Raw genomic sequence first — 113,809 nt, 5'->3', positions numbered from 1 at the left:
TGGCCTACGCCGGCCAGATGCGCTGGAAGACCCGGATGGGCGACGAGATGTCGGCCTCCCTCGGCGAACAGGTCACGAAGGACATCACCGCACAGGCGTGGCGCACCGCGCTGTCTCCCGAGGGCGAGTGGATGCCGGCCGTGCTGTCCGCGGCGGACAAGCGCCTCACCGAGGTGCGCCGTGGTGTGCCCGACGCCGGCGGTCTGGTGATCGCGACGGACACCACCACGGCCCGCGCGTACGCCCGGATCCTGCAGCAGATCACCGGGGAGCGGCCGACCGTCGTCCTGTCCGACGAAGCCGCCGGGTCCAGCCGGATCAGTGCGTTCGCCGACGACACCTCGCGGTGGATGGTCGCCGTCCGCATGGTGTCCGAGGGGGTCGACGTCCCGCGGCTCTGCGTCGGGGTCTACGCCACGAGTGCCAGCACCCCGCTGTTCTTCGCCCAGGTGATCGGCCGCTTCGTGCGTGCTCGCCGCCGTGGGGAGACCGCGTCGGTGTTCCTGCCCAGCGTGCCCGGCCTGATGGCGCTGGCCGCGACCCTCGAGCTCGAACGCGACCACGCCCTCGACCGTCCCAAGGACGCCGACGACGGCATGTACAACCCCGAAGACGCGATGGTCGCCGAGGCCAACAAGGAGGACCGGGCGTCCGAGAGCCTGCTCGAGGTCCAGCCGTTCGAGGCGCTCGACTCGCAGGCGTCGTTCGACCGCGTCCTCTACGACGGCGGCGAGTTCGGCACCGGCGGCGAGGTCGGGTCGCTCGAGGAACTCGACTTCATCGGCATCCCCGGGCTGCTCGAACCCGACCAGGTGCGCGACCTGCTCCGGGCGCGCCAGGCGACCCAGGCGAAGCGCTCCAAGGGCCGCACCGTCAAGGACGGCCTGCCGAAGGCCGCCGAGCCCGAGAACCGCCCGATGTACATGACGATCAAGGAGCAGCGCACCGAGCTCGCCCGGCTCGTGTCCATCTGGTCGCGGCACTCGAACGAGCCGCACGGCGCCATCCACGCCGAACTCCGGCGGATCAGCGGTGGCCCGGCGGTGGCGCAGGCGAGCATCGAGCAGATCCAGAAGCGCATCGACGTCCTGCGCTCCCGCATCGGCGGGCGCCGGTGACGGGTGCGGTCCGGGCGGTCCGCCCGTGATCGAGTCCGTCGACGACCGCACCTGGTACGTCAAACGCGACGCGGAGTCCTCTCCCGAGGCGATCATCGACCGGTTCGGGGGCGGCTACCGGCTGCGACGGTTCTCGCTCACCGAGTCCCGACGGACCCCGCACGGCGTCTACACGGGTGTCGACCTGGCGGAGACGGCCTGGTGGCGGCTGCGCGACAGGCCGCGCAGCTCATGACGCGCCAAGCCAAAGTCCGGTAGACCGGAGGAATGGCAGACTCGATCCCTCACGTCCTCGTCCTCGGCGGCGGCTCCGCTGGCTACAGCACCGTCAAGCAGCTGCAGAAGCACGCAGCGACCGTGCCCATGCGCATCACGCTCGTGGACCAGAACACCTACTACACGTACCTGCCGTTCCTGCCCGAGGTCGCCGGCGGCCACATCGCCCCGAAGGACGTCACCGTCGAACTGCGCCGTGCGCTGCGCAAGACCCGCGTCATCCAGGGCAAGGTCACCGGGATCTCGTCGGCGGACAAGACCGTCTCGATCGCGACCGCCGGTGGCGACGACCGCACGCTCGGCTACGACCAGCTCGTCGTCGCGCTCGGCTCGGTCACCCGCACCTTCCCGACCCCCGGGCTCGAGGAGTACGGCGTCGGCTTCAAGAGCGTGGAAGAGGCCGCCTACGTGCGCGCCAAGCTCCTCGACAACATCGCCAAGGCAGCTGCCACGCGTGACGAGGACGAACGTCGTCGTCTGCTCACCAGCGTCTTCGTCGGCGGTGGCTACACCGGTGTCGAGGCGATCGGCGAGCTCTTCGACGTCTCGCAGGCCGCCATCAAGACCTACCCGTCGCTCGCGGGGGAGCAGCCCCGCTGGATCCTCATCGACGCACTCGACCGTGTCGCGCCCGAGGTCGGCCCCGAGCTGTCCAAGTGGACGCTCGAGTCGCTCCGCGCCCGTGGCATCGACGTGCGTCTGAAGACCACCATGCCGAGCGCCGAGGACGGCATCGTCAAGCTCTCCGACGGCGACGAGATCCCGACCGGGCTGCTCGTGTGGACCGCCGGCGTCAAGCCGAACCCGCTGCTCGACGCCTCCGACCTGCCCCGCGGACCGAAGGGGCACCTCGCCGCCAACGCGAAGCTCCAGGTCGAGGCAGAGGACACGCACGAGGTCGTCCCCGGTGTCTGGGGCCTCGGTGACGTCGCGCAGGTGCCCGACCTGACCGCCGACAAGCAGCCGGCGTTCTACCCGCCGAACGCGCAGAACGCCGTGCGCCAGGCCGTCGTGGCGGCGGACAACGTCGTCGCGACGATCACCGGCAAGCCCCTCGAGGAGTACCGCCACCCCTCGATCGGCACGGTCGCGTCGTACGGTGTCGCCAAGGGTGCCGCGAACATCAAGGGCATCAAGATGACGAACCTGCTGGCCTGGCTCGCCCACCGCGCGTACCACGTGTACGCGATGCCGACGCTGAACCGCAAGGCGCGCATCGTCATCGGCTGGGTCACCGGCGCCGTCTCGGGCCGCGACGCGACCTCGCTCATCAAGGAGACGGACCCGCGTCGCAACTTCGTCGAGGCGTCGAAGAGCTAGGAGACGGAACGCGGCATCAGGCCGCAATTTCGTCGAGGCGTCGAAGAGCTCGACGCAACCACCTGATGGACGGGAGGCGCGGTGCCAGCTGGCGCCGCGCCTCCCGTCCGTCTGTGCGCGCGCTGCAACCCGTGCCCCCGGCCGGACCCGCAACGACACCATCGATGTCGTACGACGTCGACGTTGTCGCCGGCGCGCGCCGGCAACTGTTGTGCCCGACCCGCAACGACACCATCGATGTCGTACGACGTCGATCTTGTCGCCCGGCCGTGAGCGCAGCGAGCTGGCCGTCCCCGAGGCGGTGACGCCCTGAGCGCAGCGATGGCGGCACTCGCCGGGAGGCACAACAGAAAATGCCCCCGGACCGAAAGGTCAGGGGGCATTGCATGTTCTGTGTCCGAAGGGGGACTTGAACCCCCACGCCCTAATACGGGCACTAGCACCTCAAGCTAGCGCGTCTACCAATTCCGCCATCCGGACTGGATGTGTGGCGATTTCACCGGGTTTCCCCGGCGTCCCTGCCGAGAGAAAACACTAGCACGGGTCTGAACGCCCGATGAACACGGCCGCGCATCCCGGGCGCGTCCAGCCGTGGCGCCCCGCGGTGTCGCGCGGCGTCTCCGGGCCGAGCAGCGTCGGTGCGCACCGATACCGTGGTGGCATGACGAACCCGGAGCCGACCGCGACCGAGCTCGAGGCCACCGCGGCGATCGCGCGTGACCTCATCCGCATCGACACGACGAACTGGGGCGAGGGGAAGTCGCGCGGTGAGACCGAGGCGGCGCACTACGTCGAGGACAAGCTGCGCGGGCTGGGCCTCGAGCCGCAGCTGTTCGAGTCCGAGCCGGACCGCGTGAGCGTCGTGGCACGCGTCCCTGGTCGGAACCGGGACAAGCCGGCGCTGGTGGTGCACGGACACCTCGACGTCGTGCCGGCCGACCCGGCGAACTGGTCGGTCGACCCGTTCGGCGGCGTGGTCAAAGACGGGTCGCTGTGGGGGCGGGGTGCCGTCGACATGAAGAACATGGACGCGATGATGCTCACGTCGCTGGCGGACGTCATCGAGCAGCACGGGGCTCCCGAGCGCGATCTCGTGATCGCCTACTTCGCCGACGAGGAAGCCGGGGGAGTCCTCGGTTCGCACCACGTCGTCGAGCACCACCCCGAGGTCTTCGCCGGGGCCAGCGCCGCCATCAGTGAGGTGGGCGGGTACTCGATCACCCTCGGCGACCGCCGCGCCTACCTGCTGCAGACGGGTGAGAAGGCGCTGATGTGGATCAAGCTCGTCGCGCGCGGCACGGCGGCACACGGTTCCCACGTCATCCGCGACAACGCGGTGACGAAGCTCGCCGCGGCCGTCGCCCGGATCGGCAGCGAGGAGTGGCCGGTGCGCCTGTCGGCCACGACGGACGCGATGGTCGCCGAGGTCGCTCGGTTCCTCGGTGTCGACCCGACGGTGACCGGCCCGGACGAGGTCGCGCTGGCGACGGGTTCGGCCTCGCGGTTCATCCACGCCGCCCTGCACACCACGACGAACCCGACGGTCCTGACCGCGGGCTACAAGCACAACGTGATCCCGGACACGGCCGAGGCGCTCGTCGACATCCGCTGCCTGCCCGGTGACGAGGAGTCGGTCCTCGCTCGCGTGCGGGAGCTCGCCGGCGACGAGGTCGAGGTCGTGATGTCGTTCCGCGACATCGGTCTCGAGCAGGACTTCGGCGGACCGCTCGTCGACGCCGTGCGCGACGTCCTCGGTCGCCACGACCCGGGCGCTCCGGTCCTGCCGTACCTGCTGTCCGGCGGCACGGACAACAAGGCGCTGTCGACGCTCGGGATCGCGGGGTACGGCTTCGTGCCGCTCCAGCTGCCCGCAGGGGTGGACTTCCCGGCGATGTTCCACGGCGTCGACGAGCGGGTGCCGCTCGACTCGCTGGCCTTCGGTCGGCGCGTCCTCGGGGACCTCCTGGCCACGTACTGATATTGTTCATGGTCGCCTCCGTGGCGGTGTCCTGACCGCCCTCCCCCGAAAGGCCCGTGCGTGCACATCCTCGAGGCGATCTTCCTCGGCTTCGTCCAGGGACTCACCGAGTTCCTGCCGGTGTCCTCCAGCGCGCACCTGCGCATCGTCGGGCTGTTCCTGCCCGACGCGAAGGACCCGGGCGCGGCCTTCACCGCGGTGACGCAGCTCGGCACCGAGACCGCGGTGCTCATCTACTTCTGGAAGGACATCACCCGGATCATCGGACGGTGGTTCCGTTCGGTGTTCCGTCGTGACGTCCCGAAGGGCGACCCCGACGTGCGGCTCGGGTGGCTCGTGATCCTCGGGACGATCCCGATCGGCATCGCGGGGCTCCTGTTGAAGGACTCCATCGAGACCACGTTCCGCTCGCTGTGGATCGTCGCGATCGTGCTCATCGTCTTCGGCATCGTGCTCGGCGTGCTCGACGTCGTCGGCCGCAAGGAGCGCCGGATCGAGCACATGACCTTCGGCGGCGGCATCCTGATCGGGCTCGCCCAGGTGCTGGCGCTCGTCCCCGGGGTGTCCCGCTCCGGCGCGACCGTGTCGATGGGGCTCGCGCTCGGGTACACGCGACCAGCTGCCGCGCGGTTCGCGTTCCTGCTGGCGGTGCCGGCCGTGTTCCTCTCCGGTCTGTACGAGGCCGCGACGAGCCTCGGGGACCACGGGGCGCCGTTCGGACTCGCCGACACGCTCATCGCGACGGTTGTGGCGTTCATCGTCGGGTTCGTGGTGATCGCGGCGTTCATGAACTACATCAGCAAGCGCAGTTTCATGCCGTTCGTCGTGTACCGCATCGCACTCGGTATCGTTCTCATCGTGTTGTTGTCGCTCGGAGTGATCCAGCCGTGAGGGCCTGGCAGGCCCCGTCCGTCCCCGACGTCCCCGGCGCAGCGCCGCGGCCCGTCGTGCACGACACCGCCACCGGGAAGCCGGTCGACCCGACGCACGGCGACGAGCGCGCCGCGCTGTACGTGTGCGGGATCACCCCGTACGACGCCACGCACCTCGGCCACGCGGCGACGTACCTGGCGTTCGACACGCTGGGCCGCGCCTGGCGCGACGCCGGCCTCGACGTCGAGTACGCCCAGAACGTCACCGACGTCGACGACCCCCTGCTCGAGCGCGCCACCCGCGACGGCGTCGACTGGCGCGAGCTCGCCGCCTCGCAGATCGACCTGTTCCGCCGCGACATGGAGTCGCTCCGGATCCTGCCGCCCGACGACTTCGTGGCCGTCACGGACGAGGTCGACCGCGTTGCCGAGGCCGTTGCGTTCCTGCAGGAGACCGGTTCCGCCTACGAGGTCCCCACCCCGGACGCCGAGGGCGACGATCTCTACTTCGACGTGAACCACCCCACCGACGCGTGGTCGCTCGGCGACGAGAGCGGCCTGGACCGCGAGACCATGCTCACGCTCGCCGCCGAGCGTGGCGGCGACCCGGAGCGCCCCGGCAAGCGCGACCCCCTCGACCCGCTGCTCTGGCGCGCGGCCCGCGACGGTGAGCCGAGCTGGGACTCCGAGATCGGCCCCGGCCGGCCCGGCTGGCACATCGAGTGCAGCGTCATCGCCGGCGACCGCCTCGGCCTGCCGATCAGCGTGCAGGGCGGTGGCAGTGACCTCGTCTTCCCGCACCACGAGATGAGCGCGGGGCACGCAGCCGCGCTGGCGCACCAGCCCTTGGCACACGCGTTCGTGCACACCGGGATGATCGCCTACCAGGGCACGAAGATCTCGAAGTCGCTCGGCAACCTCGTCACGGTGCGTGGGCTGCTCGACGACGGCGCGGACCCCCGTGCGATCCGGCTCGCACTGCTGTCGCACAAGTACTCCGACGACTGGGAGTGGTTCGACGCCGAGCTCACGAGTGCCACGACGCGGCTCGCGACCTGGGACGCATGGGCGTCGGGTGCATCTGCAGGGCACGCCGACGACGCGGCCGACGTCGCGTCGCGGATCCGGGCGCGGGTGTCCGACGACCTCGACACGCCGGGCGCGGTCGCCGCGGTCGACACGGCGATCGCTGGCGGCACGGCGTGCACGCCGGAGCTCGCCGACCTGATCGACGCTCTGCTCGGCATCCGCCTGGGCTGACGCGGGCCCCGGGGCGGGGGCTGTCCCCACGCTCGGCCGCGTGCGCCTCGTCGAGGTTCCACGACATGCCGCGCGCGTGCCGCCGAGGTTCCACGAACGGCCGTGTGCGGCCGCGAGATGCCGAGATCTCGGAACCTCGGCGGTCGCGGACGGGCGCGTTGGGCGCGTTGGACGCGACCGTCGGGGGACGGGAGGCCCGTGGCGGGCTGGCACCGTGCCTCCCGTCCGCCGATCGGTCGTGACGGGCCTTGTGCTTGCGGCCGGCAGATGGCGACCGCTCGACGGGCGCGAGCCGCGCGACACGCCATGGGCGTCGCGCGCAGGTTCCACGGACGGCAGTGTGCGGCGGCGACATGCCGAGATTTTGGAACCTCGGCGAACGGGGCCGGGCGCGCCCGCCCCGCCCGCGCCCTACTGCTGGGGCGGCTGCGGGGGACGCCAGGGCCCCTCGCCACCGGCGGTGCCGCCGTCCTTGCCGTCCTTGTGCTCGCGGCGCCGCAGGTACTGCTCGAACTCCTGCGCGATCGCGTCGCCCGAGGCCTCGGGGGAGTCGACGGTGTCACGGGCCTGCTCGAGCTGCCCGATGTAGGACGCCATGTCCTCGTCGTCGGCGGCGAGGGCGTCGATGCCGTCCTCCCACTCGGTGGCGTCGTCGAGCAGCGTGCCGCGGGGCACGGTGACGTCGGTGAGCTCCTCGATCTTGTCGAGCAGCGAGAGCGTGGCCTTGGGCGACGGCGAGTTGTGCACGTAGTGCGGGACCGAAGCCCAGAGCGACAGCGTGGTCAGCCCGGCCTTGTCCATCGCGTCGGCCAGGACGCCGAGGATGCCCGTCGGACCCTCGTACGACGACTTGTCGACGTCGAACGCGGTGCGGACGCCGGCGTTCTCGCTCGACACGAAGACCGAGATCGGTCGGGTGTGCGGGACGTCGGCGAGCATCGCGCCCACGAAGACGACGGCGTCGATCGAGTACACGTCGGCGAGGTCGATGATCTCCGCGCAGAAGCCGCGCCAGGTGCGCGAGGGCTCCGGCCCGACGAGCACGAACACGTCGCGGTCGGTCGGGGAGCCGGTGGCGCCGATGACGGGCCGGCCCTCGGCGCCGGGGCCGTGCAGCACGATGCGGGGCCACTGCACCCCGCGGGCGCCGGTCTCGTCGGACCCCATGGTCGGACGGTTGAACTGGTAGTCGACGTACCGCTCCCCGTCGAGCTCACGCAGCTCGTCGAGCCCGAGCGACTCGACGATGCGTCGGGCGAGTCCGCTCGCGGCTTCGCCGGCGTCGTTCCAGCCCTCGAAGGCGACGACGAGCAACCGGCCGTCGCTGAAGGGGGAGTGCTGTGGCACGGAGCGGACCTCCTGGTGGTGGAGCGGAGCGGGGCGGGTGCGACGAGGCACCCGGCCGGACACGATTCAGGCATCCACTGTAGGCCCCGGCAGCGCTCCCGCACGTGCGCGTCCGCGCCCAGCGGAACGGCCCCGGTAGACTCGTCGCCCGTGACCGCGCATCCTCCTGCCCTCGTCCCGCCCGCAGCCGTGCTGTGGGACATGGACGGCACGATCATCGACACCGAGCCGATCTGGCAGCGCTCCCAGGTCGACCTGACGAACCGCTACGGCGCCGAGTGGACCCACGAGGACGGCCTGTCCCTGGTCGGTTCCGGTCTCGAGCGCTCCGGCGAACTCCTGCGCGCCAAGGGCGTCGACATGGAGGTCGAGGAGATCATCCAGTGGATGACCGACTACGTGATGGAGCACCTGCGCGCCGGCGAGCTGCCGTGGCGTCCGGGCGCCCGCGAACTCGTCGAGGAGCTCCACGCCCGCGGGATCCCCACCGCCCTGGTCACCATGTCCCGCCGGAAGATGGCGCTCGTCGCCGCCGAGGCACTGGGCGAGCGCGGGTTCCGCGTCGTCGTGGCCGGTGACGACGTCGACCGTCCGAAGCCGTTCCCGGACGCCTACCTGTCCGCCGCGGCCCAGCTCGGCGTCGAGCCCACCGCGTGCGTCGCGATCGAGGACTCCGCCACCGGCGTCGCGTCGGCCGTCGCCTCGGGCGCCGTCACGATCGCCGTCGAGCACATCGTCCCGCTGTCCGAGATCGCCGGCGGCGACGTGCACCTGACCACCCTGTCGGGTGTCGACGTCGACCGCCTGGTCGAGTTGACGACGCCGGCACTGGCTGCGCGCGTTCTCGGCACGGGAGGCGCGGTGCCGGACCCGGCACACGCGGCGGACACCGAGGGGGTCACCCGATGAACCACACCGACGACCCGACCGCAGCGCTCCCGCACACCGCCGGTGGCGCACCGCACACGCCGCCGCGCGGCCCGTTCCGGGCCGGCGACCGCGTGCAGCTGACGGGTCCGAAGGGCAAGCTCACGACGCTGTCCCTCGAGACCGCCGGCGAGTACCACACGCACCGCGGGGTGCTCCGGCACGACGACGTCATCGGTCAGCCGGACGGCTCGGTGATCCGTGCCAGCACGGGTGACGAGTACCTCGCGCTCCGTCCGCTGCTCAACGACTACGTGATGTCGATGCCGCGCGGCGCCGCGATCGTCTACCCGAAGGACGCCGCCCAGATCGTGGCGTTCGCGGACGTCTTCCCGGGCGCCCGGGTGGTCGAGGCCGGTGTCGGTTCCGGCGCCCTCTCGCTGTTCCTGCTGCGGGCGATCGGACCGACCGGGCAGCTGCAGTCCTTCGAACGTCGCGAGGAGTTCGCCGCGATCGCGCAGGGCAACGTCGGCACGTTCCTCGGCGCCGTCCCGGACAACTGGTCCGTGACCGTCGGCGACCTGGTCGAGGAGCTGCCCGGCGCCGTCCAGGAGCAGAGCGTCGATCGCGTCGTCCTCGACATGCTCGCGCCCTGGGAGTGCGTCGACGCCGCAGCGGACGCCCTCGTGCCCGGCGGGCTCATCGTCTGCTACGTCGCCACCGTCACCCAGCTGTCCCGCACGGCCGAGGCCCTGCGCGACACCGGGCGCTTCACCGACCCGATGCCGAGCGAGACGCTGGTGCGCACCTGGCACGTCGAGGGCCTCGCCGTCCGCCCGGACCACCGCATGGTCGGGCACACCGGGTTCCTCATCACGGCCCGTCGACTGGCCGACGGCACGGTCCTGCCGAACCTGAAGCGCCGAGCGGGCAAGGTCGAGTTCTCCGACGAGGACATCGAGGCCTGGACCCCGGGCGCCGTCGGCGAACGGGCGACGAGCGACAAGAAGCTCCGCAAGGTCGCACGGCAGTCGGCGGCGCAGGCCCGCAAGGTCGCCGCAGCCGAGGCCGGGTCCGCAGCCGCCGTCGCCGAGGGGTCCGGGGCACCGTCCGAGCCCGTCGGCGACGCGTCCGAGCCGGCCGACGGCGACCGGTAGGCTGACGGTCGTGCCCGTCCTGCATCGAACGGAAAGAGGGTCCGTGCGCACCATCCCCGCACTCCTGGTCACCATCGGTCTCGTGGCGTCGCTCACGGCGTGCGCCTCGAACGGCGCCGGCACCACCCCCTCGAGCTGTGCCGCACCCGGCAAGGCGTCCGAGGCGGTGACCGCGACCGGCGCGTTCGGCAAGGAGCCGAAGGTGTCGATCCCGAGCGGGCTCACCACGAAGGGCACGCAGGTCTCCGTCCTGAAGCAGGGCGACGGCCGCACCATCGAGGACGGCACCCCCGTCCTGATCGAGTACACGCTCGTCGACGGCGCCACCGGCGAGGTCGCGCAGACGAGCGGCTACTCCGGGCAGACGGCCCCGATCACCGCCGGCGCGAGCAACTACGGTGCGCTCGGCGAATCGCTCGAGTGCGCGCAGGTCGGCGACCGCCTGGCCGTCGCGCTGCCGAAGAGCGCGCTCAGCAGCTCGGACGCGAGCGCCACCACCGACAGCGGCTCGTCGACGAAGACCGAGGACGCCGTCATCGCCGTCGTCGACGTCAAGCGCGCCTTCGACGCCCGTGCGACCGGTACGCCGCAGCTCGCCGGCGACAAGATGCCCGCCGTCGTGCTCGCACCGTCAGGCGCCCCCGGCATCACGATCCCGTCGTGGAACGCGCCGAAGTCGAACCAGACGCACCTGCTCCGCAAGGGGTCCGGTCGCGTGCTCACCGCGAAGGACACCGCGGTCATCAAGTACACCGCCGTGACGTGGGGCGCGGACCCGTCCGTGGCCGGTTCCAGCTGGACCGACGGCTCGGGTGCGCAGACCGTGCCGCTCGTCAAGGGCCAGGTCGACGAGGGCGTTCGCACCGCCATCGTCGGGCACCGTGTCGGCGACCAGGTCCTGGCCGTCGTGAACCAGCAGGGCACCGCCTACGCGTACGTCATCGACGTGCTCGGAGCGATGTCGAGCTGACGCGCACACACCGTCCACCGACCGCGGCGCGGGTGCACTCCGGTGCACCCGCGCTGCCGTAGGATCGGCTCGTGCCAGCGACCCGTGTGCCCCGTGTGCCCGCAGAGGAGCGGCTGTTCAGCCTCGTGCTCGCGCTGCTCTCGACGGAGTCCGGGCTGACCAAGGCGGAGATCCTGACCAACGTGCAGGGCTACCGTCAGCGGTTCACGCCGGGCGGGGACAACGCCTCGCTCGAGCGGCAGTTCGAACGTGACAAGGACGACGTCCGCGAGCTCGGCATCCCGCTCGAGACCATCGAGACACCGGGTGCCGCCGGCAACAACCAGACGCTGCGCTACCGGATCCCGAAGGGCGAGTACGACCTGCCCGTCGACGTCCGCTTCACCCCGGACGAATCGGCCCTGCTGTCGCTGGCCGCCATGGCCTGGCGCGAAGGAGCCCTGTCGGCCGACTCACGCCGAGGGCTGCTCAAGGTCCGGTCCGCGGGCTCGGAGGACGACGACGGCGCACTCCAGCTCGGCGTCGACGCGTACGCCCCGCGGCTCCGGGCACGTGACGCGGCGTTCGAGCCGCTCCGCTCCGCCCTCGACCGCGGTGCCGCCGTCCGGTTCGACTACATCACCCCCGGGCAGCACGAGGCCCGCCGTCGCGAGGTCGCCCCGCTCGCCCTCGTCCAGCACGGCGGCCGCTGGATGCTCGCGGCCCACGAGTTCGCCACGGACTCGGACAAGAACTACCTGCTGTCCCGCATCGTCGGGACGGTCACGCAGTACGAGGTCGGGCAGCACACCGCACCGGTGGGCGCGGGGGAACGCACGCTCGCCGAGCTCGAGCGGATCTGGTCCGCCCGCACGGCGCGCATCGCGGTGACCCCGGGCTCCGACGCCGAACGACGGCTCACCCGGCGCCGAGACACCGAGACCGACGCCGACGGCGCACTCGTGCTGCACCACGTCGACCCGCAGATCCTGGCCGAGGAACTCGCCGCGTTCGGACCCGAGGTCCGGGTGCTCGAGCCGGAGGACCTGCGGCTGCGGGTCGTCGAGCGGCTCCGGGCGCTCGTGCGGGACCACAGCGACGAAGAGGAGCCCGCCCGTGGCTGACGCCCAGCCCCTGCAGGCGCAGGACAAGCTCGCGTTCCTGCTCGCCCTGGTGCCGTACCTGATCGACCGCGAGCGCGTCTCGGTGGCCGAGGCCGCACGCCACTTCGGCGTCCCCGAGGCCCGTATCCGCCGCGCCGTGGAACTCATCGCGGTGTCGGGTGTCCCCGGCGAGACGATGCAGTACCAGCACGGCGACCTGTTCGACATCGCCTGGGACGACTTCGACCAGAACGAGATGATCGTCCTGACGAACCTCGTCGCCATCGACGACTCGCCCCGGTTGTCCGCGCGTGAGGCCTCGGCGCTCATCGCGGGGTTGCAGTACCTCTCCGCGCTGCCCGAGGCCGCCGACCGCGACGCCATCCGCGCGCTCATGGCGAAGCTGTCGCGCGGTGCCGGCGGTGCCGCCTCGACGGTCGCCGTCGGACAGGACCTGCACGACGTCGCCCTCGCCACGATCCGTCGCGCGATGGCCGACGGCCGCGGACTCTCCTTCGAGTACGCCGGCCCGCGCACCCAGGGTGGCACCCGCCGGGTCGACCCGCTGCGCGTCGAGTCGATCGACACGGACTGGTACCTCCGCGCCTGGGACCTCGACCGGCAGGCGCTCCGGACCTTCCGGCTCGACCGGATGTCCGGCGCACGCGTCGACGACCGTGCGGTGGAGAAGTCGGCCGACCAGGTGGTGATCCCGGACACGCTGTTCCAGCAGTCCGCAGAGGACGTCATCGTCACCGTGGAGCTCGACTCGTCGTCGCTGCCGCTCGTGGCCGACTTCCTCGCCGACACCGCCGACGCCCCCGACGCCGAGGCGCGCGTGCGCATCCGGCTCGCGGCGTCGAACGGTTTCGACGGCGTGGTCCGACTCGTCGCGGGGCTGCCCGGCCGTGCTGTGGTGCTCGACCCGCCGGCGGCGCGGGACGCGGTGCGCGACTTCGCAGCCGCCGCCCTCGCCGCGGGCTGACGAGTTCTGCATGTGCGTTCGCACGGAGCGCGCCGAACTGTCGGTCCCCACCCCGTAGGATCGACCCATGGCTTCGACGACCGCGCGCGGGCGAGCGAGGCGGCAAGGGCGCCAGGACAACGACGCCGAAGGCCGCATGTCGCTCGGGCAGCACCTCATCGAGCTGCGCAACCGCCTGTTCCGCGCAGTGCTCGCCGTGGTCATCGCCGCGGTCGGTGGATGGTTCCTCACCCCGTTCGTGCTCGACTCGCTCCGGCAACCGGTGGCCGAGCTCGCCAAGGTCGGCGGGCACACGGCCGAGCTGAACTTCCCGATGATCACGGGGGCGTTCGACCTCAAGCTGCAGATCGCGATCACCATCGGCATCGTCATCTCGAGCCCGGTCTGGCTCTACCAGATCTGGGCGTTCATCGTGCCCGCCCTGGTGCGGCGCGAGAAGCAGTACGTGTGGGGCTTCCTCGGCACCGCGATCCCGCTGTTCTTCGCCGGCTGCTACTTCGGGTGGTACATCCTGCCCCACGTGGTCGGCATCCTCGGCAGCTTCGTGTCGAGCCAGGACACCTCGATCGTCGACGCGAAGGCCTACTACGACTTCGTCATCAAGCTCATCGTCGCGGTCGGCATCGCCTTCGTGCTGCCGGTGTTCATCGTCCTGCTGAACTTCGTGGGGGTCCTGTCGGCGTCGGCGATCATCAAGTCGTGGCGCATCGCGATCCTGTGCATCCTGGTCTTCTGCGCGATCGTCACCCCGAGCGCCGACGTCATCTCGATGTTCCTGCTGGCGGTCCCGATGGTCGTGCTCTACATCGCAGCGTGCTTCGTCGCGTGGCTGCACGACCGCAGGGTGGCGAAGAAGCAGGCCAAGCTCGACGAAGAGTACGGCCTGTGACCGCGGACCTCAGCGCGGCCGAGCGCTTCGCCGCCGCCAAGGTCCGGAACCGCTCCCGCAACCTGGAGCTGTTCCGTTCCGACCTGCGCTTCGACCTCGACCCGTTCCAGTTCGCCGCCTGCGACGCGCTCGACCAGGGCCGCAGCGTCCTCGTCGCCGCGCCGACCGGTGCCGGCAAGACGATCGTCGCCGAGTTCGCGATCTGGCTGGCGATGCGGCAGCCGACGGCGAAGGTGTTCTACACGACGCCGATGAAGGCGCTGAGCAACCAGAAGTACGCCGAGCTGGTCGAGGTCTACGGCGAGTCCGAGGTGGGCCTGCTCACCGGTGACACGAACGTGAACCCGCGGGCGCGGGTCGTCGTGATGACGACCGAGGTCCTGCGGAACATGATCTACGCGGACTCCGACCTGCTCGACGACCTGGCCTGGGTGGTCCTCGACGAGGTCCACTACCTGGCCGACCGCTTCCGCGGGGCCGTGTGGGAAGAGGTGATCCTGCACCTCCCGACCGAGGTCCGGCTCGTCTCGCTGAGCGCCACGGTCTCCAACGCCGAGGAGTTCGGCGACTGGCTGCAGACCGTCCGCGGCGACACGGACGTCATCGTGTCCGAGGACCGCCCGGTCCCGCTCGAGCAGCACGTGCTGGTCGGGTCGAAGATGGTCGACCTGTTCGACTCCAGCGGTGCGGCGGCGACGAACCGCGTCAACCCGGAGCTGCTCCGCATGGTCGGCGGTGCGTCGCGTAGCGAACGGCACGGCGGCGGACACCGCGGTGGACGTGGACGCGGCGGGTACCACGACCGCCGTGGGCCGCGCACCGAGAAGCTGCACCGCGAGCGCATCGCGCACATGCTCGACGAGCGGATGCTGCTGCCCGCGATCTTCTTCGTGTTCAGCCGTGCCGGGTGCGACCAGGGCGTCCGGAACGTCCTGCGGTCCGGGCTGTCGCTCACGACGGTGCCGGAGCGCAACGAGATCCGTGAGACCGCGGAGTACCACTGCCGCACCCTGCCGGACGAGGACCTCGCCGTCCTCGGCTACTGGGAGTTCCTCGAGGGGCTCGAGCGCGGGGTCGCCGCGCACCACGCGGGCATGCTGCCCGCGTTCAAGGAAGTGGTGGAGAACCTCTTCCAGCGCAAGCTGCTCAAGGTCGTGTTCGCCACCGAGACCCTGGCGCTCGGCGTGAACATGCCGGCCCGCACGGTGGTGCTCGAGAAGCTCGAGAAGTTCAACGGCGAGGCCCGTGTCCCGATCACCCCGGGGGAGTACACCCAGCTCACCGGTCGAGCCGGGCGCCGTGGCATCGACGTCGAGGGACACTCGGTCATCCAGTGGACCGACGGGCTCGACCCGCAGGCCGTCGCCTCACTCGCCAGCCGTCGCACGTACCCGCTGAACTCGTCGTTCAAGCCGACGTACAACATGGCCGTCAACCTGATCGACCAGTTCGGCCGGCAGCGCACGCGCGAGGTCCTCGAGACGTCGTTCGCGCAGTTCCAGGCCGACCGGTCCGTGGTCGACCTGGCCCGCAAGGTCCGCTCGCAGCAGGAATCGCTCGAGGGGTACCGCGAGGCGATGCAGTGCCACCTCGGCGACTTCACCGAGTACGCGGCGCTCCGCCGGGAGCTCTCCGACCTGGAGCGCACGAACGTGCCCGGCGGACGCGAGGCCTCGCACGGCGCACGGCAGGAACGGCAGGCCGCGATCACGGCGGTCCGTCGCCAGATGCAGCGTCACCCCTGCCACGCGTGCCCCGACCGCGAGGCGCACGCCCGCTGGGCGGAGCGCTGGTGGAAGCTCAAGCGCGTCAACGACAAGCTGGTCCAGCAGATCCGGTCCCGCACCGGTGCCGTGGCGACCACGTTCGACCGGGTCACCGACGTGCTCCTGCAGCTCGGGTACCTGGTCGATGCCGGCAACGGCGAGGCCACCGTGGCCGCCGGGGGCCGTCGCCTGCAGCGCATCTACGGCGACCGCGATCTGCTCGTCGCCGAGTGTCTCGAGGCGGGGGTCTGGAAGGACCTCACCCCGGCGCAGCTCGCCGCGATGGCCGCCACGATCATCTACCAGCCCCGTCGCGACGACGCCCCCGGCACCGAGCACGCACTGCCCCGCGGTGCGTTCCGCCCGGCCCTCGACGAGACCCTGACGATCTGGTCGCGCCTCGACGACATCGAGCGCGACGCCCGCCTGGCCGGTTCGCTGCCGCCCACCCCGGCGATGGCGGTCGGCATGTTCCGCTGGGCGTCCGGCTCGGCGCTGGACGACGTCCTGCGCACCCTCGACCTGCCCGCCGGTGACTTCGTCCGCTGGTCGAAGCAGGTCATCGACCTGCTCGACCAGATCCGGAACGCCGGCGACGACGACCTCGCCCAGACCGCCCGACGTGCGACGGACGCGGTCCGCCGCGGCATCGTCGCCTACGCAGCGGTCTGACGGGAGGCACGGTGCGGGTTCCGGAGACCGGTGTGCGTGGGGTGCCCGCGCGCGTGGGCCGCGGTGCGGTCGCGGACGGCCCGTTCGCGGCGCTCCCGCTGGGCACCGCGCTGCCGCTTGCCGTCATCGGCGGGGTGCTGTTCGCGCTCGCGTTCCCGTCGCCCGGGTGGTGGTTCCTGGCCTTCCCGGCGCTGGCGTGCATGCTCCTCGCGGTGATGGGGCAGCGCGCCCGCAGGGCCGCGTGGGTGGGCTACGTGGCCGGTGCCGCGTTCTGGATCCCCGCCATCTCGTGGGCCGGGCGCTACCTGGGCCCCGTCCCGTGGTTCGCACTGGCGTTGTTGGAGGCGGCGTTCTTCGCCCTCGGCAGCGTCGCGATCGCCCTCGCGTACCGGTGGGTGGCGCGGGTGGTGCCCTCGACTGCCGGACGCGTGTGGGGCCTCCCGGCCGTCGTCGCCGCACTGTGGACCGGACGCGAGTGGTTCTCGGGGAGCTGGCCGTACGGCGGCTTCGCCTGGGGGCGCGTCGGCCTGTCGCAGTCGCAGGGGCCGTTCACGCACCTCGCCGCCTACGTGGGCGTGCTCGGCGTGACGTTCGTGGTCGTCTACTGCGTGGCGGTGGTCGTGTCGCTCGCCCTCGTGTCCCCGCGGGCACCGGGCGCGACCCTGCGGCTGCCGGTCCGGGTCGCGACCGCCGGTCTGCTCGTCGCCGCGGTGCTCGCGGTGCCGGCCTGGCCGACCGCGACCTCCGGAACCATCCGGGTCGAGTCCGTGCAGGGCAACGGGCCGGCCGGGTACTTCGACCGTGCTGCGCCGGGCGAGGTCCTGGCGGCGCAGGTCGCGGCGACCGACGTCGAGGCGAAGGACGTCGACCTCGTCGTCTGGCCCGAGGCCTCGGCGGAGTTCGACCCGCGCCGGCAGCCCGTGATCGCTTCGTCCCTCGACGCCGTCGTCGACTCGGTCGGTGCGCCGCTGGTCGCCGGAGCCATCACGCAGACCCCTTCCGGGGTGCTGCACAACACCTCGTTCGTGTGGACGGCCGATGGCTGGCAGTCGTCCTACGACAAGAAGCGACCGGTGCCCTTCGGCGAGTACGTGCCGGACCGCTGGTTCTTCTCGAAGCTCGCGCCGTCGCTGATCGGCTTGCTGCAGCGCGACTACACGCCGGGGACGAAGCCGAACGTCCTGCCGGTGGCGGGGATCCGGGCGGGCATCGCGATCTGCTTCGACATCGTCGACGACGGGCTGACCCGCGACATGGTGCGTGGGGGAGCGCAGGTGATCCTCGCGCAGACGAACAACGCGGACTTCTCCGGCACCGACGAGAACCTGCAGCAGCTCGAGATCGCACGGATGCGGGCGATCGAGACCGGCCGGTCCCTCGTCAACATCTCGACCGTCGGCGCTTCCCAGGTCATCGACCCGTCCGGCCGCACGATCGACCGGGTCCCGGAGTACACCGCGACCTCGATGGTGACCGACGTGCCGCTCGGCACCTCGACCACGCCGGCGTCGCTGGCGTCGGGATCGATCGTCCTCGTGCTCACGCTCGGTGGGCTCCTCGTGCTGCTGGCCTGCGCGCCGTGGGGACGCCGGAACCGCTCCTGAACCGCCGCCGCGTCCCGGTGCTCCCGACGCCGTGATCCGGTGCAGCAGGGGCACGCACTGGGAACGGACTGTGAATGCGCCCAGTCGGGAACGACGGCGCGTGGGACAGTGTTGTGGAGGGCAGACGAGCGAGAGGAGCACACACATGGCTGATCGGAGTCTCCGCGGCATGCGGCTCGGGAGTCAGAGCCTCCAGAGCGAAGAGGGCGTCGAGCTCTCGGACCGCAAGCGCGCGGTCTACCAGACCGATTCGGGGGAGACCTTCGACATCGTCTTCTCCGCTGACGCAGACGTGCCCCAGACCTGGTCGGAGCCACGCTCCGGCCGCGAAGGACGGCTGCTCGGTGACGACGGCATCCCCGTCGAGGTCGCAGCAGAGGACGTCAAGGCGCCCCGAACCCACTGGGACATGCTGCTCGAGCGTCGCTCGCGCGAGGAACTCGAGGAGCTCCTCGAGGAGCGCCTGCAGGTCCTCCGTGCACGACGCGGTGCCTGACACCACCACCTGACGAACGACGATGCCCGCCCCGGTTCCCCGGGGCGGGCATCGTCGTTCGTCGTGACGCCGGTCAGCGCCGTCCGGAGCCGTCGCTCGTGCGGTGCCCCGACGCTTCGTCGTTCGGGTGCTGCGCGGCGTCGGACTGCGGAGCCGGTGCGTCGTCGACCTTCTTGGCGGTCGCGTCGTCGGCGGCCGCGAGGTGCGCGTCGACGCTCCGGTTCGACTCGGCCAGTCGGGCGTCGAGGTCGGACTCGGGGACGATGTCCGCCGCGGTGGCGTCGGCGCGCGGCATCGATGCGCCGGCCGAGTCGGCGGCCGCGGTGTTCGCCAGGCTCTCGTTCGCGAGCTTGGAGATGCGGGAGAGGAAGTCCCCACCCGTGCCGGCGCCGGCGACCGGACCGCTGCCGTTCCGTCCGCCCGAGAAGCCCTTCGCGATGCCGGACAGTGCCTCGGTGAACTCGCTCGGGATCATCCAGAGCTTGTTCGCGGTGCCCTCGGCGATCTTGGGCAGCATCTGCAGGTACTGGTACGACAGCAGCTTGTCGTCCGGGTCGCCGGTGTGGATGGCCTCGAACACCGTGGCGATCGCGGACGCCTCACCCTCGGCGCGGAGCACCTGGGCCTTCGCGTCACCCTCTGCGGCGAGGATGGCGGCCTGCCGCTGCCCCTCGGCCTCGAGGATCTGGGACTGCTTGGTGCCCTCGGCCTGGAGGATCGCGGCACGACGGCTCCGCTCGGCACGCAGCTGCTGCTCCATGGCGTCCTGGATGGACACGGGCGGCTCGATCGCCTTGAGCTCGACACGGCCGACGCGGATGCCCCACTTGCCGGTCGCCTCGTCGAGGACGACACGGAGCTGACCGTTGATGTTGTCGCGGCTGGTCAGGGCCTCTTCGAGGTTGAGGCCACCGACGACGTTGCGGAGCGTGGTGGTGGTGAGCTGTTCGACCGCGCCCAGGTAGTTGGCGATCTCGTAGGTCGCCGCACGGGCGTCGGTGACCTGGAAGTAGACCACGGTGTCGATGGAGACCACGAGGTTGTCCTCGGTGATCACCGGCTGCGGCGGGAAGGACACGACCTGCTCGCGCATGTCGAGCAGCGGACGCAGACGGTCGATGAACGGCACGAGCAGGTTCAGGCCCGGCGAGAGCGTCTTGTGGTACTTGCCGAGGCGTTCGACGATGCCGGCGGTGGCCTGCGGGACGATGCGGATCGCCTTCGCCAGGACGACGATCACGAAGATGACGACGACGAGGATCAGGACGAGCAGTGCGATCGTCCCGGGTGTGATGGTCACGAGGTGGCCCTTTCTGCGAGGCGCACGACCGCGGTCGACCCCTCGATCGACTCGACGACCACAGGGGTGCCGAGTGGCGGTGTGCGGTCGATGGCGCCCACGGCGAACCGTGCGCTCCAGGTCTCGCCGTTGGCCAGGCGGACCTGGCCGGGAGCAGAGGATGTGAACGCGACGGCGACGGTGCCGGGGAGCCCGATGAGCCCCTCGATGTTGGTGCGGTGCGGGTCGGCGCCGCGGCCGAGCATCAGCAGCAGACGCGGTCGGACGAGCGAGAGCAGCACGAGCGCGAGCACGGCCGAGATGATGGCCGACAGCCACCACGGTGCGCCGAGCAGTGCGGCGATCAACCCGCCGGCGGCTCCGGCCGCGAGCATGATGAAGATGAAGTCGAGGGTGAAGATCTCGACCACTCCCAGCAGCAACACCAGTCCGATCCAGACGATGGTCTGGATCCAATCGATTCCGTTCACGCGATCTCCCTCCCTCGGTCGCGCGCCGTGGCTCGCAGCGTCGCGACGGCCGGTACAACTCCGTTCAACATATCAGGAGGGTCCGACGGTCGTGCAGGCGATTGGTAGGCTCGGTGCGGCCGACCGGCCGGAACCCGACCTGGAGAACACACGACTGTGAGCAACCCCCTCGCCCCCGGATCCCTCACCGATACGCGCGCCGTCGTGACCGGCTCGTCGCGCGGCATCGGCGCCGACACCGTCGGGTACCTGGCCGAGGCCGGCGCCAAGGTCGTCGTGAACTACCGCAACAAGGCCAAGCGCGCCGAGCAGATCGCCGAGAAGGTCGTCGCGGCCGGCGGCTCCGCCCTGGCCGTCGGCGCGGACCTGACCGACCACGAGTCCGTGCAGGCACTCGTCGACACCGTCGTGCAGGAGTGGGGCGGCATCGACCTGCTGGTCCTGAACGCCTCGGGCGGCATGGAGTCCGGCCTCGGCGAGGACTACGCGCTCCGCCTGAACCGCGACGCCCAGGTCGACATGCTCCAGACCGCCGTGCCGCACATGCCCGCCGGCTCCCGCGTCGTGTTCGTCACGAGCCACCAGGCCCACTTCGTCGAGACCGCCGAGACGATGGACGAGTACGTCCCCGTCGCGAAGAGCAAGCGCGCCGGCGAACTCGCCCTCCGTGAGCTCATCCCGCAGCTCGAGGCCGCCGGCATCGAGTTCGTCGTCGTCTCGGGCGACATGATCGAGGGCACGATCACCGCGACCCTGCTGAACCGCCTGAACCCGGGCGCGATCGAGGGCCGCCGGCAGGAGGTCGGCAAGCTCTACAGCGTGTCGGAGTTCGCCGCCGAGATCGCCCTCGCCGCGATCGAGCCGATCCCCGCAGACCACACCAAGCTCGTCGGCGACGTCAGCGGCTTCGTCGGCTAGCGTCGGGCGGGTGACCGCCAAGCCCGGCCTGCGCCGAACCTCCCGCATCATCCTGCTCGACCCCGAGGGTCGCGTGTTCCTGATGGACACGAACTCGCCGTCCTCCGACGGCGCGCACCGGTGGATCACGCCGGGTGGCGGGGTCGACCCCGGCGAGGACCACCGCGACGCCGCGATCCGCGAGCTGCGCGAGGAGACCGGCATCGTCATCGACGACCCGGGTGAGCCGGTGTGGTCGTGGGACTTCACCGTCGAGTGGGACCTCGCCGACCACGACCGTGGCCACAGCGAGTTCTACGTCGTGCGCACGCCGGGTTTCGAGCTGTCGGACGCCGAGTGGACGGACGACGAACGGGTCGACATCCTGGCGTCACGGTGGTGGACGGCTGACGAGCTCGACGCCACCGACGAGGACTTCGAACCGGCCGAGCTGCCGGACCTGGTCCGCCGCTTCACCTCCGCCTGACCCGTTCCCCACCGGCGCCGTGTCCGGTCGCGTGCGCTGCACGGTGCCGTGTCCGTTGGTCGGTGCAGGGTTGGTGGCGTGGTGCGCGCTAATGGCGCTGCACGGTGCGCGTAACCGCGCACGGGGTGAGAAAGTGCGCACGGTGCTGACGGGAGGCGCGGTGCGGGCCCGACCCGTGCCTCCCGTGCGGTGGTGGGTTGTTTCCAATGCACGGTGCCGTGTCCGTTGGTCGGTGCAGGGTTGGTGGCGTGGTGCGCGCTTGTGGCGCTGCACGGTGCGCGTAACCGCGCACGGGGTGAGACAGCGCGCACGGTGCTGGGTCTGCTGGTGGGTGCCGGGGCGCCTTGTCGGTGTCGGTACCCGTCGGTACCCTGATCGACATGCACATCAGTTCCGGTGACGTCACCGCCCCGAGCCTGATCGTGCACGCCGCCGACGGCCACGACCGCATCCGCGTGCGCGGCGCCCGCGCGAACAACCTGCGGGGCATCGACGTCGACCTGCCCAAGCGTCGGCTGACGGTCTTCACCGGGGTGTCCGGCTCCGGCAAGAGCTCGCTCGTGTTCGGCACCGTCGCCGCCGAGTCGCAGCGGATGATCAACGAGACGTACAGCGCCTTCGTGCAGGGCTTCATGCCGTCGCTCGCACGCCCGGACGTCGACCTGCTCGACGGCCTGACCACCGCGATCGTCGTCGACCAGGAGCGCATCGGCGCCGATCCGCGGTCGACCGTCGGCACCGCCACCGACGCGAACGCGATGCTGCGGGTCCTGTTCAGCCGTCTGGGCGACCCGCACGTCGGCGGTCCGAACGCGTTCTCGTTCAACCTGGCGACGGTCACCGCCGGGGGAGCGATCACGGTGCAGAAGGGCAAGGACGCCAAGGCCGAGAAGGTCTCGTTCACCCGACTCGGCGGCATGTGCGCCGACTGCGAGGGCCGCGGGCTCGTGAACGACATCGACCTGACGCAACTGTTCGACGACGCGAAGGCGCTCGGCGACGGAGCGATCACGATCCCCGGCTACGGCACCGACGGGTGGAACGTCCGCATGTACGCCGAGTCCGGGTACTTCGACAAGGACACCCCGATCCGCGACTTCACCGAGCAGGAGCGCGCCGACTTCCTGTACCGCGAGCCCACCAAGCAGAAGATCGCCGGCATCAACATGACGTACGAGGGGCTCGTGCCCCGGGTGCGGCGCTCGTTCCTGCAGAAGGACCGCGAGGCGATGCAGCCGCACATCCGCGCCTTCGTGGACCGCGCGGTGACCTTCACGACGTGCCCGGCGTGCGGCGGCACCCGGCTGAACGACGTCGCTCGCTCCTCGAAGATCGGTGGCAAGAGCATCGCCGACGTCTGCTCGATGCAGATCACCGACGTCGTCCCGTGGCTGCGGGCGATCGACGACCCGGGTGTCGCGCCGCTGCTCGACGGCCTCCGCGACCTGCTCGAGTCGTTCGTCGAGATCGGCCTCGGCTACCTCTCGCTCGACCGTCCCACCGGCACGCTGTCCGGGGGAGAGGGGCAGCGGGTCAAGATGGTGAAGCACCTCGGCTCGTCGCTCAGCGACGTGACCTACGTCTTCGACGAACCGAGCACCGGCCTGCACCCGCACGACATCGAGCGGATGAACGGCCTGCTGCTGCGGCTGCGCGACAAGGGCAACACCGTGCTGGTCGTCGAGCACAAGCCCGAGGTGATCGCGATCGCCGACCACGTCGTCGACCTCGGCCCGGGCGCTGGCTCCGGCGGGGGGACACTCTGCTACCAGGGACCCGTCGACGGGTTGCGGGGGAGCGGGACCATCACCGGTCAGCACCTCGACGACCGCGTCTCGGTGAAGGCCGACGTCCGCAGGTCCGACGGGGCGATCGCGATCCGCGGTGCCTCGGCCCACAACCTGCACGACGTCGACGTGGACGTCCCCACCAGGGTGCTCACCGTCGTGACGGGCGTCGCCGGGTCCGGCAAGAGCACGCTCATCCACGGGTCGCTCGCGCAGCGCGACGGTGTCGTCGCCATCGACCAGAGTGGCATCCGCGGATCCCGGCGCAGCAACCCGGCCACGTACACCGGGCTGCTCGAGCCCATCCGCAAGGCGTTCGCGAAGGCCAACGGCGTCAAGCCCGCGCTGTTCAGTGCGAACTCCGAGGGCGCGTGCCCCGCGTGCAACGGCGCCGGCGTCGTCTACACCGACCTGGGGATGATGGCGGGCATCGCCACCCCGTGCGTGGAGTGCGACGGGAAGCGATTCGACCAGTCGGTGCTCGGCTACCACCTCGGCGGCAAGGACATCAGCCAGGTGCTGGGCATGTCCGTCACCGATGCCGTGGCGTTCTTCTCAGACGGCCCCGCGAAGCTCCCAGCGGCGCACACGATCCTGTCGCGTCTGGCCGACGTCGGTCTCGGGTACCTGACGATCGGGCAGCCGCTCACGACGCTGTCCGGCGGGGAGCGTCAGCGGCTGAAGCTCGCGACGCACCTCGGTGAGCCGGGTGGCGTCGTGGTCCTCGACGAACCGACGACCGGACTGCACCTGGCGGACGTCGCCCAGCTGCTCGGCCTGCTGGACCGCCTGGTCGACTCGGGCAAGACCGTCGTGGTGATCGAGCACCACCAGGCGGTGATGGCCCACGCGGACTGGATCATCGACCTCGGGCCCGGCGCGGGGCACGACGGCGGTCGGATCGTGTTCGAGGGGACACCCGCCGAGCTCGTCGCAGCCCGCTCGACCCTGACCGGACAGCACCTCGCCACCTACGTCGGTGCCTGAGGCAGGGGACAGGTTCGCGGACGAAACCTGAACGTTGCCGGTGCAGTTCGGATAGCGTCTGATCGACGCTCACGATCGGCTGCCCGGCCTGGATCGGCGTCCTGATCAGAAGGAGCCCCATCATGTCCAACCCCGGGAACGCACCCGCGCAGTCGAACACCTTCGCCATCGTCTCCCTGGTGCTCGGCATCGTCGGGACCGTCGGCGGCATCTTCATCGCCATCATCGGTGTGGTCGCAGGCATCGTCGGGCTGGTGCTCGGCATCCTCGCGCGCAAGCGCGGTGGCAGCCGGGGGATGATCCTCGCCGGCATCATCCTCTCCGTGGTCGCGATCGTCGTCGGGATCATCGGGTACATCGCCACCGCGGTTTTCTTGACCCAGTCGTGAGGCCCGGCCTGCCAGGCGGGCCCAGATCGTGAGCAGCAATGGTCGAGTCCATCCGATGGACTCGACCATTGCTGCTCACCAGGCGTCTCCGGCGAACCGCTGGCGCGTGTTCAGGATCTCGGGCGTACCGTCCGGCGCATGAGCTACAGCCAGCCCGACCCAGCCGAAGAGACCACCCAGAGCGAGACGCCGGAGCAGCCGGACACCGACCAGGCCGACCTGCACGAGCAGGGCGAAGAATCGGCCGCGCTCGAGATCGACAAGGACGACGTCCCGCACGAGTCGGCGGACTGAGGTCGTCTGCGGACGATGTCGTTCCGTGAGCAGAAGGGATCGGGTCCCGAACGGGGACCTGATCTCTTCTGTCACCGTGCAGCTTGGCTTCGCGCCGATAATGCATATTATGTCAACTCATGTGTCATGAGGTGACACCCGGACGCTCCCCGCACGTGAACCGGCGACGGTCGAGCGCTGCGTCGATCGAGCGCCGCGACCGCCGGGTGTGACGTCGCTCAGAAGACCGCCACCGTCATCCCGGCCGACGTGGCTGGACGGTCCATCGCCACGATGGCGTCCGGCAGATCGTCGAAGCCGATGGTCCGGCCGATCGATTCGTCCGGACGCAGCGTGCCCGTGACGACGTCGGCGAGCATGGCGGCGTACTCCCCGACTGAGATCCCGTGGCTGCCGAGCAGTTCGAGCTCGTCAGCGATCACACGCCCCATCGGGATGGCCGGTTCGGCTTCGTCGTCGAGCAGCAGGCCGACCTGCAGGTGACGGCCCCGGGGGCGCAGGGACGCCACCGCTGCGACGGACGTCGCGCGGCTGCCGTACGCGTCCACCGAGACCTGTGCTCCGCCGTCGGTCCGGGCGCGGATCGCTGCGACGGCCTCCGTGTCCATCGGCACCGGGACGGCGCCGAGTGCCGCAGCACGTTCGAGCGCCGCCGGTGAGACGTCCACCGCGATCACCCGGGCACCCGCAGCGACCGCGACGATGATCGTCGACAGGCCGACGCCTCCGCAGCCGAACACGACCACCCACTCCCCTGACATGACCCGACCTCGGGCGTGCAGGGCGTGATACGCCGTGCCGAACCGGCAACCGAGTGCCGCGGCCTCCGCGAACCCCACGGCGTCGGGCAGTGCGACCACGTTGACGTCCGCGTGCGGGATGACGACCGACTCGGCGTAGGACCCGGGCAGGGTGAACCCCGGTTGCTGCTGACGCGTGCACACCTGGGTGGCGCCGTCGACGCACTCGGGGCACGTCCCGCAGGCGAACACGAAGGGCGCGGTCACGCGGTCACCGAGCGACACCCGGGTCACCGACGACCCGACGGCCGTCACGACACCGGCGAACTCGTGCCCGGGGACGTGCGGCAGCGAAACGGAGTCGTCGTGCCCCTTCCAGGCGTGCCAGTCACTGCGGCACACCCCGGTGGCGGCGACCCGGACGACGACCCCGTGGTCCGGCGCCACGGGATCGGGCAGGTCGACGATCGACGGGGCGGATCCGAAGTGGTCGTACTGGACTGCGCGCATCCCGCCATCGTCCCAGACGGTGCCGTCGTGTTGTCCACAGACGACGGATTGGCCGTTGCCCGCGGCGGGCGACCGCCGGTTCACTGGTGCGATGGACGAACCGACCGCACTGCACTTCTCCGCCGACCCCGCCGACCTCGACGTCGATCGCGTGCACCGCTGGCTCAGCGAGGAGTCCTACTGGGCACGGGGTCGCAGTCGAGCCACCCAGGACGCGATCATCGCCGGGTCCCGCAACTTCGGCGTGTACGACACCGCCACGGGTGCGCAGCTCGGGTACGCCCGGGTGATCACCGACGGGGTGACGTTCGGGTGGCTGGCCGACGTGTTCGTCGATCCCGACGCTCGTGGCCGCGGCGTCGGCGTCGCCCTCGTGCAGGGCGTGACCGAGGCGATCGAGTCGCTCGGCCTCAAGCGGTTCGCGCTCTTCACCGCCGACGCCCACGGCCTGTACGAACGGTTCGGGTTCCGTCCGCTCCCCGACCCGGAGGGCTGGATGATGCGCCCCGGGCCGGGGTTCGGTGCCGATGTGCACGACTGAAGCGGATGCCGCGACCGTCCGTGCCCAGCGCGCGTCAGTACTCGATACGGCCGTCCCGGTTGTGGAACTCCCCCGTGGGCCCGTCCGGCCCGACCACGGCGAGCGCGACGGTCGCGTCGGTGCCCTCGGTGATCGTCTGGTGCCCGCCGAAGCCGTTGAACTCGGTAGCGGTGTAGCCGGGGTCGCTGACGTTGATCCGGAACCCCGGCAGGTTCTTCGCGTACTGCACGGTCAACGCGATCACCGCGGCCTTCGACGCGGCGTAGGGCACAGCGGGCACCGGGTACTCGTCGTGGCCCGGGGTCGTCAACCAGCGGGCGAAGCCGACGCCCGAGGCGACGTTCACGATCACCGGGTTGTCGGACCGCCGCAGGAGCGGGAGCGCCGCCTGCGTGACCCGGACGATGCCGGTGACGTTGGTGTCGAGCACGGCGGACATGGCCGCGGCGTCGAGGTCGTCGACCCCGAACGACGTCCCGAGGATGCCGGCGTTGTTCACGAGCACGTCGAGGGCGGGGATGGTGGCGATCGCGGCGTCGATGCTGTGCTGGTCGGTCACGTCGAGCTGGACGACGTGGGCGCCGAGCTCCCGCGCGTCGTCGCCCGAGGCGGGGTCGCGCATGCCGGCGTACACGGTGTGGCCCGCGTCCACCAGGCGGCGAACGGTCTCGAGTCCGAGGCTGCGGTTGGCTCCGGTGATGAGTGTCGTTGTCATGCCCCCACTCTCCGCCCCTGCGGCTGACTCCCCCAGGCACCGTGCGACGGTGGGACCACCAGTACCAGGAAGGACAGGAGGCGCGGGGCGAGGATGGTGGACATGAGCGAGTTCGCGAGTGTGTTGCGTTCCTGGCGCGACCGGGTCCGTCCCGAAGAGGTCGGCCTGCCGGCCGGGCCCGGCCGGCGGACCCCGGGTCTCCGACGCGAGGAGCTCGCGGCGCTCGCGGGGGTGAGCGTCGACTACGTCGTCCGGCTCGAGCAGGGCCGCGCGCTGAACCCCTCACCCCAGTTGCTCGGCGCCCTCGCCACGGCGCTCCGGCTCACGGCGGCGGAGCGGGACCACCTGTGCCGGGTCGCCGGCGTCGCTCCCCCGTCGCTCCAGGTCGTTCCCCGGCACATCACACCCGGGGTGCAGCGCCTCGTCGACCGACTCGGCGACGTCCCGATCGCGGTCTTCACGGCGACGCACGACATCGTCCTGTGGAACGACCTGTGGGCGGCGTTGAACGGCGACCCCTCGCGGGCGGTCGGGATCGAGCGGAACCTGGTGTGGCGGCACTTCATGCACGCACACGACGGCGTCGAGTGGGACGACGAACACCAGGAGGAGTTCTCGAGCGACCTCGCAGCGGACCTCCGGCAGGCATCCGGCCGCTACCCCGCCGACCGCGACCTGGCCGAACTCGTCGCGCGGCTCCGCCGGGAGTCACCCGAGTTCGAACGTCGCTGGGACACCGGTCGCATCGCCGAGCACCGGGCGAGCCGCAAGCAGGTGCACACACCCGTCGGACCCATCGAGATCGACTGCGACGTGCTGACCGTGCCGGGCGGCGACCTGCGGATCGTCGTCTACACCGCGGTCCCCGGCACCGAGGACGCCGCCAAGCTCGACCTGCTGCGCGTCACCGGCCTCCAGCAGTTCACACCGGCACCGTGAGCACGGAACGGACTCCGGTCCCCTCGTCGCCCCAGGTGCCGATCGGTACGGTTCTCGGATGGTCCCGCTGAACCTCCCGGTCATCTCGTGCAGCCTCGATCCGACCAGTGCGAGCCGCCGCCTCGCCGAGCAGTCAGCGCAGCTCCTCACCGACGGCGGGCACGCATCGACGGTCATCGACCTCGCCCACGTGGCACTGCCGCCGTTCGACAACGACCAGGTGTTCAGCAGCGGAGCGTTCGAGGTGCTGCACCGCGAGATCCAGGAGTCGGACGGCGTGGTGCTGGCGTTCCCGGTCTACAACTGGGCTCCGTCGTCCGCCGTCAAGTCGCTCATCGAAGCCACCGGTGCGACCGGTGAGGGCCGCCGCGCAGCGTGGTTCGACAAGGTCGTCACCTTCGTGTGCGCTGCGGGCCTCCCCCACAGCTACATGGCGACGGGCGCCCTTGCGCAGTCGCTCATGCTCGACTTCAAGTGCCTCGTCAACCCGTACACGGCCTACGTCTCCGAGCGGGACTGGGAGGGCACGGCGCTCAACGCCGATCGCGCCGCCCGACTGGGCAAGACCATCGACGTCCACGCGGAGCTGGCCGGCCTGCTCCGGGGCCGGACCTTCACATCAGACTGGGAGGTGTGAGGTCCGACCTGCTGCGCCGTCCGGTGACGGACCCTGGTCCGGACAGTCCCTACGGTGGTGGGATGCGTTCGCTCGTGAAACTCGATGACTGGTCCCCGTCCGACGTCCGTGCGGTCTTCGACCTGGCTGACGCGTTCGTCGCGGGTCGAGGGCCCACCACGGAGGGTGCCGCGGCGATGTTCTTCCCGCCGACGAGTCTGCGCACCAGGGTGACCTTCGAGCGGGGCGCTTCGTCGATGGGGCTCGAACCGATCGTGTTCGCGGACACGACGCTCGACAAGCCGGAAGCGCTGGCAGACGTCGCCCGGTACCTCGACAACTGGGTCGACATCGTCGTGGTGCGCCATCGGGACCTCGCCATGGTCGCGGCGCTGGCGGCGGCTCGTGCGGTACCCGTCGTGAACGCGATGACGGACGACAACCACCCGTGCGAGGTGCTGTCCGACCTCTACGCCCTGCAGCAGCAGCGGGGGGACATCGCGTCGCTCCGCTTCCTCTTCGTGGGTGCTGACGGCAACATCGCCAGGGCATGGCAGGAAGCCGCTCGCGTCCTGCAGCTCGATCTGGTCCAGTGCTGCCCGCCCGAGCTCGCGACCCCGGGAGCCGGGTGGACCGACGACCTCGAGGCTGCTGTGCGGTCGGCGGACGTGATCCTCACGGACGGACCCGGTCCGCACGCCCGGGCCCTCGAGCCGTACCGGATCACGGCCGCGCTGCTCGACCTCGCCCCCGCGGGAGTTCGCTTCGCCCCGTGTCCGCCGTTCGTGCGCGGCCGTGAGGTGAGCGTCGACGCGGTGGAACACCCCGCGTTCGTCGGACACGACTTCAAGGCCGCGCTCCTCCCGGTGCAGCAGGCCGTCATGTCGTTCTGCCTCGGCCTCGGATGACAGGGCGTGCCGATCGGCCAGGGGCCCAGTGAGCGACCCCGTGCTGTGGGTGGCGGCACCGCAGACGGCGGACTAGCTCCCGCTCAGCGCTTCCTCGTCCGCGGCGACGTCCTTCTGCACGGCGAACTGGGTCCGGTGCAGCTCCTCGTACCGCCCGCCCACGGCCAACAGCTCCTCGTGCGTCCCGCGCTCCACGATCGAGCCGTCCTCGACCACGAGGATGAGGTCTGCGCTCCGGATGGTGGAGAGCCGGTGCGCGATCACCATCGCCGTCCGCCCCTCGAGCGCCTCGCTGAGCGCTGCCTGCACGGCGGCCTCGGACGTCGAGTCCAGCGCCGCGGTGGCCTCGTCGAGGATGACGACGCGCGGCTGTGCGAGCAGCAGTCTCGCGATGGTCATCCGCTGGCGCTCACCGCCGGACAGTCGGTAGCCACGCTCCCCGACCATGGTGTCCAGCTGGTCCGGCAGGGACCGGATCAGCGGTTCGAGCCGCGCGCGGCGGACGGCGTCCCACACCTCGTCCTCGGTCGCCTCGGGCCGCGCGAGCCGCAGGTTGGACCGGATGGTCTCGTGGAACAGGTGGCCGTCCTGGGTGACCATGCCCATGGTGTGCCGCATCGAGGCGAACGTGACGTCGCGGACGTCCGCCCCGGCCAGGCGGACGGCTCCGCTGTCGACGTCGTACAGGCGGGAGAGGAGCTGCGCGATCGTGGACTTGCCGGCACCGGAGGTCCCGACGAGCGCGACGGTCTGCCCCGGCTCGATCCGGAAGGAGACACCGTGCAGCACCTCGTCACCGCCGCGGGTGTCCAGCGTGGAGACCTCCTCGAGCGAGGCCAGCGACACCTTGTCGGCGGACGGGTAGGCGAAGCGGACGTCGTCGAACTCGACCGCCACCGGGCCGTCGGGGACGGTGGCGGCGTCGGGCTTCTCCCGGATGAGCGGCTCGAGGTCGAGGACCTCGAAGACGCGCTCGAAGCTGACCACGGCGCTCATGATCTCCACCCGGGCGTTCGCGAGGCTGGTCAGCGGCGCGTACAGGCGGGTGAGCAGGAGGGCCAGCGTCACCACGTCGCCGGTGTTCAGCTGGCCACCGAGTGCGAGGGCACCGCCGACCCCGTAGACGAGCGCGAGGGCGAGGGCGGAGACCAGGGTGAGGGCGGTGACGAAGACGAACTGCAGCAGGGCACTCCGCACCCCGATGTCGCGGACGCGGGCGGCGCGCACCCGGAACTCCTCGGCCTCCTCCTCGGGGCGGCCGAACAGCTTCACGAGGGTGGCGCCGGGCGCGGAGAAGCGCTCGGTCATCTGCGTGCTCATGGCGGCGTTGTGGTCGGCGGCTTCGCGACGCAGCGCGGCGAGGCGGCTGCCCATGCGGCGCGCGGGGACGAGGAAGATCGGGAGCATCACGATCGCCAGGACCGTCACGAGCCAGGACGTGCTGAGCATGACGGTCAGGGTGAGGATCAGCGCCACGAGGTTCGTGACCACGCCGGACAGCGTGCCGCTGAAGGCCTGCTGCGCGCCGATCACGTCGTTGTTGAGGCGGCTGACGAGCGCGCCGGTCCGTGTGCGCGTGAAGAAGGCGATCGGCATCTTCTGCACGTGGTTGAAGACGGCGGTGCGGAGGTCGAGGATGACGCCCTCGCCGATCCGTGCCGAGAACCAGCGCGTCGCGAGTGACACGGCCGCGTCGCCCACGGCGACCAGGGCGATGACGACCGCGAGCCAGACGATCGTGCTGAGTGCGCCCCGAGCGACGATCACGTCGACCACCCGGCCGGCGAGGACCGGTGTCGCGACCGCGAGGACCGCGCCCACGACGGAGAGCGCGATGAAGACCACCAGCTTGGCCCGGTAGGGCACGGCGAACGTCATGATCCGCCGCACGGACTCGCGTGAGATGCCGTGCTTGCCGTCCTTGGCGGTGGAGATCTTGTACAGCGAGCTCCAGGCCACGCCTTCCATGCTCATGGCAGTCAGGATACGTCGGTCCCCGTGCCCCTCAGACCGCGGTGAACACCAACGACGCGTTCTGTCCACCGAACCCGAACGAGTTGTTCAGCGCGGCACGCACGGTCGCCGTCCGGGCTGCCCCCGCCACCACGTCCAGGTCGATCGCCGGGTCCTGGTGTTCCAGGTTCAGCGTCGGCGGCACGATCCCGGTCTCGAGCGTCCGGACCGTCAGGATCGCCTCGACCGCTCCCGCCGCGCCGAACATGTGCCCGATCGCGCTCTTCGGCGCCGTCACGATCGCGCCGCTGCCCACTGCACGAGCGATGGCGGCAGCCTCACCGACGTCGCCGACCGGGGTCCCGGTGGCGTGCGCGTTGACGTGGTCGATGTCCGTCCCGGTGAGCCCGGCCATCCGGATCGCGGCCGTCATCGCGCGCTCCTGCTCGCTGCCGTCCCCGAGCGGGGCGGTGATGTGGAAGGCGTCCGACGTGATCCCCCACCCGGCGAGCGTGCCGTGCGACCGCTGTGCGCGGGCGGCGGCGTGCGAGGCCCGCTCGAGGACGACGAACCCGGCGCCCTCGCCGAGCACGAACCCGCGGCGGTCGGCGTCGAACGGTCGCGACAGCGTGGCGGGGTCGCCGCCGTCGGGCTTCGCGAGGGCCTGGGACTGCGCGAACGAGGCCATGGTCACCGGGGTGACCGCAGCCTCGGTGCCGCCGGCGATGACGACGTCGGCCTCCCCCGTGACGACGAGGCGCGCTGCGATCGCGATCGCCTCGGCGCCGGACGCGCACGCCGAGACGGTCGTGTAGGCGCCGGCACGGGCACCGTACTCGATGCTGATCTGCGCCGCGGCCCCGTTGGCCATGAGCATCGGGACGGTCCGGGGCGACACCCGGCGGGCGCCCGAGGCCCCGAGCACGTCGTGCGCGTCGAGCAGTGTCTCCACTCCCCCGATACCGGTCCCGACGACGACGGCCAGGCGGTCGCCCGCGACGGCGGGAGCGCCGGCGTCTGCCCAGGCCTCGGCGGCGGCGACGAGGGCGAGCTGCTGACTGCGGTCGAGTCGGTTCGCCCGGACGCGACCGAGTACGGACTCGGCGTCGAGTGCCGCGTCGGCACCGACCATGATCGGGACCTGTTCCCAGAGCGGCGCGTCCCGGTGCAGCTCCTGCACACCGGAGCGCCCGGCGACCAGGGCGTCCCACAGCGGCGCGACGCCGTGGCCGAACGGCGAGACGGCGCCGTAGCCGGTGATGGAGATGTCCACGAGTGCTCCTTCTTGTACGTTGAACAAGTGGAGTTGTACCACGTACAATTCAGAGATGGCAACCACCGACGGCGCCGGGACGACCCGCGGCGCAGCGACCCGGGCGAGGATCCTCGCGGCGACCGCCGGACTCCTCAGCGCAGGGGCAGCCGGTGACGCGGGCGGAGCGAGCACCGCGCGCCACGCCGTCACCGTCAGCGAGATCGCCCGTGCGGCCGGGGTCTACCCGAACCAGATCACGCACCACTACGGCTCGAAGGACCGCCTCGTCCTCGACGCCGCCTTCGCGCTCTTCCTCCGTGACACCACGCGCCTGCAGGCCGCCGGTCGGCGCGCCGGGTCCGCCGACGCGTTCCGTCAGGTGCTCGCGCGCACGGCGCTCGCGATGCCGTCGACGCCGCTCGTCGTGCGCGCGCTGGCCGCCGCCGGTGACGACGACGCCCAGCGCGAGCGCGTGCGACTCCTGCTCGCGGTCCTGTTCCGGCAGTCGGAGCGCTACCTCGAGCGCATCGTTGCCGAGCACGGCTGGACCAGTCCGAGCGGTGTCGGCCGTGATGCCCGGACGTTCTGGAGCGCGGTCTTCGGCGCCACGCTCCTCGCCGACGCGGGCGTCACCGGCGGGCCGTCGGACCTCGACCTCGCAGGAACGGTGTCCATCCGCTGAACACGGGACGGCGAGTGGCGACGCCTACTCGCCGAAGCCGCTCCGCACCAGTTCCGCGAGCGCGTCCACCGCGGCCTGCGCGTCCGCACCGGTCGCCTCGATCGACACGGTCGCCCCCTTCGGCAGCGCGAGCGCCATGATCGCCAGCAGGCTCTTCGCGTCCACGCCGTTCACGCGCACCGCTGCGTCGTACCTGGCCGCCGTCTTGACGAACTCCGCCGCGGGGCGGGCGTGCAGGCCGGTCTCGTTCACCAGTTCGACGCTCTCGGACGCGGCCACGTCGTCGACGCTGGCGGCCCCTTCACCCGGCCCCGTGCCTCCCGGCTGGTCACCGGACGGACGGGAGGCGCTGCTCGCGTCGTCCGCGGACCCTGCGGCGGACGCCGCAGCAGCGAGCACTGCCCCGGCGTCACCACCCGTCTGGGCCGCGACGGCCGCGGCGACCGCGCCCTCGACGAGGGGAGCCTGCGAGACGTGCACGCGTGCGCGGACGTCGTCGTCGAGGAAGTCGAGCGCCGTGTCGGTGGTCAGGTAAGCCGATCCGAGGTCGCACAGGACCACGACGGCGTCGGCGTCCGAGAGCTCCTCGATGCCGGCGGTGATCGCCTCGAACGACGTGCCGATGCCGCCGTCGTCGGTCCCGCCGGCAGCGACGAGCGGTACGTCCGCCGCCATCTGGCGGGCGAGCTCCACGGTGCCGGAGGCGATCGCGGCGCTGTGCGACACGATCAGGATGCCGACGGTCACGCGGCGGCGCCCGTCGTCGCCTCCACCGCGGCACGCAGGATGTACGCGGTCGACTGCGCACCCGGGTCGCGGTGCCCGACCGCGCGTTCGCCGAGGTAGCTCGCACGACCCTTGTGGGCGACGAGCGGTTCGGTTGCCTCGGCGCCCGAGGCGGCGGCGTCGGCCGCGGCGGCGAGCACGGCTGCCGGGTCGGCACCGGCTGCCGCTGCGGCGGTGGCGGCGTCGACCGCCGGGCCCCAAGCGTCCACCATCGTCTTGTCGCCGACCGCGGCCTTGCCGCGCGAGACCACGCCGTCACGGGCTGCGGCGAGCACGGCGACGAGCGTGTCGGCGTCGAGCTCGGACGCGTCGCCGGCGGCCTGGGCTGCCTTCAGGTACGCGGTGCCGAACAGCGGACCGGCGGCACCGCCGACGGTCGAGATGAGCTTGGTCGCGACCGTCTTCAGCACGGCGCCGGGCGTGTCGAACGAGCCGCCGTCGACGGCCTCGAGCACGGCGCGGAAGCCGCGGTCGAGGTTCTCGCCGTGGTCGCCGTCGCCGATCTCCCGGTCGAGCGTGACGAGCTCGGCCCGGTGTTCGTCGATCGTCGCGGCGGTGCGACGGACCCAGTCGATGGCCCATGCGGTGTCGAGCGCCAATGCGGTTCCCTTCGTGTGTCCGGCCCGGTGGGCTCGGTGTCGTGGTCGGTGGTCGAGCGGTCGGTCCGGCCGCTCAGCGTCCCCAGCGCAGTGCCGGGGTCTCCACCGGTGCGTCCCAGAGTGCCGTGAGTTCGTCGTCCAGCACCGTGACGGTGAGCGAGAACCCCTGCATCTCGAGGGATGTGACGTAGTCGCCCACCAAACTACGCGTGACGTCGTACCCGCGGTCCGTCAGCACCTCGGCGGCGCGTCGGTAGGCGATGTACAGCTCGGACAGCGGGGTGCCGCCCATGCCGTTCACGAGCAGGAGCAGATTCGAGCCGGCCGGAGGGTCGAGGTCGGTGAGGATCGGTTCGAGCACGCGGTCGACGAGCTGGTCGGCCGGCGCCATCGGGATGCGCTCGCGTCCGGGCTCGCCGTGGATGCCGATGCCGAGCTCGACCTCGTCGTCGGCGAGCGTGAAGGACGGCTCCCCCGCGTGCGGCACGGTGCCGGACGCCAGGGCCAGGCCCATCGACCGCGTGACGTCGTTGACGTGGCGGGCGACCGCGGCGACTGCGTCCAGGTCGTCACCGCGCTCGGCCGCGGCACCGGCGCACTTCTCGACGACGACGGTGCCGGCGACGCCGCGGCGGCCGGCGGTGTAGAGCGAGTCCTGCACGGCGACGTCGTCGTCGACCACGACGGCCTCGACGCGGATGTCGTCCATCTCGGCGAGCTCGGCGGCGGTCTCGAAGTTCAGGACGTCGCCGGTGTAGTTCTTCACGATGTGCAGGACGCCGGCGCCGCCGTCGACGGCCTTGGTGGCCGCGACGATCGGGTCGGGGGTCGGACTCGTGAACACCGGCCCGGGCACGGCGGCGTCGAGCATGCCGTACCCGACGAAGCCCGCGTGCAGCGGCTCGTGTCCGCTGCCGCCGCCGCTGACGATGCCGACCTTGCCGGCGACGGGAGCGTCGGCGCGGTGCAGGTGGATCGGGTCCTCGACCAGGACCACGTGACCGGCGTGTGCCCGGGCGAAGCCCCGGACGGTCTCGTCGACCACGGCCTGCGGGTCGTTGATGAGCTTCTTCATGCGCGTGCCTCCACGGGTACGGGGCCGAACCGAGGCGAACTGCACACCGCCGTCGTCGACCGGAGTGCGCCCAATCTACATCCGACGCCCGGGCGCTCGTTCGTCCGGTCTGCACGTTCGTGCAGCACCACGGGGACGTGTCACCGGCTCGTGATCCCCCGCAGCGCACGGCGCTTGCACGTTCGTGCACGATCGCGGACTTCCCTCAGGAATTCATCGCCCCGTCGTTCTCCGCGTCACTATGCTCGGCCTCAATCACTCAACGGGGAGTGCGGCGCAGCACCACCGGACCCCCACCTCACGCACTGGAGGTCACCGATGGACGACATCGGCGTCAAGTTCCTGTCCGAGCTCGTCGGCACGGCGATGCTCATCATCCTGGGTGGCGGTGTCGTCGCCGCCGTCTCCCTCACGAAGTCGAAGGGCTTCGGGGCCGGCTTCCTCATGGTCACGATCGGTTGGGGCTTCGCGGTCTTCGCCGGCGTCACCGTGTCCTACAAGTCGGGCGGCCAGCTCAACCCGGCCGTCAGCCTCGCCCAGGCCATCCTCGGCAACATCACCGTCGGCGCGATGCTGCTGTTCTGGCTCGCCCAGCTCATCGGCGCGGTCATCGGTGCCGTGATCGTCTGGCTCGCCTACAAGCAGCACTTCGACGAGGAGCCCGACGCGGCCGCCAAGCTCGGCGTCTTCTCCACCGGCCCCGCGATCCGTTCGTACGGCTGGAACCTCGTGACCGAGATCATCGGCACCTTCGTGCTGGTGTTCGTCGTCATCGCCTTCACCAACGGCCAGACCCCGTCGGAGCTCGGCGCGATCCCCGTCGCCTTCCTCGTGATCGCGATCGGTGTCAGCCTCGGTGGCCCGACCGGCTACGCCATCAACCCCGCCCGTGACCTCGGCCCGCGCATCGCGCACGCTTTCCTTCCCATCAAGGGCAAGGGCTCGAGCGACTGGGCCTACGCCTGGGTGCCCGTCGTCGGACCGCTGCTCGGTGGCGCCATCGCCGCCGGCCTGTCCTACGCGCTGCTGCCCGTCGTCAGCTGAACCAACCCAACCCCGGGGTGAGCGGCCCGTCCGCACGGGCCGCTCACCGCACCGAACACCCGTAAGGAGCACCAATGGCCGACTACATCGTCGCCATCGACCAGGGCACGACCTCCACCCGAGCGATCGTCTTCGATCACTCCGGCTCGATCATCTCGACCGGGCAGAAGGAACACGAGCAGATCTTCCCGCGCGCCGGATGGGTCGAGCACGACCCCGCCGAGATCTGGGACAACACCCGCGAGGTGATCGGTCAGGCACTGTCGCGTGCCGACATCACGCGTCACGACGTCGCCGCCGTGGGCATCACGAACCAGCGCGAGACCGCCGTCGTCTGGGACAAGACCACCGGCAAGCCGATCTACAACGCGATCGTCTGGCAGGACACCCGCACGCAGTCGATCGTCGACAAGCTCGCCGACGGGGACACCGACCGCTACAAGGCCATCGTCGGCCTCCCGCTCGCGACGTACTTCGCCGGCACCAAGATCGTGTGGATCCTCGAGAACGTCGAGGGTGCGCGTGAGAAGGCCGAGGCCGGGGACCTGCTCTTCGGCACCACCGACACCTGGGTCCTCTGGAACCTGACCGGTGGCGTCGACGGCGGCGTCCACAAGACCGACGTCACGAACGCGTCCCGCACGCTGTTCATGGACCTCGAGACGCTCCAGTGGCGCGACGACATCCTCGCCGACTTCGGTGTGCCGAAGTCGATGCTCCCCGAGATCGTCAGCTCCTCCGAGGTCTACGGCCACGTCGAGTCGTCCAACCTGCTCCGCGAGGTCCCGATCGCAGGCATCCTCGGCGACCAGCAGGCCGCGACCTTCGGCCAGGCTGCGTTCGACCAGGGCGAGTCGAAGAACACCTACGGCACCGGCAACTTCCTCATCTTCAACACCGGTACCGAGATCGTCCGCTCCGAGAACGGCCTGCTCACCACCGTCGGCTACAAGCTCGGCGACCAGGAGACGCACTACGCACTCGAGGGCTCGATCGCCGTCACGGGTTCGCTCATCCAGTGGCTCCGTGACAACCTCGGTCTCATCGGCAGTGCCCCGGAGGTCGAGGCACTCGCCAAGACCGTCGAGGACAACGGCGGCGTGTACTTCGTGCCGGCGTTCTCCGGGCTGTTCGCGCCGTACTGGCGTCCGGATGCCCGCGGTGCCATCGTCGGCCTGACCCGCTACGTCAACAAGGGGCACATCGCACGTGCGGCCCTCGAGGCGACGGCGCTGCAGACCCGCGAGGTCCTCGACGCCGTCAACGCCGACTCGGGCGTGGACCTGACGGAGCTCAAGGTGGACGGCGGCATGACCGCCAACAACGAGCTCATGCAGTTCCAGGCCGACATCCTCAACGTGCCGGTGGTGCGTCCGGTCGTCGCCGAGACGACGGCGCTCGGCGCGGCCTACGCGGCCGGTCTCGCGGTCGGCTTCTGGGCCAACCTCGACGAGCTCCGTGCCAACTGGCAGGAGGACAAGCGCTGGGAGCCGCAGCTCGACGCCGCGGAGCGCGAGCGCACGCTCCGCCTCTGGAAGAAGGCCGTCACGAAGACCTTCGACTGGGTCGACGAGGACGTCCAGTAACGACGCGGGCGCACGCTGACCGCGTGCATTGAACGCACCGACGGGAGGCCCGGTGCCGGTTCCTGGAACCGGCACCGGGCCTCCCGTCGGTTGCGTCTCCCCCGCGTCGGTCGCGGGGTCCGGTCGGCGGGTGGCGGGGTGCTGGGTGGTGGGGTTGTTGCGGGCACGGCACGGTGCGGGTCCGTTCGCCGGGTGCAGCGGTGACCGCCTGGTGCGCGCTCGTGGCGGCGCACCGAGCCGCCAGGCTCGCACCGGGTGACGCACCCCGCACGGTGCGGCTCGCGCGGAAGCGGCGCGGGACTGCGGACCGCGCACGGTGCGGACTGGAGGCGCGGGGCGGCCCCGCAACGGGCCTCCCGTCCGGCACGGGGTTGCCAGCACGGCACGGTGCGGATTTGTTCGCCGGGTGCAGCGGTGACCGCCGGGTGCGCGCTCGTGGCGCCGCACCGAGCCGCCAGGCTCGCACCGGGTGACGCACCCCGCACGGTGCGCGGGGCGGCGTGGACTACGCGGCGGGAGCTTCGCCGACCCAATCAGCCAGCTTGCGGGCGCCGGCGCCGGAGTCGATCGCCTCGGCGGCCACCGCGAGCTGCTCCCGGAACCGCTGCAGGATCGGGCGGTCGGACTGTGCCGGGTCCTGCGCGAGACGGAAGGACACCAGGCCGGCGGCGGCGTTCAGGAGCACGATGTCGCGGACCGGGCCGGTCTCCCCCGCCAGGACGCGGTGCACGACGCCGGCGTTGTGCTCCGGGTCGCCACCGAGCAGGTCTTCCGTGCGGGCGCGGGCGATGCCGAGGTCACGCGGGTCGAGGTCGTGCTCGGTGATGCGCCCGCCGGTGACCTCCCAGATGTGGCTGTGCCCGGTGGTCGTGAGCTCGTCGAGACCGTCGTCACCGCGGAACACCAGGGCGGTCGCGCCGCGGGTCTGGAACACGCCCGTGATGATCGGCACGAGCTCGAGCTGGGCCACTCCGACGGCGTTGGCCTCGCACCGTGCGGGGTTGACGAGCGGCCCGAGGAAGTTGAAGACCGTCGGCACGCCGATCTCGCGCCGGACCGGCCCGGCGTGGGCGAAGCCGGGGTGGAACGCGTTGGCGAACGCGAAGGTCAGTCCGACACGCCGGAAGGTGTCCGCGACACGCGCGGCGTCCATCGTGAGATCGAGGCCGAGTGCAGCGAGCACGTCGCTCGACCCGGACTTCGAGGAGCTGGCCTTGTTGCCGTGCTTGACGACCGGCACCCCGGCGGCGGCGATGACGATCGCGGCCATCGTCGACACGTTCACGGTGCCGACGACGTCACCGCCGGTGCCGACGATGTCGAGGGCCATCGGGTCGACGTCCAGCGGAACCGCGGCGTCGAGGATCGCGTCGCGGAACCCGACGACCTCGTCGACGGTCTCGCCCTTCGCTCGGAGGGTCACGGCGAACGCGGCGATCTGCGCCTGGGTGGCGCGCCCGTGCACGATCTCCTCCATGGCCCATGTGGATTGCCTGATCGTCAGGTCCTCGCGCGCCATGAGCGCGCTGATCACTGCAGGCCAAGAGAGTGCGTCAGGCATGGCTCGATCGTAGTGAATTCGAGAGACCCGCCAGTCTCCTGCGAAAACACTGTCGGGGGTTTCGGCCATAATGGAGGACGTGACTAGCACCTCTCTCTCCCGATCCGCCAGCGGTCCGGCCCTGAACAGGCCGAACGCCGTTGCCGTGGGGACGATCGTGTGGCTGGGCAGCGAGGTCATGTTCTTCGCCGGCCTGTTCGCGATCTACTTCACGCTGCGCAGCACGTCCCCCGAGCTCTGGGCGGCCGAAACCTCCAAGCTCGAGGTGCCGTTCGCCTCGGTGAACACGATCATCCTGGTGCTGTCCAGCTTCGCGTGCCAGTTCGCGGTGTTCGCAGCGGAGCGCTTCCAGGTGCACCGCACGAGCTGGAACCCGCGCCACTGGGGCATGACGGAGTGGTTCTTCGTCACCTACGCGATGGGCGCGATCTTCGTCTGCGGCCAGATCTTCGAGTACGCCAACCTCTGGCACGAGGGCGTCACGCTCTCCTCGAGCGCCTACGGCTCGGCCTTCTACATGACGACCGGGTTCCACGGCCTCCACGTCACGGGTGGCCTCATCGCCTTCCTGCTGACGCTCGGCCGCGGCTTCGCCGCGAAGAACTTCGGTCACAAGGAAGCGACCACCGCCATCGTCGTGTCGTACTACTGGCACTTCGTCGACGTCGTGTGGATCTTCCTCTTCGCCGTCATCTACCTTCTCAAGTAGGAACTGGACACCCCCCAGCACATGTTCAACAGAACCAAGTCCAAGAAGGGCCGCCGCTCTCCGATGGCGACCGTCTCGCTCATCGTCGTGGGTCTCATGACCACCGGCGGTGCGTACGCGCTGTTCAGCTCCACGGCGAACGCGGACGACAGCACGACCACCGTCGCAGCGACCAGCCAGTCGAAGGTGAACGAGGGCCAGAAGCTCTTCGCCTCGAACTGCGCGACCTGCCACGGCCTCTCCGCCCAGGGCACGAGCGAGGGTCCGTCCCTCATCGGCGTCGGCGCCGCCTCGGTCGACTTCCAGGTCGGCACCGGCCGCATGCCGATGGCCGCCCAGGGCCCGCAGGCCGAAGAGAAGCCCGCGCAGTTCACGGACGAGCAGGTCGACGCCCTCGCCGAGTACGTCGCCTCGCTGGGCCCCGGCCCGGCCGTCCCCTCGACCGAGCTCACCAACGGTGAGGACGGCGACGCGGCCGAAGGCGCAGAGCTCTTCCGCATCAACTGCGCCATGTGCCACAACGTGGCCGGCGCTGGCGGCGCTCTGACCGAGGGCAAGTACGCCCCGAACCTGTCGACGGTCTCCGGCAAGCACATCTACGAGGCCATGCAGACCGGCCCGCAGAACATGCCGGTCTTCAACGACCTCAACCTCACGCCGGAGCAGAAGGCCGACATCATCACGTACCTCAAGTACGTGCAGGACAACAAGTCGCCCGGCGGGTTCGCACTCGGCTCCCTGGGCCCGGTGGCCGAGGGTCTGTTCATCTGGATCTTCGGACTCGGCGCGGTCGTTGCGATGACCGTCTGGCTGACCGCGAAGTCCAACTGATCGTCCGTGTCGAACGACACTGAAGGGAACACCATGGCAGAGCACGACGACGAGACGCTGAACTCGTCCTCGGCTGTCGAGAAGCACGGCACGACCACCTCCCCCGGGATCGCGGTGCTGCCCACCGACCCGTTCGAGAACCCGGGTGAGCCGCCGCACCGCGCGCGCCGCACCGACGTCGACCCGAAGAAGCAGCGTCTGGCCGAGCGCCAGGTCGCGACCTTCTTCTACCTCTCGATCGTCGGCAGCGTCCTCTCGATCGCGGCCTACGTCGCCTTCCCGATCGACTCGAACGACTTTGGGACGGTCCGCACCGCGAACCTCTTCCTCGGCCTGTCGATCGCCCTCGCACTCATCGCGCTGGGCCTCGGTGCGGTCTACTGGTCGAAGTCGCTCGTCGTCGACCGCGAGATCACCGAGCTCCGCCACGGCACCCGCGGCACCGACGCGACCCGCGCCAAGGCCGTCGAGGCCTTCCAGCTGGCCGACAAGGAGTCCGGCTTCAGCCGACGCAAGCTGATCCGCAACTCGATGATCGGCGCGCTGGCTGCGTTCCCGCTGCCGGGCATCGTCCTGGTCCGCGACCTCGCTCCGGCCGAGGACCCGAACGAGCTCCTGCGCCACACCTTCTGGAAGCAGGGCCTGCGCCTGACGAAGGACCCGACGGGTCTGCCGATCAAGGCCTCCGACGTGACCATCGGTTCGGTGTTCCACGTCATCCCGGACGGCATGCTCGACTCCGAGCACATGCTGGAAGAGAAGGCCAAGGCCTCCGTCCTCCTCATGCGTCTCGACCCGAAGGACCTCAACCCCGCCAAGGGCCACGAGAACTGGGGCTACGACGGCATCGTCGCGTACTCCAAGATCTGCACCCACGTCGGATGCCCGGTCGCGCTCTACGAGCAGCAGACGCACCACCTGCTGTGCCCGTGCCACCAGTCCACCTTCGATGTCTCGAACAACTGCGAGGTCATCTTCGGTCCGGCCGCACGCCCCCTCCCCCAACTTCCGATCGCGATCGACGACGACGGCTACCTGGTTGCCCAGAGCGACTTCCACGAGCCGGTCGGACCGTCCTTCTGGGAGCGTGAACGCTGATGACCAGCACCCCCACCACCACGGCACCGAGCAGCACGGCGAACAAGCCGGCTCCGGAGCGCGGATCCCGCATCATCGGCGGGGTCGCCAACTACATCGACGAGCGCACCAGCATCTCGGGGCTCGTCAAGGAAGTCGGCCGGAAGATCTTCCCGGACCACTGGAGCTTCATGCTCGGCGAGGTGGCGCTGTACAGCTTCGTCGTCGTCCTGCTCTCCGGTACGTTCCTGACGTTCTTCTTCCAGGCCTCCATGGCCGAGGTCGTCTACAACGGCTCGTACGTCCCGCTCAAGGGCGTCGAGATGTCGACGGCCCTGCAGTCCACGCTGGACATCTCGTTCGACATCCGCGGCGGGCTGTTCGTCCGCCAGGTCCACCACTGGGCAGCCCTGCTGTTCGTGGCGTCGATCATGCTGCACATGGCCCGCGTGTTCTTCACCGGTGCCTTCCGCAAGCCGCGTGAGCTCAACTGGGTCTTCGGCTTCCTGCTGTGGGTCCTCGCCATGGGTGAGGGCTTCACCGGCTACTCGCTCCCCGACGACCTGCTCTCCGGCAACGGGCTGCGGATCATCGTCGGCATGATCGAGGGTGTCCCGGTGATCGGCGTCTGGATCGCCTACCTCCTCTTCGGTGGCGAGTTCCCGGGGACCGACATCGTCGGCCGCCTCTACACGCTGCACATCCTGCTGCTGCCGGCGATCCTCGTCGCGGTGCTCGGTGTCCACCTCGTGCTCGTCGTCATCAACAAGCACACCCAGTTCGCCGGACCGGGCAAGACCAACGACAACGTCGTCGGTGTCCCGATCCTCCCGGCGTTCGCCGCCAAGGCCGGTGGGTTCTTCTTCATCGTCGCGGGCATCATCGCCCTCATCGCCTCGATGTTCACGATCAACCCGATCTGGAACTACGGCCCGTACGACCCCTCGCCGGTCTCCGCCGGTACCCAGCCCGACTGGTACATCGGCTTCGCCGACGGCGCACTGCGTCTGGTGCCGCCGCACTGGGAGGTCGTGTGGTTCGGCTACACGGTGTCGTTCAACATCCTGGCGCCGATCGCGGTCCTGGTACTGCTCATCCTCGCGATCCTGCTGTACCCGTTCCTCGAGTCGTGGATCACCGGCGACAAGCGCGAGCACCACATCCTGGATCGCCCGCGCAACGCCCCGACCCGCACGGCGATCGGTGCCGCCGGCATCACGCTCTACGCCAGCCTCTGGGCTGCGGCGTCGTCGGACATCATCGCGACCCACTTCCTGGTGTCGATCGAACACGTGATCCACGTGATCCAGGCCACGACGGTCCTCGGCCCGTTCGTCGCCTTCTGGATCACGAAGCGCGTGTGCCTCGCACTCCAGAAGAAGGACCGCGAGATCGTCCTGCACGGCTACGAGTCCGGTCGCATCGTCCGACTCCCCCACGGTGAGTACATCGAGGTGCACGAGCAGCTCGACGAGTACGAGCGGTGGAAGCTCCTGCAGTTCAACGAGTACAAGCCGCTCATGATCCGCCCGAACGCCAAGGGGCAGATCACCGTGGTCCAGAAGGCCCGTGCGAGCATCTCCCGCTTCTTCTTCGAGGACCGCATCGAACCGGTGTCGAAGGCCGAGCTCGAGGCAGCGCACGCCGCCCACCACGGCCCGGACCTCGCGGGAGGCCACCAGGCTCCGCAGGTCGGCCCCGGGGATCACTGATCCGAGGCACACGAGAAAACCCCCGTCACGATGTGGCGGGGGTTTCCTCGTGTGTGGGGCAACACGCCGCCCCCAGTTCACGGCTGGTTCACCGACACGTGCTGGACTCGTCCAGGACGGTGTGGCAACGTGTTGCACCACGCATCCGCCAACGGAATGAGACCCCGATGGACAGCCGGACGGCCGAACACCCCAGGCCGAACCACTTCCTCCTCCACCTCAGCGACACCCACCTCGTCTCCGGCGACGGTGATCTGTACGGCGGAGTCGACTCCGCCGCACGGCTCACCGAGATCGTCGCGGACATCGAAGCATCCGGAACCCGGCCCGAGGCGATCGTCGTCACGGGCGACGTGGCCGACAAGGGCGAACCGGGCGCCTACGCCCGCGTCCGCGAGATCGTCGAGCCGGCCGCCCGCCGGATCGGCGCGCAGGTCATCTGGGCGATGGGCAACCACGACGAGCGCGGCGCCTTCCGCCAGGAACTCTTCGGCCTCCAGCCCACCGACCGCCCGGTCGACTTCGTCTACGACGTCAACGGTCTGCGGGTCATCACCCTCGACACGAGCGTCCCAGGCCGCCACCACGGTGAGGTCTCCCCCGAGCAGCTCGACTGGCTCGCCGAGGTCCTCTCCGAGGCGGCGCCGCACGGCACCATCCTGGCGATGCACCACCCGCCCGTCCCGAGCGTGCAGGACCTGACCGTCCTCGTCGAGCTCCGCGACCAGCAGGCCCTGGCCGAGGTCGTCGAGGGCAGTGACGTCCTGGCCATCATCGCCGGGCACCTGCACTACTCGACGAGCGCGGTCTTCGCGGGCATCCCCGTGTCGGTGGCCAGCGCCACCTGCTACACGCAGGACCTCACCGAGTTCCAGGGCGGCACCCGCGGGCGCGACGGCGCACAGTCGTTCAACCTGGTGCACGTCTACGGTCGCAACGTCGTGCACTCGGTCGTCCCGATCGGGCACTACTCCACGGTCGGTGAACCGGTGTCGGCGGTCGAGACCGAGGCCCGCCTCGCAGCGCACGGCGTCACGATCCCGCCCGCGGTCGAACCGGCTCCGGTCACCTCGAGCATCCCCGTCTTCACGCTCGACTCGGTGCCGGTCTCCCCCATCCACCGGTAGGCCGCCGCACTTCGTGAACAGGAATGGTCGGGTCCCGTCTGGGGACCCGACCATTCCTGTTCACCATGTGCGAGGGGCGTGCGCCCGAGGCGGACGGGAGGCGCGTGGCGGGGCCGCTCCGGGCCTCCCGTCCGGCTGTGGTCGCGACCACGGCGCGTGGCGAGGGTCGGCGGCGTGCTCGCCCGGAGCGCGAGGCCGGGTCTCGGCGCCGGGCTCGCAGGCTCGCCCGGAGCGCCCCGGCAGGACGCTGGCGCGTCCTAAGCGCCGGGACGCTCCCACGGCGCGGGGAAGGGGAAGTAGCGCTCGAGGAAGTCCGTGACGCGCTGCGTGCGCTCCTCGTCGCTGACCTCGGGGAAGCTGCCGTCGTTCAGGCAGAAGAAGTCCGCGTTCCGCTTCTTCAGCAGCTCGTCGAGGGACCGCAGCCCGGACTGCATCGTGGTGTCGATGTAGCGGACGTCCGCGTTCTCCTGCACGATCGCCCGGCCGGTGAGCAACGAGTAGTAGTGGTACAGCGAGTTCGTCACCGAGATGTTCTCGGCGGCGCGGAAGCGCGACGCCGCCGTGGCGCGGAACTCGTCGGCGAACTCGTGCTCCATCTCCGTCATGATCGACGCTCGGAGCGGCGTGGGCGCGTGCTCGAGGTGCCGCGTGGTGACCGCACCGAACCGCTGCTGCAACAGCCGGCGGTTCACGCGCGCCGAGTTCTCGAACCCGCTGCGCGCGGCGTTGTTCACGCCGAGCCCGATGCGGGTGGTGGCGAGGATGAACTTCGTCACCGACCCCGGGCTGAAGAACACCGACGGGTCGACGGTGCGGCCGAAGAACATGTCGTCGTTCGAGTAGATGAAGTGCTCGCTGATGCCCGGGATGTGGTGCAGCTGCGACTCGACGGCCTGGGAGTTGTGCGTCGGCAGCACGGACGGGTCGGCGAAGAACTCCTCGCTGCGCACGATGCGGACCTTGGGGTGGTCGGCGAGCCAGTGCGGCGCGGGCGAGTCGGTGGCGATGTAGATCTGACGGATCCACGGTGCGAACGTGTGCACGGAACGCAGCGCGTACTTCAGCTCGTCGATCTGCCGGAAGCGGGCGGGGGCGTCATCGCCCTCGCCCAGGACGGCCGTGGCCTGCGCTGCCTGGCGGGCGCGCTGGTACTCGATGGCGTTGCCGTCGACCCACGAGAAGACGATGTCGATCGGGAACCGGATGTCGGAGACGTGGTCGTCGAACATGTGCTCGACGGTGCGCCAGGTGCGGCCGTAGCGCTCGATGTCGACGAGCACGAACTCCTCGACCGGCAGGCTGCGGCGCATCAGGGCGTTCTCGACGGGTGCGAGCACCTCGGTGTCGGTGAGTCGCCAGAACTCGAGCTGGACGCTCGTCTCGGCGCCGTAGCGCAGACGGCCGAGCGGCTCGAGGCGCGGACGGAACACACGCAGCACCGGTTCGTCGACTGGCCCGAGCCCGTCGTCCTGCACGAGCACGGCAGGCTGACCCGGCGGCTTCGCGTAGAAGGGCTCGTTGACGGCGGCGGCCATCACGGCACTCTCCGCACGTTGCCGGTCGCGCTCGTCGATCGCGATGACCGGACGCTCGTCGTTGCCGCGGATGAGCAGGTGGTCGACGTCGGCCTCGGTGAGCGCGTCGTCGAGGAACAGCAGGTCCTCGATCATCGACTGCTGCGGCGTCAGGTGGCCGTTGAGCAGCGTCAGGCGCCCCTTGCGGACGACGACGTCGGGCCGGTCGAGACCGCCGGAGGACGGTCGAGGGTTCAGCAGAGGACTCTCGGTCACCGGCTCGGTCTCGTCGTTCATCCATGCCCTTCGGGTCGCGCTGCCGGGTCCTGTACCCGACCCTGCGATCCTACCGTCCGCCCGCCCGCTCGGTTCCGCAGGCGGCCACCCGAGCCGTTCAGGAGGCCCGGGGAGCGTCCGCCTCGCGCGGCACCTTGACGGCGATGCCCACGACGATGAACAGCGCGGCGACCAGGATCTGCAGGGCCGCCCACACCTGGCCGGGGATCGGCACCGTGACCAGGGGGTTCCAGCAGACGGCGACGGCGGCCATGAGCAGCGCAGCCCACCACGTCTTCCCGCGGACGGCGAAGACCAGCACGATGAGGGCGAGGACCGTGACGCCCCACCGGGCGAAGACGAATCCGGACGAGTCGATGATCGCCACGCAGGCGAGCAGGACGATCGCGGCGATGAGCGACGGCGCGAGCGCCGGCCGGGTGAACCCGGGGGTCGCACGGGTGCTCGTCGCGCCCGCGGACGGTCGGACCGGGGCGGCGGGCACGCCGTGCTGCGACGACCCCACCGGGGGTCGCCCCTTGCGGGCAGCCATCAGGCGGGGGCCTCGTCGAGGTCGATGGCCGTGAAGGACCGGGACATGGGTGGGAGACCCCGCACACGTTCGAGCGCGGGGACCAGCTCGCCGAGGTACGCCCGGTAGCCCTCGTCGGTGAGGTGCAGTCCGTCGTCGGTGAAGCGGTCGTCGAGGTGGTCGCCGTCGGCCAGCGCGGGCCAGGCGTCGAGGTACTGCGCGTGGCAGGTCGCGACGAACTGGCGCAGGTGCCGGTTCGCCTCCTCGATCTTCGTCGTGTACTCGGCCTGGCGCGGCAGGACGGAGACGAGCAGCAGGCGCACGCCCGGCAGCTCGCGCCGGAGCGTGACGAGGATGGTCTCGACGTTGCGGACGACGTGTTCGGCGCTCGCCCGGTGGTTGCCGAAGTCGTTCGTGCCGATCAGCAGCACGATCACCTCGGGCTGTTCGGCGACGACGGCCTCGAGGCGCGCGAGCACGCCGTCGGTCGTGTCGCCGCTGACGCCCTGGTTCAGCGTGTGCTCGTCGGGGAGCCAGGTGTCCCACGACCCCTGGGCCGTGATGCTGTCGCCCAGGAACAGGACGGGACTGCGTTCCTCGGTCATGCTGCCTCCTCGTTCGCCGGTTCCGGACTCCCATTGTGCTGGGTCCGGTTGCGCTGCGTCGACTCGGTGTTGTCCGACTCGCGCTCGGCGGCCGCGGTGATGCGTTCGACCATGCCGGGGAAGATGATCCCGTGGAAGGGCAGGATCCCGTACCAGTACAGGCGTCCGGGGAGGCCCTGCGGGAAGTAGATCGCCCGCTGGTGGTAGTCGCTGCCGCCCTCGGGGTTCGGGGTGACGGTCATCTCGAGCCAGGCGCGTCCCGGGGACTTGAACTCTGCCCGGAGCCGCAGGTACCGGCCGCGCTCGAGTCGTTCGACGCGCCACCAGTCGAGCGCATCGCCCTGCTCGAGCCGGTCCTGGTCACGGCGCCCACGGCTGAGCCCGACACCGCCGGCGACCTTGTCCATCCAGCCACGCGCGACCCAGGCCAGCGGGAACGAGTACCAGCCGTTCTCGCCGCCGATCGACTCGACGACGCGCCAGACGTCCTCGGCCGAGGCACTCGAGTGCCGCTTCCGGTCGTCGACGTAGACGGTGTGGCCGGCCCAGTCCGGGTCGTTCGGCATCGGGTCCGCCGAGGCACTCGACAGCGTGGCGCTCCGCCAGCTCGTCTCGACCTGGCCCGAGCGCATCTTGTTCAGGGCGAGGCGGACGGCTCGGCGGTACGAGGTGAGCCCACCCTCGGGCTGCGGCACGACGTCGTCGATGTCGTGCTCGCGCTGGACGCACTCGAACTGCAGCGACTCGATGATCGGGGTCGCGAGCTTGCGCGGGATCGGAGTGACGGCGTTGAACCAGTGCGCCGCGAGTCGCGGGGTGAGCACCGGCAGGACCGTGATGGGGCGCTGCCGGAGCTTCGCCTCGACCGCGTAGCCGTTGAGCATCTGGCCGTAGCGGAGCACGTCCGGACCGCCGATGTCGAAGGTGCGGTTGACGTCTGCTGGCACGTCGAGCGCCGCGACCAGGTAGTAGAGGACGTCGCGTACGGCGATCGGCTGGATGCGGTTGCGCACCCACCGCGGTGCCGGCATCCAGGGCAGGACGTCGGTCAGGTGCCGGATCATCTCGAACGAGGTGCTGCCGGACCCGATGACGACACCCGCCTGGTAGGCGACGGTCGGCACGCCCGATCCGAGCAGGATCTCCCCCACCTCCTTGCGGCTGCGCAGGTGCTTCGACAGGTCGCCGTCGGGGTGCAGCCCGCCCAGGTAGACGAACCGGCTGACACCGGCGCGCTTCGCCTCGTGTGCCATCGTCTCGGCGGCCTGGCGTTCGGCGGACTCGAAGTCGCCGTCGGCGCCCATCGCGTGGGCGAGGTAGTACACGGCCTCGACGCCGTCGGCCGCGGCACGGACCGCGTCGGCGTCCTGCAGGTCCCCTTCGGCGATGTCGACGTCGCTGCTCCACGGGACGTCCTGGAGCTTGCGGGGGTTGCGCACGAACACGCGCACGGAGTGTCCGGCTTCGAGGAGACGGGGGACGAGACGACCGCCGATGTACCCGGTGGCGCCGGTGACGAGGACCTGCATGCCCCGAACGCTACGCGGCACGCCTGACGGGTAGGCTTGCCGGGTGGACAACGCAGCCTTCCCCGTCACCGCCGATGCCGTCCGCGGCCTCATCGACCACGCGATCCTGAAGCCCGAGCTCACCCGCTCGGACGTCGACGCCCAGCTCGACGAAGCCGCCGCGTACCGGGTCTTCAGCGTGTGCGTCCGGCCGAGCGACGTGGCGTACGCCGTCGAGCGCCTGCAGGGCACCGGCGTCGGCGTCGGCACGGTCATCGGCTTCCCGCACGGCACCACGTCCACGGCGGCCAAGGTCGCCGAGTCGCTGCAGGCGCTGGCCGACGGTGCCTTCGAGCTCGACATGGTGCAGAACATCGGTGCCGCGAAGTCCGGCGACTGGGAGCGGGTCGAGCAGGACGTCCGCGCGGTGGTCGACGCCGCCGGGTCCACCGTCGTCAAGGTGATCCTCGAGACCGCGTTCCTGACCGACGACGAGATCGTCGCGGCGTCGCGTGCCGCGCAGTCGGCGGGTGCCGCGTTCGTGAAGACCTCCACCGGGTTCGCCGGCGGCGGAGCGACGACCGAGCACATCGCCCTGATGCGCCGCACCGTCGGTGCCGACACCGGGGTGAAGGCCTCGGGCGGCGTCCGCGGGCTCGACACCCTGCTCGAGATGGTGGACGCGGGAGCGAACCGCATCGGCACGAGCGCCTCAGCGCGCATCCTCGACGAGGTCGCGCACCGCGTCGAGACCGGGGTCGCGTCGTCGCAGGGCGACGACACCACCTCCTACTGATCCACCGCGACACGACCTGATCCACCGCACGACGACCTGACCCGACCGACCCACCACCTGCCAGGCCGGGGCCCACCGAACGCGACGACGCGTCCGGGAGCCGCGCCGGGCCTCCAGACCGCCGCATCGGAGCGCGCATGTCCAGCACCGCACCCCAGTCCCCCGCCCTCGCTCTCGCCGTCGACCTCGGCGGCACCAAGGTCGAAGCCGCTCTCGTCACCGACCAGGGCGTCGTCCTGCCGGGCACGCGTTTCCGCAGCCCCACGGGGCCGCAGCGCACGTCCGACGAGCTGCAGGCGGCCGTCGACGAGGTCGTGACGAGCGCGCTCGGCACGGTCCCCGCGGACGCGACCCTGGTCGGCGTCGGCGTCGGCTCGGCCGGCCCCGTCGACGAGGAGCACGGCCTGGTCTCCCCCCTCAACATGCCGGTGTGGCGCGGCCACCCGCTGCGGGACCGCATCGCGGCACTCGTGCCCGAGGGCGTGCCGGTCACGTTGCGCATGGACGGCCTGGCGATCACGCTGGCCGAGCACTGGGTCGGGGCGGCCCAGGGGTACGACCACGTCATGGGCATGATCGTCTCGACGGGCGTCGGCGGCGGCCTCATCCTGCACGGCCGCACCGTCAGCGGCCCGACCGGCAACGCCGGGCACATCGGCCACGTGGAGTGCGGCGGCTACGACGACCCGTGCGCCTGCGGCGGCACCGGCTGCCTCGAAGCGATCGCCAGCGGCCCGAAGACCGTCGCCTGGGCGCAGCGGCAGGGGTTCGCCGGGTCCACGGGCGAAGAGCTGTCGGCGGCGTACGCGGCCGGCGACGAGATCGCGGTCGCGGCGGTCAAGCGCAGCGGCCGGGCCCTCGGCCAGGCGATCGCCGCGGCGACGAGCCTCGTGGACCTCGAGGTCGTGGCGATCGGCGGCGGGTTCTCGCACGTCACGCCGGACCTGTTCGAGTACGCACGCGAAGCGGTGGCCGAGCGCGTCGAGTTCGGGTTCGTGACGAAGGTGCGCATCGTGCCGACGGCGCTGTCGCAGGACGGCCCGCTCATCGGGGCCGCCGCGCTGGTGCACCGCGCCGACGTCCTGCGCTGACGCTGACGCTGACGCCGGGGCGTCCGGGGCGTCCGGGGCGTCCGGGTGTGCGGGCTGTCCGGGCTGTCCACAGGGGGTGTCGGCGGGGCGCCGGTGTCCGGCAGGATGACGAGGTGCCCGGTTCCCGTCTCCTGACCACGGACGACTGGCCCGAGGCGGAACTGCGCGCAGCGGTGCTGGCCGGCGAGCTGGTCCCCGTCGGGCCGTGCTGGGCCTCACCCGCGACCCCGCAGGACCCGGCGCTCCGAGCGACCGCAGCCGCCTGGGTCCTCGGTGATGCCCGGCTGGTCGCCGCCGGCCGCACCGCCGCGTGGATCTGGGGCGCGACGTCCCGTCCGCCGGACCCGTTCGAGGCGAGCGTCCCGCCGCAGCTACGCATCGCCGCCGGGCCGGCCCTGCACCTGCGCGAGGTGGCGCTCGAGCCCGTCGACGTGGTCCGGCTGGGATCGGCGCAGACCACGGTGACGACACCGGCGCGCACCGCGGTCGACCTGCTGCGCACGCCCGGACCGACGAACCCGTCGCGCATCGACGCGGTCGCCGGGTTGCTCGCGATCGGTGCGGTGACAGGCGACGAGTTGCGGGAGCGCCTGAGCGCCCTCGGGACCATCCCGATGGTGCGCCAGGCCGAACGTCGTCTGCGCGCGCTGCTCAGCGAGCGGCGACCGGATGGACTGTCGGCTCAGCCGTCGGTGACGGGTCTGCCCGTCCGGTCAGCCGGCGCTGACGGGTCTGCCCGTCCGCTCAGCCGGCGCTGACGCGGTAGACGTCGTAGACCGCGTCGATCCGCCGGACGGCATTCAGCACCCGGTCGAGGTGGATGGTGTCGCCCATCTCGAACACGAAGCGACTGAGCGCGAGCCGGTCGGACGAGGTCGAGACCGTCGCGGACAGGATGTTGACGTGGTGGTCGGTCAGCACCCGGGTGACGTCGCTCAGCAGCCCCGACCGATCGAGGGCCTCGATCTGGATCTGGACGAGGAACACCGACTTCGACGACGGCGCCCACTCGACCTCGATCATCCGGTCCGGCTCGTTCATCAGGGACTTGACGTTCGTGCACGACGACTGGTGCACCGAGACGCCCTGGCCGCGGGTGATGAACCCGACGATCTGGTCGCCCGGCACCGGGGTGCAGCACTTCGCGAGCTTCACCAGGATGTCCGGCGCACCGCGCACCAGCACGCCGCTGTCACTCGTGCGGAGCTGGCGGCTCGTGACCTGGCGGGGGAACGTGAGCTCCGGCTCGTCGGTCTCGGTGTCGCTCTGGACGCTGCCCAGGACCTTCTCGATGACGGACTGGGTCGACACGTGCCCTTCGCCGACCGCGGCGTAGAGGGCCGAGACGTCGTCGTACCGCATCGACGAGGCGACCTCGGCGATGGTGTCCTGGCTCATGATCCGCTGGAGCGGCAGGTTCTGCTTGCGCACGGCGCGGGCGATGGCGTCGCGCCCCTGCTCGACTGCCTCTTCGCGACGCTCCTTGGTGAACCACTGCTTGATCTTGTTGCGGGCCCGCGGGCTCTTGACGAACTTGAGCCAGTCCTGCGAAGGGCCGGAGTCGGGGTTCTTCGACGTGAAGATCTCGACGACGTCACCGCTCGACAGCGAACTCTCGAGCGGCACCAGTCGACCGTTGACCTTGGCGCCCATGGTGCGGTGCCCGACCTCGGTGTGGACCGCGTACGCGAAGTCGACCGGGGTGGCGCCGGCGGGGAGTCCGATGACCTTGCCCTGCGGCGTGAAGACGTAGGTCTCCTTCGCGCCGATCTCGTAGCGGAGGGAGTCGAGGAACTCCCCCGGGTCGCTCGTCTCCGCCTGCCAGTCGGTGATGTGGGCGAGCCACGCCATGTCCTGGTCGTCGGTGGTCGACGAGGTGCCGACGTCGCGGCCGGCAGCGCGCTGCTTGTACTTCCAGTGCGCGGCGACACCGAACTCGGCACGCTGGTGCATCTCGTGCGTGCGGATCTGGATCTCGACGGGGCGCCCCTGCGGCCCGAGCACGCTGGTGTGCAGCGACTGGTACAGGTTGAACTTCGGCGTCGCGATGTAGTCCTTGAACCGGCCGGGCAGCGGCGTCCACCGGGCGTGCACCGAGCCGAGCATCGCGTAGCAGTCGCGCACCGTCGGCACGAGCACCCGGATGCCGACGAGGTCGTAGATCTCGTCGAACTCGCGACCCCGCACGATCATCTTCTGGTAGATCGAGTAGTACTGCTTCGGCCGCCCCATGACCTCGCCGCGGACCTTCGCGGCCTTCAGGTCCTTCTTGAGGGTGCCGATGACGTTCTGGACGAACTGCTCGCGCTTCGGCTGGCGTTCCTTGACCAGGCTGTCGATCTCGACGTAGAGCTTTGGGTGCAGGACCGCGAATGACAGGTCCTCGAGCTCGAGCTTGATCATCTGGATGCCGAGCCGGTGCGCGAGGGGCGCGTAGATCTCGAGCGTCTCCTTCGCCTTGCGGGTGGCGGAGGTGGACTCGACGAAGCCCCAGGTGCGGGCGTTGTGCAGTCGGTCGGCGAGCTTGATGACGAGCACGCGGATGTCCTTCGACATCGCGATGACCATCTTGCGGACGGTCTCGGCCTGGGCGCTGTCGCCGTACTTGACCTTGTCGAGCTTCGTGACGCCGTCGACGAGCATGGCGATCTCGTCGCCGAAGTCGACCTGCAGCTGGTCGAGCTGGTACTCGGTGTCCTCGACGGTGTCGTGCAGCAGCGCCGCAGCGATCGTGATCGGCCCGATGCCGAGGTCGGCGAGGATCTGGGCGACGGCGACCGGGTGCGTGATGTACGGCTCGCCGGACTTGCGCTTCTGCCCGTCGTGCGCGCGCTCGGCGACCGAGTAGGCGCGCTCGATGAGGGTGACGTCGGCCTTCGGGTGGTGCGACCGCACCGTGCGGATCAGGGTGTCCACGGCACCTGCCGGCTGGGCGCGCGAGAACAGGCGCGGGAGCAGCGAGCGGAGGGAACCGAGGTTGCCCGTGGTGTTCGGGCCGAGTGGGCTGGTCGGGCGCTGTGCGGAGCCGGGGCGACTCGGCGCAGACGGCTCTTCGCGGGTGTCCGTCATGATGCGCCTCCCAGGACTCGGTCCGAGAGCTCGATCCGAGCTCGATCCGACAACACTACGCGTGTCCGGTCAGTGCTCGTGACCCGGTTCGCCCTGGGCGTCGCGGACCACCGGGGCGCCGGACTGCTCCCAGGCGACCATGCCGCCGGTCAGGTTGACCGCGGAGACGCCGGACTGCTCGAGGGCTGCGACCACGCGTGACGAACGGGCGCCCGAGTGGCAGACGATGATCGCCGGCTCGTCGCCGCCGTCGATCTCCTGCCACCGGTTCACCAGCTCGGACATCGGCACGAGCGTGGCCTCCGGCGCGTGGACCTCGTCCCACTCCCCCTGCTCGCGGACGTCGAACAGTCGTGCGCCGGACTCCAGTCGACGTCGCGCCTCGGCGACGTCGACCTCGGTGATCTCGATCGGCATCAGACGTCCGCCGTGGCCGCGGCGTCGACCTCGCGCTGGCGCTTGGCCGCCGCTTCGGTCTTCTTCGCGTCCGCCTGCTTGATCTTCGGCTCGTTCTCGCGCAGGTGCGCGTACATCGGCGACGCGATGAAGATCGTCGAGTAGGTCCCGACGATGATGCCGATGAACAGTGCGAGCGAGATGTCGCGGAGGGTCCCCGCGCCGAGCACGTACGACCCGATGAACAGGATCGCCGCGACGGGCAGCAGTGCCACGACCGAGGTGTTGATCGAGCGGACGAGCGTCTGGTTCACCGCGAGGTTCACCGACTGCTTGAAGGTCCGGATCGACTCCTGCGCGGTGTTCTCGCGCACCTTGTCGAACACCACCACGGTGTCGTAGAGCGAGTAGCCGAGGATCGTCAGGAATCCGATCACGGCTGCGGGCGTGACCTCGAGCCCGACGATGCCGTACACGCCCGCCGTGATCAGCAGGTCGTGCAGCAGGGCCGCCATCGCGGACAGCGACATCTTCCAGGTACGGAAGTACAGCGTCATGAACACGGCGGCCAGGGCGAGGAAGATCACCAGACCGCGGATGGCCTGGGCCAGCACGTCGGCACCCCACGTGGCACCGATGAAGGTCGCGGCGACCTGGCTCTCCGGCACGTCGTACGCCTCGGCCAGGGCGTCCTGCACCTCGGTCGTCTGGCGGTCGGTGAGCTGGCCGGTCTGCACGCGGATGCCGTGCGTCCCGAGCTGGGAGACGCGCGGGATCTCGTCCGAGACGACCCGCTCGACGGTGTCGGTCGCGATGCTCTGGTCGGTGTTCTTGACGTCCGACAGGGTGAACTCGGAGCCGCCGGTGAACTCGATGCCGAGCTGGTACCCGCCGCGCAGCCACGGGGTGGCGAGCGAGATCACGATCATGATGAGCGCGATGAGGTACCAGGTCTTGCGTCGTCCGATGATGTCGTACGACCGCTTGCCCGTGTAGAGGTCGCTGCCGAACTGGCTGAAGCTGGCCATCAGTCGTCCTTCCCGTCCGGCGTCGAGCCGTTGTCGCCGGAGGCCTGCTGGGCCTTCCGCTCCGCGATCGTCTGTCGGCGCTGCGCCTCACCGGCGCTGCGCTGGCGCTTGCCGTCCACCACGGGAGCGCGGAACTGCGCGCGCCCCTTGTAGACCGCACCGAGCGCCGCCGGGTCGAGCCCGCTGAACCTGTGCCCCTCGCCGAAGAACCGGCTGCGGGAGATGAGCTGCATCATCGGGTGGGTGAAGAGCGCGACCACCACGATGTCGATCAGCGTCGTGAGGAGCAGCGTGAACGCGAAGCCCTTCACGTCGGCGACGGCGAGCACGTACAGGGTGACGGCTGCGAGGAAGTTCACCGCGTCGGACGCCAGGATCGTGCGGAGTGCACGCTTCCAGCCGGACTCGACCGCGCTCTCGAGGGCACGGCCGTCGCGGAGTTCGTCACGGATGCGTTCGAAGTACACGATGAACGAGTCGGCCGTGATGCCGATCGCGACGATCAGACCCGCCACACCCGCCAACGACAGGCGGTAGTCGACGCGCCAGGACATGATCGCGATGACCAGGTAGGTCAGCACCGCGGCGACCCCGAGTGACAGCACCGTGACGAACGCGAGCGCCCGGTACTGGATGACGGAGTAGATGATCACCAGGACGAGCCCGATCAGGCCCGCGACGAGACCACCGATGAGCTGGGCGGTGCCGAGCGTCGCCGAGATGTTCTCGTTCGACTGCACCTGGAAGTTGATCGGCAGCGCACCGTACTTGAGCTGGTCGGCGAGCGTCTTCGACGACTCGGCCGTGAACGAGCCGGTGATCTGCGCCTTGCCGTTGGTGATGGCGGAGTTCGTGGACGGGGCCGTGATGACCGAGCCGTCGAGCACGATCGCGAACTGGTTCTGCGGCGCCTGCAGCGAGACGAGACGGTTCGTGACGGTGCGGAAGTCCTTCGTGCCCTGACCGTCGAAGGTCAGGTTGACGGCCCACTGGCCCGTCGAGGTGCCCTGCGAGTCGGTGGCCAGACCCGAGGTGGCGTTGCTGATGTTCGCACCGGAGACCTCGACCGGGCCGAGGATGTACTTCGCGGCACCGTCGGCGTCACAGGTGACGAGGGGCTCGTCGTCCGGAGCGGAGGTGACGTCGTCCGGGGCGGCGCAGTTGTAGTTCGTGTAGAGGTCCTGGAGCGCCGGGGTCACCCAGTTGACGTCGCTGCCGTTCGTCGGCTTCGCGCTCGGCGTCGCCGCGAGCGAGGCGGGCGGCGAGTACGGCGTCGGCGAGGCGGTGGACTTCCCGTCGTCACCGACGGCGGAGTTCGTCGCGGCCTCGGTGAAGAGCACTGGGCGGAACGTCAGCTTCGCGGCCGCCTCGATGCGGTCGATCGTGGCCTTGTCGGGCCGACCGGGGATCGACACGACGATGTTGTTCGCACCCTGCGTGTTGATCTCGGTCTCGGAGACGCCGGTGGCGTTGATGCGCTGGCGGATGATCTCCACCGCCTGCTGCAGCTGCTGCGAGGTGACCGAGTCGCCCTCGGTGTTCTGCGCCGCCAGGGTCAGCTGCGTGCCGCCCTGCAGGTCCAGTGCGAGCTCGGGGACCCAGCTCGCGCCCTGGTACCACTTGTCCGTGTCGTCCTTCGAGCTGCCGGCGAGGATCGACGCGGCGGTGTTCAGGCCGGCGAGGATCGCCATCAGGATCACCAACCAGGTGAGCGAGCGCAGCGCCTTCTTGACGGGTGTCGATCGTGCCACCGGTCGTCTCGTCTTTCTGTCAGGACCATCGGCACTCAGGCACGACGGCAGAGGGAAGCCGCCGGGTCAGACGACCCGGCGGCCGAGGGCGTCAGTCGTCGGACTTGCGCTTCGTGGCGTCGGTCTCGTCGAGGCGGTCGTTGTCGACCCGCTCGCCGTAGACCGGCTCCCCGTTGAGTTCGGCGACGGGCTTGGCCTCGTCCTCCGGCGTCGCGGTGGTCTCGATGTCCGAGGCGCTGTCGTCGACGACGCGCGACAGGGTCTGACGGTGCACCGTGACGACCGTGCCCGGTGCGATCTCGACGTCGGCGGTGACCTTCTCGTCGTCGACCGAGAGGAGCGTGCCGTACAGGCCGAAGGACAGCATCACGCGAGCACCCGGCACCATCTTGGTGGCGAGCTCGCCCTGCTGCTTCTTGCGCTTGCGGCTGTTGTAGAACATGAAGGCCGCGAACGCCACGACGATGACGATGAGGATGACTTCTTGACCCATGATGCAGTTGCCTTCTCTGGTTGCTCGGTTTCGGGCCGTAGCAGTCTAGGGCACGCCACTGTGCGTGGCATGTCACCCGACCGATCGGCCGCTAGTCGGTGGTGTCTGCGTCGTCGAACAGGCCCGGGAGCGGTCCGACGCCCTGCCCCGGGGTGAGGCCGAGGTGCCGCCACGCGACCGGTGTCGCGATGCGGCCGCGCGGGGTGCGCGTGACCAGACCGACCCGGACGAGGAAGGGTTCGACGACCGACTCGATGGTCTCGGACTCTTCACCGACCGACACCGCGAGGGTGTTCAGGCCCACCGGTCCGCCGTCGAAGCGGGTCAGCATGATCTCGACCACGGCGCGGTCGAGGCGGTCGAGGCCGAGCTCGTCGACGTCGTAGAGGTCGAGCGCGCCCTGGACGGCAGCCATGCCGTCGGTGGTGCGGTGCACGAGGGCGTAGTCACGGACCCGGCGGAGCAGCCGGTTCGCGATGCGCGGGGTGCCGCGGGAGCGCCCGGCGATCTCGCGCAGCGCGGACCGGTCGATGTCGAGTTCGAGCAGGTGGGCGGCGCGGATCAGGACCTGCTCGAGTTCGTCCTTCTCGTAGAACTCGAGGTGCGCCGTGAAGCCGAAGCGGTCACGGAGCGGGTTCGGCAGCAGGCCGGCGCGGGTGGTGGCGCCGACCAGGGTGAACGGTGCGAGGTCGAGCGGGATGCTCGTCGCGCCGGCGCCCTTGCCGACCATGACGTCGATCCGGAAGTCCTCCATCGCCAGGTAGAGCATCTCCTCTGCCGAGCGCGCCATCCGGTGGATCTCGTCGATGAACAGGACCTCGCCCGGCACGAGCGAGGACAGCACGGCCGCGAGGTCGCCGGCGTGCTGGATCGCGGGCCCGCTCGACATCCGCAGGGGACGACCGGTCTCGTGCGCGACGATCATCGCGAGTGTGGTCTTACCGAGGCCGGGAGGACCCGCCATCAGGATGTGGTCCGGGGTGCGGTCCTGCATGCCGGCGGCCTTGAGCAACAGGTCGAGCTGCCCGCGCACCTTGCGCTGCCCGACGAACTCGTCGAGCGACCGCGGACGGAGGGCACCCTCGAAGGCGAGTTCCTCCTGCGACTCGGCTCCGGCTGACGTGATGCCGCTCATCGACCGGCACCGGCGGGCCGGAGCGCACCGAGCGCGGCACGGAGCAGCGCCTGCGTCCCCATGGCCGCGGCCCCGGGCTCGTTCGCGACGGTCTCGTCGACGGCGGTCTGTGCGGCGTCCTCGCGCCAGCCGAGACCGACCAGTGCGGAGACGACGTCGGTGGCTGCCGGGTGCGCGGCGGTGCCTCGACCGGCGGTGACGACGGCGGCCTGCTCGAACGCGGCGAGCTTGCCGGTGAGCGCGAGGATGATGAGCTTCGCGGTCTTCGGGCCGATGCCGGAGACCTTGCGGAAGGCGCCGTCGTCGTCCTTCGCGACGGCGTTGGCGACCTGCGACGGGTCCATGTGGGCGAGGACGCCCATCGCGGACTTCGGCCCGACGCCCGTGACGCTGCGCAGCAGGTCGAAGACCTGGAGGGCGTCGGTCGACTCGAAGCCGAAGAGCAGGTGCTCGTCCTCGCGCACGATCATCGCCGTGCGGACGAACACCTCGGCCCCGTGGCGCATCGTCAGCGCGTGGGCCGGGGTCACGGTGACGGCGTACCCGACTCCCCCGGCCTCGATCACCACGGCGGAACCGGCGATGTCGATGCAGGTACCCCGGAGACTCGCGATCATGCCCCGAGCCTACGGCTGCCCACCGACGCGGCCGACGAGCCACGCGGTCGCGCCGCGGCAGCGGCCGCACGGGCGAGCGGGGAGTCGACGGTGCCGCCCTGTGCATCGCGCCAGGCGCGCTGTGCCGGGGTGAGGTTCGTGGCACGCTCGCCGGCGACGTCAGGTGATCCGAGCCTCCAGGCATGGCACACGGCCAGCGCGAGCGCGTCGGCGGCGTCGGCCGGCTTCGGGGCCTCGTCCAGACCGAGCACGCGCGCGATCATGGTCTGCACCTGGCGCTTGTCGGCGTTGCCGTAGCCGGTGACGGCCGCCTTGACCTCGGACGGGGTGTGCAGGCCGACCGGCAGCCCGCGCGCCGCGGCGGCGTGCAGGGCCAGACCGGCCGCCTGGGCGGTCCCCATCACGGTGCGGACGTTCGCCTGGGCGAACACGCGCTCCACGGCGACCGCGTCCGGGTGGTGCTCGTCGATCTCGGCGGCGATGCCGTCGGCGATTCGGAGCAGCCGCTGTTCGAGCGGCATGTCCGCCGGGGTGCGCACGACCGTCACGTGGACGAGCCGTGCGCGCCGGTTCGGTGCGACCTCGACGACGCCGACGCCGCACCGGGTGAGCCCGGGGTCCACCCCGAGCACACGGAGCACGGTTACTCGCCCTCGTCCTCGTCGAGCTCGGCCTGGACGTCCGCCGGCACCTCGAAGTTCGCGTAGACGTTCTGCACGTCGTCGCTGTCCTCGAGCGCGTCGATCAGGCGGAAGACCTTGCGGGCGGTCTCGGCGTCGACCGGCACCTTGAGGCCGGGCACGAACTCGGCGTCGGCCGAGTCGTAGTCGATGCCGGCGTCCTGCAGCGCGGTGCGGGCCGCGACGAGGTCGCTCGCCTCGGTGATGATCTCGAAACCGCCGCCCTGGTCGATGACGTCCTCGACACCGGCGTCGAGCACGGCGGTCATGACGGTGTCCTCGTCGAGGCCGTCGACCTTCGTGACCGAGATGACGCCCTTGCGCGAGAAGTTGTAGGCGACGCTGCCCGGGTCGGCCATGGTGCCACCGTTGCGGGACATCGCCGTCCGGACCTCGGCCGCTGCGCGGTTCTTGTTGTCGGTGAGGCACTCGATCAGCATCGCGACACCGTTCGGGGCGTAGCCCTCGTACATGATCGTCGTGTACTCGATCGACTCACCGGTCAGGCCGGCACCGCGCTTGACGGCACGGTCGATGTTGTCGTTCGGGACCGAGGTCTTCTTGGCCTTCTGGATCGCGTCGACCAGCGTCGGGTTGCCCGACAGGTCGGCGCCACCCATCTTCGCGGCGACCTCGATGTTCTTGATGAGCTTGGCGAACGACTTGGCACGGCGGCCGTCGATGACGGCCTTCTTGTGCTTGGTCGTCGCCCACTTGGAATGCCCGGACACGGTTCTCCTTGCGTCTTGCGGAAAGTCGGGGTCAGTTTACCCAGCCGGGAGGCCCGGCGCCGCCCCGCCCCGCCGGTGCGGGCGCGCAGGCGGCCGGGCCCAGGGCGCGCGGCTCACGTCAGGCGCTGCGCACCATGGCGAGGAAGCGGCGGTGGAAGCGGTCCTCGCCGGCGACCTCGGGGTGGAACGCACTCGCGAGCACGTTGCCCTGCTGCACCGCGACGACCTGACCGTCCGCCAACGCGCCGAGGACCTGGACACCGGGTCCGTGCTGCTCGACGACGGGGGCACGGATGAAGACCGCGTGCACCGGGGCGTCGCCGAGTTCGGGCATCGGGACGTCGACCTCGAACGAGTCGTTCTGGCTGCCGAACGCGTTCCGTCGCACCGTGGTGTCGAGCACGTCGAGGGTCTGCTGCCCGCTGATGCCGTCGGTGATCCGTGACGACAGCATGATCATGCCGGCACAGGTCCCGTACGTCGGCAGGCCCCCACGGATCGCCTCGGCGAGGGGCTCGGCGACGCCGAACGCCCGGGACAGCTTGTCCATCACGCTCGATTCGCCGCCGGGGATCACGACGCCGTCGAGGGCCGCGATCTCCTCGGGTCGACGGAGCGGCACGACGTCGGCGCCGAGTTCCGTCAACGAGGCGATGTGTTCGCGGAAGTCACCCTGCAGTGCCAGGACCCCGATGCGGGGCCGAGCGCCGCCCGTCGTGCTACCAGCCACGCTCGGCGAGGCGGTGCGGTGCGGGGACGTCGGCGACGTTGATGCCGACCATCGCCTCGCCCAGGCCACGCGAGACCTCGGCGATGACCTTGGGGTCGTCGTGGAACGTCACGGCCTTGACGATCGCCGCGGCACGCTTCGCCGGGTCGCCGGACTTGAAGATGCCGGAGCCGACGAACACGCCGTCCGCGCCGAGCTGCATCATCATCGCGGCGTCGGCCGGGGTGGCGACGCCGCCGGCGGTGAAGAGCACGACGGGGAGCTTGCCGGTGCGGGCGACCTCGCGCACGATCTCGAACGGCGCCTGCAGTTCCTTGGCGGCGACGTAGAGCTCGTCCTCCTTGAGGTGGCGCAGCGCCGCGATCTCCTTGTTGATCGTGCGGATGTGCTTCGTGGCCTCGGACACGTCACCCGTGCCGGCCTCGCCCTTGGAACGGATCATCGCGGCGCCCTCGGTGATGCGACGGAGCGCCTCGCCCAGCTCGGTGGCACCGCAGACGAACGGCGTGGTGAAGTTCCACTTGTCGATGTGGTTGACGTAGTCGGCGGGAGAGAGCACCTCGGACTCGTCGATGTAGTCGACGCCGAGCTCCTGCAGCACCTGCGCCTCGACGAAGTGGCCGATGCGGGCCTTCGCCATGACGGGGATCGACACGGCGGCGATGATCTCCTCGATCATCGACGGGTCGGACATGCGGGCGACGCCGCCCTGTGCGCGGATGTCGGCGGGGACGCGCTCGAGGGCCATGACCGCGGTCGCGCCGGCTTCTTCCGCGATGCGGGCCTGCTCGGCGTCGACGACGTCCATGATGACGCCGCCCTTGAGCATCTCGGCGAGGCCGCGCTTGACGCGGTCGGAGCCGGTGATCGAGGTGCCAGGGGTGCCGGAGGTGCTGGTGCTGTCGCTCATGATGCCGATCAGTCTAGTCCGCTGCCGGCCAGCCCTCGGCGACCAGTCGGCGGGTGTCCCCGAGCATCTGGGACATCGACTTCGTCCGCGCGATGATCGGGAAGAAGTTCGCGTCGGACTGCCACCGCGGCACGATGTGCTGGTGCAGGTGCGCGGCGATGCCGGCCCCCGCGACCTCGCCCTGGTTCATGCCGATGTTGAAGCCGTCGCAGTGCGACACGGCACGCAGGACCCGCATCGCGGTCTGGGTGAGTTCGCCCATCTCGCGGAGCTCGTCCGGTGTGGCCTCGTCGTAGAGCGGCACGTGGCGGTACGGGCAGACGAGCAGGTGTCCGTTGTTGTAGGGGAACAGGTTGAGCAGCACGTAGGCGTGCTCGCCCCGCGCGACGATGAGGGCGTCCTCGTCGGACTTCCGCGGTGCCTCGCAGAACGGGCAGTCGTCGGCGTGCCCGCGACCCGTGCCCTCGCGCCCGGCGTCGATGTACGCCATCCGGTGCGGGTTCCACAGGCGCTGGAAGGCATCCGGGACGGCCGCTCCGGTGGCGGCGTCCCGGATGACCAGCGGGTCCTGCTCGTCCGTCATCAGACCTGCGCGCGCTCGCGGATCGCCGTCAGGATGCGGTCGACCGCCTCGTCCACGGGCACGGCGTTGTCCTGCCGTCCGTCGCGGAAGCGGAACGACACCGCCCCGGCGTCGCGGTCGTCGCCGCCCGCGATGAGCTGGAACGGCACCTTCGCCTTGGTGTGCGTGCGGATCTTCTTCTGCATGCGGTCGTCCGAGTGGTCGACCTCGGCGCGGACGCCGTGCGAGCGGAGCTTCGCGACGACCTCGTCGAGGTAGTCGCCGTACTCGGCCGCGACGGGGATGCCGACGACCTGCACCGGGGAGAGCCAGGCCGGGAAGGCGCCCGCGTAGTGCTCGGTCAGCACGCCGAAGAACCGCTCGATCGAGCCGAACAGCGCGCGGTGGATCATCACCGGGCGCTGACGGGAGCCGTCGGCCGCGGTGTAGTCGATGCCGAAGCGCTCGGGCAGGTTGAAGTCCAGCTGCACGGTCGACATCTGCCACGTGCGGCCGATGGCGTCACGCGCCTGCACCGAGATCTTCGGGCCGTAGAACGCGGCGCCGGCGGGGTCGGGCACGAGTTCCAGGCCGGATTCCTCGGCGACCTCGCGCAGGGTGTTCGTGGCGACGTCCCAGACCTCGTCGTCGCCGACGTACTTCTCCGGGTCCTTCGTCGAGAGCTCGAGGTAGAAGTCGTCGAGACCGTAGTCGCGCAGCAGCGAGAGCACGAACTCGAGGGTCGTGGTCAGCTCCTCCTTCATCTTCTCCTGCGTGGTGAAGATGTGGGCGTCGTCCTGGGTCATGCCGCGCACGCGGGTGAGGCCGTGGATGACGCCGGACTTCTCGTTGCGGTAGACCGTCCCGAACTCGAACATGCGCAGCGGCAGGTCGCGGTAGGAGCGCGGCTGCGACCGGTACGCCAGGATGTGCATCGGGCAGTTCATCGGCTTGAGGTAGTAGTCGGCACCCTGCCGCGTGACGTTGCCGTCCTCGTCCTTGGCCTCGTCCATGTGCATGGCCGGGAACATGCCGTCCTTGTACCAGCCGAGGTGCCCGGAGGTCTCGAACAGGTCGCCTTTGGTGATGTGCGGCGTGTAGACGAACGAGTAGCCGTTCTCCTCGTGCCGGCGACGCGAGTAGTCCTCCATCTCGCGGCGGATGATGCCGCCCTTGGGGTGGAAGATCGCCAGGCCGGAACCGATCTCGTCGGGGAACGAGAACAGGTCGAGCTCGGCACCGAGCTTGCGGTGGTCGCGCTTCGCGGCTTCCTCGAGGCGGACGAGGTACGCCTTGAGCTGGTCCTTGTCGGGCCACGCGGTGCCGTAGATGCGCTGCAGCTGCGGGTTCTTCTCCGAGCCGCGCCAGTAGGCGGCTGCGACGCGCATGAGCTTCGCGGCGTTGCCGATCCACCGGGTGTGCGGCACGTGCGGGCCGCGGCAGAGGTCCTGCCAGACGACCTCGCCCGACTTCGGGTCGACGTTCTCGTACACGGTGAGCTCGCCGGCGCCGACCTCGACGCTCTCGCCGGAGTCGCCGTCCGTCGCCGCGCCCTTGAGCCCGATGAGCTCCTGCTTGTACGGCTCCCCCGCCATCAGTTCGCGCGCCTGCTCGTCGGTGACGACCACGCGGCGGAAGCGCTGGGCCTGCTTGACGATGCGGTCCATGCCCTTCTCGATGGCCTTGAGGTCCTCGGGCGTGAAGGGCTCGGCGACGTCGAAGTCGTAGTAGAAGCCGTCGGTGACGGGCGGCCCGATGCCGAGCTTGGCGTCGGGGTTGATCTGCTGGACGGCCTGCGCCAGCACGTGCGCGGCCGAGTGACGGAGGATGTCGAGTCCGTCCTGCTCCTGCAGGGTGACGGCCTCGGCGGTCTCGCCGGCCTGGACGTCGGCAGCGAGGTCCTTCAGGACACCGTCGACACGGATCGCGACGACGCCGCGCTCACCGTCGAAGAGCTCGGTGCCCGTCGTGGTGGTCGTCGCGGTCCGGGGCTCGGGTGCCTGGGGAAGCTCTGCGGGCGCGGGTGCGACTGACTCGGTCACGATGATGGGACTCCTCGATCGAAATGGTGCGTCAAGACTAGTGCGCGCGCGGCGGTCAGGCGGGCACGGCGCCGAGCGTGGTGACGGGCAGTCGGGGCTCGAGCCGCTCGCGTCCGTTCAGCCCGTCGAGCTCGAGCAGCGCGGCGAACCCGACGGCCTGGTACCCGGCGCGTTCGAGCAGCGTGATGGTGGCTGCTCCGGTGCCGCCGGTGGCCAGGACGTCGTCGACGACGAGGACCCGGGTGCCCGCGGGCAGCTGGCCCGGGCGCAGCTCGAGCTCGGCCTCGCCGTACTCGAGCGCGTACTGCTCGCTGAGGACCTCGCCCGGCAGCTTGCCGGCCTTGCGCACGGTGAGCACGCCCACCTGGTGCTGTGCGGCGATGCCACCGGCCAGGGCGAAGCCACGGGCCTCGATGCCGGCGACGGCGTCGAACCCGGCGCCGACCGCGAACGGCGCGGCGAGTGCCTCGCACACGCGGCCGAACGCCACGGCGTCCGAGAACACCGGCGTCACGTCACGGAACAGCACCCCCGGCTTCGGGAAGTCCGGGACGACGGCGGTCAGGCGTTCGACGAGTGCAGCTGCGGTTTCGGTCACCCATCAACGGTACGGGAGGCCCGGGGTGCGTCCGGACGCCCCGCACGGTGCGAGGGATGTCCGGGGTGGTGCGAGCTTCCGTACTCGGTGTCTCCCGGAGGGGCGGTCACCGAGTACGGAACCTCGCACGGTTCGTGCAGCGGGCGGCCGGCTCAGCGCCAGGCACGCATGAGTGCGGCCTGCAGGAGCAGGTCGGCCTCGCGCTGCTGGCGTTCGCGCTCCGTGCGGGCCAGCGTGGCGAGGTCGACCTCGGGCCGCTCCTTGCGGGTGCGTCGGCTCCAGATGATGAGCGACATCCCGACCCGGAGTGCGATGCGGTCGGCGAGTGAGACCCGGCGGCGCACCGCGCGGGTATCGGGTGGACGGGTGGTGGTCTTCGTGGACACGGTGATCCCCTTCAGGGCATGGCAGAGCTGCCCGGGTGTCGGGCATGACGAAACCGCCCGGATCGCGGGCAGCGAGAATTGAATGCGTGGGAATGCACTCCGGGATGGTCCGGAAATGTTCGGACAACGATCGCGGAATGCACGTCGACCCCGAGAGCGTCGCACTGCCCACCGACATTCTTCCGGCGTCGTCCGTACAGATCGGACGGGACGCACCAACGTGCCGTCGAGCCGTTCGTCGGACGAACGAACCGGTGCTGCACAAGCCTGATCGGCTCAGCGCACGGCGCCCGGAGGCACAGATGTCAGGAGAGTGGGACGCTCCGGGTCAGCGGACGCGGAACGGGGTACCGACGCGTCCACGGATTCCACGGAACGGAGTGGTCGTTGTGATCATCATGGTCGGCCCCCTTTCGGTCTCGAGCTGGCGGAGTCGTCCGGGTCGAATGTTCGACCGTTCGCGACGAGTGAACACTATCGGCACCGCAATTCAGAGCGCAACCCCTTTTCCGGAAAAGATCCGGAATTGCATTCCGAACAGGCTGATCACGGTGCGAGGTTGGTGTACTCGTGTCGACGAGCAGGCTGCGTGCCGAGTTCCCGTCGTGCACCGGAGCAGGGCCTCCCGGCTGCACCGTGCGTCGTCCGCGGGACGGTGGCAGCCTGCGCGCTCGGTGCGGGATCGCAGGCGCGCACGGTGCGGGCAACCTCGCACCGTGTGACGGAGCACGCACGGTGCGCGGCGGTGGCGCGCATGGCGGCGGTCCGCGCACGCCGAAGGCCCGGTACCTGATCGGTACCGGGCCCTCGTGGTCGGACGGCTGCTACAGCGTCGCGGGTTCCACCACGGCCGCCGTCAGCACGTCGCCCTCGACGTCGATCCGCACGGTGTCCCCTGTGGTCGCGCCACCGTCGACCACGAGCGTCGCGATGCGGTCGTCGACCTCGCGCTGGATGAGCCGGCGGAGCGGACGGGCGCCGTACTCGGGTTCGTACCCGTGCTCGGCGAGCCAGTCGACCGCGGCGTCCGACACGGAGAGCACCATGTCCTGCGCGACGAGCCGGAGCGCCGTGTCCTGCAGCAGCAGCGACACGATCGACGCGATCTGCGACCGGTCGAGCTTGCGGAAGAGCACGATCTCGTCGATGCGGTTGATGAACTCCGGCCGCATGGCCTCGCGCAGCTTGCCCATCACACGGGCACGGAGGTCGTCCTCGGCGTAGCCGCCGGTCGTGCCCACCGGCGCGAACCCGAGGGCGCCCGACCGCGAGGCCAGGAACTCCGAGCCGATGTTCGACGTCATGATGACGACGGTGTTCCGGAAGTCCACCGTGCGCCCCTGGCCGTCGGTCAGCCGACCGTCGTCCAGCACCTGCAGCAGCAGGTTGAACACGTCGGGGTGGGCCTTCTCGACCTCGTCGAGCAGGATCACCGAGTACGGGTTGCGGCGCACACGCTCGGTGAGCTGCCCGGCCTCGTCGTACCCGACGTACCCGGGAGGCGCACCGACCAGGCGCGAGACGGTGTGGCGTTCGCCGAACTCGCTCATGTCGAAGCGGAGCATGGCGGACTCGTCACCGAACAGCGACGACGCGAGGGCCTTCGCCAGCTCGGTCTTGCCGACGCCGGTCGGGCCGAGGAACAGGAAGCTGCCGACCGGTCGGCGCTGGTCGCCCATGCCGGTGCGGCTGCGCCGGACGGCCTTCGCGATCGCCGCGACGGCGTCGTCCTGGCCGACGACGTGCTCGTGCAGCTCCTGCTCGAGCACGGCGAGCCGTGAACGGTCGCCCTGGGTCAGGCGCGTCGCCGGGATGCCGGTGGCACGCGACACCACGCCCGCGATGTCGCGTTCCGTGATCGAGGTGCCCACTGATTCCGGACGGGAGGCGCGCCCAGCGTCCGCCGACGTGGCGGCGGCGATCCGGGCCTCCAGTCCGACCGTCTCGTCGCGCAGGCGCGACGCCTCTTCGTACCGTTCCTCGGCGACCGCGCGGTCCTTCTCGGCGAGCAGCTCGGCGACCTGGTCGCGCAGGGCCTCGACGTCGACGTCACCCGAGCGGGCGAGCCGGCGACGGGCGCCGGCCTGGTCGATGAGGTCGATGGCCTTGTCCGGCAGGTGCCGGTCCGTGACGTAGCGGTGTGAGAGCTCGACGGCGGCGCGGAGCGACTCCGGCGAGTAGACGACGCCGTGGTGCTCCTCGTACCGGGGTGCGAGTCCGGTCAGGATCGCGACGGCGTCCTCGACACTCGGCTCCCCGACCGTGACCGGCTGGAAGCGACGCTCGAGTGCGGCGTCCTTCTCGATCCGGCGGTACTCGTTCAGGGTGGTCGCGCCGACCAGGTGCAGGTCGCCGCGAGCGAGCCGGGGCTTGAGGATGTTGCCGGCGTCCATCGAGCCGCCTTCACCGCCACCACCCGCGCCGACGACGGTGTGCAGCTCGTCGACGAAGACGATGAGCTCGTCGGCGTGCGCCGCGATCTCGTCCATGGCCTTCGTCAGGCGCTCCTCGAAGTCGCCGCGGTACCGGGTGCCGGCGAGCATGCCGGGCAGGTCGAGTGCGACGACCCGCTTGCCCTGCAGCAGGGACGGGACGTCGCCGTCGACGATGCGCTGCGCGAGTCCCTCGACGATGGCGGTCTTGCCGACCCCGGGCTCGCCGATCAGGACGGGGTTGTTCTTGGTGCGGCGGAGCAGGATCTCGACCGCCTGTTCGATCTCGTCGGCACGACCGATCACCGGGTCGATGCGGCCGTCACGGGCCCGCGCGGTGAGGTCGGTGCCGAACTGGTCGAGGGTCGGGGTGTCGCTGTCGGTCTCGGTCGTGCCGGGTGCTGTGTCGGTTCCGGGCATGGGGCGCCCCTCTCGTGCTGCTGCCGCGGCCTGCTGGGCGTAGTCCTGCATGGCCTGCGGGGTGACACCGGCGCTGGCGAGCAGCTGCCCGGTGACGGTCTCCTGGTCGGTCACGAGCGCGAAGAAGACGTGCTCGGGGTCGGTGTAGGTGCTGCCGAAGCCCCGCGCGGCCTGGGTGGCCTCGACGAGGATGCGCTGCGCCGTGGCGGTGAGGGCCGGGCGACCGGTCTGCTCGGCCTGCGGCTCGCGCGCCATCGGCAGGCGCTGCTCGATCTCGGCGGCGAGGCGCTCGGGGTCGACCCCGGCGGAACGGACGACGGCGTCGAACGGTTCGGTGCGGACGAGCACGTGCAGCAGGTGCAGTGCGTCGACCTCGCGCTGTCCCTGCGACACCGCGTACTCGGCGGTGTGCTGGAGCAGCTCGTGGGTACGGCGGCTGAGGAGCCGCGTGATGTCCACCGGTCGGCCGAACGCACGGACGCGCTGCGGGTCGCCGGTGTTCTGCGCCGCGAGGAGTCGGGCGAGGAACTCGTCGAACGAGTCACTGCCGCTGGTCGGGCCGAACGTCTCTGGCAAAGGGACCTCCTGGGAACTTGAGTGCCTTCGACTCAATGCAACGCAGGAGAACCAGGGTCATTCCCGGTCCGGAGAGAAACTTGCGGCGACCCGACTCAGGTCCGCGCGATCGCAGCGGAGACCGCGTCGGTGACCCGCGCGAGGTCGGCCGGCGCGACCTCGATGTCGAACCCGCGGCGACCACCGGAGACGAAGATGCTGTCGTACGCCAGCGCCGACTCGTCGAGGACGGTCCGGATCCGGGACTTCTGGCCGACCGGGCTGATCCCGCCGACGACGTACCCGGTGCGCTTCTCGGCGAGGGCCGGATCGGCCAGCGTCGCCTTCTTCCCGCCGACGGCCGCGGCGATGGCCTTGAGGTCGAGCCGGTTCGCCACCGGCACGATCGCCACCGCCAGTGCGCCGTCGACCGACACCACCAGGGTCTTGAAGACCTGCTCCTCGCGGAGTCCCAGGGCGGCGGCGGCCTCCTCGCCGAAGTTCGTGGCGCTCTCGTGGTGGTCGTACACGTGCGGCGTGTACGACACCCCGGCTCGGTCGAGCGCGACGGTCGCTGGGGTGCTCGGCGAACCTGCGGTCATGCGCCGATCCTCTCCCGTGCTCCCGTCCTGTCCGTGGCGGCACGCGGGCGTTACGCTGAACCGACCATGACCGTCGCCCTGCTGATCCTCCGCGCCGCCGCCGCGCTCGTGCTCGGTGCGCCAGCAGTCGGCGACCCCGCGAGCGGTGTCCTGCCGCTCCTGGCGGTCGCCGCGCTCGGTCTGACGGCCGTCGCCGTGGCGGTGCTCGTCGCGCAGGTGCTCGCCACGGTGCTCGCCGCGGTGCTCGGACTCGGCACGACGGTCGTCGAGCGCGACGCGGTCCCCGACCTGGTGACGCGCATCGCATGGAGTCACCCCGATGCCGACGGGCACGTCCGATCGCGTGCTCCGGGAGTCGTCGCCCCGGCCTGACCACCCATCGGTGGCCGGGCCCGTCGCGACCCCTGCTCTGCACCACCACCGATCGGAACCGTCATGGACCTGTCCACCCTGCCCCTCGTCGGCCCGCTGCTGCAGGGCGGCGCGGACCTCGTCGCCGCCCTGACCGCGGCGCTCTCCCCCGTCGCCGGCTCGTTCGCCGCGGCGATCGCCGTCGTGCTGCTCACCCTCGCCGTCCGAGCCGTGCTCGTCCCGCTGTCCGTGCTGCAGGTCCGGGCGGAGCGCGACCGGCGTCGGCTCGCGCCGCAGCTCGCCGCACTGCGGAAGCGTCACGGGAAGAACGCCGAGCAGCTGCAGCGCGCCGTCCAGCAGCTCTACACGAACGAGAAGGTCTCGCCCCTCGCCGGCTGCCTGCCCGTCCTCGCGCAGGCTCCGGTGCTGTCCCTCGTCTACGCCCTGTTCACGCACGCGTCGATCGGCGGCGCGGCGAACGCCCTGCTCGAGGCCACCCTGGTCGGCGTCCCGCTCGGACACTCGCTGATCGTCACGCTGACGTCGCCGCTCTGGGTGCACGCCTGGGTCGTGGTGCTGTTGCTCGCCGTGCTCGCCGTCGTGGTGGAGCTCAGCCGTCGGGCGAACCTGCGCTGGAACCCGCTGCCCCCGCCGGAGCCGGGCGCGCAGGTTCCCGGTGCCGCCGCCATCGCGGCGATCGGGCGGTTCGCACCGTTCATCACGGTCGTGTTCGCCGCGATCGCGCCGCTCGCCGCCGCGCTGTACGTCGTGACCAGCGCCGCGTGGACGGCAGGCGAGCGCGCGGTGTTGCGCCGGGTCATCCGGTAGCGCGGTCCGGATCCGGTCAGCCGCCCTGGCCCTCCTGCTGCGGTCCCTGGTCGACCGGGTCGTACTCGGTGCCGCGGCCCTGCTCCTCGTCGGCGGTCGGCACGTGGCGCTCCGTGCCGGTCCCGCCGGGGCTCGTCGCGACGTAGTCCGCCTCGCCCGACTGGGTGTCGTGGCTCAGCGGCTCGAGGGTCTCCGGGTCGGCGTCGTGCCGCGGTTCGGGTTCGGTGCTCATGGGTCACGCCTACTCCCCTCGTTCTGGGTGCGCGCCGCCGTCCGCGCAGTGCCACGATGAAGGGAGTCCACGCGACCGGCAGATCGGGAGTGCGCATGGCCCACGACGACGTGGCAGCGGAACGGGCACGGCTCGAGGCCGTCGCCTGGGGAGCGGGATCGAGCCCCGCCGACGCGGCGCGCGCCCGGATCGCGCTGCAGGACCTGGCGAGCGGGCGGCGGTCCGGTGGTCGGCGGGCGGGCGCGGGTGTCGCGTCCGCCTCGGGGTCGGGCGAGCGGTCGGGAGGCACGGCCCCCGCCAGCGCGCAGGTCGCGTCCCCCGAACGGTCGGCTCCACCGCCCGTGCCCTCGCCGGAGCGCTCGCCGGAGCGGTCGGCTCCGGAGCGCCCGACGGCTGCTGCCGAGCCGGAGTCGTCCCTGCGGACGCCGGCCGGACCGTGGGCGGCGACCGACGCCCGGGAACCCGAGCGTGTCGACGACGCGGGTGGTGACGGCGGGGGCGAGTCGGGCCTCCCGGTCGAACCGGCGCGACGGTCCGGGTGGCGCACGCTGCTCTGGACGGAACGGCCGCGCTTCTGGGTCGCGCTCGGCGCGGCGGCAGCGGTCGGGGTCGCGTTCGCTGCCGGCACCGTCGTCGGGCCCGTGCGTGGCGACGTCGCGGCGGCACCGAGCGTCACGCCCACGGCGGGCACGGTGACGCTCGAGCAGCTGCTCGACGTCCCGCAGACCTACGCCGACCAGCTGCCGGGGCCGGTGGAGGCGCCGGTGAGCCTGCACTCCACGCGGCTCGTGTTCACGAACCGGGCGCTCGACGGCAGCTCGTTCGACACGCCGTGGGCCGTGTGGGCCGGGATCGGCACGGACCGGTCGACGATCTGCCTCGTCGCGACGGCGAACCGGATCGAGTCGTCGACGGCGTGCTTCCCGCGCGAGGCGGCGCTGCACGGCTCGGTGTCGATGTCGGCGCAGTCGATGAGCGGGACGCTGACGATCGCGCTGCGCGGCGGCGGGGTGCAGGGGCGGGTGACGAACGAGAACTGAGCGGGTGCCCCTTCTCGTCGGTCCGAGTATTGGAGCGCTCCGAGAATCTCGTCCGACCCCCTCGCGGGCTGCGGTCCATCGTGCAACACTGGATGAGCGCACTCGCCGTGGAGTCGTACCCACATCACCCACATCCACAGCGAGCGCGCCCCGCAGACCCTCCGGTCACCGTCGTTCCCCCCGAACGGCGCCGTCGCGCGCTCGCCCGTGCCCCGGAGGAGGTCAGCAGCGTGTCCACCAACACCACCACCTCGGCCGTGTCGACGAACACGCGGCCGATCACCGTCACCACCCAGTCGATCGTCGGCATCGCCGTGCTCGGGCTGGCCACGTTCTTCGCCATCACCACCGAGCTCATGCCCGTCGGGTTGCTCGGCACGATGAGCGCCGACCTCGGCGTCTCCGAGGCCACCATGGGCATCGTCGTCACCGTGTACGCCGGGGCCGTGGCACTCCTGGCGCTGCCGCTCACCGCCTTCACCGCGAAGCTCCCCCGCAAGGCCGTCCTCGTGTCGACGCTCGTCGGCTACACGGTCTCGAACCTCATGATCGCGTTCGCACCGTCGTTCGCCGTCGTCTGCGCCGGCCGAGTGGTCGGCGGCGTCGCGCACGCGTTGTTCTTCTCGGTCGCCTCGGCGTACGCCACCCGGATCGTGCCGCCGCGCCTGGCCGGCCGGGCGATCGCGTTCGTGTACTCGGGCAGCTCGCTCGGCTTCGTGCTCGGCGTGCCCGTCGCCACCTGGGTCGCGCAGCACATCGGCTGGCGTCCCGCCGTGTTCTCGATCGGTGTCGCCGCCGCCGTGCTCGCCGCCGTGGCACTGCTGTTCCTGCCCGCAGTCAGCGGTGCGTCGTCGCCGCACATCGGGTCCCCGAAGGCCTGGGCGCGCACCGGCCTGCTGTCCGTCGTGATCGCCGACCTGCTCCTGTTCGCCGGGCACTACGTCGTCTACACCTACGTCGGGCCCTACGCGATCGACGCCGGACTCGACGCCTCGATGGTGAGTGGTGCGCTGCTCGTGCTCGGCGGCACCGGGGTGATCGGCCTCTGGCTCGCGGGGATGTTCGTCGACCGGGCTCCGCGGCAGACCCTCATCGCCTCCGTCGCCGTGATGGCCGCCGCGTTCGCCGCGATGCCGTTCGTGCACGGCTCCCTGGTCGGCACGATGGTCGTCGCCGGCGTGTGGATGGCCGCCAACGGCACGACCGGCACGCTCTTCATGGCGGCGGCGATCCGCTCCGGGGGCGTCTCCCCCGACATCGCCGGCGCGCTCATCAACGGTGCGTCGAACATCGGCATCGCCGGTGGCGCGGCCATCGGCGGGCAGGCGCTCGGGATCGTCGGGCTGCAGTACCTGCCGTTCGCCGGGGGCGCCGTGCTGCTCGGCTCGCTCGGGGTCGTCGTCCTGGCGCGTCGGGGCTTCCCGGTGCACTCGGTCGGGCAGGAGCACCTGTCGACGTCGTCGATCGAGGCGATCACGTCCTCGCTCGCGGTGGTCACCACGTCGGTGCCCGTCGTCGGTCGGGCGATCCAGACCCTGACGGGTTCGGTGGCGACGGTCACGGGGTCGCACCGCACTCACCGCACGCAGTAGCGCGGGCGCGGGCGCGTCGTCGTCGGGCGCGTACCCGTGCCCGTGCGGCGCCGAGGTTCCAAAATATCGGCATCTCGACGGTCCTGGCGGCCATCCGTGGAACCTCGGCGGTGGGGCGGCGGCATGTCGTGGAACCTCGGCGGCGAGACCCGGGCGTGTCGTCGTCGCGGCGGAGGGCGGCGGCGTGTGGCGAGGGGCCGCGGCGACGTGCCGTCCGCGCGGCGATGAGGTTCCATGAACTGCCGTTCGCGTTGCGTTGAGGTTCCACGAACTGCCGTTCGGGACGCCGAGATGGGCAGATTTCGGAACCTCGGGGCGCGCACCGACGATGAAGGGCGGGCCCGGCATCGCGCCGGACCCGCCCCTCGTCGTCGTGGGGCCCTCAGTCCTGCAGGTGGCTCCGGCGACGGTTGCGCACCGCGCGGTAGGTCAGGAGCGCCGCACCGAGCAGCACGAGCACCCCGGCCGCGATGAGCCCCGGCTTGAGGTCGGCACCCGTGTAGGCGAGGGGCCCACCGTCGCCGACGTCACCCGAACCAGCGGCCGGCGCGTCGCCCGAGCCACCGGCAGCGGGCACGGTCGGGACCGCCGTCGGCGAGGTGCTCGGCGTCGGAGCACTGGGCGACGGCGACGGCACCGGGGTGACCGCGGCGTCGACCACGAAGGCCAGCGGCGTCGCAGCACCGTCCTCGGGCGTGACGACGGTCGCCGGGGTGGCGCCGTCGACGTCGACGGTGATCACGTACTCGGTCGTCGGCTGCAGGCCGGTCAGGTCGAACGCGCCGTCCTCGTCGGTCGAGACGGTGACGGGGTCGCCGGCGTCGTCCTCGGTCGGGGTGGCGACGACCTCGACGTCGGCGATCGGGTCACCGTTCGTGTCGACGACGGTGCCGGGCTGGTCGGTCGTGACGACCTCGGGCTCGGCGGCCGACGTGAACGGCAGGTCCGACCTCACGCTGGTGCCGGCCAGCGCCTCGATGCCGGTGTTCGCGGTGTCGCCGGTCGCACCCGCAGCGGGGACCACCGTGCGGACCGTGTAGGTGCCGGTCACCGTGGCGAAGACGTAGCGGCCGTCGGCGTCGGTGGTGTCCGAGCCGACCACGGCACCGTTCTCGTCGAGGAGTTCCACGACGACGCCGGCTGGGACGGGTGTCCCGTCGAGCGACAGGACACCGTTCACGGTGGCGATCACGGCGGGCGGGGCGACGATCGGCTCGGGCTCGGCCGGTGCGGCACCGGCGTCACCGGTGGTGATCGACACGGGTGGTTCGCCGGCCACCGAGACCTCCACAGCGGTGTCCGCGGGCAGGTCGGATGCGGTGTACACACCGTCGCTGTTCGTCGTGGTCTCGATCGGGTCGCCCCCGGGGACGTCGATGACGACGGGCACGTTGGCCGCGGGGTGGTCCTCCTCGTCAGTCACCCTCCCGATCACCGCGACGGTCTCCGGCGGCGACGTGAACGCGAAGTCGGCGGTACCGTCCACACCGCCCGGGGTGCCGGCGACGGCGAGCGACACCCGCTGCGGCTGCTCCGGACCGTCAGCACCCGCCGGCGGGGTGATCTCGACCCGGTAGTTGGCGATCACCGGCAACTGCGGGAACACGTAGTCGCCGTCGGCGTCGGTGGTCGTCGTGTACACGGTGCCGCGCGGTGCGGTCACGGTGACGGTGGCGCCGGGGATCGCCGCGCCGTCGAGCGTCGCGGTGCCGCTGATCGCCGCCGTGCGGTTGGCGAACCAGGTCTGGTAGACGGGGAACCCGCTGCGCTGCTGGTACGTGATCGTCAGGCTGGTCAGCGAGACGGTCGGGGTGAACCAGGCGGAGGCACCCGCGGTGTCCGACGCGGCGGCGTTGCCGGTCAGGGTGCGGGTCGCTTCGTCCCAGGTCGGCTCGTCCTGGCCCGTCGTGCCGTCCGGGTCGGGCGTGCAGGACCAGCCGCCCGGCGCCGGTGCCGCCGAGCACGAGTTGTAGGACCCCTCGTAACCGAGCTGCTCCGCGGTTGCCGCACCACCACCGGCCACCGTGGCCGAGATCGTGGCCTGGTCGGCGTCGATGTCGCCCAGGACGAACGACCAGCTCTCTGCGCCGGGCGTCGCGCCGTCGAACGTGTAGGTCGTGGTCGAGGCGCCGGCCGTGGTGGGCGAGTCGGCGAACGGCCGCTGGTTCATGTACGTCTGCGCCCGACTCGTGCCGTAGACCGCGCCCGACGGCGTCCCTGCCGACTGCCAGGTCGACGCGCCGCTGATGACGGTCGACTGCCGCGAGTTCGAGGTGAACGTCGTGGCGGGGAACCCGGGCAACGTCATCGTGCCGGTGTACGCCTTCGACGCGCCGCTCAGCGTGAACGTGCCCCAGTTGCCCGCCGGTTCCGCCGAGGCGCTCGTCGCGCCGCTGATCGCGAGTCCTGCTCCGAGTGCGAGGGCGGTGAGCCCCGCCGTGACCGCGCGCCAGCGCCGCATCTGTACTCCCCTGGTGGTCGCGTCGGCCCTCCCGACGCCCGGCCAGGTTATCCACGGCCCCGTGCGCGTGTCCGGCCCGTCACCACATCGTGATCACCCGGAACGGGCGATCCCCTCAGCCGGCAGCAGCGGGCCCGGCGAGCAGCACGAGCAGCGCGTCCAGCGCAGCGACCTGACCGGCGACGAGCAACTCCCGTGCCTCGTCGACCGGCACCCACCGCCCGTCGTCCACCTCCGGCACGTCGACGAACCGCCCCGAGCCGCGCGGCAGCTCGAGCCGGACGGTGTTGCTCCGCACCGCGGCGACGTCGAACCCCGGCGCCGAGGCCGAGAACACCCGCACGCGCTTGCCGGACGCCTGCCGGAACTCGCCCAGGTCCGCGACCGCGTCGGCAGTCACCGGTGCGGGGACGCCGATCTCCTCGCCGAACTCGCGCAGCGCCGTCGCAAGCGGGTCCTCCCCTGGTTCGACGAGCCCCTTCGGGATCGACCAGGCTCGCGGTCGGTTCCGCCAGAACGGCCCGCCCATGTGCGCGACGAACACCTCCGGCCCGGTCGGACCGGTCCGGTGCAGCAACAGTCCGGCGCTCACCACCACGCCTGCGACACTACGCGGCGTCGGACGGGAGGCCCGGCGAGCGTCCGTCACGCCGGTCACCAGCGCGCACGGCCGGTTCCACGGCCCCCGACCGGAGTACCGTGTGGCGCACGGAGCGCCAGGTGACGCCCCCGGAGGACCTGCGACGAAGGAGGCCGATCGGGATGGACGAGCGATGGACGACGGTGACGTTGGCCGCCGACGCGGCGATGCCCCACGACGAGGCGCTCCGGTGGATCGCCGCGCGGGTCGGCACGGGCATCGAACGGCTGCGGATCATCGGCGCCGACCACGCGCTGGAGGGCCGGACCCCGGTCGCCGACCAGCTCGCCGAGGCCGCGCGGACCGCGCTGCCCGGTGTGGCGGTCGAGGTGCACCGGCACGCCGGCCCGTTCGCGGCCGCGCTCGTCGAGGAGTCGGACGGCGGCGACCTGCTCGTGATCGGGAGCTTCCGCCACCGGCGCGGGTCGACGGCCGGCGGGGACCCGGCGCGGGTCGCCGAGCGTGCGGCCGTCCCGACGGTTGTCGTACCGGAGGGTCCGCACCCGATCGACGGCGACGTCGTGCTGGCGGTCGAGGACCCGATCGACGAGCGGGCGGTGTCCATCGCCGTCGACGAGGCCGTCCGGCGGAACCGCCGGCTGACGCTGCTGCGTGCGTGGGAGATGCCCGTGCTCACCCGGACGGGGCTCACCGACTTCGCCGAGGACCCGCTCCGGTGGCGGACGCGCAACGCCGAGCTGCTGCAGCAGGTGACGTCCGTCCTGACGGCGCGGTACCCGTCACTCCGCCTCCGCCCGTTGCTGGTCGAGGGGCACCCGGGCCACGCGATCGCCTCGCACACCCGCCGGGCGTCGCTGGTGGTGCTCGGCCGCGGCCACGTGCGGGCGCTGTCGGGCTCGCTGCTCCACGACGTGGTGCGCGAGACGGCCGCCCCCGTCTGCGTCGTGCCACCGGCGGCGCACCCCGACGCGCGGGCCGCGTCAGTGGACGCGGCCGACGGTGCGCTCAGCCGGCGAGGGCGCGGATCGCGGCGGCCATCCGCGCGGTCAGGTAGGTGACGCCGCGCTCGTTCGGGTGCAGGGCGCCCGCCTTCAGGTCGATCTTCCGCAGGTCACCGGAGCCGGTCAGGGTGACCCCGGCGACGTAGCGCTTCGACGCCGCGCACGGTGAGTGGTCCTGGGTGCTCGCGAAGACGTCGACGAACCGCACCCCGGCGGCGTCGGCAGCCGACCGGGAGACCTCGTTGAGCTCGTCCTGGACCCCGTGCAGGTACTCGACGTCGGTGTCCGTGAACGGGTAGGTGTCCGAGGGGAACGAACCCGCCAGGGTGCCGAGGTCGAGCGCGGATCGGAAGCAGCCCTTCGCGGGGGTGTCCTCGGCGTCGGGGAAGATCGCCGGGTACCCGAGGAACACGACGACGGCGTTCGGGGCGGCCCGCTGCACCGCGCCCAGGGTGTCCGCGATGCCGAGTGCCACGCGCGACTGGATCTTCACGGCGAGCTGGTCGACGCCGTCCCGCACCAGGGTGCTCTCGCACGAGGGGGCGTCGCGGCCCGAGAACACCGGGCCGTCCGCGGAGATCGCCAGGCAGGACGCGGCCGTGCCGAACAGGTCGGCGTCGTTGCCGCCGATCGTCAGGGTCACCAGCCGGGTGCGGTCGGACAACGCCTCGATCTGGGGTGGGACCCCGTCGAACTGGTGGCCCGTGGTGACGTCGTCGCTCGTGGCGCCGGCGCAGGTGACGTCGGTCAGGGCGAGCCCGAACTGCGCCGCGAGCCGGTGCGGGTAGTCGCGCGCCGACTGCACGCAGGCGGTGGTGGGCAGTCCGGTGCGGTCCCGCAGGCCGTACCCGGCCGAGTAGGAGTCGCCGAGCGCGACGTACTCGCTCCCAGGCGGGATCGCGTCGAGCGACTCGGCGGGTTCGCCGGTGACGGGGTACGGCGCCGGCACCGGCCACATCGGCGCCGCCGACGCCGACGGCGCACCGACGGACCCGCCGAGGCCCGCCGCCACGAGACAGGCGGCGCCGACCACCGCCAGGGCGGCGCGCAGTGGTCGGCGGACGATGCGGAGCAGGTGCGGCCTCAGCGGCGTCCGAGGCGGCGCTCGCCGCCGCTGCCCGTGCGGTACTCGATGCCGTAGTGCTGGTACAGCTCGGGCTCGGTCGCGGCGTCGAGCTCGCCGTCGGTCGCGATGGACGGCGCGTCCTTCACGAGCTTCTTCGGGAAGGCGACACGCAGGTGCTTCGGCGCGACGGTCGCCCCGACGAGCGGGACGAACACGAGCTTGTGGAAGCCGACGAGCCCGGTCGTGAGCGCACCGAACGTCGGTTCGGACGTGGCGGTGTCGTAGTAGATGCTCTCGAGCGTCCCGACCTTGTCCTCGGCCTCGTCGACGACCGGCAGGCCGATCCAGTCACGGATGTTGGCGGCTTCGAACACGAAGGACTCCTTCCGAGTGCCCGGTGGGTCCGGGTGGCTCTCGGTCGACGCTACCGGTCGGTCGCCTGTGCGGTCACCGCGAGGACGCCGAGTCGGTCCACCGCGGCGAGCACGTCGTCCGCCCCGACCGCGAGGATGGCGGGGTCGGGGTCCTCAGCGAAGACGTCGCCGCGCCGGACCGAGGCGTCCGTGAGGACGATGTGCGGGCCGGATGCCGGGGGTCCCCATGCCTCCGGCGGCGCCGGACCGAAGAGCACCACGGACGGCACGCCGTAGGCGGTCGCGAGGTGCGCGGCGCCGGTGTCGACGGTCACGACGACGCGTGCCGCGGCGACCACCCCCGCGAAGTCCTGCAGCTCCAGGGAGCCGGCCAGCACCGCCCCCGGCGCCAGGCCGGCCGAGTCCGCGACGGCACGGGCCCGGACGACGTCGTCCGCGCCTCCCGTCAGGACCACGTCGGCACCGCGGTCCCGCAGCCCACGCACCACGTCGGCGAAGCGGTCCGTCGGCCAGTGCCGCGCCCCGTGGAAGGCACCCACGTGCACGACGGCGGCGTCGGCGACGACGGGCGGCGCCACCGGACGGGCGAGGGACACGTCGTCGGCGTCGGCGGGCACGCCGTGCCAGGTGAGCAAGTCCGCCCAGCGGTCGCGCTCGTGCACGTCGGACCGCCACTCCGGACCCTCGTAGCCGTGGGTGGGGTCCGCGTGCCCGATGACCCGGCGGGGCTGGAGGGCGGCGATCAGGTCGGACGACTCCGGACCGGCGCCGTGCAGGTTCACCGCGATGTCGACCGTGCCCGCGGGGACGGCGATCGGGTGGTCGAGGCCGTGCTGCGCCAGGTGGACGTCCACCGCCGGGACGAGTTCGACGACCGGAGCCAACCACGCGGTCGTCGCGAGGGTGATCCGGTGGTCGGGGAAGGCCCGTCGCAGGGCACGGAGCGCGGGGACGGCGACCAGGAGGTCGCCGAGCTTGATGGCGCGGAGGACGACGAGTTCGGGGCGTCCGTCGGCGTCGGGGAGTGTCTCGAGGGCGGTCACGACCGCGACGGTAGGCGCTGTGCGCTGGTCGCGTCGGCAGCCAACGCGTTCCCCGGCTGTTCCTGGGGCGGCGCCCGGCGGCTCCCCGGTACTCCGGGAGCATGTCCCTCGCACCGGACCGCGTGATCCGCGGCCTGCTCTTCGACCGCGACGACACCCTCGTCGTGGACGTCCCCTACAACGCCGACCCGCACCTGGTGGTCCCCGTCCCCGGCGCTCGTCGTGCCGTGGAGCGGGCCCGTGCGGCGGGACTGCTGCTCGGCGTGGTCACGAACCAGTCCGCGATCGCGAAGGGCCTCGCGACGCGTGCGCAGGTGGACGCGACGAACGACCGGGTCGACGAGCTCGTCGGACCGTTCGACGTCTGGTGCGTCTGCTCGCACGACGCCGCCGACGACTGCGCCTGCCGGAAGCCGCGCCCGGGCATGGTGCTCGACGCGGCCGAGCGACTCGGCGTGCCCCCGGAGGCGCTCGTGGTGATCGGCGACATCGGCGCCGACGTGCTGGCGGCGCAGGCCGCCGGGGCGCAGGGCGTGCTCGTGCCGACGCCGCGCACGCGCGCCGAGGAGGTCGACGCCGCCGACACGGTCGCGCGGACCCTCGCCGAGGCCGTCGACCTCGTGATCGCGGCGGCCGAGCCCTCGCTCGTCGAGCGGGACCGGGCGTGAGCCGTCCCCGCGTCCTCGTGGCGCGCCTCGACTCGTTCGGCGACGTCCTGGTCGCCGGCCCCGCCGTCCGCGCCGTCGCCGCCGGGGCGTCGCACGTCACGATGCTGTGCGGGCCGCAGGGCGCGCCGGCGGCCGACCTGCTGCCCGGCGTCGACCGGGTCCGGGTGTGGGCCGCGCCGTGGGTCACCGAGACCGCGCGGCAGATCGACGACACCGTGCTCGACGAGTTCCGTCGGCTCGTCGCCGAGGAACGCCCCGACGAAGCGGTCGTCCTCACCTCGTTCCACCAGTCGCCGTTGCCGCTGGCGCTGCTCCTGCGCCTGGCCGGCGTCCCCCGGGTGTCCGGGGCGTCGGTCGACCACCCCGGCGCACTGCTCGACGTCCGGCTCCGGCCCGGCGAGGACCTGCCCGAGGACCTCCCCGAGCCGGAACGTGCGCTGCGGATCGCCGCGGCGGCAGGGTTCCGGCTGCCGCCGGAGGACGACGGGAGGCTCGTGGTCCGCCACGACGCCGTCGCACCACGGTCCGTGGCCGGGCTGGAGCGGTACGTGGTCGTCCACCCCGGCGCGAGCGTGCCGACCCGGTCGTGGCCGGAGTCGCACCACCGTGAGCTCGTCGCCGCCTACGCCGAGCGCGGCATGCCCGTCGTCGTGACCGGCTCCCCCGGCGAACGCGACCTCACCGCCGCCGTCGCCGGTGACACCGCCGTCGACCTCGGCGGCCGGACCACGCCGGCCGAGCTCGCCGCCGTCCTGGCCGGCGCCGAGGTCGTCGTCGTCGGCAACACCGGCCCGGCGCACCTCGCCGCTGCGGTCGGGGCTCCGATCGTCAGCCTGTTCTCGCCGGTCGTCCCCGCGGTCAAGTGGGCGCCGTACGCGCCGCTGGTCGAACTCCTCGGGGACCAGGCCGCTCCGTGCCGTCTCAGCCGGGCGCGGGAGTGCCCCGTCGCGGGGCACCCGTGCCTGTCCACGGTGCGCATCGAGGACGTCCTCGCAGCCCACGGACGGCTGCTCGACCGCGCTTCGCGGATGGAACCGAGAAGTCTGCGGAGCGCCCCAGAAGGCGCTGCGTAGCGTCCGCCACTGCTCCTCCTTCTCCTCCTGCCCGACCCACCCGAAAGGCTCCGCATGCGCATCCTCGTGTGGCACGTGCACGGTGGCTGGATGGACGCGTTCGTCCGCGGCCCGCACGAGTACCTGATCCCGACCACACCGGAGCGCGACGCCTGGGGCCTCGGCCGCGGTGGCCGTGCCTGGCCGGCGTCCGCGATCGAGATCGACCCCGCCGACGTCGCCGACGCCGACGTGGACGTCGTCGTCCTGCAGCGCACCGAGGAACTCGACGCGGCGAAGCGCCTGCTCGGCGGTCGCGACGTGCCGATCGTCTTCGTCGAGCACAACGCCCCCCGGGTCGACGTGCCGAACAGCCTGCACCCGTTCCGCGACCGCGACGACCTGACCATCGCGCACGTCACGCACTGGAACGCGCTGATGTGGGACTGCGGGACCACGCGCACCACCGTCGTCGAGCACGGGGTCGTCGACCCCGGGCCGCTGTACACCGGCTCACTCGAACGCCTCGGCGTCGTCATCAACGAGCCCGTCCGCCGGAACCGCGTCGTCGGCACCGACCTGCTCCCCCGGTTCGCGGCCGTGGCGCCCGTCGACGTCTGGGGCATGCGCACCGAACGACTGCCGGAACTCGGCTTCGGCGACCGTGTGGTCGCGCAGGGCGACGTCCAGGCCGACCCGATGCACGCCGCACTCGCCGAACGACGGGCCTACGTCCACCCGAACCGGTGGACCTCGCTCGGGCTCTCGCTCCTCGAGGCGATGCACCTGGCCATGCCCGTCCTGGTGCTGGCCTCGACCGACGCGCCCCGCACGGTGCCGGGCGAGGCCGGTGCGATCGCGACGGACGTCGAGGAGCTGGTGCGCGCCTCCCGGATCCTCATCGAAGACCCCGACGAGGCACGCCGACGGGGCGCCGTGGCCCGCGAGGCCGTGCTCGCACGACACGCGCTCGGCCGCTTCACCGCCGACTGGGACGAGCTGCTCGACGACGCCGTGACCCGTGGTACCGGAAGCGACCGGGTGGCCGCGGCCGCCCTCGAGGGGAGCCCCCGATGAAGATCGCGATGGTGTCCGAGCACGCGAGTCCGCTCGCCGTGCTCGGCGGTGTCGACGCCGGTGGACAGAACGTCCACGTGGCCGAACTGTCCGGAGCGCTCGCCGACCGCGGGCACCAGGTGACCGTCTACACGCGGCGGGACGACGCGGCGCAGCCCGTCCGGGTCCCGCTGCGCCCCGGTGTCGAGGTCGTGCACGTCGACGCCGGACCCGCGCGGCACGTGTCGAAGGACGAGCTGTTCCCGTACATGGGGACGTTCGCGTCGGTGCTCGCCGCGGAGTGGTTCGTGGACCGGCCCGACGTCGTGCACGCCCACTTCTGGATGTCCGGGCACGCGGCGCTCGACGCCGTCGCGCAGGTGCAGGCGCGGACCGGTGGCACCCGCATCCCCGTCGCGCAGACGTTCCACGCGCTCGGCGTCGTGAAGCGTCGACACCAGGGGTCGGCCGACACGAGTCCCGCGGAGCGCGAGTGGCTCGAACCGGCCGTCGGGCGGAGTGCCGACCAGGTGGTCGCCACGTGCTCCGACGAGGCCTTCGAACTCAAGGCGCTCGGAGTCCCCCTGCAGCGCATCTCCGTCGTGCCGTGCGGCGTCGACGTGTCGCTGTTCCGCCCGGACGGACCCGTCGAGGAGCGCGGCCGTGCACAGCGGGTCCTCACCGCGTCGCGCCTGGTGCGGCGCAAGGGCGTCGGCACGACGATCGCGGCGCTCGCCGCCCTGGTCGCCCAGGGTCGCGACGTCGAACTCGTCGTCGTCGGCGGTGCCGGCGTCGCCGGGGCCGACCTGGTGGACGACCCCGAGTACCAGCGGCTCGACGCCCTCGCCCGGACGCTCGGGGTCCGTGACCACGTGACCTTCCGCGGCCAGCTGGGGCAGCACGAGATGCCCGCCGTCTACCGGAGTGCCGACGTCGTGGTCTGCGCACCCTGGTACGAGCCCTTCGGCATCGTGCCCCTCGAGGCGATGGCCTGCGGACGACCCGTCGTCGCGTCGAGCGTCGGCGGCCTCATCGACACCGTCGTCGAGGACGGCACGGGGCTGCACGTCCCGCCGCGCGACGAGGCCGAGGTCGCTGCCGCCGTCGGCGCCCTGCTCGACGACCCCGACCGCCGCGAGGCACTCGGCCGGGCCGGCCGCGCACGCGCCGAGTCCCGGTACACGTGGCAGAAGGTCGCCGCGGACAGCGAGCGCGTCTACGAGCGGCTCCTGGCCGGTGCGGTCGCCGTGGCCGCACCGACCGCACCCGCGGGCGCACCGCAGCGCACCGCCACCCACGCCGGACGGGTCACCCGTGCCGCACAGCCGACCGAGAGGACCGCCCGATGACCATCGACCAGCAGCCCGGGATCGACGAGCACACGACCGCGAGTGCACGCATCGTGCTCGACCACGTCGCCGCCTCGGTCCCCGTGATCGCGTCACTCGTCGACCACCACGACCACATCGCCGCCTGGGCCGACGACATCGCCGGCCGCCTCGTCGCGGGCCGACGGCTGCTCGCCGCCGGCAACGGCGGATCCGCCGCCGAGGCGCAGCACCTGACCTCGGAGCTCACCGGTCGGTTCGACGGCGACCGCCCCGCCTACTCGGCGATCTCGCTGCACGCGGAGACCTCGGCGGTCACGGCCATCGGCAACGACTACGGGTTCGACCAGGTGTTCGCCCGCCAGGTGTCGGCGCACGCCCGGGTCGGCGACGTCGTCGTGCTGCTGTCGACCAGCGGCAGGAGCCCGAACCTGCTCCGCGCCGCCGAGGCCGCCCGCGCCGTCGGTGCACGTGCGGTCGCACTGACCGGACCGCGACCGAACCCGCTGGCCGACGCGGTGGACGACGCGATCTGCATCGAGGGCCCGTCCGCCAACGTGCAGGAGGCGCAGCTCGTGCTCGTGCACGCCCTGTGCCGGGCGATGGAGCCCGCACTGCACCGTGGAGGACGACGATGACGACACAACCGCAGCCGCAGCCGTCGGCACCCCACCGCACCGCCGGTCGTCGCCTGCGGATCGCCGTCGTGGGCGACACGCTGCTCGACGTCGACGTGGCCGGCACGAGCGAACGGCTCAGTCCGGACGCGCCCGTCCCCGTCGTCGACGTCACCACCGACGACCGCCGAGCGGGTGGTGCCGGACTCGTCGCCACGATGCTCGCGCGCGACGGGCACGACGTCACCCTGGTCACCGTGCTGAGCGACGACGCCCGCGCGCAGGAGATCCGCCACCTGCTCCCCGACGTCACCGTCGTCGCCGGCCCGTCCGGCGCACCGACACCGGTGAAGACCCGGGTGCGCGTCGTCGACCACGCCCTGGTCCGGATCGACGAGGGCTGCGCGACCCCGCCCGTCCCCGAGGCGACCGACGCCATGACCGCCGCCCTCGACGACGTCGACGCGGTCGTCGTCGCCGACTACGGCCGCGGGGTCGCCGCCGTCCCGGCCCTCCGTGACGCCCTGGCACGGGTCGCCGAGCGCACGCCCGTGGTGTGGGACCCGCACCCGAAGGGCGCCGCACCGGTCGCCGGGATCACCGTGGCCACCCCGAACGCCGCCGAGGCACGACGCTTCACCGACGTCGAGGGGCACGGCGTGCCCTTCGCCACGGTCGCCGCAGCCCGGCTCGTCGAGCAGTGGGAGGTCGGCGCGGTCGCCGTGACGATGGGCGACCGCGGGGCCCTCCTCGCCGATGCCGAGGGCGACAGCCGCTTCGTCCCGGCGCCCTCCGTCAGCGCCGGCGACCCCTGCGGTGCCGGTGACCGGCTCGCCGCCGGGGTCGCCGTCGCGCTGGCCGGTGGAGCGGACGTCCCCGATGCCGTCTCCGCCGGTGTGGTCGCCGCGTCCGAGTACCTCGCGGCCGGCGGCGTCGCGGCGCTCTTCGCCGACGTCGGCGCGGCTCCGCTCCCGGTGCCCGGCGCCGACCGCGACGCCCTGCGCACCGTGCACGACGTCCGCAGTGTCGGCGGCACCGTCGTCGCGACGGGCGGCTGCTTCGACCTGCTGCACGCCGGCCACGCCCGCACGCTGTCCGCGGCTCGGGCGCTCGGCGACTGCCTGGTCGTGTGCCTCAACTCGGACAGTTCCGTCCGGGCGCTCAAGGGACCCGACCGGCCGATCATGACGCAGGACGACCGGGTCGAACTGCTGCTCGCCCTGGACTGCGTCGACGCCGTCGTCGTGTTCGACGAGCACACCCCCGACGAAGCCCTGCGGCGCTTCCGGCCGGACGTCTGGGCGAAGGGCGGCGACTACACCGCGAGCGAGCTGCCCGAGGCCGAGACGCTCGCCGAGTGGGGCGGACGGGTCGTCACCGTCCCGTTCCACCCCGGCCGCTCGACGACCCGGCTCGCCGCGGCCCTCGAACACGTCGGCTGAGGCCGACACGATCCACGCCCCTACGGAAGGAAGTCCATGCCCGTCCCCACCACCCCCATCGGCCGCGTCCTCGTCACCGGCGGTGCCTCCGGTCTCGGCGCCGCGGTCGTCGCCGCGGTCACCGAGGCCGGCGGCACCCCGATCGTCCTCGACCTGCGCGTCGACGCGGTGCCCGAGGGCATCGACGCCGTGGCCGTCGACGTGTCGGACACCGACGCGGTCGAGCAGGCGGTCCGTCAGGCCGCCGAGCGCCACGACGGACTCGACGCCGTCGTCACCGCCGCGGGGATCGACACGCCGGCACCGATCGACGCGATCTCGTCGGGCAACTGGGAGAAGATCGTCGCCGTCAACCTGATCGGCACCGCTTCGGTGGTCCGGGCAGCGCTCCCCGCGCTCGAGGCGACCCACGGTCGGGTCGTGACGATCTCGTCGTCGCTGGCCCTGCGCGGCGTCGGCGACGGCACCGCGTACTCGGCGTCGAAGTTCGGCGTCCGCGGGTTCTCGCAGGCCCTGGCGGCCGAGACCGCCGGCCGCATCGGCGTCACGAACGTGATCCCGGCCGGCATGCGGACGAACTTCTTCGCCGACCGCACCGAGCAGTACAAGCCGGGCCCGGACGCGCAGCTGATCGAGCCGGAGTACGTCGCGAACTCGATCATCTTCGCGTTGTCGCAGCCGGCTGGCTGCGAGATCCGCGAGCTGTCGATCATGCCCGCGACGGAGCCCAGCTGGCCGTAGGGCCGGCGGCCCCGTCCACCTCGCGAAAGCGACAGATCCCTGCGGAACGTTCGCGGGGATCTGTCGCTTTCGCGGACGGCGGACGGGAGGCGCGGTGCCGGTCGTGCGCCGGGCCTCCCGTCCGTCCGTTTCGTGACGTTGCCTGCACGGTGCGGTCAGACGGTGCGGAGCAGGTCGGCCACGTCGTCGAGGACCAGCTGTGGGTCGACCTCGTCGACGTAGGACGGGTCGTGCGCGCAGCGCTCGGCCGTCCACCCCACCTGCGTGACGTCGACCCCGCAGACCGGGCATCGGGTCACGTACGACAGGTGCACGCGGTGGCGCCCGCGGTCGAACGGTCCGGCGTTGACGACGTTGCCGAACCAGAACACGCCGACGGTGGGCGTCCCGACGGCGACCGCCAGGTGCCGCGGCCCCGAGTCGTCGCCGACCATGACGTCGGCGGCGGCGAGCACGGCCGGCAGCCCGCCGAGCGGCACGGTACCGGTCAGGTCGTGCACCCGGCCGGTGAGGTGGGCGGGCAGCGCGTCGACGATGGCCGTCGCCGCCGGCACGTCGGACGCGTCGCCGACGAGCACGACGTCGTCGCCGACCTCGAGACGCGCGCGGGCGACGGCGGCGAACCGGTCCGGGCTCCAGCGCCGACGCGGATCGGTCGCGCCGGGGTGGATCGCGACGAGTCGCGCGCCGTCCCCGGTGACACCCAACCGCTCACGGACCGCTGCCCGCTCGTGGTCGGCGACGCGCACCCGGGGGTCGAGCGTCACGGGCACGGCCCCGGCGAGGGACACGACCTCGAGGGCACGGAGCACCTCGTGCTGGTAGTAGACGTAGCGGACCCAGCGCTCGAGGACCTCGGCGTCCTCGGTCGCGGTGCCGACGGTGTGCCGGGCGCCGAGCCGGAGCAGGAACGGGTTCGAGTTGCGGCCGCCACCGTGCAGCTGCACCGCGAGGTCGAACCGGCCGTGCAGGCGCGCGACGAAGTCCTCGGCGTCGGGCGCTCCGTCGCCGGAGTCGCGGACGCCCGGCGCGATCGGGAGTTCCTCGAAGGCGTGGACGGCGTCGGTCCGCCCTCGGAGGACCGCTGCGGCAGCGGGTGTGCCGAGCAGGGTGATGCGCGCGTCCGGGTAGGCCGCCGCGAGTGCCTCGAGCGCAGGTACGGCGAACATCAGGTCGCCGAGACCCCCACCGCGGAGCACCGCGATCTCCGTCACGCCGTCGAACCGTTCTCCGCCCACACCGATCTGCTGCACGACTCCCGTCTACCGGTCGGATGCCGGTGGCACGTCCAGCACCCGGCTGCGGAGGGCCGTCGATGGACACGAAGCGCGATGCCGAGACCGCACACAGAGGAGTCCGAGCAGCGTCTGACTCCCGCCCGCCTCCGGAAGGACACCATGACGATCGCACCCGCTGCTGCCGACGCCACCACGGACCTGGTGGTGACCGACCCCGTCGACGGGACGGTCGCGTCGACCGTGCCCCGTGCCTCCGAGCCGGAGGTCCGTGACGCCGTCGCCCGTGCCCGGGCCGCGGCCGGCCCGTGGGCGCGCACCGCCCCGGCCGAGCGCGGCGCGCTCCTGCGCGCGGCGGCCGAGCACGTGCGTGCGCACGCGCAGGAGCTCGCCGACCTGAACACCCGCGAGACCGGCAAGGTGCCGGGTGATGCACTCGGCGGGGTCGAGGCGGGCGTCGGCACCCTGGTGCAGTACGCCGAACTCGGACCGGTGCACCGCGGCGAGGCCCTGCGCGGCCAGTTCGGTGCCGCCGACTGGGCGGTCCCGCATCCCCGTGGCGTAGTGCTCGCCCTGACGCCGTGGAACGACCCCGTCGCCGTGGCGTGCGGCATCCTCGGCGCAGCGATCGTGACGGGCAACACCGTGGTGCACAAGGGCAGCGAGCGCTCCCCCGCGACCATCGCCCGCCTGAACGCCCTGCTCGCCGAGGTCCTGCCCGACGGCGTGCTCGTCGGCGTCGACGGGGACGGCTCCACGGGCGAGCTGCTGCTCGCCCAGGACGGCATCGACGTGTACGCGCACGTCGGGTCCACCGCGACCGGAGACCGACTGTCCGAGGTCGCCGTCGCGACCCGTGCCCATGTGGTCCGCGAGAACGGCGGGAACGACGCGGTCGTCGTCGACGCCGACGTCGACCCGGAGTGGGCCGCCGCCCAGGTGGCGCTCGGCGCGTTCGCGAACACCGGCCAGATCTGCACCAGCGTCGAGCGCGTGTACGTGCACCGCGACGTCGCCGAGCCCTTCGTCGCCGCGCTGGTGGCCGAGGCGGAGCGTCGCACGGCCGCACCCGCGGACACCTACGGTCCGCTCGTCGACGAGCGGCTCCGCAGCACCGTGCAGTCCCACGTCGACGACGCCGTGCAGCGCGGCGCGACGGCTCGGACCGGTGGGGTCACCCCGGACGGTGTCGGGACGTTCTACCCGGCGACCGTGCTCACCGGCTGCACCGACGAGATGCTCGTGATGACCGAGGAGACCTTCGGCCCGATCGCGCCGGTCCGCGTCGTCGACGACTTCGACGAGGGACTCCGGCTCGCCGCCACCGACCGCTACGGCCTCGCCGCGACCGTCCTGACGAACGACACCGGCCACGCCCTGCGCGCCGCAGCCGAGCTGCCGGTCGGCACCGTGAAGGTCAACGCGGTGTTCGGCGGCGCACCGGGCGGCAGCGCCCAGCCGCGCGGCGCGTCCGGAGCGGGCTTCGGGTACGGCCCGCACCTGCTCGACGAGCTGACCACCACCACGGTCGTCCATCTCGAACCGGCACCCGCACGCACCACCGGCGGCACGAAGTGAGCGTCGACGTCCGGCTCGTCCGCGACCTGGTCGCCACGATCGACGACCGCGAACCGCTCGTCGTCGTGATCGGCGACTGCATCCTCGACCGGTGGACCGTCGGCGAGGCCGAGCGGGTCTCGCGCGAGGCACCGGCACCCGTCGTCCGGGTCACCGAGACCATCGCGGTGCCCGGTGGCGCCGCGAACACCGCGGTGAACGCCCGCGCCCTCGGTGCCCGTGTCCGGATGGTGGGACTCATCGGCGACGACGAGGCCGGCGACGTCCTGCGCGAACGGCTCGAGACCGCCGGTGTCGACACCTCGTTCCTGGTCGAGATCACCGGGGCGCGCACCACCACGAAGTCCCGCGTGGTCGGCGGCGACCGGGTCGTGGTCCGGGTCGACGACCTGGCCGGCACCCCGACCGCCGAGCACAACGAACGGTTGGCGCGCGCCGTCGCCCGCGCAATCCGGTGCGCCGACGCCGCGGTCGTCTGCGACTACGGGCTCGGCGTCCGGGCCGAGGACGTCGTGCCGGTGCTGGACCGCGACCGCCCCGGCGCGATCGTCGTCGACGCGCACGACCTCCCCCGCTGGGCGTCGTTGCGACCCGACCTCGTCACGCCCAACGCCGGCGAGGCCGCAGCGCTGCTCGGCCGCGACCTCGGGACCGGTGCCGACCGGGTGGCCGCCGTCGTGGACGCCCGCGCCGACGTCCTCGCCCGCACCGGTGCCCGCGCGGCCGTCGTCACGCTCGACCGCGACGGCACCGTGCTGCTCGAACGCGGCTCGGACGAGGGCTACCGCACCCGCGCGGTCCCGGCCTCGGAACAGCAGGCCTCCGGAGCCGGCGACACGTTCTGCGCCGCCGCGTCGGTGGCACTCGCCGTCGACGCGTCCGTCCGCGACGCGGTGTCGGTGGCGCAGGCCGCCGCCGACGTCGTCGTCCGTGAAGCCGGCACGTCGGTGTGCAGCGCCGCCGCCCTGCTCGCCTCGGTGACCGCCCCGGCAGCCACCGTCGTCGACCACGACGAGCTCGCGGTCGCGGTCGAACGAGCGCGCCAGGACGGGCGCCGGGTGGTGTTCACGAACGGCTGCTTCGACGTCGTGCACCGTGGACACACGACGTACCTGCGCCAGGCCCGTGACCTCGGCGACCTGCTCGTGGTCGCGCTGAACGACGACGACTCGGTGCGACGGCTGAAAGGCCCGGAGCGACCGATCAACCCGGCCGAGGACCGTGCCGGGGTGCTCGCCGCCCTCGCCTGCGTCGACCTGGTCACGGTCTTCGCGACGGACACCCCGATCCCGCTCATCGAACGGCTGCGACCCGAGGTCTACGTCAAGGGCGGGGACTACTCGCCGGAGATGCTCCGCGAGACCGCCGTCGTCCGCGGGTACGGCGGCGAGGGCGTCATGGTCGACTACGTCCCCGAGCACTCCACGACGGCCGTGGTCCGACGCATCCGCGAAGCCGCGGCAGCGTCGGCCGGGCCCACGGTGCCGGCCGCCGCGACCACCGCGCCCGCGGCCGCAGCCGCGACCGACCCCGAGGGGACCCCCGACGGAAAGGTCATACCGCGGTAGGGGGTCGTCGAGACCCCGGCGGGATGGCAGCGCTCGCGGCGCTCCGTAGCGTCGAACCCGTCGACGAGGTCCGTCGGTGGAGGGAGCGTCGCCGTGTTCGACCAGATCACCCCGTTCGTCGTCGAGTTGGCCGCGAGTCCGCTCGTCTACGTCGTGGTCGTCGCCCTGTGCTTCGTCGACGGCTTCTTCCCGCCGGTCCCGAGCGAGTCGGCCCTGGTCGCCGTCGCCGCCATCGCCGCCACGTCCGGCAAGCCCGTCCTGGCCGGGGTCCTGGTGGCCGCCGCGGTGGGGGCGATCGCGGGTGACTCGGTGGCGTACTGGATCGGCCGCCGGATCGGACTCGCCCGCCTGGCGCAGTCCCGACGGCCGAGGATCGCTGCGGCGTTCGCCTTCGCCGAGCGGCAGATGCAGCGCCGGTCCGCGAGCCTGATCCTGGTCGGCCGCTACATCCCCGTCGGCCGGGTCGCGGTGAACACGACCGCCGGGGCGACCCGGCTGCCCTACCGTCGCTTCCTCGCCATCAGTGCGATCGCCGGGACGGCGTGGTCTGCGACCTCGGTCGGGATCGCCCTGGCCGCGTCGCAGGTGCTGCACGAGCCGCTCGTCGCCGCCCTCGTGTCGATGGTGGTCGCGGGCGGACTCGGCATCGCGGTCGACCGGGTCATCGGTAGCATCAGCCGCAGGCGCGACGCCCGTGCCGCCCGAGCGGCCGCCGCGATCGTCCCCACGACCGGCGTGCCCACGGCCGGGGTGCCCGCGACCGGGGTGCCCGCGACCGACGGGCCCACCGCGAGCACCACACCCGTCCCGCACGCCCCGTCCGCCACACCCCGCATCGTCCCCACCGGAGAGATCGTCCGACCGTGACCACCGCCCTGCTCCGCCCGCGACCGACCTGGCTGCCGCTGGCGACCCGGATCGCACTCGTGGTCTCGGTGGTGTCCCTGTTCAGCGTCGCCGCCCCGGTGACCTCGGTCCACTACGCCGTCGCCGTCCCGCTCTCCCTGCTCGTGTCGGCGGTGCTCGCGGTCAGCATCGGCATCGCCCCGTTCGTCCCCCGCACCGCCGCCGCGGTCCACCTGGTCGGACTCGTCGCGCTCGGCCTGCTCACTGCCCCGGTCGAGACGAGCCCGTGGCCGATCCCGGTCACCGGCATCATCGGCCTGAGCGTCCTGCTCGTCGTGCTCGGGGTCCGCTCGACCTGGCGGCTGACCGCGATCGTGTGGGCCGTCGCCGCCGTGCTCCCCCTGCTGCTCGTCGCCGTGACGCCGGGCCGCTGGGATCAGCCCGCCGTGTGGGCGACGAGCTTCGTCGTGTCGGCCGGCGACACGCTCCTGGTCGCCGCGGCCGCCGTCGTCATCGGGCAGCGCCGCAGCATCCGCCAGGAGCTCGTCGCGGCCCGCCGCGACGCCGAGCTCGAGCAGGCCCGGCGCCGCACGGTCGAGGAGCGCTCCCGGATCGCCCGCGAGCTGCACGACGTCGTCGCACACAGCATGTCCGTCGTGCACATGCAGGCGGAGTCGGCCCCGTACCGGGTGGCCGACCTGCCGCAGGAGGCCCGCGCCGAGTTCGCCGCGATCGCCGAGACCTCGCGCACGGCGCTGCGCGAGATGCGCCAGCTGCTCGGCACCCTGCGCGGGGACACCGCCGCCGAGCGCGCGCCGCAGCCGGACCTCACCGACCTGCCCGCGCTCGTGCAGGCCACGCGCGCCGCCGGCATCGCGGTGGAGCTCGACATCGACGTCGCCGACGACGTCGACCGGCTCGCACAGCTCACGGTCTACCGGGTCGTGCAGGAGGCGCTCGGCAACGTCGCCCGGCACGCGCCCGGCGCGTCGACCGTCGTGACGGTCAGGAGGCTCGACACGCGTCTCCGGGTCGAGGTCGCCAACACCGCTCCACCAGCTGGCACCGTGCCGGCCGCACCACCCGACGACGGTGGCTTCGGCCTCGCCGGGATGCGCGAGCGGGTGACCGCGCTCGACGGCACGATCGACCACGGCCCCGGGGCGGACGGCGGCTTCACGGTCGTGGTGACCCTGCCCGTCCGCGTGCCGGCAGCCGACGGGGGAAGCCGATGACGCGGGTGATGGTGGTGGACGACCAGCAGATGTTCCGCATGGGACTGCGGGCGATCCTCCAGGCCCAGGACGACGTCGAGGTCGTGGGCGAGGCCGCGAACGGTGCCGAAGCGGTGGTCGCGGCGATCCGGCTGCAGCCGGACGTGATCCTGATGGACGTCCGGATGCCGGAACTCGACGGGATCGAGGCGACCCGACGGATCACGGCGGCGCCGACGGACCGACCGGTCCGCGTGGTCATGCTGACGACGTTCGACATCGACGACTACGTGTTCGACGCCCTGCGGGCCGGGGCGAGCGGCTTCCTGCTCAAGGACGCGAGCGCCGACGAGCTCGTCGCGGCGGTGCACACGGTGGCCGCGGGCGAGGCGCTGCTCGCTCCGCGCGTGACCCGGCACCTGGTCGAGGCGTTCGTCGCCGGACCGGTCACCGCCGCTCCGCGCACCGAGGTGCTCGACGTCCTGACCGACCGGGAGCGCGACGTGTTCCTGCTCATGGCGCGCGGGCGGTCGAACGGCGAGATCGCGGGCGACCTGTTCATCGCGGAGCAGACCGTCAAGACCCACGTGGGGCGGGTGCTGGCGAAGTTGCAGTTGCGCGACCGGGTGCACGCCGTGGTGCTGGCGTACGAGGCCGGCCTGGTTCGCCCGCTGGGCTGACGCCCCGCGCCCGTCCGCCGCGCCGCTCACGTCCCCCGAGGTTCCGAAATCTGCACATCTCGCGCGCCGAAACATCGGTCCGTGGCACCTCGGCGTCGCGCCAGCGGCGTGTCGCGCGATCTCGTCGGTGTCGCACGGCCGGGCACGAGTGCAGGTCACGCGCGGGTCCTTGCGCGCGCAATCAGCGACATCGCCGATGTCGTACGACATCGAGTACGTCGCAACTGCGCGCCCGCAACGGTTGCACACGCGGAGCGGCGACAAGGTCGTCGTCGAACGACATCGAGAGTGTCGCACCGGGTCGACGCGGGTCGCGGTGGGCAAACGGGGCCGCAGACGGACGGGAGGCCCGGTGCCAGCTGGCACCGGGCCTCCCGTCCGTGGGTGGTCGCGACTCAGGCGGCGAGGTGCGCCTGCAGGAACCAACGGTCCTTCGTCAGGCCGCGCTCGATCTCGATGACGACGTCCTGGCTGTTGAGGTCGACCTCGTCGAGGCCCTCGACGGCGCGACGGACCTGCAGCAGGGCCGCGTCGATCTGGGCGATGACCTCGGTGATGGTCACGTCGGAGTTCTGGAAGCCCTGCGACAGCGGCGGCAGCGTCGTGTTGGCGGCGACGGTCGCGATGCGCGAGTCGACCGGCAGGCCGAGGGCGACGATGCGCTCCGCGGCGGTGTCGGCGTAGGCCTGGGCGTGCTCGACGATGTCGTCGAGGAGCTCGTGCACGCCGACGAAGTTGCGGCCGCGGACGTGCCAGTGCGCCTGCTTGCCGTTGACGACGAGTGCCTCGAGGTCGATCACGACGGGGGCGAGGAACTGTGCCACTCCGGCGGCGAGCTCCGGCGTCGTCGAGAACGGGGACGTGGTGGTCGTGGTGCTGGTGGTGGTCGTGGTCATGTCTGAACCTCCTGCGTCGTGGTCACACCGGATCGCTGGGCCTGTCCTGACCAGTTCGGTGCTGCCGATGGTCACAACCATGCCCCCTTCCCTTGTATGCCGCAAGGAAGTAGAGGCTGCCCTTACCGGCGGCGGTCAGCCGACGAGGGTGTCGAAACCGGCGTCGCTGAGCTCGATCTGCACGACGGACCGCGCGCGCTCGACCCAGGGGCTGTCGGTGCACCCGATCCAGACGCTCGTGCGCGGTTCGCAGTCGGCGACGCACCACTCGGCGGCCCACCCGGTCAGGGCGTGCGCGAGTGCCTCACCGTGGTCGGCGAAGACGAGCGGTGACACGGCGGAGGCGCGGGCACTTCGGACCAGCCACGTGACGGTCACGCGGGGCGGAGCGGGCAGGATGCGGACCTGCTCGTCGAGGGCGACCTCGACGAAGACCTGACCGTACGCGTTCTCCGGCAGGTCCTCGAGCTGGCGGCGGATCTCCGACAGGTCCTCGACGCCGCCGGCGATGAGGATGCGTTCGGTGGGCTGTCGCCGGGTCCGTGCCATGCTGCAACGGTAAGGCAAGCCTTACCTCATCACAAGGGCTGCTGGCCGGTTCCGGCGATGTCCACAGCCGGCACGCCGAGTTCGTGCGCCAGGAACGTCCACATCCACGACAGCGCGACGGTGTTCGTGAGCCCCGGGACGCCCTGGGCGATCTGGGTCGCGACGCCGTCGCTGTACGCCGCGAGCTTCAGGGCGACGGCGTCCGGGTCGACGGGCTCGGCGCCACCCCGGAACACCCCGGCATCGGCGCCGCGGCGGATCACCCGGACCAGGCAGGCCTCCCAGACGCGGATCCGTTCGGCGTACTCGGCGGCCACCTCGGGCCGGCGGACGACCGCGGTCCAGTAGTCGGACCAGATCCGCCAGTGCTGCCGGACCTGCTCGGTGTCGCCGAACAACGGGGCGACGAGCATCCGCAGCGCCTCGACAGGGTCGGGTTCGGCGTCCACGGCGATCACGATCGCACCGTAGAAGCGCTCGGTCTCGAGCACGACGACCTCGTTCAGGATCTCCGCCACGCTGCCGAAGTGGTAGGTCACGGTACCGACGGACACCCCGGCCTCGGCGGCGATGTCCCGCAGGCCCGTCGCCCCGACGCCGTTGCGGACGATGACGGCGCGGGCGGCCTCGACGATCATCGCGCGCCGGACGGCGGGACGCTGCCGGACCCGCGGTGGCGCGCCGGCCGTCTCCGCTGCCGCGCCCGCCGCCTCCGCTGCCGCGCCGGTCATGCCGAGGTCCGCGGGACGTCGTCGACGAACGTCTGCTCGGTGACCAGGACCTCGTCCACGTCGGGGCCGCCGTCACGAGCCCAGGCACGGACGGTGTTCACGACGTGGAAGGCGTCGGCGTCGGCGGTGACCTCGGACGACGTCTCGAGCCGTGCCGTCCACTCCGGCTTCGCCAGGCCGATCGACCAACGCGACGCAGCCACGGCCGAGTTCGGGTCGTCCGACCGGATGCGGTAGGTCTCGCGGGCGTCCTCGCTGAACACGAGTCCGTCCGGGTACACCCGTCCGCCGCCGTAGCCGGGGTCGACGTCGAGGGTCCACTCCCCCGACTCGACGTCGTGCGTGACCGTGCGTTGCGGCAGCCGCTCGGTCGGTGCAACGCGTTCGATCGCCAGCGGCGCCGACCGCTCCGGCTCGTCGAACCGCACGTCGTCGTCGGTGTCGCGCGTCCAGACCGGCAGGCACACCTCGGACGTCGTCGGGTCGACCGTGAGGGTGGCCTCGGTGCCGTGCGGCCAGACCCAGGGCCAGTACGACGACGAGACCGCGATCCGCAGGCGGTGCCCGGCGGCGAACCGGTGACCGGTCGCGACCAGCTGCACCGGCAGCGACGCGGTCGCTCCCGGGACGAGCGGGTCGTTGCGGTCCATCCCGTCCCGCTTCGCCGCGTTGAGCACCCCGCGGGTGACGAGCGTCGAGGAGCCGTCCGGCGCGACGTCGCACAACCGCACCGTCAGGGTGGCGCGGGGCTCGTCGCTCGTGACCGACAGCGTGACGACGACGTTGCCCAGCAGGTCGAACGCCTTGCCGACGGGCAGGTCGAAGCAGACGGATCGGCCGTCCTCGGCACGCTGGTCGGGTGGCAGGTCGGTCGCGTTGCCGAACGGGAAGAACCGGCCGGCGTCGGCACCGGTGTGCTGTGGCGAGCGGACGACGACCGGGCCGTCCCCACCGCCGCGCAGGGTCGCGAGGGGCAGCACGCGCCGGTGGGTCGCTGCGGAGGGCCACGCCTCGGCGCCGACCCACCGACCCCGTCGGGACGCGTAGTACGTCGCCGGTGCTTCGCCGTCGTTGATCCAGGCCCGCAGTGCGGGGTCCTGCTCGACCCCGGTGTCCTCGTCCCGCAGCCAGCGGTCCCACCAGCGCAGCGTCTCCTGCAGGAACCCGATCGACGGGCCGGGTGCGAGACCGCGGTCCGGGTACTGGTGCGACCACGGCCCCACGATGCCCTTGACCGGGGACTGCACGTTCGACACCAGTCGGAGCACGGCGTCGCGGTACGGGTCGGCCCAGCCGCCGACGGCCAGGACGGCTGCGCCGATGTTCCCGTACTCCTCGGCGGCGCTCCCGTGCCGCCAGTAGTCGTCGCGCTCCTGGTGGGACAACCACACCGGCGTCATCGGCCGGTTCGCCTCGAGGCGCTCGCGCCACCGGTCGACCCAGCCGCTGCCGACGACCTCGGGCCGCGGTGGTCGCGAGTTGAACGCGAACATCGTCGCGCCCCACGCGGCCATGTCGATGCCGAGCACCGCACCGCCGACGTAGTGCACGTCGTTGTCGTACCGGTCGTCGGTCGAGCACACCGTGACGATGGCCTTGAGGGCCGCTGGTGCCCGCGCTGCCAACTGCAGGGCGTTGAACCCGCCCCACGAGATGCCGAACATGCCGACGGCGCCCGTCGACCACTGCTGCGCGGCGAGCCAGGCGATCACGGCCTCGCCGTCACGGAGCTCCTGCTCGCTGTACTCGTCGTCGAAGAACCCGTCCGACGAACCGCTGCCCCGGATGTCGACCCGGACCGACGCGTACCCGTGCTGGGCGTACCAGGGGTGCCGCTCGGAGTCGCGGGGCGCGGTCCAGTCGTCGAGCCGATACGGCAGGTACTCGAGCAGGACGGGCACCGGACCGTCGGGCGACGCCGGCGACCAGATCCGGGTGTGCAGCCGGACGCCGTCGGGCATCGGGATCCACTCGTCGCGGACGGTCACGCCCTCGGGCAGTGAACCCGCGTCGCCGATGGCGGTGAAGGTGGCGGGAGTGGCCCCGTCGGTCATGCGTCCTCCCAGTTGCGGGTGCGGTGTCCGTCGCCGTGGTCGGTCCAGCCCTCGGCGTGCTTCCAGCGCGGCACACCGTCGCCGACGTCGGGCAGCACGGTGCTGCCCGGTTCGAGCGTCGCGGCGAGCAGCGTCGACGTGTACGGGTGGTTCGGGCCGGTGAAGACCCGCTCGGTCGGTCCGATCTCGACGATCCGGCCGCCGGTCATCACCGCGACCCGGTCGGCGACGCCCCGGACGACGGCCAGGTCGTGGCTGATGAACAGGCAGCTCAGTCCACGCTCGCGCTGCAGGTCGGCGAGGAGCGCGAGGATCCCGGCCTGCACCTGCACGTCGAGCGCGGTGGTGATCTCGTCGGCGATCACGAGCGAGGGCCCGGCGGCGAGGGCGCGCGCGATCCCGACGCGCTGCCGCTGCCCACCGGACAGCTGGGCCGGCAGCCGGTCGGCGAACTCCGGTCCGAGGCCGACCTGGGTGAGCAGCTCGCCGACGCGCTGTCGTGAGGAGACGCCCGTGAACAGCTTGAGCGGACGCCCGATGGCCGCCCCCACGGTGCGCCGCGGGTTGAGCGAGGTGTCGGCGTTCTGGAACACGAGCTGCACCGCGCGCCGCAGTGCCGCCGTCCGTCCGGCGATCGGCTCGCGCAGGTCGCCGTTCGTGGTGCCGTCGTCGTAGGTGAAGGTGCCGGACTCGGCGGGCACCAGCCCGGCCAGCGCCGTCGCGAGCGTCGACTTGCCGCTGCCGGACTCGCCGACGACGGCGAGCGTCTCGCGCTCGGCGATCGTGAACGAGACGCCGTCGACGGCGGCCGGCAGGCCGCGGCCGTAGCGGATCACCAGGTCGTCCGCGGTCACCACGGGACGGGCGGAGCGGTCGGGAGGCACGGTGCCGGTGGCCGTGGAGCCGACCGTCTCCGGGGCGGTCGCGTCCTCGGGCACGTGCCCCGATCCTCCCGGCCGTCGCCCGTCCGGCACCGCGGCCAGCAGGGCGCGCGTGTACTCGTGCTGCGGGGCGGCGAAGAGCGCCGCCGTGGCGGCGTGCTCGACGATCTCGCCGTCGCGCATGACGGCGATCTCGTCGGCCATCGCGGACACGACGCCGAGGTCGTGGCTGACGAGCAGGACCGCCATGCCGAGCTGCCGGCCGAGGTCCGCGATCAGGTCGAGGACGGCTGCCTGGGTGACGACGTCGAGCGCCGTCGTGGGTTCGTCGAGGACGAGCACCCGGGGGCGGGCCGCCACGGCCATCGCGATCGCGATGCGCTGCTGCTGCCCGCCGGAGAGCTGGTGCGGGTAGCGGCGGACGATCGCCTCCGGGTCGGGCAGCCGGACCAACCGGACGAGTTCGAGGACCCGTTCCGGGCCGTCGGGCTCACGGTGCGCGCGGAGGGCCTCGCGGATCTGCTCGCCGACGCGCATCGACGGGGTGAGGGCCTGGCCCGCGTTCTGCGCCACCACGGACGCGACGCCACCCCGGAGCTCGCGCCGACCGGACGGCGACAGCGCGAAGACGTCGTCACCGCCGACGCGGACCGAGCCGCCGACGATCGTCGAGCCGGCACGGAGGTGTGCCAGCAGCGTCCGGGCGACCGTGGACTTGCCGCTGCCGGACTCCCCGACCAGGCCGAGGGTGCGGCCGGCGGTGATCGCGAAGGACACGCCCCGGACCACGGGGACCAGGCGCTTGCCGGCCGCGTAGGAGATCGCGAGGTCCTCGACGCGGACGATCGGGCCCGGGGCGGTCGCCGTCGTGGCCGACGCGGCGCTGGTGTCGGTGGCGGTCATGCGCTCACTCCCTGCTTGGCGCGGTCGACGCCGAGCGACTTGCTCAGGCCGTCGGCGGCGAGGTTGAGCCCGATCACGAGGGTCGCCAGGGCGACGATCGGCGCGAGCGTCCCGAGCGGTACGACGGTCAGGGCGGTGCGGTTCTCCTGCACCATCAGGCCCCAGTCCGGGGTCGGCGGGTTCGCGCCGAACCCGAGGAAGGACAGCGACGCGACGAGCAGGACGATCCACGAGGCCCGCATGGCGTACTCGACGAGCACCACGTCGAGGACGTTCGGCAGGATCTCGCGGAACACGATCGACAGCGCGCGTTCACCACGGGCCCGGGCTGCCGTCACGTAGTCCTGCGTGATGACGGTGCGGGCGGCACCGCGGACGACGCGGGTCACGGCGGGCGCGTAGACGACGGTGACGGCGAGGACGATGACCCAGAGGCCGGCGTCGAAGACCGTGACGACGACGAGCAGCGCGAGGATCGACGGCACGCTGAGCAGGGCGTCGACGACGCGCATGACGGTCTCGTCGAACCAGTTGTCCGCGTACGCCGTGATGCAGCCGAGCACGGTGCCGACGGCGACGGCGATCGTCGTGGCCAGGAACGTGACGAGCAGGGCGTACCGGCCGCCGTTGAGCGTCCGCGACAGGACGTCACGGCCGTACTGGTCGGTGCCGAGCCAGTGCGTCCAGGTCGGTCCGGCGAGGACGTCGCCGGCGTTCGTGGCCACCGGGTCGTGCCCGGCGATGACCGGGGCGAGGACCGCGAGCACGACGTGCAGGGCGATGAGGCCGAGACCGATGCTCAGCGCGGTCGAGCCGCGCAGGGGCGCGAGTGCGCCGGCGAGGACGGCGCGTCCGGGGCGGCGAGGGGCGATGGCGGTCATGCGGCGGCCTTCCTGGTGCTGCGCGTCGGACGGGTGCGCGTGCGGGGTCGCCGCTGGCGGGTCCGCAGCTTCGGGTCGAGCGCGAGCGCGACGAGGTCGGCGGCGAGGTTGCAGACGACGTAGATGACGGCGCTGAGGAGCGCGATCGCCTCGATCGTCGGCAGGTCGCGGTTGAAGACCGACTCGAGCATGAGCTTGCCCATGCCCGGGTAGTTGAAGACGTTCTCGACGACGACGACCCCGCCGAGCAACCAGGCGACGTTGAGCGCGACGACGTTCAGCGTCGGCAGCAGCGCGCTCGGCACCGCGTGCTTCCAGACCACGCGGCGCATCGTCAGGCCCTTGAGCTCCGCGGTGGTGACGAACTCGGATGCCATCACGTCGATGGTCGAGGACCGCGCGGTGCGGACGATGTAGGCGGCCATCGCCAGGGTGAGCACGATGATCGGCAACCAGATCGTCGGTAGCAGCTCGCCGACGGTGGCGTCGCTCCCCCGCAGCACGACGGCGGGGAAGACCGGCAGGCCGATCGCGAAGAGGAGCACGAGCACGGTCGCGACCATGAACTCGGGGACGCTCATCACGACGAGGCTGACGATCGAGATGACCTTGTCGGACGGGCGACCCCGACGGACCCCGGCGAGGACGCCGAGCGTGAGGGACACGGTGACGCCGACGAGCATGGCGGGCACGGCGATGAGCATGCTGTTGCGGAAGGCCGTGAACAGCGTCGGCGCGACGGCCTCGCCACTGACGAGCGAGGTGCCGAAGTCACCGTGCACCGCACCACCGAGCCACTGCAGGTAGCGGAGCCACACGTTCTGGTCGAGGCCGAGGGTCTCGCGCAGCTGCTTGACGGCGTCCGGCGTGGCGTTCTGCCCGAGCAGCTGCTGCGCGACGTCGCCGGGCAGGGCCTGCACGGCCAGGAACACGAAGAGCGAGGCGAGCACCACCGTCAGCACCGCGATGCCGACCCGGCGGAGGACGGGGACGAGGACGTCCGACGGCGTGTTCGTGGTCGTCATCGGCGCAGTCCGATCCGGAGGTAGTCGAACTCGAAGCCGTACTCCAAGTAGTTCACGACGTCGCGGGAGAGCCCCACGAGCCGGTCGCCGAACATCGGCGTCATGTCGGCTCCGTCCTCGACGACGAGCCGTTGGGCGTCCTGGTAGAGGCTGAGGCGCTTGGCGTCGTCCATCTCGGCGCGGGCGTCGTCGAGCAGCCCGTCGAAGGTCTCGTTCGACCACGCGCTCTCGTTGTAGGACGACCCGGTGCGGAAGATCTGGTTGAGCAGCTGGTCGATCGGCCGGCCGGTGAACCAGTAGCTCACCATGAGCGGCTTCTGCATCCAGATCTGCGTGTAGTACGAGTCCGAGCTCGCGTTGCGGACCGTCAGGTGGATGCCCGCGTCGGCGACGGCGTCGCGGTAGGCGACCGCCATCGGCGTGAACACCGACTCGTAGCTGGACGTGTATATCGACGTCCGGAACCCCTCGTGGCCGGCCTGCTTGAGCAGCGCCTTCGCCTTGTCCGGGTCGTACTCGCGGTGGTCGTCGACGAACGCGGCGAGCTGCGGCGGCACCGGGTTGTCCCACCCGGGCGAGCCGGTGCCCTGCAGGGCGGTGTCGACGATCTGCTGCGGGTCGTAGGCGAGCTTCATCGCCTGACGCACCCGCGGGTCGCTGAACTCGTCGCTCGTGGCGAGCATCGGGATCGTGTACCACTGGGCGTTCTTCGACCGGGCGACGGTGGCGCGATCGGAGGCCGAGACCACCCGCGCGGTCGCGAAGTCCAGGTTCGTCTGCGAGATCAGGTCGATCTGCCCGGCGAGCAGCGCGTTCACCCGGGCCGTGGTGTCCTGGATCGAGTAGAAGTCGATGCCGTCCAGCGCGGGGCGGCCGGCGAAGTGGTCGTCGAACGCCTCGACGCTGCCGGCACCGGCGGGCGTGAACGACGAGAGCCTGAAGGGCCCGGTGCCGATCCCGGTCCGGCCGATGTCGGTGATCGCGGCCGCCGGCACGATGTAGCACTGGTAGGCGGTCAGCAGCGACGGGAACTCGGCGTTCGGCTTGGTCAGCGAGAACCGCAGCGTGTACGGGTCGGTCGCGCGCATCGAGTCGGCGTCCATCACCTCGCCGAGGACACCGGCCTGCGGGCTGCCGGTCTTCTCGTCGAGGATGTGCCGGATGCTCGCGATCGCGTCGTCCGCGGTGAAGCGCGAGCCGTCGTGGAAGGTCACGCCGCGACGGAGCGAGAACGTCCACTCGGTGCCGTCGGCGTTCGCGGACCACTCCTCGGCGAGGTCGGGCACGGTGGTGCCCTGTTCGTCGAGCTTGACGAGCCGGTTGTACAGCGCGCCGAGGTACTCGTAGGCCGACAGCGAGCTGGCGGAGTCGAGCGTCTCGGCGGCCGAGGCGGCCGGGCGCGCGATGCGCAGACGACCGCCGCGTCGGGCCACACCGGTGGCCGCCGCTTCGGGGATCGTGGGGGTGCCGGCGTTCGCACCGGAGCTGCACCCGGTGAGCGTGAGCAGGCCGAGGCCGGCGAGACCGGCGGCACCGGTGAGGAGCGCTCGACGGCTCGGGCCGCGGGCGTTCCGGGGTTCGGGGACGATGGGCTGCATTCGGGGTGACCCCTCCTGTAATCGTTCCGGTGAACGATAGAGGGAGACCGGCGATCCCCCAAGTCCTGGCCCTCGTCGGCCCGAGTGTTTACGAAGTCGTTACACGGACGCCCTCGGTGCGGTGCATGATCGGAGCATCCCGTCCGAGGAGGATCATGGCGACGTTCACCAGGGGGTTCGGTGGCCGCCGGGCCGACCGCGACGACACCCGCATCCCGCCCGGCCAGACCCTGGTGCGCGACTGGCCGGTGCTGTCGGCCGGAGCCACACCCGAGATCGAGCCCGAGTCGTGGACCTTCTCGATCCGCACCGAGAACGGGCTGCACACCTGGACGTGGGACGAGGTGCACGCGCTCGGTGTCGAGGACGTCACCGTCGACATCCACTGCGTCACCCACTGGACCAAGCTCGACATGCCCTGGCGCGGCGTCCCCCTCGACCGCCTGTTCGAGGACGTCGACACCTCGCTGGACTTCTGCATGGTGCACAGCACCGGCGGGTACACGACGAACGTCCCGCTCGACGAGCTGCTGGACGGCAAGGCGTGGATCGCGTTCGAGGCCGACGGCGAACCGCTCGAACCCGAACACGGCGGACCGGCCCGCCTGCTGGTGCCGCACCTGTACTTCTGGAAGAGCGCGAAGTGGGTGAGCGGGATCGTCATGCAGGCGGACGACGAGCCGGGCTTCTGGGAGAACGCGGGGTACAACCTGCACGGCGACCCGTGGAAGGAAGAGCGGTACTGGTGACGGTTCCCGACACCGACCTGGAGGCCCGGCCCGGCCCCGCCGTGCGCCCTGCGGTGCGCAGGCGGCCGGCCTGGCACCCCGCGACGGTCGCGTCGGTGGAGCGCGAGACCCCGAACGCACGTCGAGTCGTCCTCGACGTCCCGACGTGGCCGGGGAACGACCCCGGCCAGCACCTGGACGTCAGACTCACGGCCGAGGACGGGTACCAGGCCTCCCGGTCCTACTCGATCGCCTCGGCCGGCGACGGCACCGACGTCGTCCTCGCCGTCGACCGCGTCGAAGGCGGTGAGGTGTCCCCCTTCCTGGTCGACGCGGTCGAGGTGGGCGACGCGCTCGAGGTGCACGGCCCGCTCGGCGGGTGGTTCGTGTGGCGTCCCGGCGGGTCCACCCGACCGGTGCAGTTGATCGCCGGCGGATCGGGCATCGTGCCGCTCGTCGCCATGGTCACCGCGCATGCCGAGGCCGAGGACCCCGCACCGTTCCGCTTGCTCGTCGCCGTCCGGACTCCCGACGACGTCTTCTTCCGTGCGGAACTCGACCGGGCCGTCGGCTCCGAGGCCCCGCTCGAGGTCACCGCCGTGTACAGCCGGACCGCTCCCCCCGGGTCCGACGTTCCCGCGGGGCGGCTCACCCGCGACGCCCTCGCCGCCGCGGTCTTCCCACCGGACGTCGGAGCCCTCGTCTACGTGTGCGGGTCGACGCCCTTCGTCGAGCAGGTGCTCCGCTGGCTCGCCGAGCTCGGGCACGACACCACCGACGTCCGTGCCGAACGCTTCGGGGGCAGCTGATGACGGTCGTCGACGGCAACGCGCTCGCGGGCGTCCTGTCCGAGGTGCTCGGTCCGGAGCCGACCGTGACGGTGCTCTGCTGTGCGGGCTGCGGCTCGCTCGGCTCGGTCGCGCGCACCGCGGTCTACCGAACGGCGATGGGCTCCGTCGCCCGCTGTCGCGACTGCGACACCGTGCTCGTGACGGTCGTGGATGCCGGGGCGACCCGGTGGGTCGGGCTGCCGGGCACCCGGGCCGCGGCGGCTTCTTTACCCGAGGGACTCGGCTAGAGCAACCCACAGTGGCGTGCCCTGCGGAGTTCTTGCGGATTTCCGCACGACCCGAACTGGGGCCCAATCCGTGGACGGCGATGCTCCGGATCACTCTTCGGGACATCGCTGGGCCACCCACCCGGCGTCTCCACTCGGGGCAGCGTGGCCTCTGCGTCCGGTGGGCGCGGGTACCCGAAGCCTGCGCCCCCGGAAGCACCGCGTGCGGTGCCCGGAGACGACGAAACCCCCGGTGCTGCTCCGTCGAGCAACCCGGGGGTCGTGTCCTGTCCGAGCGGATGACGAGATTCGAACTCGCGACCCTCACCTTGGCAAGGTGATGCGCTACCACTGCGCCACATCCGCATTCGCACGCCGTGTCGGCCGTGCGGAGTCGACTGTACCCGATCCCGGGCACCGGGACGTGTTCTTCGACAGATCCGGGCGTGTCCGGTCGTCACGAGGCGCCGTGCTGGGCGGCGATGGCGGTCATCAGGCGGGGAGGAGTTCGATCGGTGCATGAGCTACGTGCACGACAACCCGGGCGGGACCGAGGCCCACGGCGTCGACCTGATCGACGGCGACGCCCCCGCCATCCGCATCCTGGTGCACGGCGACCTGCCGACCACGATCGAGCACGAGGGGCGGACCTGGCTCGCCACCGGGGGCGCGCACGACGACGGGGACGACCAGGCTCCGCCGATCGCGATCTACCGGCCGGTCTGAGCCGAACGGATCGCTCGTGCGGCCTGGAGCACCGCTTCCACGCTCGCGGTGAGCACCGACCGGTCTCGACCCGCTGCCCAGTGCACCCCGGTCCCGTCGCGGTACTCGAGCAGGGTCAGTGCCGCACTGGCGCTGCCCGTCGTCCGTGAGGTCTGGTGCAGCGAGACGATGTCGACGACGATGTCGCACGCAGCGAGCAGGTCGACGACCGCCTCGACCGGGCCGACATCGACGGCGGTCCCGTGGTGTTCGGTTCCTTCGACCCGCAGGGTGAGCTCGGTGTGGGTGTCGGCGCCGTGCGCCGTCTCGATCGCCACCAGTTCGATGTCCGCCGTGCCGTCGGGCGTCCGCTCGTAGCTCCGCTCGAACAGCTCGAGGAGCTCCGGGCCGTCGACCTCGGCCCCCGATCCGTCGACGTGGCGCTGGACACGTCGTGCGAAGTCGATCTGCAGCCGGCGCGGGAGCTCGATGCCCGATGCCGTCTCGAGCAGGTGTGCGATCCCGCCCTTGCCGGACTGCGAGTTCACCCGGATGACCGCGTCGTAGTCCCTGCCGAGGTCCGCCGGGTCGATCGGCAGGTACGGCACGCGCCACGCCGTCTCCGACTCGGGGCGGCCCTCGGCGGCAGCGCGGGCCCGGTGTTCGGCGAACCCCTTCCGGATGGCGTCCTGGTGCGTGCCGCTGAACGCGGTGTGCACCAGATCGCCGACGTAGGGGTGTCGCGGGTGCAGCTCGATGCGGGTGGCGTGTTCGACCGTCCGTCGGACGTCGTCGATGTCGGAGAAGTCGATCATCGGGTCGATGCCCTGCGCGTGCAGGTTGAGCGCGAGGGTGGCGATGTCCACGTTGCCGGTCCGTTCGCCGTTGCCGAAGATGCAGCCCTCGACGCGTTGCGCCCCCGCGAGCACCGCGAGCTCGGCGCACGCGATGCCGGTCCCCCGGTCGTTGTGCGGGTGCACCGACAGGATCACCCCGTCGCGCCGGGCCAGGTTGCGGTGCATCCACTCGATCTGGTCGGCGTACACGTTCGGCGTCGCGATCTCGACCGTCGCCGGCAGGTTGATGACCACCGGACGCTCTGGTCTGGCGTCCCAGAGCTCGGTCATGGCGTCGCAGACCTCCAGGACGAAGTCCGGCTCGGTCAGGTTGAAGACCTCCGGTGAGAACTCAAACCGGACGTTCGGCAGGTGCCCCGCGAACTCGAGCACATCGCGGCCGCCGGCGAGGATCATCTCGCGCAGCTCGTCCCGGTCCTTGCCGAGCACGACGTCCCGCCACATCGGGGCCGTCGCGGTGTACATGTGGACGACGACGTCGTTGGTGATGCCGCGGATCGACTCCACCGTCCGCTCGATCAGGTCACGCCTGGCCGGGGTGAACACGACGATCGTGACGTCCTCCGGCGCGAGGTCGGTCTCGGCGAGCAGCCGGACGAACGCGTGGTCGGTCTCGGACGCCGACGGGTAGCCGACCTCGATCTCCTTGTAGCCCATCCGCACCATGAGTTCGAAGAAGCGCCGTTTGCGCTCGGGGTCCATCGGCTCCGCGAGTGCCTGGTTGCCGTCGCGCAGGTCGACGGGCACCCAGAGCGGCGCGGTGGTGAGCGACCGCGTCGGCCAGGTGCGGTCGGTGAGCGGGACGGCGACCCGCTCGGAGACGTCACGGTACCGGTGCGACGGCATCGGGGACGAACGCTGTCGGTTCCACGGCTGGGTCGCGACGGTGGGAGTGGTGGTGGTCATGGGGCTCCTCGTGCTGCTGTCGTGACGACCGTAGCACCACTCCTCAGACAAGTGGAGGTGTTCCGCACGATGCGGCAGGATGGGCACATGACACCGGTCCGCCGCGAACCACTCGCCGAACAGGCGGCCGACGCCCTGCTCGCCCGCATCCGAGACGGCGAGTGGGTCCTCGGAGCGAAGCTCCCCGGCGAGACGACGCTGGCACCGCAGCTCGGCGTCGGTCGCTCGACGGTGCGCGAAGCCATCCGGCACCTCGCCGGCCGGGGCGTGCTGGCCTCGCGGCAGGGTGCCGGGGTGTTCGTCACCGCACTCGACGTCCAGGACGGTCTCGACGAGGTGCTCCGCCACGCGGACATCACCGCCGTGGTCGAGGCTCGCATCGCGATCGAGGTCGAGGCGTCGTCCCTGGCCGCGGAACGGCGGACCCCGGCCGAACTCCGCGCGATGCGGCGCGCGGTCGACCACCGCCAGGAACGACGCGCCTCGATCGAGCAGCACGTCGACGCCGACACGGCGCTGCACCGCGCGATCGTGGTCGCCGCGCACAGCCCGCTGCTCACCGAGCTCTTCGACGGCTTCACGCCGCGCAGCCGTCAAGCGATGATCGAGCTGCTCCGCATCGACGGTGCGTACGGCAGCGAGGCCGACCGCGACGTGCACGACGACATCGTCGACGCCATCGCCGACCGGGATCCCGCCGCTGCGGCAGCTCGGACGCGGGCGCACCTGCGCAGCCTGACGGCCCGGCTCGGGTGAACGTCTGCCGGGCCGTCCAGCCCGGCACACCCGATCGGTTCAGTGTCCGCGCACGTCACCCGTCAGGATCGCGTGCTCGGCACCGGCCGACAGTTCGTCGTGCAGCGCGTCCGCGAAGAACTCCCCCGCCCCGAGGCTGATCAGGTGGGTGAGCGCGCCACCCACGTCCGTCAGGCCGGGGTTCCACTCGTCGTGCAGGGACGCACGGACGTGTCCGGACTCGTGCACGATGACGGCGCCGATGTGGTCGTGGCTGTCGCCGACCTCGAGCACGGCGTCGTACACGACGGGCTCGGTGTCCTCGCCGAGCGGCTCCAGGTGCACCTCACCGATGCCGGGCCACTCGGTGCGGAACACGGGCAGGTCCGGTGCGTGCAGGTGCGGGGCGCGTTCGTCGGTGACGGACTCGATCTCGCCGGACGTCAGGTACTCGTCGACGACCTCGTGGATGCGGTCGTGCAGTCCGGGCTCGTACTGCCACCACCGCTGGTGCACCGCGCGGAGCCAGTCCTGCGTCGCGGCGTCGGCCGAGGCGGAGGTCCCGACCAGCTGCGGCGCCGTGCCCGGCGACCCGACGACCTCGAGCTGCTCGTCGTGCGTCTCGACGGTGATGGAGCCGGTGACCTCGTCGGGGTGCACGCCGTGCACGTCCTCGGGGGCGGCTGCCCAGATGCTCGCCGGCAGCTTCGGCGGCAGGTCGAACGCCACCGCGATCGCCGGGCGCGCCAACGCCTCGTCCAGCGCGTCGCCGAGGTGCACCTCGTCCGATCGGGAACCCATGACGACGCCGCCGGCCGGGGGCACGGCGGCCAATCGCTCCAGGTCCTCGTGGTCCGCGTTCATCGATGCGAGCACGGTCGTGTCCGCCCACTGGACGAACTCGCCGGCCGCACGGTCCTGGTCACCGAACGGCACGTTCCAGACCGAGGGGTCCGCGAGCACCCACGATGCCGAGCGACCGGCGGGACCACGCCGCACGGCGTCGACCAGGGCGGGGACGAGCCCGGGCAGCCCGCGGTAGGCCGGACGCACGGTGACCCGGTCCAGCGCGAGCAGGTCCGGCTTGCCGAGCATCTCGGCTGCGTGTGTCTGCAGCGACAGGAAGGTCTCGCCGGTGGCGTCGGGGACGACGATCGCGGCGGCGAAGTCCCCGTCGACGTCGGACACCTGGTAGCCGAGCACCAGCGCCTCGACCGACTCCGGTGACCGGCTCGTGTAGGCGGTGACCTCGGCGACCGACACCGCCTCTGCCTCGTCGTCGGTGATCGGCACCCGGACGTCGATCACCCACCGGTCGACGTCCTGCCCGGGGTAGGCGTCGCCGTCCTCGTCGGAGATCGTGATGTGCACGAGCCGCAGGGAACCGTCCCAGGCATCGTGGACGTGCTGGGCGATGGCGGCTTCAGGGTCGTCGGTCACGGACGCCACCGTATCGGTGGGGGCGCGGTCGTGTGGTCACGGACGGTCCGCGACCATTGCGTCGACCGTCCGCATCGCGGTCGCCAGGATGGTCAGGACCGGGTTGACGCCGCCGTTCGTGACGTGCACCGAGCCGTCGGCGACGCGCAGGTTGTCGTGCCCCCACACCCGGCCGGACGGATCGACCACCGACGTCGCCGGGTCCGCCCCCGTCCGGAGGGTGCCGGCCTGGTGCTGTCCGCCGCTCGTGCCGTGGACCGGGCCGTGCAGCTCGGCGACGCGGGTGGCGCCGGCGGCTCGCAGCCAGTCGCCGCTGCGAGCGCTGGTGTGGTCGCGTGCGCGGACGTCCTCGGGGTGGACGCCACCGCTGAACGACGCCACCGGGATGCCGTACCGGTCCGTCACCGCCGGGTCCACCCGGACGCGGGCGTCGGCCGTGGTGACCTCCTGGATCGGACCCATGATCCGCATGCTGCGCCGCGCCAGGTCCCGCATCGCGTGCTTGCCGTCGAGCCCGGAGCGTGGGACGAGCCCCGTGCCGACGAGGTACTGGTAGGTGTTCGACGGCGTCGCGATGAACTCGTTCGCCAGGATCCCGCCGCCGATCTGCCCGGGCACGCCGTGCCGGTAGTCGGTGGTGGCGATCGACGGTCCCGGTCCGAGACCGTCGTCCACCACGTCGTCGAAGACCCCCATCGCGCCGCCGTAGACGTGACCCTGCAGGTGCCGACCGACCTGGTCCGCGCCGTTGCCGATGCCGTCGGGCTCCTGGTCGCTCCGGCTGTTCAGCAGGAGCCGCGCCGACTCCACCGCCCCGGCCGCGACCACGACCTCGGCCGCGTCCACGTCGGTCCGCCAGTCGTGGCCGTCGACCGTGCCGACGATCGTGACGCCGACCACACGACCCGTGCCGTCCGTCCGCAGCCGGGCGACGCGGGCCTCGAGCACGATCGACGCGTTGCCGGTGGCGAACGCGCGGGTCAGCATGGTGTTCTGGCTGCCGTTCTTGGCGTCGACCGGGCACGCGAAGCCGACGCACATGCCGCACTGCTCGCAGGCCCGGCGGCCCAGGTACGGCGTCGAGTTGATCAGGAGCGGGACGTGCACCGTCGAGATGCCCAGGGTGTCCGCGGCGGCGGCGAGCCGGTCCCGCGCTGCCCCGGACGGCAGCGGTGGCATCGGTCGCGCGCGCGAGCGCTCCCCGGACCACGGACCGTCGACGTCGCCCCCGCTGACCCCGACCTCCCACTCGGCGCGCTCGTACCAGGGCGCGAGTTCGTCGTAGCCGAACGGCCAGTCGGCCAGGCTGCTGCCGTCCGGCACCCCGTAGGTCGACGCCATCGTGAAGTCCCGCGGTCCGAACCGCCACGCCTGTGCGCCGTAGACCCGGGTACCGCCCCCGGCCGTGGCCGCGTTGTTGTGCCACCCCGGCGACGACGGCCGGAGCACCAGCAGCTCCCGCCCGTCCGCCACCGTGCGCGGGTTCCCGACGTCCGACGGCCCGGACAGCGGTGCGACGCCCCAGCTCGACCGCGGGTTCCGGATGTGGTCTCG

107 protein-coding genes and 2 tRNA genes (2 of these 109 running past the window's edge) are annotated in these 113,809 nt (G+C 71.6%); 57 read left to right on the top strand and 52 right to left on the bottom strand.

What is annotated here, in order from left to right; all coding sequences use genetic code 11:
• The 3 genes in view from ACGH48_RS10345 to ACGH48_RS10335 are tightly spaced (at most 32 nt apart) and all read left to right on the top strand, a layout consistent with a single transcriptional unit that may run on beyond the window.
• Positions 1-1,118, top strand: partial view of a DEAD/DEAH box helicase gene (locus ACGH48_RS10345; RefSeq protein WP_123313104.1) — the 3' portion only. It extends 676 nt beyond the left edge of the window; the window shows 1,118 of its 1,794 coding nt (coding positions 677-1,794); its start codon lies off the left edge, out of view; the stop codon is at positions 1,116-1,118.
• Positions 1,119-1,143: 25 nt separating this feature from the next.
• Entirely contained in the window at positions 1,144-1,353 is a 210-nt protein-coding gene (locus tag ACGH48_RS10340; protein ID WP_222657741.1) for a hypothetical protein, read from the top strand.
• 32 nt (positions 1,354-1,385) lie between these two features.
• Positions 1,386-2,714, top strand: a complete 1,329-nt coding sequence (locus ACGH48_RS10335) for an NAD(P)/FAD-dependent oxidoreductase (protein ID WP_222657740.1) — start codon at positions 1,386-1,388, stop codon at positions 2,712-2,714.
• Positions 2,715-3,108: 394 nt separating this feature from the next.
• Here the strand turns inward: ACGH48_RS10335 and ACGH48_RS10330 are convergent.
• Positions 3,109-3,194: transfer RNA gene (locus ACGH48_RS10330), tRNA-Leu, on the bottom strand.
• Positions 3,195-3,375: 181 nt separating this feature from the next.
• Between ACGH48_RS10330 and ACGH48_RS10325 the strand changes: the two genes are divergently transcribed.
• Genes ACGH48_RS10325 through mshC form a run of 3 tightly spaced genes read left to right on the top strand, consistent with a single transcriptional unit; the run spans position 3,376 to position 6,824 of the window.
• The gene (locus ACGH48_RS10325) at positions 3,376-4,692 is read left to right on the top strand and encodes a M20/M25/M40 family metallo-hydrolase (protein ID WP_396288467.1); all 1,317 of its coding nucleotides are present in this window, start codon (positions 3,376-3,378) and stop codon (positions 4,690-4,692) included.
• 60 nt (positions 4,693-4,752) lie between these two features.
• Positions 4,753-5,583, top strand: a complete 831-nt coding sequence (locus ACGH48_RS10320) for an undecaprenyl-diphosphate phosphatase (RefSeq protein ID WP_396288465.1) — start codon at positions 4,753-4,755, stop codon at positions 5,581-5,583.
• A complete protein-coding gene (mshC, locus tag ACGH48_RS10315) occupies positions 5,580-6,824 on the top strand; it encodes a cysteine--1-D-myo-inosityl 2-amino-2-deoxy-alpha-D-glucopyranoside ligase (protein ID WP_396288463.1) in 1,245 nt (414 codons plus the stop codon). The genes ACGH48_RS10320 and mshC overlap by 4 nt, the downstream gene beginning before the upstream one ends.
• A gap of 411 nt (positions 6,825-7,235) precedes the next feature.
• Here the strand turns inward: mshC and ACGH48_RS10310 are convergent, their stop codons facing one another.
• The gene (locus ACGH48_RS10310; protein WP_123312593.1) at positions 7,236-8,171 is read right to left on the bottom strand and encodes a proteasome assembly chaperone family protein; all 936 of its coding nucleotides are present in this window, start codon (positions 8,169-8,171) and stop codon (positions 7,236-7,238) included.
• A 150-nt stretch (positions 8,172-8,321) separates the two neighbouring features.
• On the opposite strand from ACGH48_RS10310, the gene ACGH48_RS10305 reads away from it, so the two are divergent.
• From ACGH48_RS10305 to ACGH48_RS10265, 9 genes are all read left to right on the top strand, one after another.
• On the top strand, positions 8,322-9,080 hold the full coding sequence (locus ACGH48_RS10305) for an HAD family hydrolase (RefSeq protein ID WP_396288461.1): 759 nt from the start codon (positions 8,322-8,324) through the stop codon (positions 9,078-9,080).
• A complete protein-coding gene (locus ACGH48_RS10300) occupies positions 9,077-10,195 on the top strand; it encodes a tRNA (adenine-N1)-methyltransferase (RefSeq protein ID WP_260233027.1) in 1,119 nt (372 codons plus the stop codon). The genes ACGH48_RS10305 and ACGH48_RS10300 overlap by 4 nt, the downstream gene beginning before the upstream one ends.
• 43 nt (positions 10,196-10,238) lie before the next feature.
• Positions 10,239-11,165: a hypothetical protein gene (locus tag ACGH48_RS10295; protein WP_396288459.1), complete on the top strand. Its 927-nt coding sequence runs from the start codon at positions 10,239-10,241 to the stop codon at positions 11,163-11,165.
• A 71-nt stretch (positions 11,166-11,236) separates the two neighbouring features.
• The gene (locus tag ACGH48_RS10290) at positions 11,237-12,268 is read left to right on the top strand and encodes a YafY family protein (RefSeq protein ID WP_123312595.1); all 1,032 of its coding nucleotides are present in this window, start codon (positions 11,237-11,239) and stop codon (positions 12,266-12,268) included.
• Positions 12,261-13,232, top strand: coding sequence for a YafY family protein (locus ACGH48_RS10285; protein WP_111084002.1), 972 nt, complete (start codon positions 12,261-12,263; stop codon positions 13,230-13,232). The genes ACGH48_RS10290 and ACGH48_RS10285 overlap by 8 nt, the downstream gene beginning before the upstream one ends.
• A gap of 136 nt (positions 13,233-13,368) precedes the next feature.
• Positions 13,369-14,121, top strand: a complete 753-nt coding sequence (gene tatC / locus ACGH48_RS10280) for a twin-arginine translocase subunit TatC (RefSeq protein ID WP_123312597.1) — start codon at positions 13,369-13,371, stop codon at positions 14,119-14,121.
• Positions 14,118-16,559 (top strand): DEAD/DEAH box helicase, encoded by a 2,442-nt coding sequence (locus ACGH48_RS10275; protein ID WP_396288457.1) that lies wholly within the window; start codon positions 14,118-14,120, stop codon positions 16,557-16,559. Before tatC ends, ACGH48_RS10275 begins: the two co-directional genes overlap by 4 nt.
• A gap of 41 nt (positions 16,560-16,600) precedes the next feature.
• Entirely contained in the window at positions 16,601-18,163 is a 1,563-nt protein-coding gene (gene lnt, locus ACGH48_RS10270) for an apolipoprotein N-acyltransferase (protein WP_396288455.1), read from the top strand.
• A gap of 145 nt (positions 18,164-18,308) precedes the next feature.
• The gene (locus ACGH48_RS10265) at positions 18,309-18,659 is read left to right on the top strand and encodes an RNA polymerase-binding protein RbpA (protein ID WP_111084006.1); all 351 of its coding nucleotides are present in this window, start codon (positions 18,309-18,311) and stop codon (positions 18,657-18,659) included.
• A 73-nt stretch (positions 18,660-18,732) separates the two neighbouring features.
• Here ACGH48_RS10265 and ACGH48_RS10260 read toward each other — a convergent pair whose 3' ends face one another.
• Complete coding sequence (locus tag ACGH48_RS10260; protein WP_340196370.1) at positions 18,733-19,959, bottom strand: SPFH domain-containing protein; 1,227 nt, start codon at positions 19,957-19,959, stop codon at positions 18,733-18,735.
• On the bottom strand, positions 19,956-20,429 hold the full coding sequence (locus ACGH48_RS10255; RefSeq protein ID WP_235035827.1) for an NfeD family protein: 474 nt from the start codon (positions 20,427-20,429) through the stop codon (positions 19,956-19,958). The genes ACGH48_RS10260 and ACGH48_RS10255 overlap by 4 nt, the downstream gene beginning before the upstream one ends.
• A 156-nt stretch (positions 20,430-20,585) precedes the next feature.
• Here ACGH48_RS10255 and ACGH48_RS10250 point away from each other — a divergent pair, with 156 nt between their 5' ends.
• The 5 genes from ACGH48_RS10250 (at position 20,586) to ACGH48_RS10230 (ending at position 25,270) form a co-directional block, all read left to right on the top strand.
• Positions 20,586-21,347, top strand: a complete 762-nt coding sequence (locus ACGH48_RS10250) for an SDR family oxidoreductase (RefSeq protein WP_123312601.1) — start codon at positions 20,586-20,588, stop codon at positions 21,345-21,347.
• A gap of 10 nt (positions 21,348-21,357) precedes the next feature.
• The gene (locus ACGH48_RS10245; protein WP_340196368.1) at positions 21,358-21,813 is read left to right on the top strand and encodes an NUDIX hydrolase; all 456 of its coding nucleotides are present in this window, start codon (positions 21,358-21,360) and stop codon (positions 21,811-21,813) included.
• Positions 21,814-22,193: 380 nt separating this feature from the next.
• On the top strand, positions 22,194-24,587 hold the full coding sequence (locus ACGH48_RS10240) for an ATP-binding cassette domain-containing protein (RefSeq protein ID WP_396288451.1): 2,394 nt from the start codon (positions 22,194-22,196) through the stop codon (positions 24,585-24,587).
• 122 nt (positions 24,588-24,709) lie between these two features.
• Positions 24,710-24,976 carry a hypothetical protein gene (locus tag ACGH48_RS10235; protein WP_340196366.1) on the top strand — a complete coding sequence of 89 codons (267 nt, stop codon included), beginning with the start codon at positions 24,710-24,712 and terminating at the stop codon, positions 24,974-24,976.
• A gap of 138 nt (positions 24,977-25,114) precedes the next feature.
• Positions 25,115-25,270, top strand: coding sequence for a hypothetical protein (locus tag ACGH48_RS10230; protein WP_396288449.1), 156 nt, complete (start codon positions 25,115-25,117; stop codon positions 25,268-25,270).
• 218 nt (positions 25,271-25,488) lie between these two features.
• On the opposite strand, the gene ACGH48_RS10225 is transcribed toward ACGH48_RS10230, so the two are convergent.
• Positions 25,489-26,520, bottom strand: coding sequence for an alcohol dehydrogenase catalytic domain-containing protein (locus ACGH48_RS10225; protein WP_396288447.1), 1,032 nt, complete (start codon positions 26,518-26,520; stop codon positions 25,489-25,491).
• A gap of 91 nt (positions 26,521-26,611) precedes the next feature.
• Here ACGH48_RS10225 and ACGH48_RS10220 point away from each other — a divergent pair, with 91 nt between their 5' ends.
• Complete coding sequence (locus ACGH48_RS10220) at positions 26,612-27,061, top strand: GNAT family N-acetyltransferase (RefSeq protein ID WP_396288445.1); 450 nt, start codon at positions 26,612-26,614, stop codon at positions 27,059-27,061.
• Positions 27,062-27,095: 34 nt separating this feature from the next.
• Here the strand turns inward: ACGH48_RS10220 and ACGH48_RS10215 are convergent, their stop codons facing one another.
• Positions 27,096-27,776, bottom strand: a complete 681-nt coding sequence (locus tag ACGH48_RS10215) for an SDR family NAD(P)-dependent oxidoreductase (RefSeq protein ID WP_396288443.1) — start codon at positions 27,774-27,776, stop codon at positions 27,096-27,098.
• Between the two features lie 102 nt (positions 27,777-27,878).
• Between ACGH48_RS10215 and ACGH48_RS10210 the strand changes: the two genes are divergently transcribed.
• The 3 genes from ACGH48_RS10210 (at position 27,879) to ACGH48_RS10200 (ending at position 30,239) form a co-directional block, all read left to right on the top strand.
• Entirely contained in the window at positions 27,879-28,715 is an 837-nt protein-coding gene (locus ACGH48_RS10210; protein WP_396288441.1) for a helix-turn-helix domain-containing protein, read from the top strand.
• Between the two features lie 58 nt (positions 28,716-28,773).
• The gene (locus ACGH48_RS10205; RefSeq protein WP_396288439.1) at positions 28,774-29,352 is read left to right on the top strand and encodes an NADPH-dependent FMN reductase; all 579 of its coding nucleotides are present in this window, start codon (positions 28,774-28,776) and stop codon (positions 29,350-29,352) included.
• A 62-nt stretch (positions 29,353-29,414) separates the two neighbouring features.
• Complete coding sequence (locus ACGH48_RS10200) at positions 29,415-30,239, top strand: ornithine carbamoyltransferase (RefSeq protein ID WP_396288437.1); 825 nt, start codon at positions 29,415-29,417, stop codon at positions 30,237-30,239.
• Positions 30,240-30,311: 72 nt separating this feature from the next.
• Here ACGH48_RS10200 and ACGH48_RS10195 read toward each other — a convergent pair whose 3' ends face one another.
• Positions 30,312-32,213: an ABC transporter ATP-binding protein gene (locus ACGH48_RS10195; protein WP_396288435.1), complete on the bottom strand. Its 1,902-nt coding sequence runs from the start codon at positions 32,211-32,213 to the stop codon at positions 30,312-30,314.
• A gap of 31 nt (positions 32,214-32,244) precedes the next feature.
• Entirely contained in the window at positions 32,245-33,465 is a 1,221-nt protein-coding gene (locus ACGH48_RS10190; protein ID WP_396288433.1) for a beta-ketoacyl-[acyl-carrier-protein] synthase family protein, read from the bottom strand.
• Positions 33,466-33,520: 55 nt separating this feature from the next.
• Between ACGH48_RS10190 and ACGH48_RS10185 the strand changes: the two genes are divergently transcribed.
• Positions 33,521-34,129, top strand: a complete 609-nt coding sequence (locus tag ACGH48_RS10185) for a TetR/AcrR family transcriptional regulator C-terminal domain-containing protein (RefSeq protein WP_396288431.1) — start codon at positions 33,521-33,523, stop codon at positions 34,127-34,129.
• Positions 34,130-34,153: 24 nt separating this feature from the next.
• On the opposite strand, the gene dhaM is transcribed toward ACGH48_RS10185, so the two are convergent.
• The 3 genes from dhaM to dhaK all read right to left on the bottom strand — a co-directional run bounded on the left by dhaM (position 34,154) and on the right by dhaK (position 36,589).
• Positions 34,154-34,876: a dihydroxyacetone kinase phosphoryl donor subunit DhaM gene (gene dhaM, locus ACGH48_RS10180; RefSeq protein ID WP_396288429.1), complete on the bottom strand. Its 723-nt coding sequence runs from the start codon at positions 34,874-34,876 to the stop codon at positions 34,154-34,156.
• Positions 34,873-35,514 carry a dihydroxyacetone kinase subunit DhaL gene (gene dhaL, locus ACGH48_RS10175; protein ID WP_396288427.1) on the bottom strand — a complete coding sequence of 214 codons (642 nt, stop codon included), beginning with the start codon at positions 35,512-35,514 and terminating at the stop codon, positions 34,873-34,875. Before dhaL ends, dhaM begins: the two co-directional genes overlap by 4 nt.
• Before the next feature lie 73 nt (positions 35,515-35,587).
• The gene (dhaK, locus tag ACGH48_RS10170; protein WP_396288425.1) at positions 35,588-36,589 is read right to left on the bottom strand and encodes a dihydroxyacetone kinase subunit DhaK; all 1,002 of its coding nucleotides are present in this window, start codon (positions 36,587-36,589) and stop codon (positions 35,588-35,590) included.
• 318 nt (positions 36,590-36,907) lie between these two features.
• Here dhaK and ACGH48_RS10165 point away from each other — a divergent pair, with 318 nt between their 5' ends.
• Positions 36,908-37,633 (top strand): MIP/aquaporin family protein, encoded by a 726-nt coding sequence (locus ACGH48_RS10165; protein WP_123312615.1) that lies wholly within the window; start codon positions 36,908-36,910, stop codon positions 37,631-37,633.
• A gap of 74 nt (positions 37,634-37,707) precedes the next feature.
• Positions 37,708-39,219 (top strand): glycerol kinase GlpK, encoded by a 1,512-nt coding sequence (gene glpK, locus ACGH48_RS10160; RefSeq protein WP_396288422.1) that lies wholly within the window; start codon positions 37,708-37,710, stop codon positions 39,217-39,219.
• Between the two features lie 505 nt (positions 39,220-39,724).
• On the opposite strand, the gene trpD is transcribed toward glpK, so the two are convergent.
• Positions 39,725-40,780, bottom strand: coding sequence for an anthranilate phosphoribosyltransferase (trpD, locus tag ACGH48_RS10155; RefSeq protein WP_123312616.1), 1,056 nt, complete (start codon positions 40,778-40,780; stop codon positions 39,725-39,727).
• 70 nt (positions 40,781-40,850) lie between these two features.
• Here trpD and ACGH48_RS10150 point away from each other — a divergent pair, with 70 nt between their 5' ends.
• From ACGH48_RS10150 to ACGH48_RS10130, 5 genes are all read left to right on the top strand, one after another.
• Entirely contained in the window at positions 40,851-41,489 is a 639-nt protein-coding gene (locus ACGH48_RS10150; RefSeq protein WP_123312617.1) for a heme-copper oxidase subunit III, read from the top strand.
• Between the two features lie 21 nt (positions 41,490-41,510).
• Positions 41,511-42,320 carry a cytochrome c gene (locus ACGH48_RS10145; protein WP_123312618.1) on the top strand — a complete coding sequence of 270 codons (810 nt, stop codon included), beginning with the start codon at positions 41,511-41,513 and terminating at the stop codon, positions 42,318-42,320.
• A 33-nt stretch (positions 42,321-42,353) separates the two neighbouring features.
• On the top strand, positions 42,354-43,418 hold the full coding sequence (locus tag ACGH48_RS10140; protein ID WP_123312619.1) for a ubiquinol-cytochrome c reductase iron-sulfur subunit: 1,065 nt from the start codon (positions 42,354-42,356) through the stop codon (positions 43,416-43,418).
• The gene (locus tag ACGH48_RS10135) at positions 43,418-45,109 is read left to right on the top strand and encodes a ubiquinol-cytochrome c reductase cytochrome b subunit (RefSeq protein ID WP_123312620.1); all 1,692 of its coding nucleotides are present in this window, start codon (positions 43,418-43,420) and stop codon (positions 45,107-45,109) included. Before ACGH48_RS10140 ends, ACGH48_RS10135 begins: the two co-directional genes overlap by 1 nt.
• A gap of 167 nt (positions 45,110-45,276) precedes the next feature.
• Positions 45,277-46,236 (top strand): phosphodiesterase, encoded by a 960-nt coding sequence (locus ACGH48_RS10130; protein WP_222657713.1) that lies wholly within the window; start codon positions 45,277-45,279, stop codon positions 46,234-46,236.
• A gap of 257 nt (positions 46,237-46,493) precedes the next feature.
• Here ACGH48_RS10130 and ACGH48_RS10125 read toward each other — a convergent pair whose 3' ends face one another.
• The 4 genes from ACGH48_RS10125 to ACGH48_RS10110 form a co-directional block, all read right to left on the bottom strand.
• Positions 46,494-48,047 carry a stealth conserved region 3 domain-containing protein gene (locus ACGH48_RS10125; protein WP_340196074.1) on the bottom strand — a complete coding sequence of 518 codons (1,554 nt, stop codon included), beginning with the start codon at positions 48,045-48,047 and terminating at the stop codon, positions 46,494-46,496.
• Between the two features lie 97 nt (positions 48,048-48,144).
• On the bottom strand, positions 48,145-48,579 hold the full coding sequence (locus ACGH48_RS10120) for a DUF6804 family protein (RefSeq protein WP_396288418.1): 435 nt from the start codon (positions 48,577-48,579) through the stop codon (positions 48,145-48,147).
• The gene (locus tag ACGH48_RS10115) at positions 48,579-49,163 is read right to left on the bottom strand and encodes a GDSL-type esterase/lipase family protein (RefSeq protein ID WP_123312624.1); all 585 of its coding nucleotides are present in this window, start codon (positions 49,161-49,163) and stop codon (positions 48,579-48,581) included. The genes ACGH48_RS10120 and ACGH48_RS10115 overlap by 1 nt, the downstream gene beginning before the upstream one ends.
• Positions 49,160-50,692, bottom strand: coding sequence for an SDR family oxidoreductase (locus ACGH48_RS10110; protein ID WP_396288416.1), 1,533 nt, complete (start codon positions 50,690-50,692; stop codon positions 49,160-49,162). The genes ACGH48_RS10115 and ACGH48_RS10110 overlap by 4 nt, the downstream gene beginning before the upstream one ends.
• Positions 50,693-50,735: 43 nt before the next feature.
• On the opposite strand from ACGH48_RS10110, the gene deoC reads away from it, so the two are divergent.
• The 3 genes from deoC to ACGH48_RS10095 all read left to right on the top strand — a co-directional run bounded on the left by deoC (position 50,736) and on the right by ACGH48_RS10095 (position 53,316).
• A complete protein-coding gene (gene deoC, locus ACGH48_RS10105; protein ID WP_396288414.1) occupies positions 50,736-51,467 on the top strand; it encodes a deoxyribose-phosphate aldolase in 732 nt (243 codons plus the stop codon).
• 137 nt (positions 51,468-51,604) lie between these two features.
• Positions 51,605-52,558, top strand: a complete 954-nt coding sequence (locus ACGH48_RS10100) for an ROK family protein (RefSeq protein WP_123312627.1) — start codon at positions 51,605-51,607, stop codon at positions 52,556-52,558.
• A 113-nt stretch (positions 52,559-52,671) separates the two neighbouring features.
• The gene (locus ACGH48_RS10095; protein ID WP_396288412.1) at positions 52,672-53,316 is read left to right on the top strand and encodes a type IV toxin-antitoxin system AbiEi family antitoxin; all 645 of its coding nucleotides are present in this window, start codon (positions 52,672-52,674) and stop codon (positions 53,314-53,316) included.
• Here the strand turns inward: ACGH48_RS10095 and ACGH48_RS10090 are convergent.
• The 17 genes from ACGH48_RS10090 to ybaK form a co-directional block, all read right to left on the bottom strand.
• On the bottom strand, positions 53,303-55,627 hold the full coding sequence (locus ACGH48_RS10090) for a RelA/SpoT family protein (RefSeq protein WP_396288410.1): 2,325 nt from the start codon (positions 55,625-55,627) through the stop codon (positions 53,303-53,305). The genes ACGH48_RS10095 and ACGH48_RS10090 overlap by 14 nt on opposite strands.
• A 69-nt stretch (positions 55,628-55,696) precedes the next feature.
• On the bottom strand, positions 55,697-56,044 hold the full coding sequence (locus tag ACGH48_RS10085; RefSeq protein WP_123312629.1) for a rhodanese-like domain-containing protein: 348 nt from the start codon (positions 56,042-56,044) through the stop codon (positions 55,697-55,699).
• Positions 56,044-57,051 (bottom strand): protein translocase subunit SecF, encoded by a 1,008-nt coding sequence (gene secF / locus ACGH48_RS10080; RefSeq protein WP_222657705.1) that lies wholly within the window; start codon positions 57,049-57,051, stop codon positions 56,044-56,046. The genes ACGH48_RS10085 and secF overlap by 1 nt, the downstream gene beginning before the upstream one ends.
• Positions 57,051-58,802, bottom strand: coding sequence for a protein translocase subunit SecD (gene secD / locus ACGH48_RS10075; RefSeq protein ID WP_396288408.1), 1,752 nt, complete (start codon positions 58,800-58,802; stop codon positions 57,051-57,053). Before secD ends, secF begins: the two co-directional genes overlap by 1 nt.
• 91 nt (positions 58,803-58,893) lie before the next feature.
• Positions 58,894-59,295: a preprotein translocase subunit YajC gene (gene yajC, locus ACGH48_RS10070; RefSeq protein ID WP_123312632.1), complete on the bottom strand. Its 402-nt coding sequence runs from the start codon at positions 59,293-59,295 to the stop codon at positions 58,894-58,896.
• 91 nt (positions 59,296-59,386) lie between these two features.
• Positions 59,387-60,430, bottom strand: a complete 1,044-nt coding sequence (gene ruvB / locus ACGH48_RS10065; protein ID WP_123312633.1) for a Holliday junction branch migration DNA helicase RuvB — start codon at positions 60,428-60,430, stop codon at positions 59,387-59,389.
• A complete protein-coding gene (gene ruvA / locus ACGH48_RS10060) occupies positions 60,427-61,047 on the bottom strand; it encodes a Holliday junction branch migration protein RuvA (RefSeq protein WP_396288405.1) in 621 nt (206 codons plus the stop codon). The genes ruvB and ruvA overlap by 4 nt, the downstream gene beginning before the upstream one ends.
• Positions 61,044-61,688, bottom strand: coding sequence for a crossover junction endodeoxyribonuclease RuvC (ruvC, locus tag ACGH48_RS10055; protein ID WP_123312635.1), 645 nt, complete (start codon positions 61,686-61,688; stop codon positions 61,044-61,046). Before ruvC ends, ruvA begins: the two co-directional genes overlap by 4 nt.
• 2 nt (positions 61,689-61,690) lie before the next feature.
• The gene (locus ACGH48_RS10050; RefSeq protein WP_123312636.1) at positions 61,691-62,458 is read right to left on the bottom strand and encodes a YebC/PmpR family DNA-binding transcriptional regulator; all 768 of its coding nucleotides are present in this window, start codon (positions 62,456-62,458) and stop codon (positions 61,691-61,693) included.
• A gap of 118 nt (positions 62,459-62,576) precedes the next feature.
• Positions 62,577-63,188 carry a pyridoxal 5'-phosphate synthase glutaminase subunit PdxT gene (gene pdxT / locus ACGH48_RS10045; RefSeq protein WP_123312637.1) on the bottom strand — a complete coding sequence of 204 codons (612 nt, stop codon included), beginning with the start codon at positions 63,186-63,188 and terminating at the stop codon, positions 62,577-62,579.
• Complete coding sequence (gene pdxS / locus ACGH48_RS10040) at positions 63,178-64,098, bottom strand: pyridoxal 5'-phosphate synthase lyase subunit PdxS (RefSeq protein ID WP_111084046.1); 921 nt, start codon at positions 64,096-64,098, stop codon at positions 63,178-63,180. Before pdxS ends, pdxT begins: the two co-directional genes overlap by 11 nt.
• A 13-nt stretch (positions 64,099-64,111) precedes the next feature.
• Positions 64,112-64,681 carry an HIT domain-containing protein gene (locus ACGH48_RS10035; RefSeq protein ID WP_123671781.1) on the bottom strand — a complete coding sequence of 190 codons (570 nt, stop codon included), beginning with the start codon at positions 64,679-64,681 and terminating at the stop codon, positions 64,112-64,114.
• Positions 64,681-66,702, bottom strand: a complete 2,022-nt coding sequence (gene thrS / locus ACGH48_RS10030) for a threonine--tRNA ligase (RefSeq protein ID WP_396288401.1) — start codon at positions 66,700-66,702, stop codon at positions 64,681-64,683. Before thrS ends, ACGH48_RS10035 begins: the two co-directional genes overlap by 1 nt.
• A 55-nt stretch (positions 66,703-66,757) precedes the next feature.
• Positions 66,758-67,300, bottom strand: a complete 543-nt coding sequence (locus tag ACGH48_RS10025; RefSeq protein ID WP_123292807.1) for an adenine phosphoribosyltransferase — start codon at positions 67,298-67,300, stop codon at positions 66,758-66,760.
• A 152-nt stretch (positions 67,301-67,452) separates the two neighbouring features.
• On the bottom strand, positions 67,453-67,686 hold the full coding sequence (locus ACGH48_RS10020; RefSeq protein WP_396288399.1) for a hypothetical protein: 234 nt from the start codon (positions 67,684-67,686) through the stop codon (positions 67,453-67,455).
• Between the two features lie 824 nt (positions 67,687-68,510).
• Positions 68,511-71,114 carry an ATP-dependent Clp protease ATP-binding subunit gene (locus ACGH48_RS10015; RefSeq protein WP_396288397.1) on the bottom strand — a complete coding sequence of 868 codons (2,604 nt, stop codon included), beginning with the start codon at positions 71,112-71,114 and terminating at the stop codon, positions 68,511-68,513.
• Positions 71,115-71,209: 95 nt separating this feature from the next.
• Complete coding sequence (gene ybaK / locus ACGH48_RS10010; protein ID WP_123312643.1) at positions 71,210-71,695, bottom strand: Cys-tRNA(Pro) deacylase; 486 nt, start codon at positions 71,693-71,695, stop codon at positions 71,210-71,212.
• A gap of 66 nt (positions 71,696-71,761) precedes the next feature.
• Here ybaK and ACGH48_RS10005 point away from each other — a divergent pair, with 66 nt between their 5' ends.
• Together ACGH48_RS10005 and ACGH48_RS10000 are read left to right on the top strand one after the other, a co-directional pair.
• The gene (locus ACGH48_RS10005; RefSeq protein WP_340196083.1) at positions 71,762-72,067 is read left to right on the top strand and encodes a DUF6412 domain-containing protein; all 306 of its coding nucleotides are present in this window, start codon (positions 71,762-71,764) and stop codon (positions 72,065-72,067) included.
• Between the two features lie 63 nt (positions 72,068-72,130).
• A complete protein-coding gene (locus tag ACGH48_RS10000) occupies positions 72,131-72,874 on the top strand; it encodes a YidC/Oxa1 family membrane protein insertase (protein WP_396288394.1) in 744 nt (247 codons plus the stop codon).
• Between the two features lie 16 nt (positions 72,875-72,890).
• Here ACGH48_RS10000 and ACGH48_RS09995 read toward each other — a convergent pair whose 3' ends face one another.
• Positions 72,891-73,106 carry a hypothetical protein gene (locus ACGH48_RS09995; protein ID WP_111084054.1) on the bottom strand — a complete coding sequence of 72 codons (216 nt, stop codon included), beginning with the start codon at positions 73,104-73,106 and terminating at the stop codon, positions 72,891-72,893.
• A gap of 95 nt (positions 73,107-73,201) precedes the next feature.
• On the opposite strand from ACGH48_RS09995, the gene ACGH48_RS09990 reads away from it, so the two are divergent.
• Entirely contained in the window at positions 73,202-74,146 is a 945-nt protein-coding gene (locus ACGH48_RS09990) for a hypothetical protein (RefSeq protein WP_396288392.1), read from the top strand.
• Between the two features lie 230 nt (positions 74,147-74,376).
• Complete coding sequence (locus ACGH48_RS09985) at positions 74,377-75,738, top strand: MFS transporter (RefSeq protein WP_396288390.1); 1,362 nt, start codon at positions 74,377-74,379, stop codon at positions 75,736-75,738.
• Positions 75,739-76,120: 382 nt separating this feature from the next.
• Here ACGH48_RS09985 and ACGH48_RS09980 read toward each other — a convergent pair whose 3' ends face one another.
• Together ACGH48_RS09980 and ACGH48_RS09975 are read right to left on the bottom strand one after the other, a co-directional pair.
• Positions 76,121-78,199: a collagen binding domain-containing protein gene (locus ACGH48_RS09980; protein WP_396288388.1), complete on the bottom strand. Its 2,079-nt coding sequence runs from the start codon at positions 78,197-78,199 to the stop codon at positions 76,121-76,123.
• Positions 78,200-78,314: 115 nt separating this feature from the next.
• Positions 78,315-78,797 carry an NUDIX domain-containing protein gene (locus ACGH48_RS09975; RefSeq protein ID WP_260233030.1) on the bottom strand — a complete coding sequence of 161 codons (483 nt, stop codon included), beginning with the start codon at positions 78,795-78,797 and terminating at the stop codon, positions 78,315-78,317.
• Between the two features lie 164 nt (positions 78,798-78,961).
• On the opposite strand from ACGH48_RS09975, the gene ACGH48_RS09970 reads away from it, so the two are divergent.
• Entirely contained in the window at positions 78,962-79,858 is an 897-nt protein-coding gene (locus ACGH48_RS09970; protein ID WP_396288386.1) for a universal stress protein, read from the top strand.
• Here ACGH48_RS09970 and ACGH48_RS09965 read toward each other — a convergent pair.
• The 3 genes from ACGH48_RS09965 to ACGH48_RS09955 all read right to left on the bottom strand — a co-directional run bounded on the left by ACGH48_RS09965 (position 79,806) and on the right by ACGH48_RS09955 (position 82,284).
• A complete protein-coding gene (locus tag ACGH48_RS09965; RefSeq protein ID WP_396288384.1) occupies positions 79,806-80,813 on the bottom strand; it encodes an SGNH/GDSL hydrolase family protein in 1,008 nt (335 codons plus the stop codon). The two genes, ACGH48_RS09970 and ACGH48_RS09965, sit on opposite strands and share 53 nt — an antisense overlap.
• Positions 80,814-80,884: 71 nt before the next feature.
• Positions 80,885-81,241, bottom strand: coding sequence for a PRC-barrel domain-containing protein (locus tag ACGH48_RS09960; RefSeq protein ID WP_123312652.1), 357 nt, complete (start codon positions 81,239-81,241; stop codon positions 80,885-80,887).
• A gap of 50 nt (positions 81,242-81,291) precedes the next feature.
• Positions 81,292-82,284: a glycosyltransferase family 9 protein gene (locus ACGH48_RS09955; RefSeq protein ID WP_340196091.1), complete on the bottom strand. Its 993-nt coding sequence runs from the start codon at positions 82,282-82,284 to the stop codon at positions 81,292-81,294.
• Between the two features lie 101 nt (positions 82,285-82,385).
• Between ACGH48_RS09955 and ACGH48_RS09950 the strand changes: the two genes are divergently transcribed.
• The 7 genes from ACGH48_RS09950 to ACGH48_RS09920 are packed head-to-tail and all read left to right on the top strand — an operon-like array spanning position 82,386 to position 89,188.
• Positions 82,386-82,952, top strand: a complete 567-nt coding sequence (locus ACGH48_RS09950; protein WP_396288382.1) for an HAD-IIIA family hydrolase — start codon at positions 82,386-82,388, stop codon at positions 82,950-82,952.
• Complete coding sequence (locus ACGH48_RS09945) at positions 82,949-84,025, top strand: glycosyltransferase family 9 protein (protein ID WP_396288381.1); 1,077 nt, start codon at positions 82,949-82,951, stop codon at positions 84,023-84,025. Before ACGH48_RS09950 ends, ACGH48_RS09945 begins: the two co-directional genes overlap by 4 nt.
• 54 nt (positions 84,026-84,079) lie before the next feature.
• Positions 84,080-85,081 carry a glycosyltransferase gene (locus tag ACGH48_RS09940; protein WP_396288379.1) on the top strand — a complete coding sequence of 334 codons (1,002 nt, stop codon included), beginning with the start codon at positions 84,080-84,082 and terminating at the stop codon, positions 85,079-85,081.
• Positions 85,078-86,409, top strand: coding sequence for a glycosyltransferase (locus ACGH48_RS09935; protein ID WP_396288377.1), 1,332 nt, complete (start codon positions 85,078-85,080; stop codon positions 86,407-86,409). Before ACGH48_RS09940 ends, ACGH48_RS09935 begins: the two co-directional genes overlap by 4 nt.
• Entirely contained in the window at positions 86,406-87,026 is a 621-nt protein-coding gene (locus ACGH48_RS09930) for an SIS domain-containing protein (protein WP_396288375.1), read from the top strand. The genes ACGH48_RS09935 and ACGH48_RS09930 overlap by 4 nt, the downstream gene beginning before the upstream one ends.
• A 53-nt stretch (positions 87,027-87,079) precedes the next feature.
• The gene (locus ACGH48_RS09925; RefSeq protein ID WP_396291117.1) at positions 87,080-88,447 is read left to right on the top strand and encodes a PfkB family carbohydrate kinase; all 1,368 of its coding nucleotides are present in this window, start codon (positions 87,080-87,082) and stop codon (positions 88,445-88,447) included.
• A gap of 36 nt (positions 88,448-88,483) precedes the next feature.
• Positions 88,484-89,188, top strand: a complete 705-nt coding sequence (locus ACGH48_RS09920) for an SDR family oxidoreductase (RefSeq protein WP_123312658.1) — start codon at positions 88,484-88,486, stop codon at positions 89,186-89,188.
• A gap of 155 nt (positions 89,189-89,343) precedes the next feature.
• Here ACGH48_RS09920 and ACGH48_RS09915 read toward each other — a convergent pair whose 3' ends face one another.
• Positions 89,344-90,441 (bottom strand): glycosyltransferase family 9 protein, encoded by a 1,098-nt coding sequence (locus ACGH48_RS09915; protein WP_396288373.1) that lies wholly within the window; start codon positions 90,439-90,441, stop codon positions 89,344-89,346.
• Positions 90,442-90,585: 144 nt separating this feature from the next.
• Between ACGH48_RS09915 and ACGH48_RS09910 the strand changes: the two genes are divergently transcribed.
• The 5 genes from ACGH48_RS09910 to ACGH48_RS09890 all read left to right on the top strand — a co-directional run bounded on the left by ACGH48_RS09910 (position 90,586) and on the right by ACGH48_RS09890 (position 96,309).
• Positions 90,586-92,001: an aldehyde dehydrogenase family protein gene (locus ACGH48_RS09910; RefSeq protein WP_396288371.1), complete on the top strand. Its 1,416-nt coding sequence runs from the start codon at positions 90,586-90,588 to the stop codon at positions 91,999-92,001.
• Positions 91,998-93,569: a D-glycero-beta-D-manno-heptose 1-phosphate adenylyltransferase gene (gene rfaE2 / locus ACGH48_RS09905; RefSeq protein ID WP_396288369.1), complete on the top strand. Its 1,572-nt coding sequence runs from the start codon at positions 91,998-92,000 to the stop codon at positions 93,567-93,569. The genes ACGH48_RS09910 and rfaE2 overlap by 4 nt, the downstream gene beginning before the upstream one ends.
• 93 nt (positions 93,570-93,662) lie before the next feature.
• Complete coding sequence (locus tag ACGH48_RS09900; RefSeq protein ID WP_396288367.1) at positions 93,663-94,436, top strand: DedA family protein; 774 nt, start codon at positions 93,663-93,665, stop codon at positions 94,434-94,436.
• Positions 94,433-95,650, top strand: coding sequence for a sensor histidine kinase (locus tag ACGH48_RS09895; RefSeq protein WP_396288365.1), 1,218 nt, complete (start codon positions 94,433-94,435; stop codon positions 95,648-95,650). The genes ACGH48_RS09900 and ACGH48_RS09895 overlap by 4 nt, the downstream gene beginning before the upstream one ends.
• Positions 95,647-96,309, top strand: a complete 663-nt coding sequence (locus ACGH48_RS09890) for a response regulator (RefSeq protein ID WP_396288363.1) — start codon at positions 95,647-95,649, stop codon at positions 96,307-96,309. The genes ACGH48_RS09895 and ACGH48_RS09890 overlap by 4 nt, the downstream gene beginning before the upstream one ends.
• A gap of 395 nt (positions 96,310-96,704) precedes the next feature.
• On the opposite strand, the gene ACGH48_RS09885 is transcribed toward ACGH48_RS09890, so the two are convergent.
• The 8 genes from ACGH48_RS09885 to ACGH48_RS09850 all read right to left on the bottom strand — a co-directional run bounded on the left by ACGH48_RS09885 (position 96,705) and on the right by ACGH48_RS09850 (position 105,827).
• Positions 96,705-97,205: a Dps family protein gene (locus ACGH48_RS09885; RefSeq protein ID WP_111084072.1), complete on the bottom strand. Its 501-nt coding sequence runs from the start codon at positions 97,203-97,205 to the stop codon at positions 96,705-96,707.
• Positions 97,206-97,340: 135 nt separating this feature from the next.
• Complete coding sequence (locus tag ACGH48_RS09880; RefSeq protein WP_123312665.1) at positions 97,341-97,754, bottom strand: SIP domain-containing protein; 414 nt, start codon at positions 97,752-97,754, stop codon at positions 97,341-97,343.
• A 29-nt stretch (positions 97,755-97,783) separates the two neighbouring features.
• Positions 97,784-98,485 (bottom strand): TetR/AcrR family transcriptional regulator, encoded by a 702-nt coding sequence (locus tag ACGH48_RS09875; protein WP_396288360.1) that lies wholly within the window; start codon positions 98,483-98,485, stop codon positions 97,784-97,786.
• Positions 98,482-100,539, bottom strand: coding sequence for a CocE/NonD family hydrolase (locus ACGH48_RS09870; protein ID WP_396288358.1), 2,058 nt, complete (start codon positions 100,537-100,539; stop codon positions 98,482-98,484). Before ACGH48_RS09870 ends, ACGH48_RS09875 begins: the two co-directional genes overlap by 4 nt.
• Positions 100,536-102,323 carry a dipeptide ABC transporter ATP-binding protein gene (locus ACGH48_RS09865; protein ID WP_396288356.1) on the bottom strand — a complete coding sequence of 596 codons (1,788 nt, stop codon included), beginning with the start codon at positions 102,321-102,323 and terminating at the stop codon, positions 100,536-100,538. The genes ACGH48_RS09870 and ACGH48_RS09865 overlap by 4 nt, the downstream gene beginning before the upstream one ends.
• Positions 102,320-103,204 carry an ABC transporter permease gene (locus tag ACGH48_RS09860; RefSeq protein WP_396288354.1) on the bottom strand — a complete coding sequence of 295 codons (885 nt, stop codon included), beginning with the start codon at positions 103,202-103,204 and terminating at the stop codon, positions 102,320-102,322. Before ACGH48_RS09860 ends, ACGH48_RS09865 begins: the two co-directional genes overlap by 4 nt.
• On the bottom strand, positions 103,201-104,229 hold the full coding sequence (locus tag ACGH48_RS09855; RefSeq protein WP_340196106.1) for an ABC transporter permease: 1,029 nt from the start codon (positions 104,227-104,229) through the stop codon (positions 103,201-103,203). Before ACGH48_RS09855 ends, ACGH48_RS09860 begins: the two co-directional genes overlap by 4 nt.
• Complete coding sequence (locus ACGH48_RS09850; RefSeq protein ID WP_396288352.1) at positions 104,226-105,827, bottom strand: ABC transporter substrate-binding protein; 1,602 nt, start codon at positions 105,825-105,827, stop codon at positions 104,226-104,228. Before ACGH48_RS09850 ends, ACGH48_RS09855 begins: the two co-directional genes overlap by 4 nt.
• A gap of 155 nt (positions 105,828-105,982) precedes the next feature.
• Between ACGH48_RS09850 and ACGH48_RS09845 the strand changes: the two genes are divergently transcribed.
• Genes ACGH48_RS09845 through ACGH48_RS09835 form a run of 3 tightly spaced genes read left to right on the top strand, consistent with a single transcriptional unit; the run spans position 105,983 to position 107,633 of the window.
• The gene (locus ACGH48_RS09845; protein WP_396288350.1) at positions 105,983-106,576 is read left to right on the top strand and encodes a molybdopterin-dependent oxidoreductase; all 594 of its coding nucleotides are present in this window, start codon (positions 105,983-105,985) and stop codon (positions 106,574-106,576) included.
• Positions 106,573-107,364: a ferredoxin reductase gene (locus tag ACGH48_RS09840; RefSeq protein WP_396288348.1), complete on the top strand. Its 792-nt coding sequence runs from the start codon at positions 106,573-106,575 to the stop codon at positions 107,362-107,364. Before ACGH48_RS09845 ends, ACGH48_RS09840 begins: the two co-directional genes overlap by 4 nt.
• Positions 107,364-107,633: a DUF6510 family protein gene (locus ACGH48_RS09835; RefSeq protein WP_396288346.1), complete on the top strand. Its 270-nt coding sequence runs from the start codon at positions 107,364-107,366 to the stop codon at positions 107,631-107,633. The genes ACGH48_RS09840 and ACGH48_RS09835 overlap by 1 nt, the downstream gene beginning before the upstream one ends.
• 273 nt (positions 107,634-107,906) lie before the next feature.
• Here ACGH48_RS09835 and ACGH48_RS09830 read toward each other — a convergent pair.
• A tRNA-Gly gene (locus ACGH48_RS09830) sits at positions 107,907-107,978 on the bottom strand.
• A gap of 153 nt (positions 107,979-108,131) precedes the next feature.
• Between ACGH48_RS09830 and ACGH48_RS09825 the strand changes: the two genes are divergently transcribed.
• Complete coding sequence (locus tag ACGH48_RS09825) at positions 108,132-108,338, top strand: hypothetical protein (RefSeq protein WP_123312674.1); 207 nt, start codon at positions 108,132-108,134, stop codon at positions 108,336-108,338.
• On the opposite strand, the gene ACGH48_RS09820 is transcribed toward ACGH48_RS09825, so the two are convergent.
• On the bottom strand, positions 108,323-110,080 hold the full coding sequence (locus ACGH48_RS09820; RefSeq protein ID WP_396288344.1) for a 2-isopropylmalate synthase: 1,758 nt from the start codon (positions 110,078-110,080) through the stop codon (positions 108,323-108,325). The two genes, ACGH48_RS09825 and ACGH48_RS09820, sit on opposite strands and share 16 nt — an antisense overlap.
• Before the next feature lie 87 nt (positions 110,081-110,167).
• Here ACGH48_RS09820 and ACGH48_RS09815 point away from each other — a divergent pair, with 87 nt between their 5' ends.
• Entirely contained in the window at positions 110,168-110,836 is a 669-nt protein-coding gene (locus ACGH48_RS09815; protein ID WP_396288342.1) for a FadR/GntR family transcriptional regulator, read from the top strand.
• Between the two features lie 39 nt (positions 110,837-110,875).
• On the opposite strand, the gene ACGH48_RS09810 is transcribed toward ACGH48_RS09815, so the two are convergent.
• Both ACGH48_RS09810 and ACGH48_RS09805 read right to left on the bottom strand, forming a co-directional pair.
• Entirely contained in the window at positions 110,876-112,255 is a 1,380-nt protein-coding gene (locus tag ACGH48_RS09810) for a hypothetical protein (protein ID WP_340196113.1), read from the bottom strand.
• A 36-nt stretch (positions 112,256-112,291) separates the two neighbouring features.
• Positions 112,292-113,809, bottom strand: partial view of a GMC oxidoreductase gene (locus ACGH48_RS09805; protein WP_396288340.1) — the 3' portion only. Its footprint extends 552 nt past the window's final position; the window shows 1,518 of its 2,070 coding nt (coding positions 553-2,070); its start codon lies beyond the right edge, outside the window — the gene reads right to left on this strand; it ends in the stop codon at positions 112,292-112,294.

Origin of the sequence: Curtobacterium pomorum, from assembly GCF_044497295.1 — a bacterium.
In the GTDB taxonomy this organism is placed as follows: Bacteria; Actinomycetota; Actinomycetes; order Actinomycetales; family Microbacteriaceae; genus Curtobacterium.
The sequence above is the reverse complement of the archived record's forward strand: the minus strand, read 5'-3'. Positions and strand labels throughout refer to the sequence as shown.

Coding starts and splice junctions, on each gene's coding strand:
- ACGH48_RS10335 (WP_222657740.1), top strand. CDS start 1,386: ATGGCAGACTCGATCCCTCACGTCCTCGTCCTCGGCGGCGGCTCCGCT.
- ACGH48_RS10325 (WP_396288467.1), top strand. CDS start 3,376: ATGACGAACCCGGAGCCGACCGCGACCGAGCTCGAGGCCACCGCGGCG.
- ACGH48_RS10300 (WP_260233027.1), top strand. CDS start 9,077: ATGAACCACACCGACGACCCGACCGCAGCGCTCCCGCACACCGCCGGT.
- tatC (WP_123312597.1), top strand. CDS start 13,369: ATGTCGCTCGGGCAGCACCTCATCGAGCTGCGCAACCGCCTGTTCCGC.
- ACGH48_RS10265 (WP_111084006.1), top strand. CDS start 18,309: ATGGCTGATCGGAGTCTCCGCGGCATGCGGCTCGGGAGTCAGAGCCTC.
- ACGH48_RS10240 (WP_396288451.1), top strand. CDS start 22,194: ATGCACATCAGTTCCGGTGACGTCACCGCCCCGAGCCTGATCGTGCAC.
- ACGH48_RS10235 (WP_340196366.1), top strand. CDS start 24,710: ATGTCCAACCCCGGGAACGCACCCGCGCAGTCGAACACCTTCGCCATC.
- ACGH48_RS10230 (WP_396288449.1), top strand. CDS start 25,115: ATGAGCTACAGCCAGCCCGACCCAGCCGAAGAGACCACCCAGAGCGAG.
- ACGH48_RS10225 (WP_396288447.1), bottom strand. CDS start 26,520: ATGCGCGCAGTCCAGTACGACCACTTCGGATCCGCCCCGTCGATCGTC.
- ACGH48_RS10220 (WP_396288445.1), top strand. CDS start 26,612: ATGGACGAACCGACCGCACTGCACTTCTCCGCCGACCCCGCCGACCTC.
- ACGH48_RS10215 (WP_396288443.1), bottom strand. CDS start 27,776: ATGACAACGACACTCATCACCGGAGCCAACCGCAGCCTCGGACTCGAG.
- ACGH48_RS10210 (WP_396288441.1), top strand. CDS start 27,879: ATGAGCGAGTTCGCGAGTGTGTTGCGTTCCTGGCGCGACCGGGTCCGT.
- ACGH48_RS10205 (WP_396288439.1), top strand. CDS start 28,774: ATGGTCCCGCTGAACCTCCCGGTCATCTCGTGCAGCCTCGATCCGACC.
- ACGH48_RS10200 (WP_396288437.1), top strand. CDS start 29,415: ATGCGTTCGCTCGTGAAACTCGATGACTGGTCCCCGTCCGACGTCCGT.
- ACGH48_RS10195 (WP_396288435.1), bottom strand. CDS start 32,213: ATGAGCATGGAAGGCGTGGCCTGGAGCTCGCTGTACAAGATCTCCACC.
- ACGH48_RS10185 (WP_396288431.1), top strand. CDS start 33,521: ATGGCAACCACCGACGGCGCCGGGACGACCCGCGGCGCAGCGACCCGG.
- dhaK (WP_396288425.1), bottom strand. CDS start 36,589: ATGAAGAAGCTCATCAACGACCCGCAGGCCGTGGTCGACGAGACCGTC.
- ACGH48_RS10165 (WP_123312615.1), top strand. CDS start 36,908: ATGGACGACATCGGCGTCAAGTTCCTGTCCGAGCTCGTCGGCACGGCG.
- glpK (WP_396288422.1), top strand. CDS start 37,708: ATGGCCGACTACATCGTCGCCATCGACCAGGGCACGACCTCCACCCGA.
- trpD (WP_123312616.1), bottom strand. CDS start 40,780: ATGCCTGACGCACTCTCTTGGCCTGCAGTGATCAGCGCGCTCATGGCG.
- ACGH48_RS10150 (WP_123312617.1), top strand. CDS start 40,851: ATGGAGGACGTGACTAGCACCTCTCTCTCCCGATCCGCCAGCGGTCCG.
- ACGH48_RS10145 (WP_123312618.1), top strand. CDS start 41,511: ATGTTCAACAGAACCAAGTCCAAGAAGGGCCGCCGCTCTCCGATGGCG.
- ACGH48_RS10140 (WP_123312619.1), top strand. CDS start 42,354: ATGGCAGAGCACGACGACGAGACGCTGAACTCGTCCTCGGCTGTCGAG.
- ACGH48_RS10135 (WP_123312620.1), top strand. CDS start 43,418: ATGACCAGCACCCCCACCACCACGGCACCGAGCAGCACGGCGAACAAG.
- ACGH48_RS10130 (WP_222657713.1), top strand. CDS start 45,277: ATGGACAGCCGGACGGCCGAACACCCCAGGCCGAACCACTTCCTCCTC.
- ACGH48_RS10125 (WP_340196074.1), bottom strand. CDS start 48,047: ATGAACGACGAGACCGAGCCGGTGACCGAGAGTCCTCTGCTGAACCCT.
- ACGH48_RS10120 (WP_396288418.1), bottom strand. CDS start 48,579: ATGGCTGCCCGCAAGGGGCGACCCCCGGTGGGGTCGTCGCAGCACGGC.
- ACGH48_RS10115 (WP_123312624.1), bottom strand. CDS start 49,163: ATGACCGAGGAACGCAGTCCCGTCCTGTTCCTGGGCGACAGCATCACG.
- ACGH48_RS10110 (WP_396288416.1), bottom strand. CDS start 50,692: ATGCAGGTCCTCGTCACCGGCGCCACCGGGTACATCGGCGGTCGTCTC.
- ACGH48_RS10100 (WP_123312627.1), top strand. CDS start 51,605: ATGTCCAGCACCGCACCCCAGTCCCCCGCCCTCGCTCTCGCCGTCGAC.
- ACGH48_RS10090 (WP_396288410.1), bottom strand. CDS start 55,627: ATGACGGACACCCGCGAAGAGCCGTCTGCGCCGAGTCGCCCCGGCTCC.
- ACGH48_RS10085 (WP_123312629.1), bottom strand. CDS start 56,044: ATGCCGATCGAGATCACCGAGGTCGACGTCGCCGAGGCGCGACGTCGA.
- secF (WP_222657705.1), bottom strand. CDS start 57,051: ATGGCCAGCTTCAGCCAGTTCGGCAGCGACCTCTACACGGGCAAGCGG.
- yajC (WP_123312632.1), bottom strand. CDS start 59,295: ATGGGTCAAGAAGTCATCCTCATCGTCATCGTCGTGGCGTTCGCGGCC.
- ruvB (WP_123312633.1), bottom strand. CDS start 60,430: ATGAGCGGCATCACGTCAGCCGGAGCCGAGTCGCAGGAGGAACTCGCC.
- ruvA (WP_396288405.1), bottom strand. CDS start 61,047: ATGATCGCGAGTCTCCGGGGTACCTGCATCGACATCGCCGGTTCCGCC.
- pdxS (WP_111084046.1), bottom strand. CDS start 64,098: ATGAGCGACAGCACCAGCACCTCCGGCACCCCTGGCACCTCGATCACC.
- ACGH48_RS10035 (WP_123671781.1), bottom strand. CDS start 64,681: ATGACGGACGAGCAGGACCCGCTGGTCATCCGGGACGCCGCCACCGGA.
- ybaK (WP_123312643.1), bottom strand. CDS start 71,695: ATGACCGCAGGTTCGCCGAGCACCCCAGCGACCGTCGCGCTCGACCGA.
- ACGH48_RS10005 (WP_340196083.1), top strand. CDS start 71,762: ATGACCGTCGCCCTGCTGATCCTCCGCGCCGCCGCCGCGCTCGTGCTC.
- ACGH48_RS10000 (WP_396288394.1), top strand. CDS start 72,131: ATGGACCTGTCCACCCTGCCCCTCGTCGGCCCGCTGCTGCAGGGCGGC.
- ACGH48_RS09995 (WP_111084054.1), bottom strand. CDS start 73,106: ATGAGCACCGAACCCGAACCGCGGCACGACGCCGACCCGGAGACCCTC.
- ACGH48_RS09990 (WP_396288392.1), top strand. CDS start 73,202: ATGGCCCACGACGACGTGGCAGCGGAACGGGCACGGCTCGAGGCCGTC.
- ACGH48_RS09980 (WP_396288388.1), bottom strand. CDS start 78,199: ATGCGGCGCTGGCGCGCGGTCACGGCGGGGCTCACCGCCCTCGCACTC.
- ACGH48_RS09970 (WP_396288386.1), top strand. CDS start 78,962: ATGGACGAGCGATGGACGACGGTGACGTTGGCCGCCGACGCGGCGATG.
- ACGH48_RS09950 (WP_396288382.1), top strand. CDS start 82,386: ATGTCCCTCGCACCGGACCGCGTGATCCGCGGCCTGCTCTTCGACCGC.
- ACGH48_RS09940 (WP_396288379.1), top strand. CDS start 84,080: ATGCGCATCCTCGTGTGGCACGTGCACGGTGGCTGGATGGACGCGTTC.
- ACGH48_RS09935 (WP_396288377.1), top strand. CDS start 85,078: ATGAAGATCGCGATGGTGTCCGAGCACGCGAGTCCGCTCGCCGTGCTC.
- ACGH48_RS09930 (WP_396288375.1), top strand. CDS start 86,406: ATGACCATCGACCAGCAGCCCGGGATCGACGAGCACACGACCGCGAGT.
- ACGH48_RS09920 (WP_123312658.1), top strand. CDS start 88,484: ATGCCCGTCCCCACCACCCCCATCGGCCGCGTCCTCGTCACCGGCGGT.
- ACGH48_RS09910 (WP_396288371.1), top strand. CDS start 90,586: ATGACGATCGCACCCGCTGCTGCCGACGCCACCACGGACCTGGTGGTG.
- ACGH48_RS09890 (WP_396288363.1), top strand. CDS start 95,647: ATGACGCGGGTGATGGTGGTGGACGACCAGCAGATGTTCCGCATGGGA.
- ACGH48_RS09885 (WP_111084072.1), bottom strand. CDS start 97,205: ATGACCACGACCACCACCAGCACCACGACCACCACGTCCCCGTTCTCG.
- ACGH48_RS09880 (WP_123312665.1), bottom strand. CDS start 97,754: ATGGCACGGACCCGGCGACAGCCCACCGAACGCATCCTCATCGCCGGC.
- ACGH48_RS09875 (WP_396288360.1), bottom strand. CDS start 98,485: ATGACCGGCGCGGCAGCGGAGGCGGCGGGCGCGGCAGCGGAGACGGCC.
- ACGH48_RS09870 (WP_396288358.1), bottom strand. CDS start 100,539: ATGACCGACGGGGCCACTCCCGCCACCTTCACCGCCATCGGCGACGCG.
- ACGH48_RS09865 (WP_396288356.1), bottom strand. CDS start 102,323: ATGACCGCCACCGACACCAGCGCCGCGTCGGCCACGACGGCGACCGCC.
- ACGH48_RS09860 (WP_396288354.1), bottom strand. CDS start 103,204: ATGACCGCCATCGCCCCTCGCCGCCCCGGACGCGCCGTCCTCGCCGGC.
- ACGH48_RS09855 (WP_340196106.1), bottom strand. CDS start 104,229: ATGACGACCACGAACACGCCGTCGGACGTCCTCGTCCCCGTCCTCCGC.
- ACGH48_RS09850 (WP_396288352.1), bottom strand. CDS start 105,827: ATGCAGCCCATCGTCCCCGAACCCCGGAACGCCCGCGGCCCGAGCCGT.
- ACGH48_RS09845 (WP_396288350.1), top strand. CDS start 105,983: ATGGCGACGTTCACCAGGGGGTTCGGTGGCCGCCGGGCCGACCGCGAC.
- ACGH48_RS09835 (WP_396288346.1), top strand. CDS start 107,364: ATGACGGTCGTCGACGGCAACGCGCTCGCGGGCGTCCTGTCCGAGGTG.
- ACGH48_RS09825 (WP_123312674.1), top strand. CDS start 108,132: ATGAGCTACGTGCACGACAACCCGGGCGGGACCGAGGCCCACGGCGTC.
- ACGH48_RS09820 (WP_396288344.1), bottom strand. CDS start 110,080: ATGACCACCACCACTCCCACCGTCGCGACCCAGCCGTGGAACCGACAG.
- ACGH48_RS09815 (WP_396288342.1), top strand. CDS start 110,168: ATGACACCGGTCCGCCGCGAACCACTCGCCGAACAGGCGGCCGACGCC.